The organism is Corynebacterium sp. HMSC077D03 (genome assembly GCF_001808545.1).
GTDB lineage: Bacteria > Actinomycetota > Actinomycetes > Mycobacteriales > Mycobacteriaceae > Corynebacterium > Corynebacterium simulans.
Map to the genome: position 1 here is coordinate 1 of NZ_KV793688.1, position 112,390 is coordinate 112,390.

Here is a 112,390-nt window from a genome sequence, read left to right on the forward strand (position 1 = left end):
GTTGACAACCTATATAGGAACACCCCCCCACAGCCAACGGCGTTTGTGCAGTTTATCGCGATAGATGACGGACATTAACAGGTACCACGCCGACGGGATAATAAAGAAGAAACTGGTTCCTGGGGCCGCGCTAAATCAGTAAATCCGATTAAAAGGAGAAACGCTGACAGGCCAGCTTTCCACCAAGAAAATAGGTAAAACTTGCCATCTGCCTCTGCTGGCTCTGGCTCGTTAGCTTCGGTTTGAGCTGGTACGGCTTCGCTTGGCTCGTCTACTAGCGCTGGTTGGAAAGACTGCATTTGCGGGGATGTTTTCGACGCTTTCGTGTTGGTCCCCCTCTACGGGTTTCCCTCTAATGGTCCCTTTACGAGTAGCGTTGGCGACGAATACGGCCCGTTGGGTTTCATTACCCCCTAAAGAAACCCAACCAATGGGAGCCAACCAATGAGACCAGTCTGGGACGTGCGGAATCCTCATGCGGAGAGGGCCAGAGCGGAGGCCAGGCCGCGCGGGGCCGCGGAGGCCAGAGGCGAGGCCAGGCGGAGGCCAGGCCGCGCGGGGCGCTAGTGGCCGCCGTTTCCGCCAGACGCGAAGGTGAAGGTATCGGTCTCACCGGAATCGCAGGTCACGGTGTAGGTGTGATAGCCGTCGGCAGGACCGGGGCCGATGTTGTCCGGCGCGGTAACGTAGCCCACCAGTTGGCCGAGGTCAGCTGCCGGCGACATCACCGTCGTCGCACCCCATGACGTGGTCAGGTTCGCGCGAGTGCCCGGACAGTTTGCCGCAATAAGCAGCTCCTGGCCCGGCTTGAGCTGACCGTCAACAGTACTGGTCAGCTGGGTGCCAGCGGTGGTCTTCGCATCCTCGCTGAACGGATTGAAGCCGGTAGCAACTGCAGCGCCACCACCAGCCAAAATAGCGCAAGCAGCGGTAGCAGCAACTAGGGTCTTTTTCATGATGACTCCTTAACTAGGAAGTTGGTGTTCACCTAGTTAGTTGCACTACCGTCGCGTTTATTACAGGCGACCAGAAAGTTTTTCCAGCCGCCAGTAGGGGGCTTAGCCGGCGATTCGGCGCGCGCCGTCGCCAGGGCTGGCCACAAGGAAGGTCGGCGCCGGGAAGCCGCGCTCAGCTGCGGCAGCAGCGATTGCCTCCGCCGTAGACTCCACATCGGCACGCTTGACCAGCGCAATCACCGCGCCGCCGAAGCCGCCCCCAGTCATACGCGCGCCCACCTCACCGGCCGCCGCGAACGCGCAGTCCAGCTCCGGCGTGGTGACCTCGTACTGGTCGCGCAGCGAGATGTGGCTATCGCGCATGAGCTCCCGGAAACGGTCAAGGTTGCCGGCCTCCAAGTCGGAGGCAGCTTCCAAGGTGCGGGCGGTCTCCTCCACGACGTGGGCGACGCGGCGCTTAACGACGCCTTCATCCTCTCCAACTTCCCTTGCCCACCGGGTGGCATCCGCAACGGCATCGGGAATATCGCGGATAGTTCCGCCGCGGGCCTCAGAGCCCGCCAATGCAGACTGAACCGCATCGATGACGCCGCGGCGGGAAGCGTACTGGCCGTCGTTCAAAGAGTGAGGGGCGTTGGTGTCCGCAATCAGCAGCACCATGTCGCGCTCAGCAATGTTGAACGGCACGCGGCGCACCTCACCCGTGGAGAAGTCCAAGACGAGCGCTTTGCCCTTCTCCCCGAAGAGGCTCGCGTTCTGGTCCAAGCCACCCGTCGAGGCGCCCACGACTTCGTTCTCCGCGCGCATGCAGGCGAGAACCAGGCGGGTGCGGGCGGCGTCGTCAGGCGCGTGGCCTGTCGAAAGCTCGTAGGCCGCCACCGCCACCGAACACTCCAACGCCGCGGAGCTGGAGAGACCGGAGCCAACCGGAACGTCAGAGACAATCGCGATGTCCAAGCCGGTGCAGGAGGAAATGCTGCCATCTTCCAAGCCAGCCCACAGCGAGCCCACGACGTAACCAGCCCAGGCATCCGGGGTACCGTTGGCCCAACCCGGGCCAACCTCATCCAGAAAAACGTCCACGCGGCGGACTTGGCCGCCAAACTCCGAGGCGATGCGCACGAGCCCATCCGAACGCGGAGCCACGGCCACGGCCGTGTTCTGCTCCAGCGCGAAAGGAATCGAGGCGCCGCCGGCATAATCGACGTGCTCGCCGATGAGGTTCACGCGGCCCGGCGCGGCCCACACACCAGCCGGTGCAGCGTCGAAGTTGGAGCGGAAGAGTGCGGTCGCGGCGTCGGCAAGCGCGGCGTCGGAGCGAGTGGAAATCCAGTTAAGCATCCCAGACCTCCTTGAAACGGGCGGCGATGCGCTCCGGGGTCGTGTCATTGATCCACACTGCCTGCGCGGACTCCGAGCCGGCGAGGTACTTCATGCGGTTCGGCGAGCGCATCAGCGAAAACAGCTGCAGGTGCATGCGCACGTCCCCGCGCAGCGTAGGGTCGGCCGGCGCGAGGTTCCAACCAGCGATGTACGGGGTCTTTTCCACGCCGTCGAAGAAACGGTCCACAGCGGTATACAGCTTCTTGAGCAGGGCGGCGAGGTCGTCGCGCTGCGCGCTGGAAAGCTCGGTGAAATCAGCCGCGTACTCGTTTGGCATGACCATGGCCTCCAGCGGCCACTTCGCGGCAGCTGGGACGAACGCGGTGAAGTGCTCGGTCTCGGCAATGATGCGCGTTCCCGCCTCGCGTTCCTTGTCCAAGATATCCTGGAAGAGGTCGCCCTCGTAAGCCTGGGAGCTGGCCACGATAGCCTTCATGCGCGGCGAAAGGAACGGGTAGGAATAGATCTGGCCGTGCGGGTGCTGCAGCGTCACGCCGATTTCGGCGCCGCGGTTTTCAAAAGGGAAAACCTGGGCCACCTCAGGCAGCGCAGACAGCGCAGAGGTGCGGTGTGCCCACGCCTCGATCACGGTGCGGATGCGGCTGACCGGGAGATCCTTGAAGCTCAGCTCCGGGTCAGAAGTAAAGCAGACCACCTCGCAGCGCGCCTTGGCAGGCTTGCGCGGGACCAGGCCCATCTCGTCTACGTCTTCCTCGTAATCCTCCATGCCCATGGCAAAGGACGGGAAGCGGTTTTCGAAGACAACGACGTCATAAGAAGGCGAGGGAATCTCCGTAGGCAGCTGGCCCGGCAGCGTTGGGGCGAGCGGGTTCTCGTTGGCTGGCGGCATGAACGTGCGGTCCATGCGGTGAGCGGCAAAAGCCACCCAGTCACCAGTGAGCGGATCGCGGCGCATCTCTGAGGCCGGAGTGACCTGCGGCAGATCGCGGCTGTCTTCTAGGACGCGATCGGTGTGTGGGGTGTCGTCGAAGTAGATGATTTCGCGGCCGTCGGCAAGCGTCGCCTTGGTGATCTCTACCATTACTTGGCCTCCGTCAGCTTCGACTCGTCGATCTTGGAAGGGTCAACGATGATGGGGCGCAGCTTAGCCCACAGCATGAAACCTGCTGCTACGGCTGCCATGGCGATGCCCGCCCAGAGGTTGTCGGAAGAATCCTTCGCCATACCGGTTTCCGGGTTTACGCCTGGGTCGAGGGCAAAGGAGCAGATGATAAGCACGATGCCGTAGAGGCCAAGCAGGGCACCGATAACGTTGCGGAGATCGAAAGCGCCTGCATGCTGAGGAGAAGTCTTTTGAGTCATGATGGTTGCTCCTTTAGGCAAAGATGACGTTCAGGCCGATTGCAATGACCAAACAGATGACGCCGAGCGGAACGGTCTGCTTGTACCACGGAAGGTTCTTCTCGGTGTAATCCTCGAAGTGGTCCTTCGGCGTAACGGAAGAAACAAAGCCCACGAGCTCCTCGTCCGGCTTCGGCTGAGTAAACATGGTGACGATGACGGAGACGATGATATCTACCGTAAATGCCACGCCGGCGGCCACGAATGCGGTGCCCTGGCCTGGCAGGTTGAAGATGGAAGCCGTTGCGTCAGTAAAGGTTGCGATGTACCAGAAGGTAATTGCAGATGCGGTACCTGCAACGAGGCCGGACCAACCTGCGTGCGGGGTCATGCGCTTCCAGAACATGCCCAGGATGAAGGTGGCGAACAGCGGAGCGTTGAAGAAGCCGAACAGCGTCTGCAGGTAGTCCATGACGTTGCCGAAGTTCTGGGCCAAAAGTGCGGTAAAGACGGCCACGCCGGTGGCGACGACGGTCGCGATGCGGCCGAACTTCAGGTAGTAGCCATCCTCGCGCTCCTTAACCACGTAGGTCTGCCAAATGTCATAAGAGATAACGGTGTTAAAGGCCGAGATGTTGGCGGCCATTCCGGCCATGAAGGAAGCGAGCAGGCCCGCAATTGCGACGCCCAAAAGGCCGTTCGGGAGCAGGTCGCGCATCAGCAGCAGGATGGCGTCGTTTGGCTTGGCGGTCTCTTCCATCAAGTCAGCGACGGAGACGGAGGCAATCATGCCCGGGATAACCACGAGGAAGGGCACGAACATCTTCGGGAAAGCACCAATGATTGGCGTCTTGCGCGCTGCAGAGATCGACTCCGATGCCATGGCGCGCTGGACCTCGACAAAGTTGGTGGTCCAGTAACCGAAGGAAAGGACGAAGCCTAGGCCCAGGACGATGCCGATGACGGACCAGACCGGATTCTCGAAGCCAGATATGTCAGTGCCCGGCCAGGTGTGGAAGTGGGAATCGTTCGCCACGGAATCCTTCAGCCCCTGCCAGCCGCCGACGCGGTTCAGGCCGATAATCGTCAGCGGTGCCAGCGCAGCGATGATGACGAAGAACTGCAGCACCTCGTTGTAGATGGCAGCGGACAAGCCGCCCAGGGTGATGTAGGACAGGACGATGATGCCGGCAACAACGAGCGCGACCCACATAGGCCAGCCCAGCAGAGCCTCGACGATGGTGGCCAGCAGGTACAGGTTCACGCCTGCGATAAGCAGCTGGGCTACGGCGAAAGAAATGGCATTGACCAGGTGCGCCGCGCTACCGAAGCGCTTGCGCATGAACTCTGGCACGGAACGCACCTTGGAGCCGTAGTAGAACGGCATCATCACGATGCCCAGGAACACCATGGCCGGGATAGCGCCGATCCAGAAATAGTGCATGGTCTGGAAGCCATACTCCACGCCGTTGGCGGACATACCGATGATCTCAACCGCGCCCAAGTTCGCCGAAACGAATGCCAGGCCGGTCACCCATGCGGGCAGTCCGCGGCCGGAGAGGAAGAAGTCGATGGAGGAGGAAACGCGGGCTTTGGCAGCCCAGCCGATTCCCAGGACGAAGAGGAAGTACAAGGCAACGAGCAGGTAGTCCACCCAGGTTGCGTCGAGTCTCAATACTGAAGGTTCCATGTGGAGAGCTTTCTTTACTAGATTGCGCTCAAGCGGAGCTCGTAGGCAATCGGTTGATGTGCGTTAATTTCGGCAAGGTCGATGCCACTGCGCAGTGCGTTCGGTGGAGCGCTCATGGGTTCCACTGCGAGTGCACGGCCGCGGCCGGGGTAGTTGTCCGGGGTATACATCTGTACCCAGTCAAGGCCCGGCCCCATTGCAAGGCGAACGCCTTTGCCTGCGGAAACGTAATCCGCCGTGAGGGGCCCCTGTCCGCGGAAGCAATCATCCCAAGCCACGTCAGCGATACGCTGCTGCTTGACGACGACGCTTTCCACCACGCCCGTGGGCAAGTTCCGGGTATCAAGAAGGTGGTGTTCGGTGACGCCGAGACTAAGAATTGAGGCGTCGGCAGCCGCGCCGCGGGCAGAAAGATAGGTATGAAGGCCAAACGCGAAGGGGCAATCCTGCTCCGCGCGGGCCTCAAAGCGGGCGTGAAGCCCAGTTTGATCGAGGCTGTAAGTGGCGGTGAGCTGAATGGGCCACGGCCAAGGGGCCTCGATCTGGGTGGTGAGCTGAACTTGGTTCACGCAGTAGCGCTTTAATTCCCAAGCCTTGTCGCATACAAAGCCATGGATGGCGTTGTTGCGCTCAGGCTCGTTGACGGGCAGACAGTAAACGCTCCCCCGCCAGTTAAAACGACCATCTGCAGTGCGGTTAGGCCACGGGGCAAGAACTACGCCGGCGCACATGGGCGGGAGATCCTGATAAGTCTCCACCAGCGGCTCGCCGACGAAGGTCAGCGATTTAATACCGCCGCCGAAGCTGGCAATTTCCGCCTCGTATGCGCCATGCGCTATCCGGTAAGTAGGTGCCTGACTGGTCATAACCTAAGGCCTTCCTTTTCCGTGTGTAACTCACTACGTGGCTTAGGTTAAGACGCTGCTCAAACGCTAGTCAAACGTTTGCATAAACTTGCATAATGAATTTGCTAACGTCCAAAAGCGCTGATGACTGGTAATAAACGGCGCCACATAATCCGTGCCGCGGAGTGCGGAGTGGCAAGGACCTCACGCAAATAGTTTTCTGGTTTTAGCGCCCATGGCGTGAAAGCAGGATGCACGCGAATCGGGATTCCGAGGTGCCACGACCACAGCTTGGTACGCAGTGCATGGAAATCACTGGTGACTACATCGAAGTAAGGCGGCTTGCTCATCGCATAGGCATTTTCGAGGTTCTCATTAGTGCTCGTGGCACGTGGCTCGACGATTATCTTCTCGCGCGGGACTCCCCTGCCCACCAAATACTCGGCCATGACTTCGGCCTCGCCATAACCGGAGACGATGATGTCTTGTCCCCTCCAAATACGAAATGCGTGCTCGAGCCTGCGCTCAAGCATGGGGCCAGGCACTCCGCCTTGCACGCGGGCTCCAAGGACCAAAATGGGGACTAAGCTAGGGCCGAACATAGTGCAAAAGCCTAATTGAGAAAGGACTTCCGTGGCCACACCGACTTTGAAGGACCTCGCCGCGGCCACGGGGGTTTCCATCTCCACCGTCTCCCGCGCGCTGGCCAATCACCCTGCGATTTCTCCGGCGACCACGCAAAAGGTCAAGGCTGCGGCCGAGCAACTGGGCTATCGCCCAAATGCGCAGGCACGCGCGCTGCGCGGTTCACGCTCCGATGCTATCGGCGTGGTGATTCCGAACCTGGCGGATCCTTATTTCGCACTCATTGCTGCCGCGATTGAGGCCGAGGCCGAGCGCGTTGGCATCGCCGCCATCATGACCACCTGCTCTGAGTCACCTAAGCACTTAGCCAAAGCACTCGACGCACTGACATGGCGGCAGGTAGACGGCATCATCACCGTCCCGGTTGAAGGCGCCGAAGCAGCGCTAAAAGACGCCGCGAAATCCCGGCCGCTGCTGCTCATCGACCGCGAGCTGCCGCCCTTCCCTGCCGTTGCCTCAGACCCGCGCCCGGGCATGTTCGCGGCATTAACGCAGCTGCGTCAAAAGGGTCACCGCGTGGTCGGCTATATTCCAGGCCCGCAGCAAACTTCTACGGGCAGGCAGCGGCTGAAAGTCTTCCGCGGTGCAAGCAGCGAGTTTTCCACGCATTATGCACAAGGCGGCTTCCGCCGCAAGGACGGCTACGTGGGAGCACTAGAGCTCTTTGAAAAGGGCGTTACCGCCATCGTGGCGGGTGATTCCATGATGACGGCTGGTGCGCTGGCCGCCTGCTATAACGCCGGCAAGGCCATCAGTGAAGACATCGCGTTGGTGGGCTACGACGACTTAAATCTCTTCCGCCTGCAACCGGTGCCGATCTCGGTGGTGGACCAGGACATGGCGGCGCTGGGCCGGCTAGCAGTCCAGCACCTGACCAAGGCGATTACGCATAACACAACACCGACCGGGGTAAAGATTCCTACCTCTTATATCCCCCGCGTTTCCACCGCCCGGCAGTTCTCCTAAGGGCGGTAGCTCCAGGAAATCGCCTATTCCCCCAGCAGCTGGGCGCGCAGGTTTGCGTCCTTCTTCTCCACCTCGGCGGCCATATTTTCTTGGTACTGCGCCATCTTCTCGGTTAGTTCGGGTTCCCCTGCGCCGAGGATACGAACGGCAAGAAGGCCCGCGTTCTTAGCGCCGCCGATAGACACGGTCGCCACCGGCACGCCACCGGGCATCTGCACGATGGACAGCAAAGAGTCCAGGCCATCCAAGTCCTTCAGCGCGCGCGGAATGCCGATGACCGGAAGCGGAGTCGCCGCAGCAACCATGCCCGGCAGGTGCGCAGCACCGCCGGCGCAGGCGATGATGGCCTTCAGGCCACGCTTATGCGCGTCCTTGGCATAAGAGAGCATCTTTTCTGGAGTGCGGTGTGCACTGACGACGCCCACCTCGAAAGGCACGCCGAACTCCGCCAAGACTTCGGCAGCAGGTTTTACGGTAGGCCAATCTGAATCAGAGCCCATGATGAGGCCAACGAGCGGTTCCATATCTTCTCCTAGGTGGTTGTTACTGGGGGCAGCAAGAAGGTTGCGGGAATCTGCGGAACAATTATGCAGGCAGAGCTTTTAGAGCCAGGCCGCGTGCACGAGGAAGTGCGCAGCGTCTGCCGCGATGTGGCGGGTTTGCTCGACGTCCTCACCCACGACGTTGACGTGGCCAATCTTACGGCCGGCGCGGTGATCCTTGCCATAAAGGTGAATCTTGGCCTGCGGGTAACGCTCCATCACGGCACGTACGCGTTGCGGCATTGGCATTTCTGGATCTTCCGGGCCACCAAGGACGTTAGCCATGACGGTTACGGGAGCAAGCGCTGTGGTCTCACCGAGCGGCAGATCCAAGACTGCGCGTAGGTGCTGCTCGAACTGAGAGGTAACGGAACCGTCCTGGGTCCAGTGCCCCGTGTTGTGCGGACGCATCGCGAGCTCATTTACAGCAATATCTTCTACTGCCCCATCGCTTGGGAAACCAGCAGCGGAGGCTGCGGCAGCCGAGGCCGCGCTACCCCAGTTGTCCACTTCAGCGACGGAGTAAGCAAAGAGTTCAACTGCCAGCACGCCTGTCACTCCTAGCTGGGTGGCCACTAGCTCGCCGACCTCGGCGGCGCGCTGCGCCAGCTCTGGGCTCAGGCCCGGCGCGGGTGCGAAGGCCTCGGCGCAGATTCCATCACGCTGCACGGATTGGGTAATCGGCCAAGCCTTCACCTCACCGGAAGGACGGCGGGCGACTAGAACCGAGAGCTCGCGGGTGAGGTTAACCTTCTCCTCTACCATCAAAGGCGTGCCGGCTTCCAGAAGCTCAGCGACCAGGGAATCCAGCTCCTCTGCAGCGGGGAACCACACGCCGTGGCCGTCGTATCCACCGCGACGCGCCTTCAAGCAAACGCGGCCTTCTACAAGCTCGGCAAAATTACGCGCATCCTCAACAGAGGCGATTTGTGCAAAACGCGGAACCGGTGCGCCCAGCTCCGCCAGCTTTTGGCGCATAAAGAGTTTGTCCTGGGCATACAGGAGCGCGGAAGGCTGCGGCTGGACGTTATAGCCGGCGTCGATAAGCGCTTGCACGTGCTCGGTGGGCACGTGCTCGTGCTCGAAGGTCAGCGCATCGGCATCTTTAGCTGCAGAAACCAGCATCTCGTAGGCATGGTAATCACCCAAGACCACGTCTGGAATGACCTGCGCTGCGGACTGCTCCTGCGAGGAGGCAAGAATGCGCAGGTGGATGTCGAGCTCGGCGGCAGCCGGCTGCATCATGCGTGCGAGCTGGCCGTCGCCATAAACGGTAACGATGGGCTTTGCTTTATGACTCACCCATCCAATACTAGCCTTAACCTTATGATCGTCAGGCATACCATCTTCCAGAACTCCCTCATGACCGCTCTGTTGGACGGCATTTATGACGGCGAAATGACCATCGGTGAGCTGCTCGGCAAGGGCAACTTTGGCATCGGTACCTTCGATGCCCTCGACGGCGAAATGTTGATTCTCGACGGCATCTGTTACCAGCTGCGCGGCGATGGCAGCGCCCGCATCGCTGATCTCGATCAGGGCACGCCTTTTGCGGTGGCCACCAATTTCGTCCCCCGCATCAAAGTGCAAGCACCGCGCGGAATGCGCCGCGAAGAGCTTTCGGCCTTCGTCGATGAAGTCGAGCCTTCCGCCAACTACATGTACGCGGTGCGGATAACGGGGCGCTTCAAGTCAGTGCGCACGCGCACCGTGGTCAAACAGTCCAAGCCCTACCCTCCCATGGCGCAGGCGGTGGGCGGCGATAAGGAGCTGCACTTTGAAAACGTCGAGGGCATCATCGGTGGTTTCCGCACCCCAGTGTTTGAAAAGGGAATCTCGGTGCCAGGCTGCCACGTTCACTTTATCGACGCCGCGCGTTGCTCCGGCGGGCACGTACTGGACTACGTCGTCGACGAAGCCACCATCGAGCTCTGCCCCGGCACGGATCTTGAAATGCGGCTGCCGCTTACCCAGGAATTCGAGCAAGCCAACCTCGCCCCGGCTGACCTTGACCAACAGCTGCACACCACAGAGGTTAAGAATTAGAAGAGCTCCTGCTCGTTGAGAATTTCTTCCACGCGCTTGGCCTTGGGGATGGAAGAGAAATACATTGGCCGCTCATAACCGTGGATGGCCAGCGAGATCCCACCGCGGCGCCGCCTAGCACCGCGAATATCCTGCAGCGGGATGGAATCAATGTGACCGCCCTCGCGGGCGATTACGCGCAGGTTAGTAACGATGAAGCGGCGCCGGCGCGCGCGGTAGAGCGGGATACCGAAACGCCACAGCGATAGCAGCGCCCAGATTAAAACGATACCGTTACGCAGGTTTCTATCTAGGCCGTGGACATCCGCCCAGCCGATGCCCATCCATGCCACGCCGGTAATGAGGATGAGCTCAAGGAAAGGAAAGATCAGCGCGCGAAACGGCGCTGTCATATCCACGCGGACTACTTCGCCGCGCCCCATCTTCATCAGTCCCATAGGGGTGCATGATACCCGCCGGAGACGGCGAAGGACTTCAGCAACGTGGCCTATTCCGAGACTGAAATCACCAACGGCGATTCCTACACCGTCACCGTCGGCGGCACTGTCGCTGAGGCGACTGCCGGTGAGGTCTCCCAGGGAATGGGCGGCGGTCCGATGAGCGGACAGTGCCCCTAAATAGACGCAATTTGCCAAATAGGAATGCCTACCACGCTCTGCGGCGGGCCCTATTTGGCAAATTGTGCTTTAAAGCGCCCCGCCACTCCACTCAGCGCAGCAACGAGTCGCTACTGCACAGGACGCAGGTGGGTGACATCACCTGCCGAGTAATATTCGCCGCCAACGTTGATGCGGCCGTCGTCGCCAATGCCCTCGACGACACCCACGACGTCGCCAGTCGGCGCTTCAAGGCGAACTTCCTGGCCGATCGAGGAGCACACCGCACGGTAGTCTGCCATGAGCTGTGGGTCTTGGTTCTCCCACTGAGTGATGCGACGACGCAGGTTCTTGAGCAGGGCAATCGCCAATTCGGTGCGGTCAGTATCGCGACCTTCCAGCATGAGCGAGGTGGCCTTTTCGATAGGCAGCTGCTCTCGAGTAAGCGTGACGTTCAGGCCCATGCCCACAACCACCCGTGCGGAGGGCGCCGGCGCGGCCTGCGTTTTCGGGGCGACCTCAGCCTTGTTTACTTCCGCCTTGTTTACCTCAGCCTTGTTTACCTCAGCCTTGCTGACTTCGGTCTTGGGCGCGGACTTGAAGGCGGCACCGACGGGGCCAGCCTCGGCAAGGATGCCGCAGAGCTTATTGCCGTTGATGTGAACGTCGTTCGGCCACTTCAGAACGGAGCCCTCGACGGTGTCGGTGACGGCCAGGCCCGATGCCAGTGGCAGGGTGCCTAGGTGCTCGAGGGAATCCGGAAGGATAAGAACAGAAAGAATAAGCTGCGAACCAGCAGGGCTTACCCAGGTCCGACCTAACCGGCCCTTACCGGAAACCTGCTCGTTGGTCAGCAACACCGTGCCATCGGCAACGTTTTCAGCCTTCATAAGATCGGTGTTGGTTGAGCCGGTCTGCTCAACATATTCAACTAGAGCAAAGTCATCCGCCAACGCGGTACGAATGCGTTCAATATCAAGTGCAGCTGTCATGCCCTAAGAGAGTACTCGACTATGCCGCATGCATGTTTACACACAGAACAAAGGCTAGAACCAGTTTGGCTTATGCAGGATTTCCTGCGCGGACCTTTCATCCAAGCAGCTAGTCAAGACTGCCTGCGGCAGCGCCTTTTCCACCTGTTCCGGGGAGATGGTCATGCCGCGGTTGCCCGGCAGCCATTCCACGGTGTCAACAATGAGCTTGTCGTAGATAAAACGCTTATCCCCCGTCAGCGAGCGGCCATCGCCTTCCATGACGGCGGTGTAGCGAATTTCAGGATCCACCCATTCACAAACCCACTGGCCATATTCAGTGACCTCAGAATCAGAGATGTTAAGCCCCGCGGCAGAAAGACTGTCCTTCATAAGGGCGCGATCGAAGTGGCCGTTTTCTTCCAAATAGCCGCGCGCGCCGTTGGCATCAGCCTGCTCACCGAAGATCTTTTTGAAAGTGGTATCGCGCGGTGCGGGTGTCGCAGAGCTGGAAGGCTTTTCCGATTCTTTCGTCGGCTCGCTACTCGGCGCGGCAGAAGTTTGAGCGGATTCGGAAGAAGTCTGGGATGCGGCGACGGTGGTCATTGGTGCGGCAACGTCCTCAGAAGCAGCGCCGGAGCAGCTGGCTAAGGGGAGAACAAAAAGGGGGACAAAGAGAGGAATAAGCTTTTTCATGGCGCCAACCAGCATATGTGATTTAGCGGGGGTGCTAGTGTAGGCGCATGGCAAAGGTCACTTTTGAAAAGGTCAACATCACCTACCCCAACGCCGCAGCCCCCACGGTCAAAGACCTTGACCTGGAAATCGCAGACGGCGAATTCTTGGTGTTGGTCGGCCCCTCAGGCTGCGGAAAGTCCACGACGCTTCGTTCGCTTGCAGGTTTGGAGCCGACCTCGAGTGGCCGCATTTTGATCGACGATAAAGACGTCACCGGTTTGGAACCTGGCGATCGCGATATCGCAATGGTCTTCCAGAACTACGCCCTTTATCCGCACCTCACCGTGGCTGAGAACATGGGTTTCGCGCTAAAGCTGGCGAAGATGCCAAAGAATGAGATTAAGAAGAAGGTAGAAGAAGCTGCCGATATCTTAGGCCTTAGCGAGTACCTGGACCGCAAACCGAAGGATCTCTCCGGTGGTCAGCGCCAGCGTGTGGCCATGGGCCGTGCCATCGTGCGTAATCCAAAGGTCTTTTTGATGGATGAGCCTTTGTCCAACCTTGACGCCAAACTGCGTGTGCAGACCCGTTCGGAGCTAGCCAGCCTGCAGCAACGCCTCGGCACCACCACGGTTTATGTCACGCACGACCAAGTTGAAGCGATGACCATGGGTGATCGCGTTGCTGTGCTCAAAGATGGCGTCCTGCAGCAGGTGGCGTCCCCGCGTGAGCTTTACGACGCCCCGGTCAACGAATTCGTCGCTGGCTTCATCGGATCGCCTGCGATGAATATCTTTGACCACGACGGTGGCCGCATCGGTATTCGCCCAGAAGACATGCGCATCATCGACGGCCCGGTCGGCATCCCCGGCACCGTCGACATCGTCGAGGAACTCGGCGCCGAGTCCTTCGTCTATATCAATGTGGGCGAGCAGCGCTTCGTGGCCCGCGCTGACAAGGGCCGCACTCCACAGCGCGGCGAGGAAGTTCTTCTCTCCTTTGATGCGAAAAATGCACACCATTTCGACCCCGAAACGGGCGAACGCATCGAGCGCTAATCCAAACTGCAAAGAGTTGTTGGGGGTAATCGCCACCCCCAACTTTTCCTTTTCTGCAGGCCTTTTGCAGGAAGGCTCATTTCTACCTAGTGAATTAGGTCAAAAATTCCACGAAGTGTGGACACTGTAACTTATTTTTAAGGCACAAGAAGTTTTCCGAAAGGTTTATTGCCCATGAAGAAGTCCGTACTTCGCTCTCAACTTCGTACCGTCCAGAAGGGCGCCGTCGTAACCACCGCTGCTCTCGCGCTGGCTCTGGCAGGCTGCTCCTCCAACGAAGGCTCATCCGATTCCGCCGCACAGGGCTCCGTAGACGGTGCCGACGGCCGCGGCCCTATCACCTTCGCGATGGGTAAGAATGACACTGACAAGATCCAGCCGATCATTGAAAAGTGGAACAAGGAGCACCCAGAAGAAAAGGTCACCTTGAAGGAACTGGCCGGTGAGGCTGACGCACAGCGCGACACCTTGGTTCAGTCCCTGCAGGCAGGCAACTCTGACTACGACGTCATGGCACTCGACGTCGTCTGGACCGCAGAGTTCGCCGCAAACCAGTGGCTCGCTCCGCTGACCGATGACCTTGAGGTTGATACCGATGGTTTGCTGGACTCCACCGTTGAGTCCGCTACTTACAACGACACCCTCTACGCACTGCCGCAGAACACCAACGGCCAGCTGCTGTTCCGTAACACCGACTTGGCAGACAAAGCTCCGGAGAAGTTCGCTGATCTGAAGTCCGCATGTGAGGCGCTCAAGAAGGACACCTCCTGCCTGACCACCCAGCTCAAGCAGTACGAGGGACTGACCGTTAACACCGCCGGCTTCATGGAGGGCTGGGGCGGCTCCGTTCTTTCTGATGATGGCGCTCCTTCCGTGGATTCCGCAGAGTCCAAGGCCGGCCTGCAGGCGCTTGTCGACGCCTACAAGGACGGCGTCATCTCCAAGGACTCCACCGCCGCCACCGAGGAGGAGACCAATCTGGCCTTCACCGAGGGCAAGTCTGCTTTCGCAATCAACTGGCCTTATATGTACACCAACGCTGAAGATGCGGGCGTGAAGTTCGAAGTCCAGCCGCTGGTGGGCAAGGACGGCGTCGGTGTTTCCACCCTGGGTGGCTACAACAACGGCATCAACATCAACTCTGAGAAGAAGGCCACCGCGCTGGACTTCATGAAGTTCATCATCAACGAGGAAAACCAGAAGTCCTTCGCTGAGGCTTCCTTCCCGCCGGTTCTGGCTTCCGTCTACGATGACCCAGCCCTCATTGAGCAGTTCCCGTACCTGCCAGCTCTCAAGGAATCCCTCGAGAACGCAGCGCCGCGTCCGGTTTCCCCGTTCTACACCGCTATTTCCAAGGCCGTGCAGGATAACGCTTATGCAGCTTTGACCGCTGACAAGTCCGTGGACGATGCAACCAAGGACATGAAGGCCGCCATCGAGGCTGCTTCCCAGGGATAAATTTTAAGCTCCTTGCAGCTCCTTTCTTCTTGTAGGAAGGCTCAAGAAGGAGGTGCCATGCGGGGCGTGGGTGAGCTTGTGTGCTCGCGCACGCCCCGCATTGTCTTTGATGTCAGGCACACCAGTTAGACTCTTACCCAACCAGTTAATCTCCAGCAGAAAGGCGTCCCCAGCGTGGCAGTAACAACGCCCACCGCCATGAAGCGCAAGCAGAACTTGCATGCCGCGGGCCTTATCGCGCCGGCTCTCCTTGTGCTCGCCGTCGTCATCGGTTACCCAATCCTGCGTGCCATCTGGCTTTCTTTCCAAGGAAACCGCCACCTCAACCCCAAGACAGGAATCTTTGAAGAAGGCGGCTTTGCAGGCCTTGAGAACTACCTGTACTGGATCAATAACCGGTGTGTTTCCGGCACTGGGCAGATAGCGCAATGCCCTCCGGGCGTGATTGCCACGGATTTCTGGCCGGCGCTGAAGATCACGCTGTTTTTCACCGTGGTCACCGTCCTGCTTGAGACCATCCTCGGTATGTTCATGGCCATCATCATGAATGGCGAGTACAAGGGCCGCGGCCTAGTGCGCGCCGCAGTCCTAGTGCCGTGGGCTATTCCTACTGCCGTTACAGCAAAGCTGTGGCAGTTCATGTTCGCACCAGATGGCATCGTTAACTCCCTGCTCGGCACCGACATCGCTTGGACCACCGATCCTTTCTACGCACGTCTGGCAGTCATCATCGCTGACGTGTGGAAGACTGCCCCTTTCATGGCCCTGCTTATCTTGGCAGGCCTGCAGATGATTCCGCGGGATGTCTACGACGCAGCCCGCGTCGACGGCGCAAGCCGAGTACAAACCTTTTTCAAGATCACGCTGCCGCTGGTGCGCCCGGCGCTGATGGTTGCGATTTTGTTCCGCACGCTCGACGCACTGCGCATGTACGACCTTCCTGTCATCATGATTTCGGCTTCTTCCAACGCCCCTACTGCCACCATCTCCCAGCTAGTGGTTGAGGATATGCGCCAAGGCAACTTCAACTCGGCTTCTGCGCTGTCCACTCTCATCTTCTTGCTCATCTTCGTCGTGGCCTTCATTCTGGTTCGCTTCTTGGGGGCCGATGTTTCTGGCAGTAAGCGCGGTGCGAATAGGAAGGCGGCCAAGTAATGAAAAAGTTCGGACACTACGCAGGCATCATCTTCATCATGTTCTGGGGGCTTGCGCCCTTCTACTGGATGGTCATTACTGCGCTTCGCAATAAAGACCACACTTTCGACACCACGCCGTGGCCTACCCATGTCACCTTGGAGAATTTCCAGGATGCACTGGCTACTGATAAGGGCAATAACTTCCTTGCCGCTCTCGGAAATTCCATGGTCATTTCGCTGGCCACCACCGCCATCGCGGTCGCAGTAGGCGTATTCACTGCTTATGCTTTGGCGCGCTATAACTTCCCCGGCAAGGGTATCGTTACCGGCATAATTCTGGCGGCTTCCATGTTCCCCGCCATCGCCTTGGTTACCCCGCTTTTCCAGATGTTTGGCAACCTCGACTGGATCGGCACCTACCGCGCGATGATCATCCCGAATATTTCCTTCGCGCTGCCGCTGACGGTTTATACCTTGCTAAGCTTCTTCCGGCAGCTGCCCTGGGAGCTAGAGGAAGCCGCCCGCGTCGACGGCGCTTCCCGCAGCCAGGCTTTCCGCCTGGTTCTGCTCCCGCTCGCGGCACCGGCACTGTTTACCACCGCCATCATTGCTTTCATCACCACGTGGAATGAGTTCATGTTGGCGCGCCAGCTCTCGAATGATTCCACTGAGCCGGTCACCGTGGCCATCGCCCGCTTCTCCGGCCCTTCCGCGTTCGAATACCCTTATGCCGCTACCATGGCCGCCGGCGCGCTTGTCACTATCCCGCTCATCATCATGGTGCTCATCTTCCAGCATCGCATCGTCGCCGGTCTCACCGCCGGAGGTGTAAAGGCCTAATGCTTAAAAACCTAGGGATTGCCGTATTTTCTGCTTGTCTAGCTCTAGCCAGCGCTGCGTGCGCGCCTTCGGAGGAGGAGCAAGTCGCAGCAAGCCAAGCTGAGTCCGTGGGCATGCCTGCCCCACTCATCTTGAGCCCAAAGGAGCTATCTGGTCAGACCTTCGACCTAAAAATCGATGAGGTCCTCGTCATCACCGAGTCCGCAGGTCTCGATGCCGAGGTTAGCAATCCCGAAGTCGCTGAATTTTCCCCGGCGCGCACTGATGGCGCCACGGAATACAACGCCAGCGTTCGCGCATTAAAGGAAGGCGCTACCGCCATCCAATTGTCCGACGGAACCGCGTTCAACCTCAAAGTCAGCTAATGCGTCGGGCTTTATTGTGGGACACTGCTCTAGGCTTTGTTGGCTTCTTTGCCTTCCTTGCCTTAATCCAAGCAGTAATCAATCTCTTCTCTGTCTCTCCCGCCATCTGGCCCGGTTTATTGGCCGGCGGCCTATGCACCATTGAATATCTACTCTGGCGCGCAAAAAGAAAGGACCTCGCATGAATTGGTACGAAAACGCCATCTTCTACCAGGCCCTCGTCGGCTCTTTTAAGGACGCGGGTCCCAGCGGCGGCCAAGGCGTCGGCACGCTCCAAGGCGTCATCGAAAAGCTTGACTATCTACAGTGGCTCGGCGTCGATTGTCTCTGGCTTTCGCCTTTCTATGCCTCCCCTTTGAAGGATGACGGCTACGACATCGCCGATTACTACGCCATCCACCCCGATTACGGCACAATGGAAGACTTCGAGCAGCTCGTAGCCGAGACCCACAAGCGCGGCATGCGTTTAATGACGGACCTCGCTCTCAATCACACCTCGACCGAGCACGAATGGTTCCAAGCGTCCCGCCGCGATCCTGCGGGCCCTTACGGCGATTACTACGTGTGGGGAGACGATCCGAACCGGTATCCCGAAATCCGCATCATCTTCACCGACGTCGAAGATTCCACTTGGGCCTGGGATGAGGTGCGCGAGCAGTACTACTTCCATCGCTTCTACTCGCACCAGCCGGATCTCAACTATGACAATCCTGCAGTCCACGAGGAAGTCTTCCGCATCGTTTCTTTCTGGATGGACAAGGGCCTAGACGGCTTCCGCTTGGACGCCATCCCCTATCTCTATGAGCGTGATGGCCAGGGAGGCGAATCTCTTCCGGAGACCATCGCGTTCGTCGAGAAGCTACGTGCCTTCATGGATGAGAACTATCCGGAGGCTGTCATGGTGGCCGAAGCCAACCAGCCGCCGAAAGAAACCATGGAGTTCTTCGGCACCGGCAATCGCGTCCACATGGTCTTCAACTTCCCCCTGATGCCGCGTATCTATGAGGCACTTGCGCTTGGCGACGCCACCCCCCTCTACGCCATCATGGATGAAATCCCCGAGCTACCTGCCGGCTGCCAGTGGGGCACCTTTCTGCGCAACCATGACGAGCTAACGCTCGAAATGGTCGACAATGCCAGCCGCGAGCTAATGTATCGCCATTACCTTCCGGATGAGCAGATGCGTGCCCACGTGGGTATTGCCCGCCGCTTGGCTCCGCTTCTGGGAAATGACCGGCGCAAGATTGAGCTTTTCTTCTCGCTTTTGCTTTCCATGCCGGGTTCGCCTTTCTTCTACTACGGCGATGAAATCGGCATGGCGGATTCTCCTTCACTTCCAGACCGCGACGCAGTGCGCACCCCTATGCAATGGGCCCCTGGCGACGGCACTGGCTTCACCACGGCCCCGCACCCGCGCCGCCCAATCGTGGGCGGCACGAAGATCAACGTCGAAGAGCAAAAAACGGATCCGACATCGCTGCTCAATACCGTGCGCGAACTCATTGCCCAGCGAAAGGCCTTCCCCGAGCTAGCAAGCGCCCCCTTCGAGGCGGTTGAAACGGGCGAAGCAGGCATCTTTGCGTTCCAGCGGGGCGGCCTTCTGTGTCTGCACAACTTCACCGCGGACGCCGTCGATCTGGGCCCGGTGGAATTAGGGCCATTTGGCTACGCTTGGCTGCCCATCGAGGACCAATAAGCCAGTGAATAAATAGGACTGAATAAATAGGACCTAAACGGAAAATGAATATCAGTCGGGGGTGCACTCCCCCGCCTTAGGTAAACAATAGGTTAACGCGATATGTATACAGCGGGAATCTTCACCAAAGACCGACTGTCTAATGATTTAAATGCCGAACATAAAGCGCAAAACCCAAGGTCATGGCAACCATTGAGAGATTAGACCCAATCCCATGAGGGGTTTACTCTATACCGTTGTTAGTTAGGAACGCGGTTGCGACACTGTCGCCGAGTTTGATCTCGGCCGTCACGCCACGCTCCCTCGCTCGAGAAGAACCGAAGAACCTTGGAAAGGGGTCGCGCCCGTGACAGCGACACTAATCATCTTGGCCATCGTGATCGTCACTGCCCTTGCCTTTGACTTCACCAACGGCTTCCACGACACCGCTAACGCAATGGCCACCTCCATTGCCACCGGCGCCCTAAAGCCATTTACCGCAGTCACCATTTCCGCATTGCTCAACCTGCTCGGCGCCTTTCTTTCCGTTCATGTTGCCGCAACCGTGGCAAAAGGCATCGTCAACCTTGATTCCTACGATCTCTCTGTCGCAACCGATGGAGAAGCACTCCTAATGGTCGTATTCACCGGCCTCATTGGCGGCATCTTCTGGAACCTATTTACATGGCTCCTCGGAATGCCATCCTCTTCTTCCCACGCCCTTTTCGGCGGCCTCATCGGTGCAGCCTTTGCTGCCCTCGGCAGCGGCGGCGTTGCATGGTCTTCCATCGCCGGCAAAATCATCATCCCAGCAATCGCATCCCCTTTCATCGCCGCCATGGTTTCGGCCTGCGGCACCGCGCTGGTCTACTGGGTTACTAACACCATCCCGGAGCGCGTAAAGAACGAGCACTTCCGCCACGGCCAGATCGTCACCGCATGCCTAGTTTCCCTGGCACACGGCGCAGGCGACGCACAGAAGACCATGGGCGTAATCTTCTTGGCCCTCGTCGCAGCTGGTGAGGCAAATGCCGATCAGCGCATCCCAACCTGGGTCATCATTGCCTGTGCAGTGGCAATCGCAGCCGGCACCATGTCTGGCGGCTGGCGCGTCATCCGCACCCTGGGCAAGGGCTTGGTGGAAATCGAGTCCCCACAGGGTATGGCCGCCGAGGCTTCTTCCGCAGCCATCATCCTCACCTCCGCCGCTGGCGGCATGGCACTGTCTACCACCCACGTTTCCACCGGTTCCATCCTCGGTACCGGCCTGGGCAAGAAGGGCGCACAGGTCCGCTGGGGCGTTGCAATGCGCATGGTTTCCGCATGGCTAATCACCCTGCCTTGCGCTGCTGCAGTCGGCTTCGCCACCTGGTGGATTGCACGCCTGGTTAGCGGTGCAACCAACACCCTGACTGGCGCCATCGTCGACGCCATCATTTTGCTCGCCATGGTCGCCGTAATCCTGCTGCGCGCTCGCCGCAACCCAGTGGATGCATCCAACGTCAACGATGACTGGGACGCTGACGCTGAGTCTGTTGACTCCTCCATGCAGGCTCACGACAAGGTTGCCGCCGGCGTTGCCACCGGCAACGCTCCGGGCGCCGCGAATGGCGCACACGGCGTCGTCGACGACGCTTCCAGCTCCGCCCACGAAGTCTCCCAAGGAAAGTAGGAATCGCCATGACCGCAATGGAAATTCTCGTCGCTATCACCCGCGTCGCCGGCTTGGCACTAGCCTTCGGCGCTGGCATCCCGCTCCTTTTCGCCTTGGGCATGCGTTGCATGACCGGTGACCCAATCCGCAACAGCGACGGCGTCATCGTCGGCGACACCGAGGCCTCCGCCCAGATGAAGGTTTTGGGCTGGACCGTCTACGCAGTCTTGGGCGTAATCATCCTGATTGCCATCTCTTGGATTGCTAAGGATTCGATTCACAATTACTTCGGAATTGAGCTCTTCCCGGGTCTTTCCAGCAAGCATTAAGACAGGACTTAAAACAAAGTTCCTCAAGCGTTTAGTTAACGAAAAGTTAACTAACACGGAACTAAAGGTTGCTAAACTAGCGGACCGAGCGTACCATCGAGTACTTATCAGCTCGTCCGCTAGTTTCTTTGTTTTTACCTACATTTATTTTCCCTACCCCTAGCGGCCGAAGATTCATTGTCCAGATCGAAAGAAGGTGAGCATCAATGAATACCATCAACGGACTGATTAACTCGTTCGCAACCACATTCAAGAGCGCCACCGGCACGGGCCTTGACGCCTTGGACGCAACCCCTATGGAAGCCCTCGTCACCGAGGAGCTCGTCAACCGTGGCACCACACCGGCCACGACGGATGACATCATTTCCGTATTCAACTCCATCGCCGGCCGCGCACCGCGCACCGAAGAGGTCTACGAGGTGGAGCTCTTCCTCATGGATTTCGGCCTCGCAGCCTAAATCCCCCCAGCCCCAAACCGTAAAGTGCCTAGCTTTTCTACGAAGGAAAGCTAGGCACTTTTCTTTGCCCCACATCACTTAGCAGCACAAACTAGTTTTGTGAGGGAAATCACCTGTGTTTCGAGGTGTAAAACCACGAGGGCATTCTTTAAACTCTGAAAACATGACTATTTCCTCACATTTGACCTCCCTCGAGGATGAGCAAGCTGCCACCACTGCCGGAAAAATCGCCGAACTTAAGCGACGCCGCGAGCAAGCCGCCGCTCCGCTCGGCAAAAAGGCCTACGAGAAAGTCCACGCCGCTGGCCGTTTGACGGCGCGCGAGCGCCTTGACTACCTGCTCGATGAAGGCTCATTCGTCGAAACCGATATGCTCGCCGTGCACCGCACCTCCGATTTCGGCATGGGCGCGAAAAAACCATTAACCGACGGAATCGTTACCGGCTGGGGAACCATCGATGGCCGCGAGGTCTGCATCTTCTCCCAAGACGGCACCGTCTTCGGCGGCGCGCTCGGCGAGGTTTATGGCGAGAAGATGGTAAAAATCATGGAGCTTGCTGTAACCACCGGCCGCCCGCTCATCGGCCTTTATGAAGGTGCCGGTGCCCGCATCCAAGATGGCGCAGTCTCCCTCGACTGGATCGCGCGCACCTTCTACCAAAACGTCAAGGCCTCCGGCGTGGTCCCACAGATCTCCGTCATCATGGGCGCTTGTGCCGGTGGCAACGCCTACTCCCCTGCCTTGACTGACTTCGTCGTTATGGTCGAGGAAAAGTCCAAGATGTTCGTCACCGGCCCCGACGTCATCAAGACCGTCACCGGTGAAGAAATCACCCAGGAGGAACTCGGCGGCGCCTCCACTCACATGCAATCCGCCGGTAACTCCCATTTCACCGCCGCCACCGATGAAGAAGCCCTCGACTGGGTCCACGACCTTTTGACCTATCTCCCCTCCAATAACCGCCAGCGCGCACCTTTTGAGCCCTATGAAGAACTCGGCGATGAAACCGCCGATGACCTCATTCTCGACGAGATCATCCCTGATTCCCCTACCCAGCCCTACGACGTCAAGCACGTCATCGAAGCCATCACCGACGACGGCGAATTCCTCGAAATCCAGGCAGAACGCGCCGAAAACGTCGTCGTAGCCTTCGGCCGCGTCGAAGGCCAAACCGTCGGTTTCGTGGCCAACCAGCCGCAGGTCTTCGCTGGCTGCCTTGATATCGACTCCTCCGAGAAGGCGGCGCGCTTCGTCCGCGCCTGCGACGCCTTCAACATCCCCATCGTCATGCTCGTCGATGTCCCGGGTTTTCTGCCCGGTGCCTCCCAAGAACACGACGGCATCCTCCGCCGCGGCGCCAAGCTTCTCTACGCCTACGGCGAAGCCACCGTCCCAAAGATCACTGTCACCATGCGCAAGGCCTACGGCGGCGCTTATTGCGTGATGGGCTCCAAGGGCCTTGGTGCTGACGTCAACCTCGCGTGGCCGACCGCCCAAATCGCGGTCATGGGCGCCGCCGGCGCCATCGGCTTCATCTACCGCAAGGAGCTCAAGAAGGCCCGTGAAGAAGGCCTCGACGTCGAAGAGCTCGCCAAGTCCTTTGAACGCGAGTACGAAGACCACATGCTAAACCCCTACAAGGCGGCAGAACGCGGACTAATAGACGCAGTGCTCCTCCCTTCTGAAACCCGCAGTGCTATCACTCGGAACCTGCGCCTTTACGCTGACAAGAACGTCCCCCGTCCGGCGCGCAAGCACGGCAACGTCCCGCTCTAGATAGTTTCTCTCTATTCTCCTATTCTTCATCTGGCGGCCATTGCCCGGATACCAAAGCGCCCTAGTCTCCAACTGTATTTCAAAAATTTCTTATTTAATAAGGAGACTAGGAAAGCGCTATGTCCAAGATTAAACGCCGCAATTTCCTCTCAGGTGCCTCTCTTCTCGGGCTTGGCGCCGTAACTTCAAACCAGAGCACAGCAGCCGCGCAAGATGCTTCGTTTCCCTTGGATAGCCCCTCGCAAGACGATCAAACGCCGTCTCGGCTGGAATTCAATTCCGACGGATCCTTTAAAGTCATTCAGTTCAATGACACTCAAGATGATCACCTAACTGATAAGCGCACAATCGAGTTCATGGAGCACGTTCTCGACGCAGAAAAGCCAGGGTTTGTGCTTATCAACGGCGATGTCATTTCCGCCGGCCCAACCACCCCAAAGCAGGTCTACCAAGCCATCAATAACGTGGTCCTGCCAATGGAAAGCCGTGGTATCCCCTGGGCCGTTACCTTTGGTAACCACGACGAAGATTCCGCAGAGGAGGGCGGCACTGGCGTGCGCCACCAGCACATGACGCAGTTCGTGCGTTCCTACCGCCACAACCGAAATGCGCCTGCCTCGTCCGGCGGCTATGGTGCTTCGAATACGCATCTTGTGCTTTACGACGCCGCGACTGCTCGCTTCAGCTTTTGGCTTCTCGATTCTGGCCGCTATCACCCGGAGACCATCGGTGGACAAGATGCAGCAGATCTGCCGGCCTATGATTACATTCACCCAGAGCAGATTGCGTGGTACGCACAGCAGTCGGATGCGCTGGCCGCGGCGACAGGTTCTCAGGTCGAAGGGCTTATGTTCTTCCATATTCCTACCTATGAGCACCGCGACATGTGGTTCGGCGGCCGGCTCAAGAACGGTCTGCTTGACCACGCGAAAGCGGTAGAGAAGCATGGAATCAAAGGAGAAAAGAACGAAGACTGCTATGTAGGCGCCTTCAATTCTGGTATTTATGCCGCGGCCCAGGCCCGTGGCGACATTCGCGGAATCTACTGCGGCCACGACCACATCAACACCTACATGGGCAACTATTACGGCATCGAATTGGGCTACGGCCCGGGCACCGGTTTCGGGGCCTACGGTCTCCGCGACGGCACATTAGCGCAGCACTCACTGCGTGGCGCACGCGTGTTTGAGTTTTCCGCCAATGCTGAGTCTGTCTATACCGGCACCCGAGTAATCTTCGCCAAAGACATTGGAATGGACATGGCCCCTGCCAAGCAGCCGCTTAAAGAACCAGCGGCGCTTCCGGAATACGTGAAGCTTCCGGAAGTCGATGATGCTTCCGGTTCCCCAGGCGAACCTGAAGAAAACGGATCTTCGCATTCTTCGTGGGGGCTTTCTAGCCTAAGCTCGAGTTCGTCCTAGCACTGGGCGCCATATGATTTCACGCCATGCGTTCACCGCGAGGTGAGCGTATGGCGCCCAAGCTTGTAGACTGCATATCTATGACTGACATGAAGACCACCGCTGGCAAGATTGAGGACCTGAGCAATAAACTCACCGAGTCCCGAGCGCCACAGGGCGAGGTCCCTGCCGCACGTAGCGCGATTACCGCGTTATTCGATGCCGGCTCCTTCGTCGAAACCGACGCACTGGCGCGTCACCGCTCCACCGACTTCGGCCGCGAGTATGACCGCCCTTATACCGACGGCGTTATCACCGGCTATGGCACGGTAGGCGGCCGCAAGGTATGTGCTTATGCACAGGACGCAACCATCTTTGACGGCACCATGGGCGAGGTTTACGGCGAGAAGATCACCAAGCTTTATGACCTTGCCATTAAGACCGGCGTTCCTATCGTAGCCATGGTCGCCGGAGACAAGCCCCGTGCCCAGGAAGGCATCGTTTCCTCCGCAATGCAGGCTCGCATCCTGGCCCGCGCCACCACGGCATCTGGCCTTATCCCGCAGGTCACCGCGGTCTACGCCGATTCCAAGGATGCTTCGCTGGTCGCCGCGCTTGCCGACGTCACCATTGCCCCCGACGGCCATCTCAACGCCAGCTCCGAAGCCAATGAGATCGCCTTGATCCAGCAGGTTTTGAGCTATCTGCCGGCGAATAACCGCGCTGAGGCCCCGCGCACGGATGCCCCGCTCATGGTGGGCTCCGTCGAAGAAAATATGTCTGCGGACGACGAAGCCCTCAACAGCATCGTCAGCGATTCCGGCGAAGTTGACCTGCACGCAGTCGTCGAAGCTGTCTGCGACGATGTCTTCGAGCTCGAAGCTAAAGTTGAAGGCGTCTTTACCGGCTTCGGCCGCGTCGAGGGCCGCACCGTGGGCATCATCGCCAACCGCGCAACTTTCGACGCCGCGGCCTCCGCCAAGGCGGCACGTTTTGTCCGCCTCTGCGATGCCTTCAATACGCCAATCCTCGAATTCGTGGATGCTCCTGCCCTGCAGCTTGAAACCGCAGCGCTGGCGAAGTTCGTGCATGCCTACTCCGCAGCGAGCGTCGGCAAGCTCAGCATCATCGTGGGCCGCGCGCACGGTACCGGCTACATCGCTTTCGGCTCCAAGGACCTGGGCGCAGACTTGTCCTACGCCTGGCCGACCGCCGAAATCGCAGTTGCCGACGCCGCCGCATTGGCCCAGGAGCTCGAGATTTCTGAGGAAGAAGCAGCCGAGTACCTAAGCCCGTATCAGGCAGCCGAGCGCGGCCTAGTGGATGCGGTTATCACTCCCGCCGCGACCCGCGCTTCCATCATCGAAGCACTGCGTCTTCTGGAACGTAAAATTGTCCCTACTTTGCCGAAGAAGCACGGCAACATCGTCTTGTAATAAGGAGAACACCATGACTGCTCCCCTGATTAAGGTCCTCAAGGGTAACCCCTCTGACGAAGAAGTCGCAGCGCTTTCCGCAGTTTTGACCCAGCTGGATGCCGATGCCCGCGCCAAGGCCGCAGATACCCGCGCCACCCGCGATCTCTGGGGCCAGCCGGGACAGACCTATAACCCGTCCGCGTTCCGTAACGTGCGCTACTACTAAGCGCCAAGGTTGAAGCCGAAATCATGCGAATTGTCCTCGCTTCTCAATCCCCGTCCCGCGCCTCCATCTTGCGCGGGGCCGGGGTTGAGCCCGTTTTAGCCCCAGCACACGTCGACGAAAGGGCCATCGAGGCGTCGCTAAGCAGCGCCCCGCCTGCCGACGTCGTCGCAGCCCTTGCCACCGCAAAGGCCGAAAAGGTAGCGCCCGATTACCCCGCAGACGTTGTCATCGGCGGCGACTCAATGCTGCTTTTGGATGGCCAGCTGCAAGGCAAGCCGCACACCGAGCAGGCCACCGTGGAGCGCTGGCGTGCCCAAGCCGGCCACTGCGCCGAGCTGTTAACCGGTCACTGCATCATCCATGGCGAAGAGCGCCACGTGGAGACCTCCCGCACCAAAGTCTTCTTTGCATCTGCCACCGAGCGTGACATCGCCGCCTATGCGGCAACGGGCGAGCCCTTGGAATGCGCCGGCGCCTTCACCTTAGAGGCTCTCGGCGGCTGGTTCATTGACCGCATCGAGGGCGATCCCTCCTCCGTCATCGGGCTTTCCCTGCCGGTAGTCCGGCGCGCGCTATATTCCTTTAATCTGCACGTCTCGGACTTCTGGAACGCGGCTTAGATTCCCTAGCCATCTGCACCACCAAGCGGATTAGCGGTAGGGTTGCGGGCATGGAAATGAAAGACATGCTAGCCCCTGCCCCTATTGAGTTACCTGCCGATCCAGGCGCGGATTCCGTTTCCGACCTGCAGGCCGGAATCGTCGCACACCCTAATTCCCCACTGCTGTGGGCGCTGCTGGCGGAGCAGGAGCTAACCCGCCTGCGCGAGGACGAGGCCCTGCCGATTGCCTATATCACCGCTTATGCCTACGCACGCACGGGCTACCACCGCAGCCTCGACCGCCTGCGTGGCAACGGCTGGAAGGGCTGGGGCCCAGTTCCTTATGCCCACGAGCCGAACCAGGGCGTTCTGCGCGCCATCGCGGCTCTCGCGCACGCTGCACAGGCAATCGGTGAGCAAGACGAGTACGACCGCCTCCGCCAGATGCTTTCCGACGCCGACCCAGACTGCGTAGCCCGCCTCCTCGACTAAATCGAATAGCTAAAACTTAAAAAGCCTCGGTCTCGGCTCTTGAAAAGAGCACATGAGACCGAGGCTTTTTAGCTGGCAGATGAAGGGCTTACTTATCCGCTTCTGCCAGTTCGACGAGCTTCTTGGTGTTCTCCGTGGTCTGGATGTTGGAGACGAAGAACTCAAGCACGAGGCGAACCTGAATGAGGTAAATCAGCAGACCCAGGGTGCCGAAGATGAGGTGGCCCAGGATCATCATTGCAGCCATGCCACCGCCAGCAGAGGACGAGCCTGCAAGATCGCCCATGATGCCGGTTAAGGAGCCGCCCGTGACGGCCACGATGAGGCCACCGATCCAGGACAGAACACCGACCACAACTGCGATCACGTAGATGATGGATGCAAACTTCACGGTGATGAAGCTGGAGAACTTGAAGTCAAACAGGGACTTAAAGAAGTTATCCTTCGGCGCCTGCGGGTACTGGTTGAAGCCCTGCATCTGTGGGTTGTAGCCCGGCTGGCCTGGCTGGCCCTGTGGCTGGAAGCCACCGAAGCCCTGCTGGTTCTGCTGGCCCGGCTGACCCTGTGGCTGGAAGCCGCCAAAGCCCTGCTGGTTCTGCTGGCCTGGCTGGTTCTGTGGCTGGCCCTGCGGCTGGAACTGCTGGTTGAAGCCGCCCTGGTTGAAGTTGCCGGCCGGCGGAACTGGCTGACCAAAGCTGGACTGGCCAAAACCATTGCCCGCGTTGCTGTTGCCTGTGTTGTTCACGCCGTTTGCGCTACCTGCGCTATCAGCGCTGTGGGAGCCCAATGCAGAGCTTGCGGGCTCGGCGGAAGCGCTGGCAGCCTGAGCGTTCTCAGAGCCAAAGCCCTGGGCATAGTCGGAGCTGTTGTAGGAGGCCCGGTTGAAGTCGGACTGGCCGAAATCAGAGGAAGTCTCACCGAAGTTCACGGTTTCTTCGCTGCCGGTGCTGTGCGCGCCGCCGAAGCTCGATGCCTCGGAGGAATCAGAAGCGCCGAAGGAAGAAGCACCGAAATCGGACTGGCCAAAGTCAGACTTGCCAAAATCAGAGTTTCCAAAATCGGAGTTGCCGAAGTCGGAATTACCGAAGGAAGAGGAGCTCATTGCGTCCTCAGCAGCGTGCTGTGGATTCTGGTCGGAGTTGTTTTCTCCGAACTTGTCTGGGTTGGTCATATGAGAGACGTTCCTTTCAATTTATTAAGTACGCACAAAAGAAACTACAACACGCTGCACGATTCGGCAGCCCAATGGGAAATACTCCCTTTATAAGGGGCATATAAAAACCCTGCTTCCACCACCTTCGGGGAAACAGGGTTTGCAAAAGTAAGAGGAGACCTTAAGCGCGCTTTGCCTCAACTCGCTTGATGGCTTCAGCAGCAACCTTCTGCTGAATGCCCATGTCGAGCTCGGAAGTAAAGCCCACGCAGGAGCAGTTGATCTCGCCAAGGACGTAGGTGTCCTCGCCATTCTCGCCGTCGGCAAGCATGAAATCAGCAGTCCAGATCAGCGGGATGTTGTCACCGCCAAGCTTTTCTGCAATGACCGGACGAACCTCGGCAAACATGTCTACAAGTTCCTGCCAAGCTTCGGGCTTGTCATAGGTGTACTTAGCGCCGGAAAACAGTGTGGCGGAGAAGTTGTCGCCGCCTTCAGCCGGCTTCTTGTGCACCACGAAGACTGGGTCAGGGCCGACTAGGAGGATACGGATTTCTCCCTCGACGATGCGCGGCATGAAGCGCATATCAACGAGCATGCCGTTGTCACCGATAATGTACTGGTCACAGAAATCCATGAACTCGCCGAGCTCGCGAACCTCGGTGTGGTTATCCACTGCCTCGGTGCACTTAAGCTTGGTCTCTAGCGGCAGTGCGGTGCCAGGTTCTACCTCAAGGGACTTGTCCTCGAGCTGGACACGCCAGATGCCTTCGCCCGTCGAACCACGGTTTTGCTTCAGCACGCGCTCGCCGTAAGACAGCGAGGTGGGGAAAGTGTCGTGGAATGATTCAACGTCGTAATATGCCGCGGTATCGGAAGGTACAAGCTCAGTGTCATTGAGCTTGACCAATGCATCCTTAGCACCGTAGGCCATCATCTCATACGGAGTGGACATGCCAACCAGGCCAGCTTCAGAAAGCTTGGTCAGCAGATCGAAGTAGCCTTTCTCGCCGCCTGGGATATTACCCGGGTTCACGCGGGAGATATAAGCGTCGAAGTTTTCGGTGACGTACTCGAAGATGCGCTCAGACCACTCTGGACGGAAGAAGACGACCTCAGAGTGCCAGCCTGCGTCCTTGATGGACTCGACGATGGGCATGGTGTCCTTGCGGTGGCCGTTGAGCTGCTTGTCAGATCCGCCCTCGACCTCGAAGACGACGATTGCCTTGTGCACAGCAATTCCCTTTCGTTTGGGGGTTGTGGGTGATGGTCCGGTACGCCAGCGGCTTTCTATGGACGCTTCGTGTTTTAGACAGTATTTAAGCGATTCAAGCGATTTACGAAGCGTTTTTGTACCGCACCACACCTTAAAAATAACGCAGGTTTGCACCTCCTCGCTGGGTTGTTAACCCCGCATTAACCCCGGTACGTTTTCGCCGCTCAAGACACATTTTAGGCACCTGACCTGCAGGCTTGTTATAACCAGTAATTGTGAGGCACGGCAATCGGCAAGAAAATGTATGCAACGCCACAATGTTTAGTCCAAGGTGATCAATTTAAGAGCTTAAGCGTTAGAGTTGTTGTGCTTAGAGAGATCTCTTTCATAAACCCCATTTAGAAAGGAAACCGGACCGTGGCCGAGTTCGATCCACATCCCCCATTCCAGGAATATGCGCACCCAGAGCGCCTCGTTTCCGCACCTTGGCTCTCCGCTAGGCTCGGCACCAAGGGCCTGCGCGTTATCGAAGTAGACGAGGATTCCCTCCTCTACGACATCGGACACGTCCCGACCGCCTCGCGCATTAATTTCCAGACCGAGCTGCTCGATCCCCTCACACGCGACGTCGTCGATGCAGCCTCCTTCTCCCAGCTCATGCGAGACAAGGGCATTAAGCGCGAAGACACCGTTATTATCTACGGCGACAAAGCCAATTGGTGGGCGGCCTACGCCCTGTGGGTTTTTGAACTTTATGGACACCCTGACGTCCGCCTGCTCGACGGCGGCCGCGACGCGTGGGTTACCGAAGAGCGCGATACCTCTTTCATGGTTCCAGACTTCCCAGAGTCCGATTACCCAGAGGTAGAGCGGGACGACGCCACCTTCCGTGTCTTCGTAGACCAGATGCGCGAAACCGCAGCAAAGCTCGTCGATACCCGCACGCCTGAGGAGTACGGCGGCGAGCCTTCCAACGGCGAGTCCGCTTATGGCACCACCATGCGCCACGGACACATTCCGGGCGCCGCCAACTTGGAGTGGGATCGCTCCGTTTACCCGAATGGCTGCTTCCGCACGCTTTCTGAGCTCAGCGTCAACTATGGCAACCTCGAGCCAGAAACCGAGACCATCCTCTACTCCCATGTTGGCGCGCAGGCCGCCCACACGTGGTTCGTACTGACCTTCCTGCTGGGATTCAAGTCCACGAAGGTCTACGACGGTTCGTGGGCCGAGTGGGGAAACATGGTTCGCATGCCAATCGAGAAGTAACCTCTCCGTTCAACACGCCGATTTACTCCCGTATCCTTGCTGGTGCGGGAGTATTTTTGAGAGCAAAACCGGAACTTGACGGTTTTCTCATGTTTTTGTGTGCAAGAATAGTGGACAGTCCAATACAATTTTTATCAGGAGGGTTCCTGCCGTGGCAGTTGAAACCAAGAAGATCACCAAGGTGTTGATTGCTAACCGTGGTGAGATTGCAGTCCGCGTCATCCGTGCCGCGCGCGACGCTGGCATCGCCTCCGTCGCCGTTTATGCAGAGCCAGACGCCGACGCACCATTTGTTGCGCTTGCCGACGAAGCCTTCGCCCTAGGTGGGCAAAACTCCGCCGAGTCCTACCTTGTCTTCGACAAGATTCTCGACGCCGCCGCCAAGTCCGGCGCAGACGCCATCCACCCAGGCTATGGCTTCCTGTCTGAAAACGCCGACTTCGCGCAAGCGGTCATCGACGCCGGACTTATCTGGATCGGCCCTTCCCCACAGTCCATCCGCGACTTGGGCGACAAGGTCACCGCTCGCCACATTGCAGAGCGTGCCGACGCCCCGATGGCGCCGGGCACTCCAGACCCGGTTAAGGATGCAGCCGAGGTAGAAGCCTTCGCCGACGAACACGGCCTGCCAATTGCCATCAAGGCCGCCTTCGGTGGCGGCGGCCGCGGCATGAAGGTCGCCTACGAGCGTGACGAAGTAGCAGAGCTCTTCGAGTCCGCTACCCGCGAGGCCACCGCCGCATTCGGCCGCGGCGAGTGCTTTGTCGAGCGCTATCTCGACAAGGCTCGCCACGTCGAGGCACAGGTACTGGCTGACCAGCACGGCAACGTAGTCGTCGTCGGCACCCGCGATTGCTCCCTGCAACGTCGCTTCCAAAAGCTAGTGGAGGAAGCCCCTGCGCCGTTCTTGAGCGATGAGCAGCGCACCGCCATCCATGAGTCGGCCAAGCGCATTTGCCGCGAGGCTGGCTACTTTGGCGCTGGCACCGTCGAGTACTTGGTCGGCTCCGATGGACTGATCTCCTTCCTCGAGGTCAACACCCGCCTGCAGGTGGAACACCCAGTCTCTGAGGAAACCACCGGCCTAGACCTGGTGCGCGAGCAGTTCAACATTGCAGAGGGCGGCGAACTTTCTATCACCAAGGATCCCACCCCGCGCGGGCATGCTTTCGAGTTCCGCATCAACGGCGAGGACGCCGCAGCAGGCTTTATGCCAGCACCGGGCACCATCGTTTCCTACAGCGAACCTTCCGGCCCAGGCGTCCGCGTGGATTCCGGCGTGCGCGAGAACACCGTCATCGGCGGCCAGTTCGACTCCATGCTGGCCAAGCTCATCGTCTGGGGTCCAGACCGCGAGACCGCGCTGCAGCGTGCACGCCGCGCCCTGGCTGAGTACACCGTCGAGGGCCTTCCGACCGTCATTCCTTTCCACCAGGCCATCGTCAACGACCCTGCGTTTAGCGCCGAGAACGGTTCCTTCGATGTCTACACCAAATGGATTGAGGAAGAGTGGGTGGGCGAGCTGCCTGCCTACGTCGACGTTGAAACCCCAGAGGAAGAGGAGGCAGCAGCCTCCCAGAAGTTCGTCGTCGAAGTCGGCGGTCGCCGCATCGAGGTAGCACTCCCAGGCAATCTCCTGCTGGGCGGCGGCGCACCCCGCAAGAAGTCCAAGAAGCGCCGCGGCTCTGGTTCCAAGACCGCCGCGTCTGGCGACGCCGTCGTGGCACCGATGCAGGGCACCGTCATCAAGGTTGGCGTCGAAGAAGGCCAGGAAGTCGCAGAAGGCGACGTCGTGCTCATCCTCGAAGCTATGAAGATGGAAAACCCAGTCAAGGCCCACAAGGCCGGCACCGTCACTGGCCTCAGCGTCGAGCAGGGCGCTCAGGTCAACAAGGGCGCAGTGATGCTCGAGATTAAGTAGCCAATAAGAAAATCGCTCCGAATACAGCGCGTATTCGGAGCGATTTTTGTGTTTTAGTCGATGACGACGATCAAATCTCCGCCCTCGACCTTGGTGGCCTTACCAATAGCCACGCGCTCGATCTTGCCGTCCTTGGTAGCGGAGATGGAAGCTTCCATCTTCATCGCTTCGATGACGGCCACCTGATCTCCCGCCTTGACCTCGTCTCCGGCTTGAACGGTGACGTTAACGACGCCCGCAAACGGCGCCGCCACGTGCCCATCGTTGGAAGGATCTGCCTTTTCCACCGTGGCCACGGTGGACTCGACGTTGTTGTCGCGCACCTTCATCGGGCGAATCTGGCCATTGACGTTGAAGACCACATTGCGTAGACCCTTCTCGTCCGGCTCGCCGATGGCGTCAAGGCGCAAAGTGATCGTCTTCAGATCCGCGCGGTCATTAGAGCCATCCGGGAAGTAATGCACGATGTACTCGTTGCCCTCTTCGAGGCCATACAGGAACACGGTGTCGGTCAGCGCCTCCGTGTTGCCATAAGTGCGGCGGAACTCGTTGAACTCCTCGAACTGCTTCGGGAAAAGCAGGCGGTTAAGGCTAGCGCGGCGCTCGCTGGAATCGGCAGAAGCTAGGTGCGCCTTTTCCTCTTCTGGGATCGGTTTGACCGAGACGTCGCCAGGCGTGCGGCCTTCTAGCACCTTGTCGCGCAGCGGCGGCCAGCCGCCCGGAGGGGTACCGAGCTCGCCGCGGAGGAACGCGATGACGGAATCCGGGATGTCGTACTTGGTCGGGTCGGCCTCGAAGTCTGCTGGGTCAACGCCCGCACCCACGAGGTGCAGCGCGAGATCGCCGACGACCTTCGAGGACGGAGTGACCTTGGTCGGACGGCCAAGCATCTCATTGACGGCGGCATAGGTGTCCTCGATGACCTCGAAACGGTCCTCCAAGCCCAAGGCCGTGGCCTGCGCGCGCAGGTTGGACAGCTGTCCACCGGGGATCTCGTGGTGGTACACGCGGCCAGTAGGTCCCGGGATGCCTTTTTCAAACGGACGGTAGAGCTGGCGCACGGCCTCCCAGTACGGCTCCATGTCAGAGACCGACTGCAAGTCGATGCCGGTATCGCGCGAGGAGTTGGAGAAGGCCGCGATGATGGCAGAAAGCGAAGGCTGCGAGGTAGTGCCGGCCAGCGGCGCAGAGGCACCATCGATGATGTCTGCGCCCGACAGCGCCGCCGCGAAGTAGGTGGCCAGTTGGCCTCCCGCGGTGTCGTGGGTGTGCACGTGAATCGGCAGATCGAATTCCTTGCGCAGCGCCATGACGAGCTTGGAAGCGGACTCCGGACGCAGCAGGCCAGCCATGTCCTTAATGGCCAGCACGTGTGCACCGGTGTTCACGATTTCCTCGGCCAGCTTCAGGTAGTAATCCAGCGTGTAGAGCTTTTCCTGCGGCGAACACATATCGCCCGAATATGCCATCGCAACCTCGGCCACGGTGGTGTTAGTCTCCAGCACGGCATCGATGGCAGGACGCATTTGTGTGACGTCGTTAAGCGCGTCAAAGATACGGAAGACATCGACGCCGGACTTCGCTGCCTCTTGCACGAAGGCGTTGCACACGTCGTTTGCATACGGAGAGTAGCCCACGGTGTTGCGACCGCGCAGCAGCATCTGGATGTTCTGGTTCGGCATAGCCTCACGCAGCAGGTCCAGGCGGACCCACGGGTCCTCCTTGAGGAAGCGCATGGCCACGTCGTAGGTGGCACCGCCCCATGCCTCCACGGAGTACAGCTCCGGGGTCATGCGAGCGACGGCCTCTGCAGCGGTAACCAAGTCGGTACCGCGCACGCGGGTGGCCAGCAGGGACTGGTGGGCGTCACGGAAGGTGGTATCGGTGACCGCCAGGGCGTCCTGCTTGCGGATCTTTTCTGCCCACTTCTTCGGGCCGAGCTCCAGCAACTCATCGCGGGAACCGCGTGGCAGCTCGGAGTTAAAGTCCAGATCCGGCAGCTTATCGAAGGGACGCAGGGTGGTCGGGCGCTCGCCATTCGGCTTGTTGACGGTCACGTCAGCGATGTAATCGATGATACGACCCGACTCATCGACGGCCGGCGGAGCCTTGAGCAAATCCGGGTGCTCCGGGATGAAGCTGGTGTCCACGCGGGTGTTGACGAAGTCAGGCTCGCGTAGCAGGGCGCGCAGGAAGCCGATGTTGGTGGCCACGCCGGCCACGGTGAACTCGTTGAGCGCGCGCTGCGCACGGGCTACGGCCTGCTCGAAAGTGGCGCCACGGCAGGTCATCTTCACCAGCAGGGAGTCGAAGTTCGGGGAGATCTCTGCGCCGACCGCCGTTGCACCGTCGAGACGCACGCCCGCACCGCCCGGCGAACGGTACTGGGTCAGCGTACCGGTATCCGGACGGAAACCGTTGGAAGGATCCTCAGTGGTGATACGGCACTGCAGGGCCGCGCCGGTGATGTGGATGTCCTCCTGCTTGAGGCCCAGCTCCTCGAGGGAGAATCCCGCGGCAATCTGCATCTGGGACTTCACGATGTCCACGCCCGTGACCTCCTCGGTCACGGTGTGCTCGACCTGCACGCGCGGGTTCATCTCGATGAAGACGTGGTTACCCTTCTCATCCACGAGGAACTCAACCGTGCCGGCGCCCTCGTAATTGATGTGCTCGCAGAACCTCACGGCGTCCGCACAGATGCGGTCACGCAGCTCCGGATCCAGGGTCGGCGCCGGGGCAATCTCCACGACCTTCTGGTGGCGGCGCTGCACGGAGCAGTCGCGCTCGTACAGGTGCATGACGTTGCCCTGGGAGTCAGCCAGAATCTGCACCTCAATGTGCTGCGGGCGAATCACCGCGGTCTCAAGGTAGACGTGGCCGTCACCGAAGGCGGCCTCTGCCTCGCGGGATGCCTCTGCGCATTTGGTCTTGACTTCCGCCTCGTTCTCGATGAAACGCATGCCGCGGCCGCCACCGCCGGCAACTGCCTTTACGAAGACGGGGAACTCAAAGTCCTTGGAGTATTCCGCCAGCTCGTCGACGTCCGTCGAGGGCTTCGAGTCCTTCAGAGTCGGCAGACCCGCCTCCTCGGCCGCAGCCACTGCGGCAGCCTTGTCGCCGGTCAGGTCCAGGGTCTCAGCGGTGGGGCCGATGAACTTAATGCCGTTGTCGCGGCATGCGCGGGCCAGATCGGCACGCTCCGAAAGGAAGCCATAGCCTGGGTAAATGGCATCCGCACCGGACTTCTTGGCGGCGCGAATCACCTCATTGATGTCCAGGTAAGCCTTGACCGGCTGGCCTTCGGTACCAATGCGCACTGCCTCATTAGCGAACGCACGGTGGAAGGAGTTGCGGTCTTCCTTGGGGTAAATGGCGACCGTCTTGGCACCAACCTCGAAGGCCGCGCGGAAAGCACGCACGGCAATTTCGCCGCGGTTTGCCACCAAGACCTTGGAGAAGGATTTGTGGGCGGTATCAGACACTGGGAGTAATCCTTTCAGATAAGCACGATACAGATCTCAGAGTAGTGCCCTTCGTACTCACGTGAGGCAAAATTCGACATATAGCTCAACAGAAATTGTTCAGTTTCTCACTAAACTCACCATGCATACCTCTAAACACCCCAACCCATATCGTTTTAGAATCAAAGCGGGCGGAAACTACCCCTCTGCCGCAAAGATATAAACCTCGTGACATACATTCTTCAGGGTTGCTATACTTCGATAAAGTTAACAAACCAACTTCGTCCTTCGCTTCTGAAGGATTCATTTTGAATGACGGATACCAGCTGCAGGCTGTGGTCTCGCCACCAGCCATTCCTGTTCCCACTCAAGCCTCGGTCAACGACCTTGACGTGAGCCTCTCTGTTGTAAAGAACTCATGAACTCAGTCACCATTTCTAACGTTCACAAGTATTTAGGCGAAGGCGCCCAGCGCACGCATGTTCTCAAGGGCGCAAGTCTAGAGGTCAATAAAGGCGAGTTTCTCGGAATTTCGGGAAAGAGCGGCTCCGGTAAAACCACTCTCCTGCGCGCGGTTGCAGGTCTTCTACCTATCGATGAAGGCTCAATCTCAGTCTTCGATACCTGTGTATCCACCGCTGCTCCCAAGGAACTACTTGCCTTGCGCCGCAACGTAATCGGCTTCGTCCACCAAGACGACCTGTTGATGAATGAACTCACCGCGCTCGAAAATGTCGTGCTTGTGCTTGCAGCAGCGGGGTTCGATGAGAAGGCAGCACGCGACAAGGCTTCCGAGGCATTAGCCCAGGTAGGACTTGCAGAACTCGCTCAACGATTTCCCGCAGAGATGTCGCGCGGACAGTGCCAAAGAGTAGGAATCGCCCGAGCGCTGTCCGGTGCCCGGCAAGTTCTCTTGGCTGACGAGCCGTCTGCTGCGCTCGATTCCGAGAACTCCCATGGCATTTTTCAACTATTCAAAAAGCTCGCATCAACTGGCACAACCGTGATAGCAACCAGCCACGATCCCATCATGCTCGACTATTGCAGCACGGCCTACACGCTGATCGACGGCCAGATCGGGAAAGCAGCCCCGCATGCTCAATGAACTGATTACGAAAGTCGTGCATTCTTCGAAACGGTACCGCTTCGGCGCAGCGGCAATCGCAGTGTGCTTAGGATTATTCGCATTTGCTGTCTCGGCCGATCTCTTCATGACGTTGTCCCCGCAGCAGAAGGCGCAGTCAGAATTGGGAAACAACGCCGTGCGCGTGGACGTGCCTGTGTACACGCGGGCGGGCGTGGTTGAGCAGACGCTGCCACAACTTGATTCCCCAGAGCGGGGATTTACTGCCCAGCTCGAGACTTACGATCTCTATGTCGATAGCGATCCTTCAAATTCCCTTGTCTACAAGGAGTCTCACTGGGAAGATCAAGCTCCCGATTTTGGGTTGGCATTGGTTCAGGGCCATTGGCCAAGCACCCCCGGGGAAGTAATCGTCACTGAGGACGTTAACCTTAGCCTCGGAGAGAACACAACTGCATTCAACGGCACGCTACCGCTCCGCATCGTTGGCGTTGTATCGAATTCCTTCCACAGCCAGGAGAAAGCGGTGTACGGCGCATCGGGAACATGGAACACCATCGACGCCGACGCTTATTCCACGACCTCCGCTTCGGTCCGGCCGATTGTGTTCGGTTCCGAAGGAACGACTCCTGCCGAGCTCACCGAATTCATCAGCAGTCAGCTCGGGGATACCGACCTCGTCGATCGTGCAGCGCTTAACGACGCCTTCTCGGCATCGCTCCTCACCCGCGAAAGCCTGCTCGCCACGCCGCCTTCAGGGTTCGCCGATAGCTATTCTTTCTTCTTCGGCCTGTTCGCCGTTGTCATACCGTGTGCTTTGATCCTCTTTTTGTGGCGAGTCACGTACCTAGTTCTTCACCCGTTGAACCGGCGGTTCTTCGAGCTAGGAATCTCCCCCTTCCTGTTGTGGAAGTCCAGCACATCCACCCTGCTTCGTTCAGCCCTGATGTACTCCGTCTTAGGCCTCGTTGTAGGTGCAGGCCTGGCGCAATGTGTGCGCCCTTTCATTTCGGGACTTGCAGGGTTACCTGATCCTGGAGTCCTCATTCCATGGAAATGGTTAGTGCTTCTTCTCGCTAGCTCGCTAGTAGCACTCCTGATTGGTGCTATTGCCACCGCACCGTCGGCTCAACCTCATCCGTTTTGGAAAGACATCCCGCTACCGGCCCCATCGGCATCATTCTTGCGTTGGAGTGCGATTGCTATTGCCCTTGTGGCCGCACTCTTCACGGTCGCTGCAGCGCTGCTGGGGCCAGACGTGTTCGAAACCTGGGCGCCATTGCCAACCGTAGCATTGTGCATCGTCTTTTCCCTTCTTCTCGCACAATGTCCGCGAACCAGCCGGCCCTACACTCCAGCAGGCGTGGCCCTGAGATTTGCCGAGAAGCATCGTCAACTCATTGGTACGGGTCTAACGCTGTTGGTCCTGTGCATGGGAACCGCGGTGTTCAGCAGTTCGATGTCAGCCAGCTTCACAGCCAGTGAGAATGACAGTTTGACGTCAACGATTGCCCCAAACCAGGCACACGTTTTAGAAAAGACAGATAACGGGCTTTCCACAAGTGCTGAATCCGTTCAGCACGTCGCCACTGCGTTGGGTGTGCCCGCCCCAGTTCGTATTTCTTATGTCCAGGCCACGCTAGACATGCCCACGGAGATGTCGGGAACCTATGGCGTACTGACCGTCGAATCCGTTCATGACGTAGAGCAGCTCTTAGTCCGAGAGCTCACGGACCGTGAAAAAGATGTTCTTAAGACCGGAGCTTTGGTCCGCGATAACCGATTCATCAATCAAGACCACGTTTCAATCACCACGGGCAAAAACTCAGGTCTCACATCACTTCCAGCGCTGAGCGCGGATTTCGGACCTCACTGGGAGAAACTAGCTGGAGGGTTTATCCTCGCATCCACGGCGCAGAAACTCAACGCACCGGCAGGCAGGACACAATGGGTCTTTACGGGTCTCCAGGAAGACCAAGAAAAACGCTTTCTTGATAGCGCTGCGCAAGCACGTATCCCCCACGAGCTCGTACTGCTACCGCTGGTTCAATCTTCTTCGACGCCGCGGGCATTCTACATCAGCTTGGCGGCCGCGCTGCTCAGCGCGTTAGCCGTAACCTTTGTTTTCTCGCGGCACCTCGCTCGGGCTACCGAAGCAATCCAGACCACCTTTAGAGTACTGGGCCTCGATTCTTCCTGGCACCTAAAAATTGTTGTACTCACCGCGAGCGCACTGGCATGTGCTGCGATCATTACTGGCTGTCTCGGCGGAATTCTCCCACTTGCCGGAATGGCCTACGCAATGGGAGATGGCCTCACTTTCGCCATCGATTGGAAGGCACTTTTTGTGGCTGCAGGCGCAATAGCACTAGGCGCTGCAGGTGGCGTTGGCATGACATGCCTTCGCTACGTGCAGCGCCCGTCGTCCAGCGCAACTGCTAACTAGATTTCCTTCGGCGGAACGGAGCGCTGCTCCTTGCCGTTGTAGGCAGACAGCGGGCGGATGAGAGAGTTGTTCTCGTTCTGCTCCACGATGTGTGCGGTCCAGCCGGTGATGCGGGCCATCACGAAGATCGGGGTGAAGAACTCAATGTCGAAGCCCAGGATGTGGTACGCAGGGCCAGCCGGGAAGTCCAGGTTCGGCTGGATCTTGATGGAGGTGTTTTCGTACATGGTCTTAGCCATCTTCTCGTACATCTCCACCCACTGCTCCTGGCCGTGGTCCTTGGCCAGCTCGCGGAAAGCAGCCTCCATGGTCGGAACACGGGAGTCACCGTTCTTGTACACGCGGTGGCCGAAGCCCATGACGAGCTCCTTGTTCTTGAGCTTGTTCAGGGTCCACTCCTCTGCCTTGGCGGGGTCACCAATCTCGAGGAAGTTCTTCATCACAGCCTCGTTGGCACCACCATGCAGCGGGCCCTTCAGAGCACCGATGGCGGCAGTGACTGCGGAGTAGGTGTCCGACATCGTCGAGGTCACCACGCGGCCAGCGAAGGTGGACGCGTTGAAGGAGTGCTCAGCGTAGAGGATGAGGGACTTATCAAAGGCCTCAATATCGGAGCGCGACAGGGCCGGCGATCCTTCTTCCTCACCGAAGACCATCCACAGGAAGTTCTCCGCAAAGCCCTTCTTGCGGGAAGGCTCGATGTAGCCTTCACCGCGGCGACGGCGGATGTCTAGTGCGACGATAGTCGGCAGCTTCGCCATAAGCTCCAGCGCGGTGCGGCGGATGTGCTCGGAGTCTTTGGTGTACTCCTCCGGATCCTGGCCTCAACCTCAACCCGGCCGCCGCCACCCCTATCGGGCCCGGGTGCACCACCTGCCCGCGCAGCGCCTGCCCCCAGCGTGCTTTCCCGCAGTCCGGCGTCGAGGCGCACCACGATCTCAACGCCAGCCCCAGCGACCTGCACTTATAGGCACAAAAACATTTGCATCAAACTCCTCATTCATCGAAACTACTGATGCCGATTCAGTTAACTTGGTAGATACGTCCGGAGAACTTCTAGAAGTCGTCGAGATTGCAAAAGCGGTCGATGCGAGCGGTGCATTATCGGAAGCACGGCTCTCGTCATCCGACAGCGAAATCTCACTCCAAAACTCTGATTCTGCGGATTCCGTAGAGCTCGTATTCATTCCAGCCAGGGACCTTGGCCAGGACTCTGCTGTTAACTATGAGAACGTGATTGGGGTTCCCGGAAATTACCTATTCGGTCCAAACCATCCTCAGAAGCGTCTTCACGACTATTGCTCCAATTCCCCCGACGATTTTCCGAACCCGATCGGGCCACATTCCCCATTCCACGAACCTTGCGAAATTGACGATATGTGTATTGAAGCCGCTGGTCACCACGATCACGCGTGCGACGGCCCCTTGCGTGACAACATGAAAACAACTGCCGTGCGACTTACGGCCCCGGAGCTACCCGGGGCTCCTGTGGCGCCACCGCCGATGTTTATTATGGCTATTATTGTGTGGTCACTGCCGCTTCTTATTTCGACTAGCCCCTTTGAGCACCAGATTGGAGATGATTTAGGTGACAAATGCAAGAGTTTTAAGCTTTCTCTCGCTCGTATCGATTGTTGTCGCGATCGCTTGCATGTCCATGGAGTTTGGTACGGCTTTTCGAGTAATGGAATGGGTAGCGTTGATAGTCACGGTGGCAGCACTCGTAGCCATCCTGGCCCGCCCGCAGGCGCCGCGGATGCCGAAAATTGTGGGCGGCCTCGGCGCCGCGCTCATCATCGCGGGAGTGGGGTCCTTCATCGCGCTGACCGGCACCGCGTCCATCAACCTGACGGGCCTGGCGGCCCTGGCCGTGGGCTTTATCGCGCTGCTGGCCTACCTCTTCCTGGCCCGGGCCTAGGCCGCGGGAGCGGCAAAAGCACGGAGAAAGCGCAGCAAAAAGGCAGCTGGTCTGACCAGCTGCCTTTAATTTGTGCCGCCGGGGCCGCCCTCGGGGGCGTTTGAGCAGTGTCTACTCCAGATCGTCGTGGGCAACCAGGCGGCGGGCGGCCTCGGTGATGGTGCCGGACAGGGACGGGTAAACCGCCAGGGAATCCGCCAGCTGGTTCACGGTGAGCTGGTTGGTCACGGCAACCGCGACGGGCAGGATGAGCTCGGAGGCAGTCGGAGCAACAATCACGCCGCCAATGACGCGGCCGGAGGTCGCACGGCAGAAGAGCTTGACAAAGCCGTGCTGCAGCGAGCGCATCTTGGCGCGCGGGTTGGTGTTCAGCGGCATCATGACGGTGCGGGCAGCCACCTCGCCGGCCTCAATCTCAGCCTGGGTAAAGCCCACAGCGGCAATCTCCGGCCGGGTAAACACGGCGGTGGCGACGGTCTTCAGACGCAGCGGGGACACGCCCTCACCCAGGGAGTGGTACATCGCGATACGGCCCTGCATAGCGGCCACGGAAGCCAGCGGGAACAGGTCGGAGCAGTCACCGGCTGCGTAGATGCCCGCGACGTTGGTGCGAGAAACGCGGTCGACCTTGATGTGGCCCGACTTCTGAGTAGCCACACCAACGTGCTCAAGGCCAAGTTCCTGGGTATTCGGGATGGAGCCGATGGACATGATGACGTGCGAGCCATGAATCTCGCGGCCGTCCTGCGTCTTGACCACAACATTGCCGTCTTCAGTACGGGTAACGGTCTCAACGCGGCAGTTCTTCTCCAGCTCCACACCGCGCTCAGCCAGAACGGTCTCGAGGACGTCGGCTGCGTCGGCGTCATCATGCGGCAGAATACGGTCACGGGAAGCCACCATGGTTACCTTGACGCCCATCTCTGCAAAAGCAGAAACGAACTCCGCACCGGTCACTCCAGAACCGACCACGATGAGGTGCTCCGGCGCTTCCTTCAAGTCATAGACCTGCTGCCAGGTCAGGATGCGCTCGCCGTCTGGCTGCGCGCCCGGCAGGATGCGCGGGGTGGCACCGGTAGCCACGAGCACGAGGTCTGCCTCGAGGGTTTCAGTTTCGCCTTCGCGCTTGACGACGTCGACCTTGTGCGCCGCGCCCTGCACCCCATGCTGGTCCTCGCTGAAGCTCGCGCGGCCGTCAATAACGTTGACGCCGATCTTCTCCAGGCCTGCACGAACGTCTGCCGACTGCTTGCCGGCCAGTGCCTGCACGCGTTCGTTCAGGGCCTGCAGCTTCAGCTGCATTGAGCCGAGCTGCTCGTTGAGCCCCATGGCTTCAGCGCGACGGAAGTCGGTGCGCAGGTTTGCACCAGCAATGAAGGACTTGGAAGGAACGCAGTCCAGCAAGACGGAAGAACCGCCGGGGCCCTGCTCTTCAACCAGGGTAATCTGTGCGCCGTACTTGGCTCCGGCAATGGCCGCCTCGTAGCCTGCTGGGCCGCCACCGATGATAACGATGCGCGGGGCATCCTCGATTGCAGCGTCTAGCGTTTCCTTCGTCACTGTCTAATGCTCCTTTATAGAGTGTTTAAGGACCTAATCCTTAAGACAGTGTAATGGTTGCTCCCCTATTCCTGCACCTTGGTAAATTGCTCCACCACGGAGCCGAAAAGCTTCACGCCTACACCGATGCAGCGCTCGTCGACATTGAGATCCCCCATGTGCAGATCGTGCTGCTCGCCCTCGCCAGACCAGCAGCCCAAACGCGCCATGGAGCCCGGCACATGTTCTAAGTACCAAGAGAAGTCCTCGCCGCCGGAGGATTGCGGGGCCTGGACGACGGACTGCGGGTCGATGGCCTGTGCGGCAGATGCTAGCAGTGCGGTAGAGACGTCGTCGTTAAGCACGGGCGGAACGCCGCGGTGATACGTGAGCTCGTGTTCCACCCCAACCGGCGCCAATACCTGCTCCACGAGCTCCGAAAATAGCGCTTGCATGCCGCGCCAGATACCGATGTCCGCGGTGCGCATGGTGCCCGTTAGCGTGCCGGACTCCGGCATTGCGTTCGGCGCATAGCCGGAATTGACCTGTCCGAAGACCAAGACCGTTCCCGTCCGCGGATCCACCCGGCGCGACAGCAGGGTCGGCAGCTCCGTGATGGCCTTGCCCAAAGCGTAGACGACGTCTGCAGAAAGGTGCGGGCGGGAGGTATGACCTCCTGGGCCTTTGATCTCGAGCTCGACGACGTCGGTTGCAGAGGTAATCGCCCCAGCACGCACGCCAATTCGGCCCACGCGCAGCTTCGGCTCCACGTGTACCGCGAAGATAGAGTTAACCCCTTCAAGAGCGCCCCACTCGATCACATCCGTGGCGCCGCCGACCCACACTTCCTCCGCTGGCTGGAAGATAACGCGTACACCCAACGGCAAGGAATGCGCGCGCTCGAAATCCGCCAGAGCGCACGCAAGCCCCAGAGCGATGGTGGTGTGCACGTCGTGGCCGCAAGCGTGCATAGCACCGGGGTTTTCGGAGGTGTATTCCAACCCCGTGACCTCGGTAACCGGAAGTGCATCGATGTCGGCGCGAAAGGCCAAACGGCCCTGCTCGGTATCAGGGCCGATATCAACCATCAGGCCAGTCTGCGGGAAACGCTGCGGATTTAACCCATATTCTTCGAGCTTGCGGGCGATGAAGTTGGTGGTCTCAACTTCATTGTTGGACGTTTCCGGGTGCCGATGAATATGGCGGCGCCATGCAATTACTTCCGCGCGATGATTGTCGAACCACTCATTCACGAATGTGGAAATCACTCGGCACCTCCCAAAATTTTTCTACTGACCTCAAAGTCTACAACTAGACAAAGCGGTTCAGGTAGCCACGCAGCTCAGCGCCGGAATATACCAAGTGGTGCAGTTTTTCTTCTTTAAAATTCTGCGGCCGCAGCGAAGCGACGCCGGTTGATATACTCGGGCGCAAACGGGGTGACTTCGTCAAGCATGTGCTCCGCATCGGGCAGCAACGCAGACGGTGGCACTTCCAGCGCGAATGCCAACTTAAACATCGTTGAAAGCTGCGGATCCGCTCGCAGCGGCAGCGCCTTATCCGTACGCTCCAAGTTTGAGATTTGGCTGCGCGAGACCCCCGAGATTTCCGCCAAAGCCTGTTGGGACATGCGGCGCCGTGCACGAATCCCCCGTAACCGCGCCGCAAAGTCATGCCCTACTAACGCCCACGTTTTGTTGGCCACGAATCTTTCCTTTCCCCCAAAAGTAGTTCGTGGCCGCTAGCCTAGCGCAGATTAGAAATCGATGTTGCGCGGGCCGTAGAGGCGGTCACCGGCGTCGCCCAAACCAGGAACGATGTAGGCGTCTTCATTCAGGTGCGAATCAATCGCGGCAGTAACCAGACGCACAGGCAGACCAGAATTGGCCAGCGCATCGACACCTTCCTGCGCGGAAACCATGCAGATTGCGGTGATGTCGGTGGCTCCGCGGTCTGCCAGCAGCTTTAGGGAATGCAGCAAGGAACCGCCGGTGGCCAGCATTGGATCCACCACAAAGACGGTGCGGCCGGAAAGATCCTCTGGCAGTGCCTCTAGGTAAGGGACCGGCTCGTGGGTCTCTTCGTTGCGGGCCATGCCGATGAAGCCCACCTGCGCGTCTGGGATCATGGCGAGAGCTGGGTCAATCATGCCCAGTCCAGCGCGGATAATCGGAACGATGATGGGCGGGTCGAGCAGGCGGGTGCCTTCGGCTGTTGCCACGGGGGTCTCGCAATCGAAGTGCTCGACGTCGAGCTCGCGGGCGGCCTCATAAACAAGCATGGTTCCGAGGTCTTTGAGGGCGGCGCGGAATGTGGAGTTATCACTGCGGGCATCGCGCATGATGGTCAGGCGGGAAGCAGCAAGCGGGTGATCTACTACGTGGATGTCCATGGTTTCCCACTTTAGAACTTTTGGGAACCGTTTGGGTTTTGGGGCAGTCCAAATGACTATGACGACTTTCACGATTGATACCGAATTCACCCGACATCTAGCCCGCGAACTTTTTGCCGCTACGCAAGAGACCACTCCTCCACTTCCGCATATACCTGACGGTTCACTTTCTGCATTTGGTGCTCATCTTTGTGACGCCGTTGCCAACCTCAACTCCCGCACGGAATCTCTGCGCGCGGATATGGAAGAGGTAGCCGCGGCGTCGGTAGCCATGGCAGAGGAGGCGGACGCCGCTGATTCTGCGACTGCCGCTCATCTGGGAGGTGTTCTTTCATGATTGAGGCAGCAGTAAAGCAGATTTCGCAGATGGCTCCTCCTGCGCTACCGGCGGTAGAGCTGCCAAAGGTCCCGGATTTAGAGACTGTCCCGGCGCTGGCAAAAATTGCGCACGGTGACCCTTCCAAGCTTCTCGACGCCGCGAATGTCCTTGCAGAAGACCGCACCACCATAGAAAACGCGGTATCCCAGGCGCAACAACTGATTAAAGCTGCAGGCCGCGACCTCATTGGTATTGGAATCTCGCTGTTGACCAAGGCCGCCCCTGTGGCTTTGGGCATGCTCGTTCCGAACCCGGCAATCAATGCGGCAGCTCGGGCGCACATACAAGGTTTGATCGCGTCCCATCTGGCACAAGCTTTTGCGCGCTTAAAACAGCTATTGAGCGAACTGTTGGCGGCGGCTCAGCCGCTATTGCCCATTGCCCGGCGCGCGGTGGAAAAGACTGTCATTGGCCGCAGCTCTGAGCCTGCCGAGCCGCAGATAGCGCTGGGAAATGGTGAGAAACCAAGCGAGGTTAAGCCGGTCGCTGGGCTTTCTTCTACCGTTGCGGCGGGTTCTTCCAGCGCAGGTGAGGGCAGCTCACAGGGCAAGGCCGCAGTCGCTGCGGCGATGAGCAAGCTCGGTACGCCTTATGTTTGGGGCGGTACGGGTAACGGCGGCTTCGATTGCTCCGGTCTTACCCAATGGGCGTGGCGCCAGGCAGGCGTGGAGATTCCACGCACGGCGGAAGCACAGACCTTGGGCAAGCAGGTTAGCGCAAATGAGCTCCAGCCGGGAGACCTCGTGGTTTGGGACGGGCACGTCGCGATGTACAAAGGCAGCGGTGAGATGATTGAAGCCGGCAGCCCGGTGGAGACGAGTCCGTTACGCACCAGCAATATGGGTATGGCCTTCAAGGGCTTTTGGCGGCCCACCGGCTAAAAGTATCTCGCTGGACTCGGGATATGCGAATACGGCGAATCTAAAATGTTTGGGTAGACTGTTTGCCCATGAGCACACGCGCAATTGTTCCAGTCCAGCTCTCCTTGACCGCGGGCGATTTCTACACCCTGTGGGCGCCAAAGTGGCGCCAGAATGGCTCCGAGTGGCAGGCATTTTTGGGGGATGCGGAATCAGTCCTCGTGTTCAACTCCGAAGCAGAGATGCTGTGCTACCTGGAGTCCGGAAAGCACCATGATCTCCTCGACCATCCACAGTGGTCCGAGTTCGCTGCGCGTGCCGAAGACCGCGTCAGCCCAGCAAAGAAGGAAGTCTTCGATCTCATCGGAATGCCGGCGCACCTAGCCGGCCGCCCCAGCCACGAAAACGTTAGCGCGGTTGCTCGCTGCCTAGAGGTAGCCGAGTCTCTCGCTAACGTAGCCGGCGCCGAGCACACCGTAATTTTCTTCGCCTCCCACTCCATCCTGCGCAACGTCCCGCGCGGTGCAGACCACTACGCGGGCGAGCAAGGCATGAGCGAATGGTCTGGTGTAGGCCGCGTAATCCTTGCTAACTGGAAGGAAGTAATCGAGGACCTCGATTCCAACGTCAAGGTAGTAGATTCTTCCGAGTTAGACTCGGCGCAAGTCGCTTCAGCCGAAGAGCGCATCGCAACCGCAACCGCGGCGGCCGAGAAGGAACGAAAGGAAAAGGCAGAGGCACGCAAAGCTGCGGCGGCGGCAGCGGACCCGTATGACAACTCCCCATGGGCTGCGGCGGGCATCGATCCGGTCAAAATCACCGCAGACATGAAGTCGGTTTATACGCTGCGCACCTACCTAGACGGCAAACCCGTGTTCTTGGGCAAGTGGGGCGAAATCTTCACCTTCAACTCCCCGAAGACTCTCGTTCGCTGGATTATGGAAAACGACGAGCATGATCTTGCCCGCGTTTCCACCTGGGAGGAACTCGTCTCCGCGGCCAACGCTGGCGAGCTGGAGCTTAGCGTTCACCCGGATAATCAGTACACCTTCAACGGGCTTACCCGCGATATCGAGAAGGGCCCCGAGGCAGTCGACCAAGACCAGATGGGCCGCTGCTACGAGGTTTGCGCAGATGCCGCAGACTGGGCTGGCGACGACTCTATTAACTCCTACATGCTCGAAAACCCACGTTTCCAGGATTACTTGGGCTACATGCTGGGCTCCACCGAGCACGCAGGCTACGTCCCCTCGAAGCCTTATAACCACCACGCAGAGGCATGGAAGGGCCTAGAGGAAATGCTCATCAAGCGTTTCTCCCGCTTCTAGCCTCAACGTGAAAAGACCCTGCATCGCAAGATGCAGGGTCTTTTACGATGCAGGGTCTTTTGCTTGTGCTGGCATTACTTCGCCGGCTGCTCCGGGGAACTATTCCGCGGCGACGGACTCTTCGGTGTCTGGTCCTGCAAGCTCAGGGTCAGAAAGCTCCTCGTATGCGGGAAGGATGACAGTCTCCAGCAAGTGCTGACGCTCCTCCTCAGTGCTAAACGAGTTCTCCAGCGCCTTCACGCTCAAATCGAAAAACTCCTCCAACCCGTAGCCAAAGTGCTCGGTTAAAGCCAGGAACACCTCATTGAGATTGCCCGAACCGGCGGTTACGGCACAGGTAAAGCCCAGCTGCTGTAGCAGCGGCAGCGGATGGTCGCTGAATTCCTCAAAAGACAGCGGCTCAAAGGTAGCTGCCAGATGGCGATCCCGAATCCAACTCGAGACCGTTCCTGGCTGGATGCCCTCGAGATCGGCGGAGAAATCATCCGGCAGCTGGGTCGCATGCGCCAAACGAGTGGCACCGGCCTGCACAGCAGCAGCAACCGCCCCGAATTCGAGGCCGCGGACATCAACAACGAAAGGCACGAAATTCGCGCGCAGATCCGCAACAACCTGCGGATCACTCTCGCCTTCCAGCACAAAACCGACGACCTGCGAGCCCAAACGGGCGCTAGCGGACTGCGGGGCGTTGGTCAGCAACAAACGCGCATCAATTCCGGCAACGTCGAGGCCGGCTGTCGCTGCTTCGAGAGCGGCTTCCGCACCAAAAGCAAATGCCTGTGGGTCGAAACGAATCTCTGCATACACCACGTTCGCCGCGGCCAATTCCTGAACATATTCGCGCATCGCCGCGGTTAAGGCGGCGTTATCTGCGGGCAAAGATTCCGGCGCGAAAACCGCATCCAATTCGACCTTGGGAAGACGAGCGATAAGCTCCGGCGCGGAATCTTTATTTTCTGGGCTAATTAATGGTGCGTCATGCATAAGACACATCCTAGGCACTGTGCCTAAGATGTTCCATGCCATGAAAAACGTTATCGCTACCTTCCTCGCTTCCGCCTGCCTCGTCGCTAGTGCTCCGCTTGCCTCGGCCCAAGACTTTGCACCCGCAGAGTCCGAACCTGACTCCAACGCTGAGCCAAACGTTGAAGGCGCCGAGACCAACGCAGACGCCGCAGAAATGAGCACGGACGCCGAATCCTCGGCCATCCGGACCGAAGCGCCGAACACCGATAACTGCCCCCACTCGCTTAGCCCCGGAGAGCCTGTCTCCACCTCGGAGCGTCTCGCGCCGGGCCAGCCCACCCCAACTCCCCTGCCGCCTGTCAAATCCACGCAGCGCTGTGGTGTCACCGCCGCCCCAAGATTCGATCTCAATAAGGACGTCGTCGCCTCCGCTTGGATGGTCAGCGACTTAGACACCGGCGAGATCATCGCCATGAAAGACCCGCACGGCCGCTACCGGCCGGCTTCTATCATCAAGGCCCTTCTAGCACTTGTGGTCATCGAGGAAGTCCCCCTCGACAAAAAAGTCAAAGCCACCATGGAAGATGCATCCGTCGAAGGCTCCGCCGTAGGTATCGGCCCCGACGGCGAATACACCGTTGAACAACTCCTCGAGGGCCTGTTGATGGCCTCCGGCAATGACGCCGCCCACGCCCTCGCCGGCCAAGTTGGCGGCGATGAGAAGGCCCTACGCAAAGTCAACGCGCTCGCGAAGAAGCTCGGCACCCGCTCCACCCACGCGGCAAGCTACTCGGGCCTCGATTCAGCCGGCATGTCCACCTCCGCGGAAGACATCTCCATCATCTACCGCGCGGCATTCCAAAATAAGACTTTCGCCCGCATCGTCGATACCGAACACGTCAAATTTCCCGGCTGGGGCGAGCTGCCCGGCTACGAGTTATGGAACGACAACGGCCTTTATTTAAACGATCCCAACGGAATCGGCGGTAAGACCGGCTACACCGAAGACGCCCACCACACTTTCGTTGGCGCACTCGACCGCAATGGCCGCCGCCTGCAGGCCGTCATCTTAGATACCACCGTCGAGCACGGCTTCCGCGCGTGGCAGCAGGCGCAGATGCTTCTCGACGCCGCGTATAAAGTCCCGGCTGGCTCGGGCGTCGGCAAGCTTGGCGACGCCCCGCAGAAAGAAACTCCTCGCCCCGCACCGCAGACCACGCAGCAGGCCCCCGAAACTAAAAAATCAGCCCTCGAGAAAATCGAGGGCTGGGCCGGCTGGGCCATCGCTGCAGCAGTGGCCTTGCTGGTTATCGTTATCGCTGCTTTTTCACTACTTCGGCATTAGCGAGGTTATCGTGCGCACCGAGTAAACCATTTTCCTGATTGATAGTGGTGGCGTAGAAAATCGCGGCGAAGAAGCTGACTGCCCCACCCAAACCTGGAACGAGGGTGACAACGCGCCACCACTGCCGTTTCAAAGACTGGACAACGCTGAGCTTGTCACCCGAAGTCCGGTCACGGACTTCGTAGCCCAACAGCTTCTTTACCGGCGTTGCGCCCCATGAAACTTCGAAGCCTACGCAGTACAAAATCGTGCACAGCCCGAAGATAAGAGACATTGACAGCTCCGAGGCCCCCGCACTTATTGCCGCAATCGGAGCAGAAACCATGCCGCATAGGACGAGGTCCGCAATAGCCATCAGCGCACGGGTGCTGCCCAACGGGCGCTCGGCGTTAACTTGCGCTGGCTGATACGGGCTAAACGGTGCCGGAGCGGCCGCCTTATTCTGCGGCGCGAAAGGATCGAAGGGCGAAGCCTGGGCCTGCGCAGTTGGAGCGAAACCATAAGGCTGCTGTGGGCGCTGCATTTGCGCCGGCCACTCTCCGTAAGCCGCAAGCTCACTCAGCTGCGCCCAGGTGGGCTGGAAACTATCCTCCAGGCCCTGATCGTAGGTGGCGCGGTTTTCCGGGTTAGACAAGATTGTGTGGGCAATCTGTGCTTCTTGCCGGCGGTCGTCGCCAAGCTCGAAGCCCATCTGCTCCAGACGCGCGTCCTTGGCAGCAAGCAAGATTCCCAGCTCTCGGGAAGTGCTGCGATGGTCGAGGGAAAAGTGCTCGTACAGGTTCGGCGCGAAGGATTCTGGAGTCATAATAAGTAGTCTAAATCAGAGCCTAAATTATAGTGTCGGGGACGGGGAATGTTACTTCCGACGTAGCAGTGCCGCGATGCCGGCAACCACAGCACCCATCGCCGCACCTGCGCCGAGGGTCACGCTAGTCGACGGTCCGCTCTTGACCTCATTGCGCACGCGGATCACGGCAGGCTCCGGCACTGGTGGCTCCGCCAACTCCATGGATTCTTCGGTAGTGGCGGTCCACGCGGAGACATAAAGTACGACGCGCCAAACCAGGTACATCATGACCATAAGCACAATAACCGGACCAAATACCGCACCCGCGGGGTTGCCGGAGGCAGAAGACATGATCACGGTGGAAAGCTGCTTGATGGCCTCGAATGCCACCGCACCGATTACCGCACCCTTCAGGCCGGATTTGGCAGGGACCTCTGTGCGTGGAAGGAAGACGATCATCCACCAGAACACGAGGAAGTTCGCCAGCAAGCCGAGGGCAATACCGGCCAGGATGATCACGGCGTCCATGCCCGGGAAGGAGGCGATGCCGACCTTTTCAAAGATTTTCTGAGTAAGACCGGACGAGCCCGCGGCGGTAACGCCGAAGGCGATGATGAGCGCCACCAGCAGGCCGATTAGGCCCAGAAGGTCGCTCAACTTTTGGGTAAAGAAGTTGCCCTGGGTTTCGTTCGGATCCTTATCCCACATCGCAGAAATGCCGATACGCAGGTTATTCATCCAGCCCAAGCCGGACCAGAGAGTGGTCAGGCCACCGATGCCGTACATCGCGCCGCGCTGGGCGATGGCGGTTTCTAGGACCTCGTTGATGGTGCCGCCAAGGTCGCCGGATACGGAGTTGGAAATGTAATCCTGGACCTGTTGCATGAGGTCAGGGCGGCTCGCCAAGACCGTTGCGGCAACTGCCACCGTAAGCATGAACAGCGGGAATATTGCCAGCACCGAGAAATAGGTGATGCCGGCGGCGAACTGGTTGCCGCCGTTTTCGCCGTAGCGGCCCAGCATGCGCATGATGTGGTCGATGAAAGGCGACTTATCCCGCACCTTGTCTACCGGACTTGGGTCATCAGCGTAGGCGCGCTCGATGCCGTAGTCGTCCGTCTTGGAAGAGTCTGTTTGGGTGGTGGTAGCCACGGGCAACATGTCCTTTTCACGTATGAGTTTTCACATATAAGTTCAGACTACCCAGGTTAGCGTGTCATACCACCACCGCGCAGAATTGCTGGCTTTTACTTACGCAGTCGGGGGAGGAATCCGACTGCCTCGTAAACCTTCTCCACGAGCGGTTCTGCAATCTCCGAAGCCGCCTCTGCGCCTTTAGCCAGCAGGCGTTCCAGCTCGCCGCGGTCCGCCATGAGCTCGTCGTAGCGAGACTTCAAAGGAGTAGTAAACGCCTCCAGCGCATCGGCGGTATCCACCTTGAGGTGGCCATAACCCTTATCGGCGTACTTTTCCACCAGCGCATCAATCTTCTCGCCCGTGAGCGCAGACTGGATGACCAGCAAATTAGACACGCCCGGCTGCTTTTCGCGGTCGAAGGCCACAACGCCCAAGTCATCGGTGACCGCAGACTTGATGCGCTTCGCGGAAGTCTTAGGCGGATCCAGCAGGTTAATAAGGCCCTTTGGGTTATCTCCCGACTTCGACATCTTCGAAGTCGGCTCCTGCAGGTCATAGATCTTCGCAGCGCCTTCCGGAATGAATGGTTCCGGAACGCGGAAAACCTCGCCGTATTTGTTGTTAAAGCGCTCCGCCAGGTTGCGGGTTAGCTCCAGGTGCTGGCGCTGGTCCTCGCCCACCGGCACGTAGTCCGGGGAGTACAGGAGGATATCGGCTGCCATCAGCATTGGGTAAGTAAACAGGCCAACCGTTGTGCGATCCGAGCCGTGCTTTGCAGACTTATCCTTGAACTGGGTCATGCGGGAGGCCTCGCCGAAACCGGTCAGGCACTGCAGCACCCAAGTCAGCTCCGTATGTGCCGGAACGTGGGACTGAACAAAAAGCGTGGACTTTTCCGGGTCAATGCCCAGCGCAATAAGCTGTGCGGCACCCGCGACGGTGCGGTTGCGCAACTCCTCCGGATTCTGCTCGACGGTAATCGCGTGCAGATCAGGGATGAAGTAGAAGGCCTCGTAGCCGTTTTGCAGATCGATCCACTGCTTCAGCGCTCCCAAGTAGTTACCCAGGTGATAGGAATCAGCCGTGGGTTGGATACCGGACAGTACGCGGGATGGATTCTGCTCATTCATGGTTATTCACTCTACCCCGGCAGCTGCAGCGCGCACCCAAGAGATCAAAAATGCCCCTTCCCCAAAGGCAGGAAAGAGGCATCAAAGATGCGCAGGCTTTAAAGCTTGCGGGAGGTTGGCGCATGAACGTCGAGCATAACTGCCCAACCAGCGACCATGAACGCGCCGCCGACGCCCTGGAGGATAATAGGAGCCAGGAAGGCGAAGGACGGACCTACGATGGTCCACCACCAAATACCCAGGCCGAGCAGTACGGCGCCGAGCACGAAGTAAATAATTGCGCGGGTCATTAGGTTCTCCGTATACGAACTTAAGGGTTTAAAGACTGATCCAGTTTAACACCGCTTAGCGATACTGCACCAGCAAAGGGGAATGATCGGACCACCGCTCCTCCACGCTTGGTGCTTTTTCCACCCAGCTTTTTTCTACACGGGAGAGCAAGTCCTTGGTCGCCGCCTGATAATCGATGCGCCAGCCTGCGTCATTATTAAAAGCCTGGCCGCGATAGGTCCACCAGGTATATGGACCATCAGCCTCTGGCGCCAAGCGCCTTGCAACGTCGTACCATTTGACGTCTTCCTCCCCCGGCACGCGGGTGGACCAGTCAGTCTTGGTCGCATACTCCACGACGCCCAGGTAATCGCCCAACCCCTTCTTCGGTTGCGGCGCGTCGTCCGGGAAGGTGCCAAAGACGTGATCCATGAAAGCGCGCTCTTCCGGCAGGTGGCCCGACTTCTTCTCGTTGGCCTTGTTGTTTTTCAGATCCTGCGCGCGATGGCAGATATTCCAGTCACCGCCGATAACTGCCTGCGGGTAAGCCTCTGCCAGCTCAGACAACACGCCTGAGAACTCGTCGAGGAAAAGGTACTTTTCATCGAGCTTTGGCGAATCCGTATCGCCCGAAGGCAGGTACAGCGACGCCACTCGAACGTCCTTGCCCTCTGGGTCCTTAACGGTAGCCGCAATGAAGCGACCGGCATCGAGGAAGGAACCGAAGCCAACGGTGACGTCGCTAAGCGGCGTGCGCGACAAGATTCCCACGCCCGCGCGCCCCTTAGCGGCAGCCTCTGCCTGCTCGAGGTGCCAGCCGGCCTCCAAAGCTGGGGCAAGCGCCTTCTCCGTCTCCTTCGGATTCGCGCGGACTTCCTGCATGAGGACAACGTCCGCCGCAGTCTCAGCAAGCCACGCATTCATGCCTGGGTTGTTTTCATTGCGCTGCCTGCAGGCGGCGCGAATTCCGTTGACGTTAACGCTTGCGATAGTAAAAGTCATGCGCGCCAGTCTACTTACGCGCGAGCAGACAAACCGCAACCGCCACCGCGGCTAGTGCCGTGCCCGCCAGCGCCGGTGGATGCCTGAGAGCTCATAGCCTCTCTAGCTTTGTTCGATGATCTTGCTATAAACACCGCTTCGCTTGGCGGTTACCTGCGTGATGAACCAGACGACGATACCGCCCGATGCGAGCACCGCACCGACAAGCGAGGTGGCGTTGTAGTCAAAGCCCGCACCGACGACGAGTCCGCCCAAAGCCGCGCCCGAGGCGTTCGCGATGTTCAACGCGGACTGGTTGAACGCGGAAGCCAGGGTCTGAGCATCGCCGGCAACAATCATGAGGCGCAGCTGCAGCGATGGGATAAGGACGGAGCCGAAGAAGGCTAGGAAACCGAACGCGGTGGCGGCCACCCACAGACTATGGGCGCCGAAGAAGAAGATAAGGGAGGTCGCAACCAAGCAGAGGAGGGCGAAGACGATAGAGTATTCGGTGTTGCGGTCAGCAAGCGCGCCGCCAACCGCGTTGCCGATGGTCATTCCGATGCCGTAAATCATCAGCACCGCCCAGGTCCAGTGCTCTGGCATTCCCGCAACTTCGGTCATCGTCCAGGTGATGTAGGTGTAGACGGCGAACATGCCGCCGAAGCCGACGATGCCCATGATGACAGAAAGCCATACCTGCAGGTTCTTCAAAGCGCCCAGCTCAGTGGAGATATCCGTCGAAGGCATCTGGGTCATGTGTGGGAAAAGGAAAAACAGCAGAATCATCGTCGCCAGCGCGAGCAGGACGACGAGGAAGTAAGCCGCGTGCCAACCCAAGCTCTGGCCCAGCGCCTGGGCTGCTGGCACGCCGACGACCGTGGCAACGGCCAAACCCATGCCGATTGCGGCCATCGCCTTACCGCGAGCGCCTTTCGGCGCCATCGCCGCAGCCGAGAGGTTGGCCACGGAGAAATAAGCGCCGTGCGGCAAGCCTGCGATAAAACGGGCAATAAGTAACGTCGCCAGGTTCGGCGCCAGTGCCGTCAGTAGGTTGCCAATCAGAAGAAATGCGATCAGCAAAATGATCAGTCGACGGCGCGGGAATTTGCCCGTTACCGCAGAAATCACCGGCGCACCGACCACAACGCCGAGCGCGTAGACCGAAATCAGCGTCGAGGCAGCGTCCTCCGTAATGCCGAAGTCACCTGCGATAAGCGGCAGCAAGCCCATCGACACGAACTCGGTGGTGCCAATCGAAAACGCACCCAGCGCAAGGGCGAGGGTAACCAGCATACGGCGGGCATTGGAAATCTCGGTTTGGCGGGGGACGCGGGGCTTGGGTGCGGCGTCGGCAAGCAAGGCATCGGCACGCGAAGCATCGGCAGGCGAAGCATCGGCACGCGAAGCGTCGGGACGCGAACTATCGGCGGACGCGGCGGTAGAAGAAACAGGTTTCACGTGCGGAGACCTTAGCGCGGGGCAGACAGTGTGCGTAAGTCGGAAAGACTGAACTGGGTTATTCCCACACCGTCGGACTTTTGTGTCAAAGCTCATACCGAAGAAATTGCGCAACATAGTCGTTGCATAATAGGCTTGCCTGAGTTAGAACAGGATTACCTTATCCAGTAATTACTGCTGATCCACCAAGCAAGGAGATCTCCCCCTCGTACGTGCACAAAGCATCATCGCCTCCGTCGCAGCGGCAGCCACGCTATTCAGCGTCACCGCCTGCTCGTCCGAAGAATCGACCAGCAACGAGTCTGTCTCCTCTGCAGACAACGCGAACTCGGCCGCTTTCCCCGTCACCATCGAGCACGCTTTCAGTGAGACCACTATCGAGAAGGCGCCTGAGCGCGTAGCCACCGTTGGCTGGGCCAACCACGAGGTCCCCCTTGCCCTTGGCGTTGTACCAGTGGGCATATCCAAGTCCACCTGGGGCGATGACAACGGCAACGGCATCATGCCGTGGACCGAAGAAAAGCTAAAGGAGCTCGGTGCTGAAACCCCGACGCTTTTCGATGAAACCGACGGCATCCCCTTCGAGCAGGTCGCCGATACCCAGCCGGACGTCATTCTGGCCTCCTACTCTGGCTTGACGCAAGAGGACTACGACACGCTGTCCAAGATCGCTCCCGTCGTGGCCTACCCCGATGTTCCATGGGCTACGTCCATGGAAGAGATGGTGGAGATGAACGCTGAGGCCATCGGCAAGGAAGACGAAGGCAAAAAGCTTGTCGACGACCTCGATAAACAAACCGAAAAGGCCCTGAGCAAATATCCAGACTTAAAGGACAAGAAGCTCCTGTTCACCGCATTCGGCGGCACCACTGACGCCTCCAAGATTGGTTTCTTTACCACTGAGGATCCGCGCATGGGCTTCCTTGCTGAACACGGTCTCGGAACCCCGGACATCGTAGAGAAGAACTCCAAGGGCGCGAAGCAGTTCTGGGTTGAGGTCTCGGCCGAAAAGCCGGAAGAATTCAACGACGTCGATCTCGTCGTGGCCTACTCCTCCGGCAACGCGGCGGATGACAAGAAGGCTTTGGAGGAAATGCAAAAGGATCCACTTAAGGGCAAGATTCCGGCCGTCAAGGCTGGCCACGTTGTTTTCCTCGACAACGGCCCACTTGGTGCTTCTGCTAACCAATCTCCGCTTTCTATTCCATGGGGTATCGATAAATACTTCGAGCGCTTGAACTCCGGTTTGCAGGGCTAATTCCATGACGGCTAAAAAGACCGCCGTCAGCATCGGACTATTGGCCGCCACTGTTGCCACAGTGGTGGCTTCGGTCATGTTTGGCGTGCGCACGATTTCCCTATCCGACGCCCTCTCAGCGCTTAGCGGTTCCACTGCCACCGCCAGTGAGGCCGCCGCCTACTTGCGCGTGCCCCGCACCGTTTTGGCACTATTCGTCGGAGCTGCACTCGCCATGTCGGGCACCACGTTGCAAGCCATGACCCGCAATCCCCTCGCCGACCCCGGCATCTTCGGCATCCTGTCTGGTGCTTCCCTCGCTGTGGTCGTGGGTATCGCGTTCTTCGGACTCTCGCGCCCTGTTCCGACGATGATTGTGTCCATCATCGGTTCTTTCGCGGCCGCGGCGTTTGTTTATTTCGTCGGTTCCCTAGGCCACGGAGGCGCTACTCCCCTAAAGCTCGCGCTGTCCGGCGCCGCTACAGCCGCGGCCTGCTCGAGCTTGGTCAGCGCCGTGCTTTTGCCCCGCACCGATGTCATGGACCAGTTCCGTTTCTGGCAAATTGGCTCCGTTGGCGGCGCCCAGTGGCCGCATATCGCTATGGCCCTGCCTTTCCTAGTGCTGGGTCTTGTCATCGTGTTGGCCTGTTCGACAGCGCTCAACGCACTTGCGCTTGGCGACGACGTCGCCACCGGCCTCGGCATCAACGTCCTGCGTGCGCGCCTAATCTCCGTTGTCGGGGCAGTCATCTTGTGCGGCACGGCCACGGCGCTCGCCGGCCCCATCGCTTTTGTGGGCCTTATCGTCCCTCACGTGATGCGCATGGCCCTAGGAACCGACCATCGACTTCTCCTGCCGATGACCGGCCTCGCCGGCGCCTTCCTGCTCGTCGCAGCCGATACTTTGGGCCGCGTCGTCGCACGCCCCAGCGAGATTGCCGTCGGAATCCTCACCCCGCTTATCGGAGCGCCATTGTTTATTTGGATCGTCCGTCGCACAAAGGTGCGTGATCTCTAATGCAAACACTCCAGCAGCAGCGCCGTGCCCGCACTCGTTCTTTTGCCTGGTGCCTTAGCGCGCTCATCGCTCTCATCGTAGTGTTGTGGGCCGCCAGACTCATGTTTGGCGAGACCTTCTACGGCCCCCAGAAGATCCTCCAGGTCTTACTCGGAGAGACCGTTCCCGGCGCTTCCTTTACCGTCGGCGAACTACGCCTGCCGCGGGCCACCGTGGCCGTGGCTGCAGGAATCGCTTTCGGCATCGCCGGTGTGACCTTCCAAACCATGCTGCGCAACCAGCTAGCCTCGCCGGATATCATCGGCATCTCCTCCGGCGCCTCAGCCGCAGGCATTACGGCAATCGTCTTTTTCAATGCTTCCCAAACCACAGTCTCGATTTGGTCGCTGCTGTGTTCCCTCGCTGTTGCCGGAGCCATCTATTTGTTGTCGCTCAAGTCAGGTTTTACTGGCACCCGCCTGATTCTCATCGGCATCGGTATGTCCGCAATCTTGCAGGCCTGGACGAACTTCGTGCTATCGAAAGCACCGTCTTATGACCTGCCCACGGCCACACGGTGGATTACGGGCTCACTCAACACCATGTCTTGGCAGCGTGGCCTCCCCCTCCTCGTGGCGGTAGTAGTCATCGCGCCGGTCATGGTTATGCTCGGCCACAAACTCAACGTGCTACGGCTTGGCGACGACCTCGCCGTCGGACTCGGCCTCCGCCTTAACGCTGTACGCGTTACGGCAATTGTCGGTGCGGTCATCCTCATCGCAGTGGCCACCGCTTCGACAGGCCCCATTGCATTCGTGGAATTTATGGCAGGGCCAATCGCCACCCGGCTTTCCGTCAGGGACCTTCGATGATCGCTCCCGCCGGTGCCATCGGCGCCATCCTAGTTCTTGCTGCGGACATGGCCGGACAATACTTCTTCGGCACCCGCTATCCGGTCGGAGTCGTCACCGGTGCGCTCGGTGCCCCCTTCCTTATCTATTTGCTTACCCGTACCAACCGTTAGGACACCGTCGCCACAATGAAACAATCAGCACAACTTTCCGCGCAGGAAATCACCCTAAGCTACGGCGAGCACGACATCTTAAGCGATCTATCCCTCTCGCTCGCCCCAGGAAAGATAACCTCCATCGTCGGCCCAAACGGCTGCGGTAAGTCGACCCTCCTACGTTCGCTCTCCCGCCTGCTAAAGCCAACACACGGCGACATTTTCCTAGACGGTAAGGAGATTGCCGACATCCCGACCAAACAGCTCGCCACGTCGCTGGGCTTGCTACCGCAATCACCAATCGCGCCGGACGGAATCGTGGTCGCGGACCTCATCGGCCGCGGGCGTACTCCGCACCAGGGGCTGCTTGGCCGCTGGAGTCAGGAAGACTACGCAATTGTGGAAGAATCGATGGAGCTGACGGGCGTCGCCAGCCTGGCGCAGCGCTCCATCGATGAGCTCTCGGGCGGCCAACGCCAACGCGTGTGGATCACCATGGCACTAGCCCAGCGCACCGACATCTTGCTCTTGGATGAGCCCACCACCTATCTCGATATCAAGCATCAGCTCGAAGTCCTCGACCTGCTGGTGGACTTGAACGAAAAGCATGACACCACCATCGTGATGGTCATCCATGACCTCAACTTGGCTGCCCGGTACTCCGATGCGCTCATCGCTGTTAAAGATGGCACGGTCTACGCTCAAGGCACCCCGCAGGAAGTTTTGACACACCAGACCGTGCACGACGTGTTCGGTGTTGACTCGGTCATCGTTGATGATCCAGTCTCGGGGCTGCCGGCTGTCATGCCGATTGGGAAAAGGAGGGTGAAATAAGTGGCCTATCAACCATTCCGCGCGACCGTCGTCGACTCCACGCGGATTTCGCCAAGCTTTCAACGCGTACGCCTGTCTGGATTGAAAGAAATGGGCCCTGCAGGTGCGATCCACGATCTGCGCATCAAGCTGATCATCCCCGGCCCTGCCGGCCTGCCTGAACTGCCTGCCGCAGAAGATTGGTTCAGTTCCTGGCAAAAGCTCGACCCGGCTACCCGCGGAGCGATGCGCACATATTCTGTACGCGATTTAGACCGCGAAAACGGCATCCTCACCGTCGACTTCGTCCTGCATACTGCCCCTGGGCAAACCGGGCCAGCATCTTCTTGGGCACACGCGGCCAAACCCGGCGATAGCATTTACGTGATTGCTCCCCACGCCACCGACGCCCCAGGCCCTGGCATCGAATTCCAGCCCGGCGAGTCCCGCGAAATCCACATTCTGGGCGATGAAACCGCACTGCCTGCAATCGCCCGCATCCTCGACGAATGGCCGGCGGGGCTGACCGGCACTGTGCACATTGCGGTGCCCTACTTCCAGGATGCCCAAGCACTCGCTGCTCCAGCCGGTGTCAAGGTGGAATTCCTCCCGCACGACGAAGCCTCACTTATCGGCGCCCTCGCCCACCTCGCAGGTCTTCCCTCCCCCGCCCCTGCCGATAAAGACTTACAACCGAACTCCTTAAGCAGCGTCGTGGAGCGCGAAATCCTCTGGGAAACCCCCGCCTATTCCTCTTCCGGTGAAGAACTAGGCGAGCGCGCTGCAAGCGATGCGTATTGGTGGATTGCGGGAGAAAGCGGCGTCGTCAAGCGTATGCGTCGATTGCTGGTTAAAGAGGCCGGCGTGCCCCGTTCGGCTGTGTCTTTCATGGGATATTGGAAGCGTGGGGTCTCTGAGGGGTAGTCGTCAACGCCGCGAATACTAAGTAGGTATTCTGGTAGGTCGAAACATTTTCACGTTTTAATTAGGAGAATCATGGCAAAGATTATCTGGACCCGCACGGACGAAGCTCCGCTGCTTGCAACCTACTCTTTCAAGCCGGTTGTTGAGGCCTTCGCCTCCACCGCAGACATCGAGGTAGAAACCCGCGATATCTCCCTGGCCGGCCGCATCCTGGCGCAGTTCCCGGAGCGCCTCGGCGACAAGAAGGTCGAAGACGCCCTCGCTGAGCTGGGCAAGCTGGCTAAGACTCCGGAAGCTAACATCATCAAGCTGCCGAACATCTCCGCTTCCCTCGTCCAGCTAAAGAAGGCAATCGCTGAGCTGCAGGCTGCAGGTTACGACGTCCCGGATTACGAGGACGCGCAGGAGGCCTACGCTGTGGTTACCGGTTCCGCTGTGAACCCGGTGCTGCGTGAGGGCAACTCTGACCGCCGCGCTCCCATCGCAGTGAAGAACTTCGCGAAGAAGTACCCACACAAGATGGGCGCTTGGTCTGCTGATTCCAAGACCAACGTGGCCACCATGTCTGATAACGACTTCCGCCACAATGAGAAGTCCGTCATCCTGGAGCAGGATGACACCCTTTCCATCAAGCTCGTTGCTGAGGACGGCGCTGAGACCGTCCTGTTGGAGAAGCTACCGGTTCTAAAGGGCGAGGTTGTTGACGGCACCTTCATTTCCGCAAAGGCTCTGGATGAGTTCCTGAAGGCTCAGGTTGCACGCGCTAAGGAAGAGGGCGTTCTCTTCTCTGCTCACTTGAAGGCCACCATGATGAAGGTCTCTGACCCGATCATCTTCGGCCACGTTGTGCGCGCTTACTTCGCTGATGTCTTTGCACAGTACGGCGAGCAGCTTGAGGCCGCTGGTCTCAATGGCGAGAACGGCCTCGGCGCTATCTACGAGGGCCTGAACTCCCTCGAGAATGGCGAAGAGATCAACGCCGCATTCGACGCTGCTCTCGAAAATGGTCCGGACCTGGCTATGGTCAACTCCGCTAAGGGCATCAGCAACCTGCACGTCCCATCTGACGTCATCATCGACGCTTCCATGCCGGCCATGATCCGCACCTCCGGCCACATGTGGAACAAGAATGATGAAGAGCAGGACACCTTGGCTGTCATCCCTGATTCTTCTTACGCTGGCGTCTACCAGGCAGTTATCGATGATTGCAAGGCGAATGGCGCTTTCGATCCTTCCACCATGGGTACCGTTCCGAACGTCGGCTTGATGGCTCAGAAGGCTGAGGAGTACGGCTCCCACAACAAGACCTTCAAGGTGCCGGAGAACGGCACCGTACAGGTGACTAGCTCCGCTGGCGACGTCCTCATCGAGCACGACGTCGAGGCAGGCGACATCTGGCGCGCTTGCCAGACCAAGGATGCTCCGATCCAGGATTGGGTCAAGCTGGCTGTTAACCGCGCTCGCCTTTCCGGCATGAAGACCATCTTCTGGCTGGACCCGGAGCGCGCACACGACCGCAACATCACCTCCTTGGTTGAGAAGTACCTCCAAGACCACGACACCGAGGGCTTGGATATCTCCATCGCCTCCCCGGTCGAGGCAACCAAGATCTCCATCGAGCGCATCCGTAAGGGCGAAGACACCATCTCCGTCACCGGCAACGTGCTGCGTGACTACAACACCGACCTGTTCCCAATTCTCGAGCTCGGCACCTCCGCAAAGATGCTGTCTGTGGTTCCGCTGATGGCTGGCGGCGGCCTCTTCGAGACCGGTGCAGGCGGATCCGCTCCGAAGCACGTTCAGCAGGTTGAGGAAGAAAACCACCTGCGCTGGGATTCCCTGGGCGAGTTCCTTGCTCTGGCTGAGTCCTTCCGCCACGAGCTCAATGCGCACGGAAACACTAAGGCAGGCGTACTTGCCGACGCCCTCGACAAGGCCACCGAGACCCTCCTCGACGAGGGCAACTCCCCGTCCCGTAAGGTCGGTGAGAACGACAACCGTGGTTCTCACTTCCACTTGACCCTCAACTGGGCGAAGGAGCTGGCTGCTCAGACCGAAGATACTGAGCTGGCCGAGACCTTCAAGCCGGTTGCTGAGGCACTCGAGGCTAAGAAGGACGAGATCCAGCAGGGTCTGCTCGATGTTCAGGGCTCCCCAGCTGATCTGGGCGGCTACTACGCACCGGACGAGGAAAAGATTTCCTCCGTCATGCGCCCGGTTGCTGCCTTCAACGAGATCATTGACGGTCTGAAGAAGTAAACCGTAACAATTCGGCTCCCTTCTCTTACGGAGGGGAGCCTTTTTGTTGCTCGAGTACGGCGCTGAGTTGAGCTCGGTGCTTAGGCTTGCTTGGTGCGTTTGAGCATCACTAACGCCATTGCGCGGTGCCTGGGTCGATTCCCGCGGCGTGTGCGGCGGCGTTAATCGCGTCTTGGAGCCACTGCGCAAGACCTGGCGCCTGGGAATCGTAGTGAGCGCGGAAACGCTCGTCGGCGGTGTAGCCGCGCGCGATAAGCACATGTTTGGACTTCGATACTGGAAAGTGCTCACCTAACAATTCGCGGTGTCGCTCTACCAGCTGTAAAGCTTCCGGCGCCGTGGGGTCCATTCCGGCCGTACAAGCAGCGGCTAGCTCACGCTCGAGTTTTTCATGGCGTTGCTTAAGCTCTTCCCAGTCTGCCACGTTGCGGCGGACTGCATTGCGCTGGGAGATAGCCCAGTCTTCCGTATCGCCATAGGTTTCTTCGGCTTCGGCATGGTGTTCGGCGAAACTATCGCCAAGCACTGCCGCAATCTGCGAAACCGAGAGATTGTTGTTATTCATGGTTTCCTCCAAAAGAATATCGAGTGCGCGCACTTGTTCATCAAGGCGGCGTTGTCTTTCCATGAGCATCGCCCGCTGGCGGCGTAGGTGTTCCACCGGACTATCTCCCGCTTCCAAGGCCGCAGCTATATCTTTAAGCGGCATCCCCGTAGCGCGGTAGACCACAACTTTTTGCGCCCGTGCGATGTCTTGCTCCGAATAAAGCCGGTAGTTAGACCACGTACGAGCGTTCGGTATAACAAGTCCGCGTTCTTCCCAGTAGTGCAGAGTACGTACGCTGACTCCCAGAAATTCTGCGGCTTCGCCTACTTCCATGTGTGTGCTCATACCAAAATTTCACTCCCTTACGTCGCGTGAGAGTCAACTCACTCCGCTTCAGCCCCTTATTGGGTACATTGTTCACTTATGAATAATCCACTGCTTTCTCCGTCTACTCTGCCCTACCAATTGCCACCTTTTGCCGAGATTAAAGAAAAGCACTTCCTCCCAGCATTTCACGAGGCTCTTCAGCTTCACGATGCCGAAATCGCCGCCATCGTAGATAATCCCGCCGACCCGACGTGGGAAAACACCGTCGAGGCACTAGAGAGCTCCGGACAAGACCTGGAACGCGTCATTGCTGTCTTTGCGAATCTCTCCGGAACCGATATCACCGACGGTATGGAGGCCATCGGTTCGCAGCTGTGGCCAGAGCTTTCCGCCCATCAAGATGCGATCTATCAAAATGCGGTTCTCTACGCCCGTTTGAAGGAAGTGGGCGTAGACGTGCCCAAGGATGAGGAATCCCAGCGTCTATATGCTCATTTGCTGCGTACGTTTGCTCGCAAAGGCGCGGACTTAGATTCCGCAAGCAAGGCCCGGCTTTCGGAAATCAATCAGCGTCTTTCGACTCTGTCTGAGGAATTCGGCCGCACGCTGATGAAATCAACCCGAAAACTCGCGGTGGAGCTCACGGAACAGGAGTTGGAAGGCCTGCCGGAGGAGCGGAAGGCCTCTGCGAGCGCGGATGCAAAAGCTCTGGGTCGTGAAGGCTTCGTAATTCCTCTAGAGCTGCCAACTGTGCAATCGGAGCAGGCCCGTCTCGTGCAGCCGGAGGCTCGTGCGAAGCTTTATGAGGCGTCTGCTCGCCGCGGCGAAGGAAACGCAGAAGGTCTCATCGAGGCGGTGCAGCTGCGTGCCGAACGCGCAGAACTTTTGGGTTTTGCCTCGCATGCGGACTACGTCATCTCTGAGGAAACTGCAGGAAATGCCCAGGCAGCTCGCGATATGCTCTTCCAACTAGCACCTGCGGCTGAGGCCAACGCAGAAGGCGAACAGAAGTTGTTCGCCGAGGCAGCGAGCCTGCGCGATGAGGACTTTGGCGCAGCGGATTGGCCGTATTGGGAGTCGCAGGTGCGTGCTCGCGATTTTTCGCTGGACGAGGAAGAACTACGCAAGTACTTCCCCCTCGAACAGGTCTTGGAGGAAGGCGTATTCGCTGCTGCAAATCGTCTTTACGGCATCGTGGTTGTCCCGCGTGATGACTTGGAGGGATATGCTGAGGGCGTGCGCGTGTGGGAGGTCTTCGACGAGGGCCAGGATCCCGCAGCGGACAAGGACAATGGCATCGGCCTGTTTGTCACTGATTACTTCGGCCGCCCCACCAAACGCGGCGGGGCATGGATGAGCGAGTTTGTGGGTCAGGCAGGTCTGCTTGAGCGCAAACCGGTGATCGTGAACGTCATGGGAATTACCAAGCCGGCCGATGGTTCACAGCCGCTGCTGAGTTTGGACGAGCTGCGCACCGTCTTCCACGAGTTTGGCCATGCGCTGCATGGTTTACTCTCGGATGTCCGATATCCCACTTTCGCAGGTACAAACGTCCCCCGCGACTGGGTCGAGTTTCCCTCGCAGATTAATGAGAACTGGGCATTGGAGCCAGCACTGGTGAAGCGTTACGCCCGCCACGTGGATACCGGCGAAGTCATCCCCGATACACTCTTGCAGGCAGTTTCGGAAGCCAGCGAGTTCGGCCAGGGCTTTGCCACGGTGGAATACCTAGCGGCCTCTATTGTGGACTTGGCGTGGCACTCGCTTTCATTTGACGAAACCGCAGATCTCAAGGCGGCGGAGGTTGCGCAGTTCGAGAAGCAAGCCCTAGCCAAGGCCGGGCTGAACAACCCGCTTATCGCGCCGCGCTACCGTTCCCAGTACTTCAACCACATCTTCGCCGGCGGATACTCTGCAGGCTATTACTCCTACCTCTGGGCCGAGGTCCTCGACGCCGACGGATTTTCTTGGTTCAAGGAAGAAGGCGCCGGTGACTCGGACGAGCAAGCTCGTGCAGCTGGCGAGAAGTTCCGGAAGCTCATCTTGTCCAAGGGCGCATCGCGCGATTTCGCCGAAACCTACCGCGAACTGCGTGGCCGAGACAAGGACGTCGAGCCGCTGCTCAAGCGCCGCGGCCTCGCTGGTGCTTAAGGCATGCGTGTAGGCGCAATCGCCTAAGCGATTGCGCCAGTTCTGGCAACTACAGCTGGGTTACTGCTAGGTAACGAAGGTAGGCGGAGCTTCGTACGGTGGCTGCCATGCCACCCGCCCACCGATGCGGAGCATGCGCCCGCGTTCGGGAGGCGCATTCGGGTCATCGCCGTTTACACCGTTGTGATAGGAACACAGTGGAACCATATTTGAAACGTTGGTTTCGCCACCGTTTACCCAAGGCTCGATGTGGTGTATCTGGCAACGCTCAGCCGGAACTTTGCAATCCGGCCAGGCGCAGGTGGGGTTTTCTGCCGACAGCATCTTTCGCTGCTTCGTCGAGGCAAAGCGCGACATGCGGTATAGATCCACCGGCCCTTCCTCGCGGCTAATCAGGGTAACGAATCCCTCGCCGGAAAAGGTGCGCTCAAGATACTCCGCACCAGTCATTGTGGCACCGGAGGTAGTGCGCAAAATAACATCGCCATCACCGCGACCATTACCGCGCCGCAGCTCGCAATAATCCTCGAGGTGGACTACCACCATCGTGGTAGCCTGCGTGCGCACTCCGCCCTCGGACTGCGACTCCAAGAAGCTCGCGCCAGGGCGAGACTGATCGATGCCTTTGAATACATCCGTAATTCCCATCGAAGAACCAGTGACGGTCAGCGTGGCCAGACCATTGGGGTGCTGGCGCAAAGTAGCACGTTCAGATGCTACCCGCGGCGGCTGCATCTCCTTGAGGCGTTGGCGCGCGAGCCTTTCTACCTCTGGCGACGCCGCCGCGCAGAGTTCGACGCGCAAATTCCACGCCGCTACTTTCTTCTTAACTCGCGAAACAAAATGTTCGATGCGCCGCAGGGTGCTCAGGCTATGCTGCTGGTTTCGCGCGTGTGCAACGGCGGTGCGTTGCTTCTTGCTAAACGACGTCGGCCCAAAATAGGTGCTGTGGAGCGCCAGAAGCTCGGCGGCATCAGCAGACGTGGCACCTAAAGAAATCAGCTGTGCGGCAGACATGCCTTCGCACTCAGCGACGAGGTCAACGCCTCGGCTGAGTGCTGCAAGGTATGTCTTAAGGCTCATAGCCATCAAGCTACCCAGGCCTTCTACCAGGCACAACGCCTTGGCACCCAGGATGGTCAAATTCGCAGCTATCTGGCGGTTTAAAGCTACACGCTTAAGCCTGCCAACCACCGCGCGTGGATGCGGTCATCGCCATTTTCTTCTGGATGGAAGCTCAAAGCGATGACGTTGTCTTCCCGTACTCCCACGACAACTGGAGTTCCGTCCCTCTCAGGAACGGTGGCAATTACTTCCACCCCTGCGCCATGCGAGGTAACAACAGGCGCGCGGATGAAAGACGCCTCCACAGCCAGATCCTCCTCATCCAAGCGCACGGGCACAGTGCGCTCTTCAGAGAAGCGCTGGTTACCGAATCCATTGCGGCGCACGACGACGTCAAGCACACCGAGGCTCTGTTGCCCAGGCGCCGGATTCTCCAGTTCACGGGCAGAGTAAATCAGTCCGGCGCAGGTGGCGAGGACGGGCAGGCCGGCACGGATGGCGTCGCGAAGCGGCTGCGCAAGCTCGAAGGCGCGAGCAAGGCGGTCGATGGTGGAAGACTCGCCGCCTGGAAACACGATGCCATCAAGGCCATCCAAATCCCGGGGCAAGCGCACGCGGGTTACGTGTGCGCCGAGAGATTCCAGAATCGCAACGTGTTCCTCGACGCCGCCTTGCAAGGCCAGCACGCCAATCGTCAGCGCTTTGCCAGTCTTACCAGCCACGTTCAGCCAAACGGTGCGGAGCCGGAACGTCAGCTACGTTGATGCCTACCATCGCCTCGCCGAGACCGCGGGAAATCTTCGCCAGCTCAGCCGGCTGGTCATACAGCGTGGCCGCCTTAACGATGGCCTCCGCGCGAGCAGCCGGATTGCCAGACTTGAAGATACCGGAGCCGACGAAGACGCCCTCGGCGCCCATCTGACGGACGAGTGCGGCGTCGGCAGGCGTTGCGACACCACCGGCAACGAAGAGCACGACCGGCAGCTTGCCTGTCTCTGCCACCTCTGCGACAAGGTCGTACGGAGCCTGCAACTCCTTGGCTGCGACATACAGCTCATCGCGATCCAGGTGCTGCAGGCGGGCAATCTCGCCACGAATGGTACGCAGGTGCTTTACTGCCTCGGAGACGTCGCCGGTGCCGGCTTCGCCCTTGGAACGAATCATGGCAGCACCCTCAGTGATACGGCGCAGCGCTTCACCCAGGTTGGTAGCACCGCAGACGAAAGGCACATCGAAGTCCCACTTGTTGATGTGGTTGACGTAATCGGCCGGAGATAGAACCTCGGACTCGTCAATAAAGTCCACACCGAGCTCAGCCAGGATCTGAGCTTCAACGAAGTGGCCAATACGAGACTTTGCCATCACCGGGATGGAAACCGCATCGACGATTCCCTCAATAAGGTCCGGATCCGACATACGAGCGACGCCGCCCTGCGCGCGAATATCCGCTGGCACACGCTCCAAGGCCATGACGGCGGCAGCACCAGCATCTTCGGCGATCTTTGCCTGTTCCGGGGTAACGACGTCCATGATGACGCCGCCTTTAAGCATATCCGCGAGGCCGCGCTTGACGCGGGTGGTTGCAATCTTGGAAGTATTTTCAGTCTTGTTTTCAGCCATGCGAATCATCGAACCGCATAAAGTGGTCCACAACAAGGTCCAATCTAGGCCATTTGGATTAGACCACTTTAAGATGAGGATATGAATTTAGGCCTCGACCCGGACGATTCGCGGACGCTGCCAGTGCAGATTGCGGCAGCCATCCGCGAGATGGTTGCCACTGGCGCACTGCTGCCAGGCGAGCAGATAGATTCAACCCGTACCTTATCGGCGCAGCTAGGCGTCTCGCGCGGAACTGTGGTAACCGCTTTCGATCAACTCATCGCCGAGGGCTACCTCGTCGCAAGCACAGGCTCCGGGACCCGCATCAATCCTCGCCTCCACCCCACCAAAGCCCCCGCGACCGCCCCTAAATCGCACACCCCACCGCCCCTCAACCGGGTGGAGCTAACCCCCGGCCTACCCGATACAACGAGCCTCATCACCCCCGAATGGCGTGCTGCCTGGCGCAACGCCGCCGCGCTTGCCAACGCTCCCCTTCTAACCCAAGAAATCGGTCACCACCTCCGCCACATGCGCGGCCTTGCGGTAGATCCGGATCGCATCCTCGTCACCGCCGGTGCGCGTGAGGGGCTTGCGTTGTTATTGCGGAGCGTCGCTAAGCAGCTGCGTATTGGCGTGGAATCGCCGGGTTATCCCAGTCTGCGCAAGGTACCGGAGGCTTTAGGCCATACCCTCGTGGAAGTACCTACCGATTCAGAGGGTGTGCGTGTTCCGCTAACGGACCTAGATGCGCTCATCGTCACTCCGAGCCATCAATATCCGTACGGCGATTCCCTCTCGGCTACTCGTCGAACGGAGCTGGTGCGGTGGGCACGGGAGACGGGGGTACTCATCATTGAGGACGATTTCGACTCCGAACTGCGCTACGTAGGCCAACCTTTGCCCGCGCTGACTGCCCTCGAGCCCGAGCACACGGCGCTGTTGGGCACGTTTAGCTCGGTAATCTCCCCGACCATCGCTTGTGGATATCTCGTCGTCCCGGAGCACCTGCGCGAGCCGCTTGTACAGCAGCGTCAGCTTTTTGGGCAGCCCGTGAGCTCTATTACCCAAGATGCGTTGGCGGGGTTTATGGCCAGCGGTGCGCTGCGCCGTCACACCGGCAAAATGCGCCGCGCTTACCGACGCCGCCGTGACCTAGTCACCGCCACCTTCCGCACGCTACCTGGCGTCGAGCTGCTACCAATTCGCGGTGGTCTGCACGCTGTGTTGCTCTGCGAACGCCCAGCGGCAGCGGTGGTCACACGGGCAGCGGAACAGGGAATCGGACTTACTGCACTAGCTGATTACTGGGGCGGAGAGAAAGCACCAAACGGAGTCGTATTGGGCTTTGGCCACCTCAGCGACTTGGAATTGGCGTTAGCACTCGCTGCGGTCGCAGAAGCCGCATCTCTTTAATGGGTAGTAACTCGCGCTGATTGCGCACTCATGCGCGTGCGCAGCCAACCTGCCTACGAGCATGCCTGGCGGCACTGAGCCGCGTGCAGGAAAAGCCGAAAGGGCCACGCATAGAACGTGACCCTTTAGTTGCTGCGCTAACGGTTTACTGCGGCTGCCTAGGACGTTACTTATCCTCAGCCTTTTTAGCGCCGGCTAGCTGCGAGAAGTTCTCGTTGAAATCCTTAAATCCCTTCGAGAAGGTGCCGAGGTTATCCATGAAGCCACCCATGATGTCCATCGGCAGTGGGAAGACGATGGTGGAGTTCTGGTCTGCGCCTAACTCCAGCACCGTCTGCAGGTAACGAAGCTGCAAAGCCGCAGGAGCCTTACCCAGCTCCTCCGCGGCTTCTCGCAGCTCGCGGGAAGACTGCAACTCGCCGTGTGCGGAGATGACCTTGGCGCGACGCTCACGCTCGGCTTCTGCCTCGCGGGCAAGGGCACGCTGCATCATTTCTGGGATTTCCACGTCCTTGATCTCCACGATGCGGGTGATTACGCCCCAGCGCTCGGTCTGGCCGTTGATGATATTCGCAAGATCCTCGTTGAGTTCTTCGCGGTGCGCGAGGAGATCATCGAGATCCGCGCGGCCCAACAGGCTACGCAGAGTCGTCTGCGCGATTTGCGACGTAGCGACGGCATAGTTTTCCACTTCCAGCACGGCCTTGAGCGAATCCGTCACCTCGAACATGACCACGGCGTTCACGCGCACGGAGACGTTGTCCTTGGTAATGATTTCCTGCGGCGGGATGGTAAGTGTCACCACACGCTGGTCCACGCGCTCGAGCTTATCGATGCCCGGCCACATGAAATGCAGGCCCGGCTCCATGAGCGGACGCAGATGGCCGAATCGGAAGGCCACTCCGCGCTCGTACTGTTTGATGACTTTCAGCGAGTACATCAAAAAGACGATGATGAGCGCGACGATGATGCCGATGACGATCGGCCAGAAAACGAGTGCTGACATTAGCTAGCTTCTTCCTTCTTGCGTTCCGAGCGATAACGGCTGGACTTGCCGTACTTCGAACCATAGCGGTCGATTTGGGCGGCCAGCTCGGCTTCACGGTTGTCCATTTCGGGGACGACGATCTGCGGCGCATTCGATGGCGTATTCCACAGGTGGCGTGCCAACGGATAGACACCAAGACCGGTAATCACCAAGACGGTGGCAAGGGTGATAAGCACCTCGGACAGCGAGTGGTTGGTAATTAGGGACGACAGCGGGAGCAGGTAGCCCATAGCGGCCACCGCGAGGGCAATTCCGCGGTGGAAACGACCAGAGTCGGAGTGTGGCCATGGGTCGAGCTGCCGGGTGACTTCCCTGCCATGGTGGGAGACCGTGCAGGCATCCTTTACTGGACAGGTATTGCACACCGTGGGGTTGGCGCGGTAACGCATGACGCGGTTTTCCGGGTCAAAGCTCGACGGCCAAAGCCACTGATCTTCAGGGCACTGCCAGGCGTCGTGTTCCTCCAAGTAGCGGAAAGTGCCAGCGCGGTTAGCCATGGTGCGGTTGGCGGTTTGCTTCGCCATTGCATCAAAGCCCCACGCTACGACCAGCAGAAACAGGCCGTAGCACACCGCCAGGAGGGTAAAGATTCCTGGAGCTTGCATTATGTGTCCCTACTTCTTCTGATCCGGTTTATTCTGATTTGACCTTTTCTGGCCAGGATTACCGTCCGCCCGCTTGTCGGAGCGGTAGGTTCCGCCCCACTTGGTGCGCGATTCGAACTCTGGGTCCTGTGGGCCAGAAGCAGCAGAATCGCCGCGGCCCGAGTCCGGGGCTTGTTCTTCAACGAAGGCACCACGCTCGTCGATGTAGCCATAGCGGCGGCCTGCCACGCGTCCGGTGCTGTGCGCGCCGTCGCGGGTATCCACACGACCCTTTCCGCCGGAGACAAGGCCGACGCTGGAGGCAGCGCCCGCGACGGGCACCTCGCCGGCGTGGTCGTCGTCGTCAGGCGCGATGATGCTAAACAGCGGATCCTTCGGGTGCTCTTCGATGGTCGGGATTTCCTTGTTAAACAGCACGCCCTTGAGCGCCATCCACAGGAACGGGATGATGCCGGCTAAGAACATGACGTCGCCAGGCATGCGCAGCCACTCCATGATGAAGTTACCGGGCTCGGTGATATAGCCGAGGGAACGGGCCTCGACGTAGCCGGTGGCCACGGATTCGTAAAGCTGCATGACACCAAGTGGCAGCAAGGAGATAACGACCATCCACAAAAGGCCGATGTTTTGCAGCCAGAATGACCAGGCCATGGCCTTATCGGACCACTTTTCCTTCGGGATAAGGTAGCGCAGCGCGAACACGGACAGGCCGACGGCCAGGAAGCCGTATACGCCCATCATTGCGCCGTGTGCGTGGTTTGCGGTCAGCGCGGTACCGATCTCGTAATAAGAGACGATCGGCAGGTTGACTAGGAAGCCGAAGACGCCGGCGCCCAAGAAGTTCCAGAAGCCAACTGCAACCAGGAACATAACTGCCCAGCGGTGTGGGAATGGGCGTTCGCCGGAGGCGCGCTGACGGGAACCGAGCTGCATGAAGGTCCAAGCCTCAACGGTCAGCAGGGTCAGCGGCACGACCTCGGCAGCAGAGAAGAAAGCGCCAAGTGCCATGTGCTCAACCGGGGTACCGGAGAAGTACAGGTGGTGCATAGTGCCCAAAACGCCACCGGTGGAGTACAAAATAATGTCCAAGAAGATGATGCCGAGGGCGATCTTTTCGCGGATGACGCCGAGAAGCACGAAGACATAGGCCACCATCACGGTGGTAAACAGCTCGAGGAAGTCCTCCACCCACAGGTGGACGACCCAGAAGCGCCAGAACTCGGCAACAGAGATATGGGTCTCGGAACCAGCCAGGTTACCCACTGCATAGAAAGCAGGGATGGCGATGCCGGCGTAGAAGAACAGCCACGGCATATTGGACTTGTGTTCGTACTTCAGGCGGCCGCGCAGCTGGCGGAAGATGATGCCAATCCAGACAAACATGCCCACAGTGAGCAGAATCTGGAAGAAGCGCGGCAGGTCAAGGAACTCCCACTGCTGGGAGAACAGGGTGCCTTCCTTGATGTAGCCCATGGTGGACAGCCACTCGAAGGCCATGGAGCCAAAGACCACAAACGCGATGGCACCGAGCAGGAACCAAACCAGCCAGTGCTGCTTCTTCGGTTCCTTCTTGCCCACGAAAGAGGCCAAGAAAATACCGGCAGCAAGCAGGCCGCCTGCAGTCCATAGCAGCGACAGCTGGAGGTGCCAAGTACGCGAGACGTTATACGGCAGGATCTCCTGCAATGGGATACCGAAGAAGCCGGTTAGCTCCGTGCGGTAGTGCTGTGAGGCTGCACCCAGGAGCGCCTGGATGAGGAAGAGCAATGCGATGACAAGGACAAACCATGCCACGACCTTCTGCGACTTGGTAAGACCTACCTCGCCCGGCTGGGTGAAGTCGAGGTTTGGCGCCTCTTCTGCGTGCCAACCAATGGACTTAGACCAACGGCCATAAATCGCGAAGATAAGGCCGGTGCCGCCGATCAGCGCGATGAGCGAGAGCACAGACCAGACCACGAGGTCTGCGGTCGGGCCGTTATCCACGCGTGGCTCAGCCGGCCAGTTGTTGGTATAGGAGTAATCGTGGCCCGGGCGCTCTGCCGCAGAAGCCCATGCAGTCCAACCGAAGAAACCAACAAGGTTGTTGATCTGCTTTTTGTCTGTAATGAACTCAGATGGAAGTCCCTTGTTATGAGAGTCTTCGCCAAAGTACTTCGCGTAGTAGTCCTTGTTGGACTCGAAAGCAGCGATTTGGTTATCGGTCCACTTCAGTACACCAGTTGCTTCGTCGTAGCGGTTGGTGCGGAACTCCTGCTGGACTGCTTCTTCTGGAGTCGCGTCCGGGGAGATGAAATCGGGATAACCGTTGGCGTCGTTAAGCTCGCGTGCCTTATCCAAAGACATGCGGAGGTATTCCGCCGTGTAGTCAGGGCCTAAGTAGGCGCCGTGGCCCATGACGGAGCCGTATTGCTGCAGGCCGCGGGTTTGGTAGAGAGCCTGACCGTTCAGAATCTCATCCTTGGTCAGGATGGTCTCACCGGTGGTTTCGGAAACAATCTTTTCCGGAAGAGGCATAGACGCGTTGTAAGTGCGGTACGCCAAAAAACCCATGACTAGAAAGCCAAAGATCATGACTAGGGCGACGCCCTGCACCCACACGCTGCTGAGCTTAAGGACCGGCTTGCGGCGGTCCTCGTGGCTAGTAGTGGTGGACATATATTTTCCTGTCTTCTCAATGTGCTGACGCTTAGGCTGCGCGCCAAGGTGTCCCGAGTCAGAAGGCACCCACACCGATTATGGACGGAAAAACTAGAGTTAAATAGCTGGGCGCGCGCCCACCTTCCCCAAAGGCGGTCATACGGAAGGTTGACATCCGCCAATAGCTAGACCATTCCCCCATTGCTGACTTTCAGCTAATTTTTATATCTCCCCAAGTAAAACGCAATAATGCACGTCGACCGCACCTCCCGATTTGCTTTATCTTTAAAGCGATTTCCCAACGATGTTAATTCGATCACCATTCGCAAAGCACTGCAAAAATCAGAGTACATAGAGGTTAACGCCACCAACCCCAACCTCAAAAGTTGTTTAATTCGGATTTTGTCGTATTATTTTAAGCATGACTTTCGCAGAGCACACCAAGCGCAACTGGCTAATCACCCTCTTTGCCGCCATCTTCCTTGCGGCGATTGTTTCGATGATTTTTCTGAACGACCCACACCAAACCGTCACGGTCGCAATGGTCTTCATTGCGGCTGCCTTACTACTCTTCGGCGGAATCCTAGGCGGCTGGTACCTCATCCATCAGCGCGCGGGCTCCCAAAAATAGACACGCGCTAAACTCACACCGCGACTAGCGGTCGGCTACCTGCCGACCGCTTTGTCTGTTTTTATTCATTTCACTTGCTGGGCAAACGTCAAATTTTCTCCACATCCATGCCCATTATGAACCGCTTGGTCTAGTCTTTGCTCATGGCTACAAAATACGACACCAGCAACTTAGAAAACCTCGCCCTCGCTACCCGCTGCCTGCACGTAGGCCAGGATCTCGACGGCTCCACCAACTCTCGCAACATTCCGATTTACCAAACCACCTCCTACGTCTTTGATTCGGCCGAGCATGCCGCCGCTCGCTTTGCGCTTGCCGACGCCGGCCCCATCTACACCCGGCTGACAAATCCCACGGTGGACGCACTCGAGCGTCGTCTAGCGGCGCTCGAAGGCGGCGTAGCCGCAGTCGCCTTTGCCTCTGGCCAGGCGGCAGAAACCGCCGCCATCGAAACGCTGGCTGGCGCGGGCGACCACATCGTGGCCTCCCCTCGCCTCTATGGCGGAACGAATAGCCTTTTTACCCATACGCTGCACCGTCTCGGCATTGAAGTAACTCTGGTCGAGGAACCCGATGATCCGCAGTCATGGCAGTGCGCTGTGCGCGGAAATACCAAGGCTTTTTATGGAGAGACCTTCGGCAACCCGGTGGCAGATGTGCTGGATATTCCGGCAATCGCTGAGGTAGCGCATGCAAACCAGGTGCCGCTGATTGTGGACAACACCATCGCTACCGCGGCACTGGCGCGCCCGTTAGAGCTCGGCGCGGACGTCGTCGTCGCCTCCACCACCAAATTCTATTCCGGCTCGGGCTCGGCCATCGGTGGCGTCATCGTCGACGGCGGCACCTTTGACTGGACCGTTCAGCGCGACGGCAAGCCGGTGTTTCCGTTCTTCACCGAACCCGACGAAAGTTACCATGGCCTGCGCTTCGCAGACCTCGGCGAACCGGCTTTCGCACTGCGCGCCCGCGCTGGCATCCTCCGCGATACGGGCGCCGCAGTCTCGCCTTTCAACGCTTGGCTGACCTTAACCGGGCTGGAAACTTTGGAGCTGCGCGTGCAGCGCCACAACGAAAATGCCCAGGCAGTTGCGGAATTCCTCGAGGCGCATCCGAAGGCGGCCAAGGTCAATTACGCCGGCCTCGACTCGAGCCCGTATAAGACCACCAAGGAAAGGCTCGGCTACCAATACACCGGTTCGGTACTTTCTTTCGAAGTGGCCACCGAGTCAGGCGAACCCGCAGCGGCCACAGAAACCGCCTGGAAGTTCATCGATTCCCTCAAGCTGCATTCCAATCTGGCCAACATCGGTGATACCCGCTCGCTTGTGGTGCATCCGGCTACCACCACCCACTCGCAATCCAACGAGGAGGGGCTGCGAGTAGCTGGCATCACCCAAGCCACGATTCGCCTCTCCGTTGGTATCGAAGCAATCAACGACATCATCGCTGACCTCGAGCGCGGCTTCGCGGCCATCTAATCAAGAAGTCGCCATGACTGTGCCCAACTTGGCTTGTGAAGGTGAGCTCGAAGAAGTCGGCGTCGGCAAGCTGCGTACTGAAGCAGGCGCTGAAATTCCCGAGGTGCGTATCGCGTATCAACGGTGGGGCAAATTCGCCGGTGACCCGCACGGCAAGAATAACGTGCTGCTCATCGAGCATGCGGTGACCGGCGATTCCAACGTGGCCGACTGGTGGGCCGACCTGCTGGGCCCAGGCAAGGCTTTGGATACGCGGAAATGGTGCGTGATCGCCACCAATGCGCTGGGCGGCTGTGCTGGTTCCACTGGGCCCGCCAGCGCGCATCCCGACGACGGCCGTGCCTGGGGTTCGCGCTTCCCCGCGCTATCGATTCGAGATTTGGTGAGAGCGGAAAGGCAATTCCTAGAAGTCCTCGGAATCACCCAGGTCCATGCCATCATCGGTGGCTCCATGGGCGGGGCGCGCACACTGGAGTGGACGCTGCTGTACCCGGAATCCATAACCGCGGCCTGCGTCATTGCGGTATCAGCGCGGGCTTCGGGCTGGCAGATTGGCATTCAATCCGCACAGATTTCTGCCATTGAGCGCGACCCGTTCTGGCACGGCGGGGATTACTACGCAAGCGGCAAAACGCCTCGCGAAGGGCTCGCCGCCGCGCGCCGGATTGCCCACCTCACCTACCGCGGCGAACAGGAAATCGACGAGCGCTTCGGCGTCCAGGCACAACGCGGCGAGGATCCGCTCGGGCCTTACCGCGCGGGGAACCAGCGTTTCGCGGTCAACTCCTACTTGGACTATCAGGGAGAAAAACTCGCCCGCCGCTTCGACGCCGGCTCCTATGTAACGCTGACGGAGGCGCTCAACCGCCACGACGTCGGCCGCGACCGCGGCGGCCTCAACAAAGCGCTAGCAACATCGACTGTTCCCACGATGGTAGTCGGCGTGGACACGGACATCCTCTACCCGTATCACCAGCAGGAACATATCTCGCGCAACATTGGCAACCTGCTGGCCATGGCGAAAATCGTCTCCCCCGTCGGCCACGATGCTTTCTTGGCCGAAGCCCGCCAGATGGACCGAATCTTGCGTAACTTCCTTACGCTCTCGGCACCTGACGGACTGGAGTTGGAAACGGCGTTTAGCGGCAGCGAGTACTACATCTAAGACCCCAACGCATCGACTGAAACCGACAAAAACACCATCACGGCACCAATAACGCCGCTAAAGCACGCATCAAAACGGCGCGATCGGACCGCGAGGATGCCGACGATTTTCGAGTCACAGCTAAGCCGCACCAACGAAAGCCAAAGCAGGCCTGCACCAAGGACTACCGTGGCGCGGCGCCAGTGCTCGGAAATCGCGAAAACCGCAGAAAGCGCAACGGCGGCACAAAATAGCCCCACGGCCGCCCACTGCACGGACGCTGGTAGGCGGGAGGGCCGCAGGTTGGCGTCGTGCGGGTTATCGAGGTTTAGCTCCGGGGCCATCTACTGCTGGCCCGCCAGCTTTTCTGCGCGCTCCACGATGTTAGACACCAGGAATGCGCGGGTCAGCGGGCCGACACCGCCCGGGTTCGGCGAGACGAAGCCGGCCTTGTCCCAGACGTCTGGTGCGACGTCGCCAGCCAACTTGCCATCAACGCGGGAAACTCCGACGTCGAGAACCGCGGCGCCTTCCTTGATCATGTCTGCGTTGAGCATATGTGCCTTGCCGGCCGCTGCGATGATGACGTCGGCAGCGCGCGTCTCGGCAGCCAAGTCCTTGGTACCGGTGTGGCAGAGCGTAACGGTGGAATTTTCACTGCGGCGGGTAAGCATCAAGCCGATCGGACGGCCAACAGTCACACCACGGCCGATGACGACGACCTTCGCTCCATCCAGCTCCACGCCAAAGCGACGCAGCAGGTGAATGCAACCATTCGGGGTGCACGGCAGCGGGGCATCCTCGTTCAAAACCAGCTTGCCCAGGTTGACCGGGTGCAGGCCATCGGCGTCTTTTTCCGGATCAATCTTGGCCAGGATCTTGTTTTCATCCAGGTGCTTAGGCAGCGGCAGCTGCACGATGTAGCCGGTGCAGCCGTCGTCTTCGTTTAGCTCGTCGATGACCTTTTCCAGCTCCTCCTGGCTAATATCCGCCGGAAGGTCCTTGCGGATGGAGTTGATTCCCAGCTGTTCGCAGTCGCGGTGTTTCATCTTCACGTAGGAGTGCGAGCCCGGGTCATCGCCCACCAGCACGGTGGCCAGGCCAGGCTGGATGCCCTTTTCCTTGAGGGCCTCGACGCGGGTTTTCAGATCCGCAAAGATCTCGTCACGGTACAACTTGCCATCTAGTTTGGTTGCGCTCATGCGCTCCATCCTAGACTTATGCCCATGAGCCAGCTGCACATCGTCTTTGATAATCCCGTGATCCCCACCAATACCGGCAACGCAATCCGCACCGCCGCCGTCACTGGAGCGTCCCTGCATCTCATCGAACCGCTCGGATTCAACTTCGATGACAAGCACCTAAAGCGCGCCGGCCTGGACTACCACGACCTTGCTGACCTGCACATCCACAAGGACTTCGACGCCTGCATGGATGCACTGCCCGGCGCGCGCGTGTTTGCTTTTAGCACGCATACCGATAAGTGGTTCACGGACGTCGAGTTCCAAGAAGGCGATGTCCTACTCTTTGGCACCGAGCCCACCGGCTTGCCGCCAGAGCATCTTAATCACCCACGTATCACCGAGCAAGTGCGCATCCCGATGGTCCCGGCGCGCCGTTCGATGAACCTGTCTAACGCGGCGTCGACAGCCGTGTATGAGGCTTGGCGCCAGCTGGGGTTTAAGGGCGCTGTCTAGGACAATTGTCACAACGATTAGGTAAACCATAATTCGGTTAGGGTAACTTTATAACCGAATTTGAAAGGATGCCTAGTCATGTTGCCTTTGCACGTACGCTCAGGCGAGTCGACCTCCCACAACTCGGCCTACTCCCTGCCTGTCGGTTCTACTGTTACCCTGCGCCCCGAATGCCTGGATTGCGTGCATAATCCGGCCATGGCCCGCCGCTTGGGCGAGCTGGGCATCCGCCCGGGAGCATGCCTAACCGTCGGCGCGCATGTGGCAGGTGGCGCGCGCATCGTCGCGGTTGGCTCCTGCCGCTACGCCATTGACCGCCAGACGCTGCAATCAATCGGGGTTTAGTGATGAGTGCTGTAACGCCCAGCTGCCATGGAAATCCGGGCGGGGCGCTGGCTCCCGCGGGCGCTGCCATCATCGCCATGGTGGGTGCTCCGAACTCCGGCAAGTCTACGCTTTTTAATGCGCTAACCGGTTCGAAGGTGCAGACCGGCAACTGGCCGGGCACGACCGTGGAGGTCAGCCGCGGCGCATGGAATATTGCGCATTCGTGTTGCCCGGCCGAGGTTGCCGATCTCATTGACTTCCCCGGCAGCTATTCTTTGGATCCGCTCAGCCCGGATGAGGCGCTCACGCGCACCATGCTTTACGACGCCGCCCCTGCCGAGCGCCCCGATCACGTCATCGTCGTGGTCGACGCGACTGCGGTTGCGCGCGGGCTCAACTTGGCGTTTCAGCTCGCAGAGCTTCCCTACCGGCTCAGCATCGCGCTGACCAAGCTGGACGTGGCACAAGACCAGGGCTTACAGGTGGATGCCGATGCGCTCGCGAGGGCCACGGGAATCCCGGTGGTCTGTGTGGATGGCCGCAGGCGGGAAGGATTGGAGCGCCTGCGTGAGACGGTGCAGGTTTCCCTCACTAAGGAGCCACAGGTCCTGCGCGAAGACGCCAGCATCGACGCCCGCTTTGCGGATCTCGACGCCGCCACCAAAGCAGCGGTGCACACGCAGTCCCAGCCGGTCACGCGTTCGCAGCGCCTAGATGCGGTAGCGCTGCACCCGGTAGCGGGCCCATTGCTTTTCCTCGCGGTGATGTGGCTTGTCTTTCAGATAACCACCACGGTGGCCGCTCCTCTGCAAGACGGCTTGGAGGCGCTGGTCTCAGGGCCCATCTCTGATGCAGCGCGCCACCTGCTGGAGGCAGTCGGCCTTCACCATCCGCTGGTAGAGGGCTTGCTTGTCGACGGCCTTATTGGCGGCGTCGGCATGGTCCTTACCTTTGCACCCCTGATGGCGCTGATGTTTTTGTGCCTGGCCGTGCTGGAGGATTCTGGCTATATGGCCCGCGCGGCAGTGGTTACGGACCGTTTCATGCGCGCCATCGGCCTGCCAGGCAAGGCATTTTTACCTATAGTTGTAGGCTTTGGCTGCAACGTTCCTGCCATTGCTGCGACCCGCGTGCTGGGTTCGCCGCGGCATCGCATCATGACCTCGCTGCTTATCCCGTTTACCTCCTGCTCTGCCCGGTTGGTGGTCTTCGTGATGCTGGCGGAGACCTTCTTCCCAGGTCATGCCGGCAGCGTCGTTTTTTGTATGTACGTCATCTCCATCGCTCTGCTTATTCTGGTGGGATTGGTGCTGCGCGGCACGTTGTGGCGGGCTGTGCCGCAGGACCCGCTGGTCATCGATCTTCCGACGTACCAACTTCCCACCTTCCGCCTCGCCATGTCGGTGATGTGGACGAGGCTGAAGGGATTTCTGCAGACTGCCGGCGGCATCATCGTCTCCACGGTGGTGGTCATCTGGCTGCTCATGGCGATTCCCGTAGGCGCTGGTGGGGTTTCCCTGTCTGACTACAAGTCGCCAGCTCCTGAGGATTCAGCTTATGGCGCTATCTCGCGCAGCATCGCTCCGGCCTTTGCCCCGGCGGGCTTTGATTCTTGGTCGCTCGCGGGCCCGCTAGTGACGGGGTTCGTGGCCAAGGAAGCGCTGATTTCCACGTGGTCGCAGACCTACGCAGTAGACGACGTCACCGACGCCGCACCCGAAGAACAGGCATCGAGCCCCTTAAGCGAGAAGGTGCGCGCCGACTTCGCCGCAGCCTCCGACGGAAATACGAACGCTGCAGTGTGGGCGTATATGCTCTTCCTGCTCGCCTATACCCCGTGCGTGGCAACGCTGGCTGCCCAGAAACGGGAGATTGGCTGGCGCTGGACACTCTTCGGTTTCGCGGTGCAACTATTCACCGCTTGGGCGCTGGCCGTCGCCGTCTTCCAGCTCTTGAGGCTGCTATGACCTCGCCCATTGTTCAGGTAAAGGACGCGATTTCCTCCGGCACCACCACCCGCGCCGGAATCGCGCACGTAACGGGCCTTGAAATCGGCACGGTCAATCTTGTGATTTCGCATTTGCTTTCCACCGGGGAGCTAAACGCCGAAGCGCTCAACTCCTGCCCCACCAGCGGATGCGGTTCCTGTGCTGCTGCAGCCCACTGCGGCACAGCCTCCGCCAACCTCGGACGAAAGCGCGGGCCGGTCTTGCTTAGTCTGCGCCGGCCTCGCCCGGCGCCGGCATCGTAGCCTCGTGCTCCATCGAAGGCAGTTGGCGTTGCCGCAGGCGGGTGAGAAGCTCGGCGGCGTCGGCAAGCGCGAGCTGCTTTCCCGCCATGCCCACGGGGCCGCGGACCAGATCGAAGCGGATGTTTTGCACGCCCAGCAGCTGATTGAGCGGGCCGGCTTGGACCGTCAGTTCCTGGATATGCGGAGTGCCCACGACCATCACCCGACGCGACAGTCTTCCTGAATGCACAACGGCGACGTCCTCGCCCACCAACGTGACCGCCTGCTGACGCACATCCACCGGCGAGGCCAACCAGGCCTTACGCGGGGAAACATAGGTGGGGTGGGTGTGCCCCTCTGGCTGGGCGTAGTGCTCGATCTGCGCGGCATCAAGATCAGAGACCAGCTCTAGAACGCGCAGCGCCTGCTCCCGCGTGCCCACCGGCAAGATGCGCGTGGAGCCCGACTGCTTGCCGCCGCCCACCGCGCCGTACCCGGCCACGGAAACCTGCACCTCGTACCAGCCAAACATGCGCCACAGCAGCGGCTGGGTAACCCGCACCGCGTGAATGCGCGAACGGCGGATGGTCTGGCGGCGGCGGTCAGCCAAGCCGTAGGAGATGTTGAGTACCTCATCGTGGCCGTCGTAGCGGGATTGGAAGCGCCACGAGGTATCGATGAGATTCCAAATATTGGGCATAAAGCCCACCACGATGGGCACCGTGGCGGCGCGGAAATCCGGCAGAGCGAGGAAAATCGCCATGACTACAACCGCAATCAGCGTGGGCAAACGCAGCGCCTCCGCCGCCAGCGTGCGACCAACGGGGATTTCTGGAATCAGCTGCCAGCCCTGCTCTTCCGCCGGAGCTACCTGCCCGACCGCCTCGGAACCGGCAGCCTCCGACCCCGCCGAACGGCTATGCACGTGGGTCAGAAGCTCCTCGCGCAACGCCATGGCCTCTTGCCTGCGCAGAAAGGAAATCTCAATGACAGAGGCCGTGCCGCCGGCTGTTTCCACGCGCACTGCAGCCAGACCAAATAACCGCGCGATGACGGACTCCACCACGTCGACAGCCTGAATGCGGTCATAGCGTGCGGAGCGAAAAGACGTGGAAATCACGCCGTGGCGCAGCGCCACCTCATCGGGGCCGAGCTTATAGCCCAGCTTGCGCCACCAGATGGCGGAGACATACCAAATGCCCAGGCAGACCACGACGAAGCCGCCGAGCCCCGCGAGCGTTCCAAGGCCAATGTCACTCCAGTGCCCGCCGCGCAGGTAGGCCGCGATGTCGGAGAGCATCTCCAAGTTGAAGTTGAGCACGCAAATGGCCAGAAACGCGAAGATAACCGACCAAAAGCGCAGCAGCGGCGTCAGCCGGTGCACACGGCGATAGCCTTCCCTATCAACTGGGGCGCGGTCCTTGCCCAGCCGGTGCCGTCCGTTCACAGTCCGCTCATCCTCTCGCGTGCCTTCACGGCGAGGCGCTCGCGCAATGCATCGGCGTCAGCGGCTAAAAGGCCTGCAATTTTCGCATCTGAGCTTGTCGACGCCGTGTGAATCTTCACCCTTTTCAGCCCCAAGGACCGCTCGATGGGGCCGGCGGAGACGTCCACGAACTGGATGCGGCCGAACGGAACAATGGTCAGGCGGTACCACAGCTTGCCGCAGGTAATCACCAGCTCATCGTCAGTCTCCTTCCACCCCATATTCGCCACCTGCGCGGGGATAAGCCAGAGCAAGTAAACGAACCACACTCCCCAGGCTCCGGCGAACCAGTACCAAAATGAGCTGGCGAAGTATCCCGCAACCGCGAAAGCGATAGCAAAGCCTGCCGACCAGCTCAGGTGGTGAATATAGCGAGCTGTGGTCAGCTTCCGGGAGACCGGATGCATGTCTGGAGGAAGGGCGGAGCGCATGCCGTCTATGCTAACAAAGCCTCAGATTTCTTGACAAAGTGTTGGGTTTATGCAACACTTTGGTTTATGTCCCCAAAGAAAAAGCCGTCTTCCCCAATTTTCAATAGGGTTCGGTTGCTCCGAGTCGAGAGGGACATGTCGCGCGCCCAGCTTGCCGACGCCGTCGGGGTCAACCCCCAAAGCATCGGCGCCCTTGAGCGTGGCGATCACTCTCCCAGCCTCGACCTCGCATTCAGCATCTGCGAAGTATTCGGCCTCCCTGTCGAAGCCGTCTTCTCGCGCACCGAATTCCAGCCGCTATCCACCGAGATCTATCGAAAGGACTAACCGCTCATGGCAACCACAGCTGCTAAAGCTCGCGTCACAAATCGCAACCGCCTCATACGCCTCGCCGACGTCGGGCTTGCAATCATCGTCTTATCCATCCCGCTGCAGTTCTGGGACGATTTCACGTCCTTCATGCTGGCCTGCTTGGGTAGCTGTGTAACCGGCTTCGGCGTGTCCAAGCTACGCAAGACTATCGACTCCGCCGACCTACCCACTATCGAACTCGACGAGTACATGCTGCAACTTCATATAGAGGCCCGCGAAGATGGACTTAAGCTCGCCTTGTTTTCTTCCATGTTCATGTTCGTGGCCTGCGGCGCTATTGCTCTTGGAACCCGCTTTCTTGATTCCATGGACGGAATCTTCGTGGTCAGCTTGTTCTTCAAGCTGATCATGCTGCAAATGCTGTGGGTTCCATTCACCGTGGCCAAGTCTCTGGCAGGCAAATTAAACCGCGACGAACTAATTTCTGGGGATTAATCATGCCTATCCGCACCAAGTACTTCTATTCCAGCTTCGTCGGACTGTTCATTGCACTCGCCGCTATAGCAGTCAATCCCTTCTCCAACGTCATTGCGATGTTCTTGTGGGTCGGCGGCCTTGCCTGGCTCGTTATCTGCCTGGGGCGCCTTCAAGTTCTAATCGGAAAAGACAATATGGACCCAGCCTTCGCAGACGAATATCAGCGCAGCCGCATCGATCGCGCGCGCAGCAACGTCTTCAAGTACGCGTATTTTGCCCTCGGCAGTTTAATGGTGCTGATGCTCTGTCTGCCGTTGCTCGACCTAGTTGGACAAGACGTTCCATGGCCGGAAATCGTGCGCTGCCTAGGCATGCTTGCCGGCGTATTGATGTTCGGGGCATCGCTGACTCTGCTCGGCACGATCGCCCTTGGCATGGACACCGATGATCGTGCCGAACTCGTAGCTTCCTAGACCCCTTTTTAAGTATCCTGCTCCCAGCCGTCGACAACTTCCTGGATGTCCGCGTGGCCTAGGTCGCGTGCTTCCTGCTTGGAGATGTACTCGCCGGATTCGTAGTCATAAGGGATAGGCTCGCTACTTAGAAAAGGCCAGGTAGAGCAGGAAGAAAAGCAGGCCCGCTGCCAGCGCGGGGTGAATGTTATGCGGCTTTACCTGAATACGGGGGGATCTCTCGCACCGGCCTAACGGAAATCACGCGAGCCGCGGGAGAGCCACTCACCCATGGCAAGCGGCTCCAGCTTGTCTGCCACCACATTGACCGCGCCCGTGGCATTTTGCACGATGCCACGAATAACCAGCGCTTTAGACGTCCTGGCCACGGTCTTGTTGAGCTGCCACAGCCCCGGTGAGACCATCACGTTCATCAAGCCGGTCTCATCCTCCAAGCCCAAAAAGATGACGCCGGCGGCAGTCTGCGGACGCTGCCTATGCGTCACGATGCCCGCAATCCGCACCCGTGTACCGTCTGGAACCTGCCGCAGCTGTGCGGCGGTGCAGACATGGGCGTCGTTAAGCGCGGCGCGCACGAGCTCCATCGGCTGTTTGTCGTGGGTAACGCCAGTACTGGCGACGTCGGAAGCCATCAGCTCGAAAGCGCTCATGCCAGGCAGGCTCGGCGCAGAAATAGCCGAAAGCCCTGCAAGCATGCCCGCCTTTTCCGTGGCCGCCACCCCCGCCTGCCACAGCGCCTGACGCCGGCTTAGCCCAAAGGTCTCCAGCGCACCGGCACTGGCCAAAGCCTCCACATGTTCCACGCTAAGCTCCGCCCGCCTAGACAGATCCGCGATGTCTTGAAACGGCGTCTGCGCGCATGCATCCTCGATACGCTGCGCGGCCTTCTCCCCCAACCCCTTGATGAGGTTAAGGCCCAGCCGGATCGCCACCTCGCCGCCGTCTTGGACCACCGCACGCGCCTGGCACCCCGAAGCGTTCACGTCCAGCGGAAGAACTTCCACGCCGTGCCGCCGCGCATCCTGAATGAGCGATTGCGGCGAATAAAAGCCCATCGGCTGCGCCCGCAGCAGACCCACGCAAAACTGCGCCGGATAGTGATACTTCATCCACGCCGAGAAGTAGACCAACGAGGCAAAAGACTGCGAGTGCGACTCTGGGAAGCCATAGGCTGCAAAGGCCACGATCTTGTTCCACAGTTTGTCCGCAACCTCGCCCTCGATGCCATTCGTCTGCGCGAGCCCATCATAAAAACGCTGCTTGAGCGCGGCCATCCGTGCAGGCGAGCGCTTCGAGCCCATCGCACGCCGCAGGTCATCGGCCTCCGCTCCGGAAAAGCCTGCGGCGTCGACGGCAATCTGCATCAGCTGCTCCTGAAACAGCGGAATGCCCAGCGTCTTGCCCAGAGACTTCTCCAGCACCGGGTGGTCATAGGTCACAGCCTCCTTACCGTCGCGGCGGCGCAGATAAGGATGCACCGAACCGCCCTGAATCGGGCCGGGACGGATGAGCGCAACCTCCACCACCAAGTCGAAGAACTTCTGCGGGCGCAAGCGCGGCAGCGTGGACAGCTGCGCGCGCGATTCCACCTGGAATACCCCCACCGCATCGGCGCGGCAGAGCATGTCATAGACCTCTTTTTCCGCTAGGTCGAGCTCCCACAGATTCACCTTGTACCCGGTGGTCTCCTCCACCAAGTCCTGCATGTGGTGCAGCGCCTCCAGCATGCCAAGGCCCAGCAGATCGAACTTCACCAATCCGGCCGCCGCGCAGTCATCCTTATCCCACTGCAGCACCAAACGCTTTTCCATCCGCGCCCATTCCATCGGCACCACGTCTGCAATAGGACGGTCGCACAACACCATGCCGCCCGAGTGAATGCCCAGGTGGCGCGGTTGGCCGAGGAATTGCTCCGCCAGCTTGACGACGCCCTCCGGCGGCTCCGAAAGCCCCTTCGACCAGGAATCGGCGCTGCCTTGGGGATAGCCCAAGGCACGCGCTGCATCGCGAACAGCGCCCTTGCGGCGATACGTAATAACGTTGGCCACCTGCGCTGCGCGCTCGCGGCCATGCTTGTCATAGACGTATTGAATGACCTCCTCGCGGCGGCCGGATTCGATGTCGATATCGATGTCCGGTGGGCCATCGCGGTCTGGCGAAAGGAAGCGCTCAAAAAGAAGCCCCGCGGAAATCGGCTCGGCGTTAGTGATTCCTAAGGCAAAACACACCGCGGAGTTCGCCGCCGAGCCGCGCCCCTGGCAGAGGATGTTGGAGCGACGGCAAAAATCCACGAGGTCACACACGATGAGGAAATACCCTGGAAAGGTCAGCTGCTCGATAACGCCTAGCTCGTACTCGATCTGCTTCCACGCCCGCGAGCGAATCGCAGCCGGGCGCGAGGCATAGCGCTCTTCTGCTCGCTGCCAGGTCAGGTGCGTCAGCCAAGACATCTCGGTATGGCCTTCAGGCACCTCGAAGTCAGGCAGGTTCGGCGCGAGCGCATCCCAGGTGAAACTGCACTCCTTTAATACTTTGACGGTCTCGGCGATGAGCTCCGGCCGCTCCGGAAAAAGCTGCGCCATCTGCTCGCCTGAGCGCAGCCAGCCGGCACCCATCGGGGGCGCATCAGGTTCTGCCTGGTCCAGAGATTTTCTTTGGCTAAGCGCACGCTTTGCCGCGGCTAGGCGCGCTTCCTGCCGTGTGGCGGCAGCGGGTAAGGCAGTGGCGATGGCGCGCAGATTATTGCATTTATCCAGTTCAGCGTGGCGATCTGCGTCCTCAGGAGACATCGTGCAGGAATATTCAAGTACTATGCTGTCTATTTTTATTCTTTCGAGCACATGATCGATTTTGTCCAACCATTGCCAGTCCAGAAGGAACAGGCAATAATCTTGCAAACGCTCCGCAATTACTTCCAACGGCGGGTAAGCCACCTCGCCCTTCACACCTGCATCCATGCGCGCTTGGGCAATCAATCGCGATAGCCGGCGGTACCCCTCGGGGGTGCGGGCGAGGACGACAAGAGGGCCGTCGACAAGCGAAAGCTCCGCCCCAAACACCGTCGGCAGGCCCGCCTTAGCGGCAGCTTCAGCAAACTTCATCAGGCCATAAAAACCATCCTTATCCACCAGCGCAAGCCCCTCTAGCCCCAGCTGCACCGCGCGCGCCACCAGCTCTTCCGGCCCCGAGGCGCCGTCCAAAAAGCTATAGGAAGAAACCGCATGCAGCTCCGCGAAAGGCACGGCCGAGACCCCACGCTCAAGACCCTCACCCCGCTCCTCCAGGTGCTCCACCGAAACGGGCGTTGCGGCAGGACGGCCGGAAAGAATCCGCTCCACCCGCGACCAAGGCAGCGCCGCCCCACCATTGAACCTCATGGGGAAAAGATATGATCGAAACTATGTTCTAGTCAATTTTTCCGCCTCACCCAAAGCGATATAGACAAAGCGGTTCAATCATTGCTAGGTTTCTTGCAACAAACGTTATTTCACTCGAAGGGACACCTCATATCATGCGTATTCGCCGCGTTCTCGCTGCTTCCTCCGCAGCCGTCATCGCAGCCACCAGCCTGGCTGCTTGCTCCTCTGGCGATTCCGACGGCAAGATCGTCGTCGGCACCACCGACGCCGCCAAGAAGGCATGGTCCGCCTTCGAGGACGAAGCCGATGCACAGGGCCTTGACATCGAGGTGCAGAACTTCTCGGACTACAACACCCCGAACCAGGCGCTTGACCAGGGCGAACTGGATACCAATAACTTCCAGCACCTGAAGTTCTTGGCAGAGTTCAACAAGGGCAACGGCACCGACCTCGTTCCGATCGTCGCCACCGAAATCGTGCCGCTGGCATTGTTCTGGCAGGGGCACGACTCCCTCGACGGCATCGAGGGCCAGGAAGTAGCCATCCCGAATGACACCACCAACCAGGGACGCGCCATCAACGTCCTCGTACAGGCCAAGCTGGTTACGTTGAAGAAGGAAGGCCTCATCACCCCAGGTCTGCCGGATATTGACGAGGCAAAGTCCAAGGTCAAGGTCGTGCCTGTCGACGCCGCACAAACCCCCGCCGCCTACGGCGAAGGCAAGCCAGCCATCATCAACAACTCCTTCCTCGACCGCGCCGGCATCGACCCCACCACCGCCGTATTCCAGGATGACCCGAACTCCAAGGAGGCAGAGCCTTATATCAACGCCTTCGTCGTTCGCGCAGAAGACGCCAACAACGAGGAGATTAAGAAGGTCGCCGAAATTTGGCACTCCCAGGCCGTCCAGGACGCCGTCGCAGAGGATTCCAAGGGCACTTCCGTTCCGGTTCAAAAGTCTCCGGAGGAGCTGAAGAAGATCCTCGACCGCGTGACAGAGCAGAGCTAGCGCCGTGCAGCTGAAAAAGATTGCTGCGCTGGCTGCGGCAAGCATTGTTGCAGCAACGGGCCTTGTGGGTTGTTCTTCCAAGTCCTCCGAGTTTGCTGCCGGCACCGCAGAGGATCCAATCATCATCGGCACCACCGATGCCGAGCTTCCGGAGTGGAACGTATTGAAAGATCTCGCCGCCAAGGAAGGCATCGAGATCGAGATGAAAAGCTTCACCGACTATGCCACCCCGAACCAGTCTCTGGCGGAAGGCAGCACGGACACCAACAAGTTTCAGCACCTGAAGTTCCTGGCGGAATACAACGCGGGCAACGGCACCAACCTCGTTCCGGTGGCCTCCACGCAGGTCTACCCGATGCCGCTGTTTTGGAAGGGCCACAAGGATATAAAGGGCATCGAGGGCCAGGAAGTCGCCATCCCGAATGACGCCACCAACCAGGGCCGCGCCATCAACCTGCTGGCCGCCAACGATCTGGTGACTTTGCAGGAAAAGGGCAAGCTAACCCCGGATCCGGCCGACATCGACGAGGCCAAGTCAAAGGTCAAGGTAACCCCGGTCGATGCTTCCCAGACTCCGTCGGCATACGGCGAAGGCACCCCTGCCATCATCACCAATTCCTTCTTCAAGCGCGCGGGCATCAACCCGGCTGAGGCAGTGCTTTACGACGACCCCGAAGCTCCCAGCGCCGATCCCACCATCATGTTCGACCCATACATCAACGTCTGGGCAGTACAAGAAAAGGATAAGGACAACGATAAGGTCAAGCGCTTAGCGCAGCTGTACCTTTCACCAGAGGTCAAAAAGGCAGTGCAGGAGACCACGGGCGGCACCACCATCTTCGTGGATCGTCCGCAAGATGAACTCCAGGAAATCCTGGATCGCTTAGAAACTTCCTCCGCCGAGTAAGGTCTTAGAAGGTTTTAGCCAGTCACAACAATATGAAGGAAACGCCTCACGTGACAGATAATCCCGGTGCCAAGCACGGCACCCGCATTGAGTTCCGCAACATCACCAAGGTCTTTAAAAATAACAAGACCGAAACCAAGGCGCTTGACGACGTCTCGCTGACCGTCGAGCCCGGTGAAATCGTCGGCATCATCGGCTTTTCCGGCGCGGGGAAGTCCACGCTGGTGCGCATGATCAACGGCTTGGATAAGCCCACCTCGGGCCGGCTCCTACTGGATGGCACCGACATCGTCGGCATGCCGGAGTCCAAGCTGCGTGGTATCCGCCGCAACATCGGCATGATTTTCCAGCAGTTTAATTTGATGACCTCGCGCACCGCGGCAGGCAACATCGAATACCCGCTGCGCCTAGCCGGTATGCCGAAGGAAGAACGCAAAAAGCGCGTGGAGGAGCTCCTGCAGTTCGTGGGCCTTGGCGATAAGGGCTCGAATTACCCGGAGCAGCTCTCCGGCGGTCAGAAGCAGCGCGTGGGCATCGCTCGCGCGCTGGCGACCAACCCTTCGCTGTTGCTGGCTGACGAAGCCACCTCCGCACTCGATCCCACCACCACGCACGAGGTGCTGGATCTGCTGCGCAAGGTCAACCGCGACCTGGGTATTACCATCGTCGTGATTACCCACGAGATGGACGTGGTTCGTTCCATCGCGGATAAGGTTGCCGTCATGGAAGCCGGCCGCGTCATCGAGGCCGGCAGCGTCTACGAGGTCTTTTCCAACCCGCGCACGGAGGTCGCTTCCAAGTTCGTTGCCACTTCCCTGCGCAACACCCCAGACCTGGTAGAAGCAGACGACCTCCTCGCCCACGAGGGCCGCCTTTTCACCATCAACCTGACCGAGAACTCCGGCTTTTTCACCGCATCGGCACGCTTGGCGGAAAAGGGCGTGTCTATCGCAGTGGTCCACGGCGGTATCACGACTCTGCAGAAGCATTCCTTCGGCAAGCTCACCGTGCGCTTGAACGGTAATGCCGCCGCCATCGAGGAGTTCTACCGCACCCTGCAACGCACCACCGAGATTGAGGAGATTTCCCGATGAACGTGACCTACCAAGCTGCCGCTGATTGGGATCGCTTGGGCGATACCCTCATCGAGGCCATCCAAGACACCCTCATCATGGTCGCGACGACCCTGGTGGTCGCAGGCCTGCTCGGCCTCGTTTTAGGCGTCTTGCTCTACACCACCCGTCCAGGTGGAATCCTGCAGAACAAGGTTGTCTACTTCATCATCAATATCCTGGTGAACTTCATCCGCCCCATCCCGTTCATCATCCTGCTGGCCTTCGCGCAGCCGCTAACCGTGGCGGTCCTCGGCGGATCTATCGGCCGCGAACCTGCAACCTTCGTCATGGTCATCGCAGCCACCTTCGCCGTGGCCCGCATCGTGGAGCAAAACCTGGTCGCCATCGACCCCGGCGTCATTGAAGCAGCCCGCGCGATGGGCGCTTCCCCTTGGAAGATCATCACCTCGGTCATCGTGCCGGAGGCCCTTGGCCCGCTGGTTCTGGGCTATACCTTCCTGTTCATCGGCATCGTAGATATGTCCGCGATGGCTGGCTACGTCGGTGGCGGCGGCTTGGGCGACTTTGCCATCGTCTACGGCTACCGCGCCTTCGAGTGGGAGGTCACCGTGGTGGCCACCCTGATTATCATCGTGCTGGTTCAGGCAGCGCAGTTCTTCGGCAACTGGCTTTCCGCCAAGATCATGCGCCGTTAATATCCCCTGCGTGCACACCCACTGCGTGCCACGCCTTTGAGGTCTTCGGGCAGTCTCCACACGAGGAGATGACCCCGGAGACCTCTTTTTGTTCCAGCTCTACCCGCCAGGTGCGGCCGTCGTCGTGGTGCACGGTATCTTCAAGCGCGTGCAACTGCTCATAGCGCAAGGCCTCCCCCGCCTCGAGCAGCTCCCGCGCGACTGCCAGTTCCGCCACCTGCCCGCGCGGATCATAGAGCCCGCTGCCGCGATTGCCCGGGTAGAAATACTCCCCGCGACGCGCCGCCAGCAGCATCTCACGCGCCGCCTCAACGTTAAGCCTGCCAAAGGAATAACCCCACGGCATCAAAAGAATCGACGGAGCAAAACGATGCCCCTTCGTGTGCGAGGTCTCCCATACCTCCTCCGGGAAACTTGCAGCCAGCTCCGCCGCAAGCGGGCGCCCCTTGACCGCACAGCACACGTCCCGACGCCCGTGGGTACAAATCAGCACAAGCGGGCGGGAAAGAACACCGTCTTCCGGCACCGCAAAATCCAACCCCAAGATGCCTTCCGGGCCGTCTAGGAGATGCTCCATATAAACTCCGCGCTCGGCCCAGACCACGTAGCAGCGATGCTTGCCGTTAATGCTGCGGCCTTCCTTGCCGGGCTTGCGGATAAGCTGCAGCCCTGCCACGCCTTTGAGCTTGGATTTAAGTTCAGCAGTGAGTTCCGGGCCGAAGGTCCCGCCGTCTAAGACATCGCGCGACCAGCCGTTTGGCCACTCGAAGAGCACAAATACGCTTTCTTTCTTGGCAGTGCCCGGAAGCGGCTCAACCTGTACGTCGGAGCAAAAAGTCATGTGCCACAGCTTACCTGCCATCAAAATGAAAATGATGACAACAATGTGGTTAAGAATCCTGCCTTGGCTATACAGAGTCGGTGGCTAGGCAATAGTCTGTTTGCATGCCGAAATTGTCCTCCCTCGTGCCTACTCTCGCTGTCCTTACTCTCGGATCTGTAGCTTTGGTAAGTTGCGCTAGCGACACAGAGGATAAATCCAGTCTCGCGTTCACAGAGGCGGTATCTACTACGTCCTCTGTCGAAGGCGCCCCCACGACCTCTGCTCCAGCCGGTGTAACCCCGCTTGGCGTCACCAATCTCAGCCGCAAGACAGAACGCCCCGCGGTGCCTTCCCAGCTGGTTGTCACCGATGTTCGCGTTGGCAATCACGATGGCTTCGAACGCGTCGTCTTCGAATTCACTGGGGAAGGCAGCCCCGGCTGGTTCATCGACTACACAGACAAGCCTCTGCAGCAGGGTTCCGGCAACGCCATCGACTATGAAGGCGCCACGGCTCTCAACGTCAACATCGACGGCACCGTTTATCCCTTCGAAAAAGACATGGCCGATCCCAATCTCGGCTCCACCCCCGGCGCAGGCGGTTTTATCACCGAGGTCAAAAGCTCCGGTACATTCGAAGGCCGCTCCCAGTTCGTGGTTGGCCTAAAGGAACGCCACCCATATTCCGTGCAGGTCCTGGAAGAACCCACCCGCCTGGTCATCGATTTCCTCGCTGCCACCTAGCAATAGGACGCCTCCACGCTCCACCGCCCGGCCGCCCAGACCAGCAGCCAGGCCCGCTGATTCTGCGTGCCTTGGCCTACCACTTGCAAGCGTGCGAGCCTTTGAGCTTCCTCTCCCCACCACGCAGTATCCACCGGCCATGGCCCAGCCCAGCCGATAACCTGATAGCGCTTGTTACCCCAGCTCAACGCCACTGGCGCCGCGCTCAATAGCGCTTCGGCGGTGACGTAGACGTCGCGGGAGGAATCGTCGAGAAGCCGGATGCGCGAGGCAGGGTGCGCCAAACTTGCCGGCAGCGGCGAGGGAATTCGGCCTGGCCAGCTGCCCTGCGGAGCGGGGTCGCGCTGCTCGCCGTAGGGGACGTACTCGATGCGCTCTGCCACCCCACGCCCGCCGGCCTCCCGCGGCTGCAGTACTCGATCCACGCCCAGCTGCGATTGCACGCGCGCGATGACCCGCTTGGCTTTGTCATTGCTCTTCGTCTGCCCCCACAGGCCCTCGCCCTCCGGCGCCGCGGTTTCTACCGGTTCCAACGCCAGCCTGACGACGCCGCCTTCCGCGCCCGCCCGCGCCGAGCTCAGCCAGCCATCCAGCTGCCAGCGGACGCGATCGGCCGTTGCGCTTTCATCCAGGGCCTCCTGGGTACGCCACACGCGCTCCAGCACCGCGCCGCCTAGAAACTCCGCGACGACCCGCAAACGCACGCACATCTGCCCTGCCTCCGCGAGCACGCTGTGCAGCTGCGCCGCCAACTGGCGCGCCGCAAAGGCCGCGGCGTCCACTCGCTCTAAGGGTTCTTCATAGCTGACCTCCACCGCCAAATCCGGCCGCGCAAGCTCCGGCGCCACCCGCCTATCCGGGACGGCATTAGCTATGTCATGACAACGCCTGCCTGCCTGCCCAAAGCGCGTCATTACTTGCCTAGCCGGCAACGCCGCCAGCTCGCCGAGGTTGCTAATCCCCAGCTGCCGCAGCTGTTCTACTACTTCTTTCGCACAGCCCAAAGACACCTCTGCGGCCAGCACGCTTAAGGGCTGGCCCGCCAAAAACTCCCGCGAAGCGCCCTCCGGCACCACCGCGCCCAGGCCATTGTGGCGGGCAGCGATGAGCGCCGTGGCGATTTCGTCTGCCACCCCGACGGTGGCGTCGAGGCCGGCGCGGGAGGCGGCGTCGACAAGCATGTGCACCGCCGTGTCCTCACCGCCGTGGAAACGCCCCGCCGCAGCAGCATCCACGATGACCAGGCCCGGACGCAGCACCTCGATGGAGGAGGCCACCGCATCCAAACCGACGGCAATCTCGGCGAAGGCAGCGCCATCACGATCCGCGTTAAGCTCCTCGACGCGCAGCTCTGGCAGCACCGCCTGCGCCTGGCGCAAGCGCATCCCGCGGCGCACGCCGGCTCGGCGCGCGAGGCCATCGCATACAACGACCTTGTGCTGCGCCACGATAGCTGTAGCCCGCTCCCGCGTTGTGCCTCCCCGCGCTGCACCTACCCGCGCCGCCTCCTGCATCCGCAGCGCCTGGACCGGCCAATCTGGAAACCACAGCGCCGCGACCCTCATACCGCCTCCAGCCGACGCCGCTGTCCACACGTCACCGTGCCGCGCCGCGCCCGCACGCCCTTGGACTCCACGTTTACTGCAATATCCACGCCGTTAATGCGCCCACTTCCGCGCCCCAGCCCGCGGAAGCTGGTGACTTCCGCTTCGATTTCCGTGGTGGTTCCCGGCAGTCGCACGCCCACCGTCACCACGGCCGCCTGCCCGCCGCGGATCCTCGCCAGAACGGGCCGCGCTTTCGACGGCGTGACTTCCCCAACCCCGCGGTGAATAACGACATCGAGGCCTTCCGCCAACACTCCCGTCACCGACCACGGCTCAGCGCCGGGATCCGGGACGACAATCACGCGGCGCAAATCCCCCGACTCGGCCACTTGTGCGAGAGACAGTTCCGGCCAGCCGACGACGCCGACGTGTCCACCCTGTGCGCTAATATGACAAACAAGCTCGATGATAAGCGCAGGACACTCCCCGCAATACACCGCACTGCGCCGCGCGAGACCCCCACCAGGAAGCAGCCTGGCCAGGGAAGAAGGCACCTCCACCACTTCCTCATCTGGCTGCACTGCCGGGGTGATTCGAGGCGCTTCCAGCTTGTGCATCTGCGCCCGCAAAGCGGCAATCTGGTCCGCGCGACTCTGCCCCGCGGCCACCTCCGCCATGCGAACACTTGTTTGATTCATGCCTCCATTATGGCCCTTCCCCCACGCTCTTGCAATTGCAGTGATAGCGTTAACCGGCATGACTGCCCATGCCAGCGATATCCGCCACCTCGAGACCCCAATCCCCACCCCACACTGGGTACGATTGGGCGCTTCCCTCCTCATCGGCGCCGCCGTGGCTGTGTTGGTCAGCGATGTCCACTTCGGCATCGCCATCGGGGTTGGCCTGCTTTTTCTCATTGCGGCCTTCACCCTCGTTTTTCTGCACCCCTACCGCACGCAACTGCGGGCCTACGCGGACAAAAAGAACGTGACGATGCTGCCGAATATCAGCCAGCTCATCCCCCTGACGCTGCTATGGCTCACCGTCATGCTCGCCCCTCTTTTCGCACTTCCCGTCTGGGGCGTGGCCGTGACCTGGCTGCTGATTTCCGGCGCCGCCTTTTTCGTATTCCCCCACGTCGACGGCACCCGCAAACTAGCTTATGCCTAGCCAGCTTCGTTAAAGCTATCGAGCTCCGTCGGGTCCGGCCAGTATTTCCTGGTCAGGCTATGCTCAACCGGCACCTTCTTTGGCCCGTCGGGGGTAAAGCGCATGCCGACGTGGCCGTCGAAAAGCGTGATGCCATCGCCGCGGGTATCAAAAAGCATCGTGCCAACGGCCGTAACCTGCTCATCCTGGAGCGCTTCGTCCGCGTGGAAGAAACTATCGTCGACATCCTTCGGGAAAACACCGAAAGGCATGGTCAGCTGGATGCTGGCCGCCCGCTCGGCTTTATCCGACGGCGAGGTCAAGTCAAAGTCCGCCTCAGAAGGAAAAGGCGTTCCCTCCTCTGCCGCGCAAACCAGAGAAAAGTTCTCCCAGCGGCATACATAATCTGACTCGCGGGCAGGAATGCGGAAAGGCCTTTGATCTCGCACCAACTCATCGCGGTTTTCATCCCACGGCTTCACATTCACGTTGCCCAGCCCCACCGGGCGCCCGCCATCGCTGCCTGGCAATGCGCGCTCGAAATCCAGGTAGGCATCGTCGTAGCCGTCATAATCAGATTGCAGCTTCTCCAGGCCATCGCCCACGACCAGTTTGTCACCATCTAGGGAGTAAGAGACCTTCTGGCCCTCCGCGTAGGTCACCGTGGCCTCGGTGCCCTCGATGTCGACGTCCTCGACGCGCGGGGCAATCTTAATAACGGAGTCTTTAGCCAAATCCTCACCCGCGAAGAAGAGCACCGCCTCGCCTTGATCCTGGGAAGGCTCGGACTTGCCCTCGCTGTTGTAGCGGCCGACACGGTCGTCGATAGACACGACTGCGTAACTCATCGGCGCGCACGGGTCGAACTGGTTATCCACCAGCCCCAGATCATCTCCCATTCCGAGGGAATGCCCGCGCGGGCTATCCAGCCCCACCTTGCGCTGCATCAGGTAATAGCCAGCATAGGTATCGCCTAGGTCAAAGAAAGGATCCGCGCATCCTTCAGCACCTTCCACGGTGTCCTTATCGGCCTCGCCGCTCCACAAATCAACCATGTTGAACTCCGGTTCCTTGGAGTCAGACGCAGCGTTTGGATCAAAGAGCGGCTCATCTTTTGAACCCGCAGCAGAGCACGCAACAAGGCTAAGGGATAGGGTCACGCAAGCAATAGGGAGAGATAGACGCATGCAAAAACTTAATCCAGATCATGGCTAGCCGCCCAGCGAGTCAACTGATGACGATTCGACTGCTGCGTCTTGCGCAAGATATTCGACGCGTGCGTCTCCACCGTCTTCACCGAGATAAAGAGACGCTCGCCAATTTCGCGATACGTGTAACCGCGCGCGAGCAGCCGCAGCACCTCGAGCTCGCGCCGTGTTAGCGCGTCGACCGCCGGGTCCACGGATTCGTCCGGCGCACCGGGCTTCGACTCGGCAGGCGCACCCGATGCGAATGCATCGAGCACAAACCCCGCCAACCGCGGCGAGAAGTACGCATCCCCCTCATGCACCCGGCGCACGGCCGCGGCCAGCTCCGGGCCTGAAATATTCTTCGTCACGTAGCCCCGAGCGCCGGCACGGATGAGCGCGATGACGTCCTCCGCCGCGTCCGAGACACTCAGCGCCAGGTACACCGGGCCCGAGGCGCCACGCAGCACGGCCAACCCGCCGCCGTCCGGCATATGCACGTCAAGCAGCACCACGTCCGGGTGCGCCGACTCAATCCCCGCGACCGCCTCGGCGACCGTGCCCACGTCGCCCACGACCTCGATATCCCCTGCGTCGGCCAACTCCGCACGCACGCCGGCGCGGAAGACAGAATGATCATCGACGAGGAAAACGGAAACCATGGCTACAAAGCTACCGTGAGCTCCACCTCGGTGCCCTCTCCCGGACGCGAGTTCACCCGCGCGGTGCCCCCGGCGCGTTCCATGCGCCCGCGGATAGAGTCCCGGATTCCGTGCCGGTCCCCGGTCACCGCGTTCGGGTCAAAGCCCGCGCCACGGTCGCGCACAAAAATGGACAGCTCGCCGGCTAAGTTTTCCGCATACACGTCCACCGTATCGACGCCCGCGTGCTTACTGGCGTTGACCATCGCTTCCCGCGCCGCCTGCACCGCTAGCTTCGTGGGCTCGGTAAGCTCGATATCTTCGCCCACCGTCACCGGCGCAATCCGCACCGGGAACAGGTCTTCGACCTCGCCACACGCCGCGGCCAGCGCGCCAAAGACCGTCGCCGGCGCCGCCGAGGGGGCGTCAAATAGCCAGGCACGCAGCTCGCGTTCCTGCGATCGCGCGAGCCGCGCGACCTCCGCCGGATCCTCCGCGCGTTTTTGAATGAGCGCCAAGGTCTGCAGCACCGAGTCATGTAGGCGCGCCGCCATGATCGCCTGGGCTTCCGATGCCGCCTTCTCCGCGCCCTCATCCGCCACCTGGCGCCACAGCTTGAGCACGAGCGGCACCACGAGGGCGCCGAGGCCGACAACGGTCAGCGCGACCGCCGCCAACGCCGGAATAAAGTCCGCGCCGCCGTCCCACCGCGCGATGGTAATGACCACGCCGGACAAGACGAGCACACTACCCGCAGCAATACTCAGCTTGCTCGATACGTTCTCGAGCCCGCGGTCATAGGCTTGCCACGTCACGAGCGCGCCCGCGCCGACGATGACCAGCGGCAGCAGCATGTTGGCTCCGCTGGCCAGCGCGCTGACGACCGCCGCCACGGCAATGAAGACAAGCAACCAGTTAGCCCGGAAGTCGAAGCGGGAGGCGGGCGCGGGGGCATCGGCAGGCTTGGTCGCAACCCATACCCCGGCGTAGAGGAACGCGCCGAGGCCGCCCAAGGCGCACAACGCGGTCAAGGCCAGACGCACGAACAACACGTCAACGCCCAGGTGCGCCGCGACCCCCGCGCCCACGCCCGCCACGACGCGGCCGTCCTGGGGACGTGCCAAAGTCGGGAACGCGGGCTGAGTCGCGCGCGAAGCATAGGGAGAACTCATGCGCTTAATCTTCGCACGGCTGCACCCCGCGCGGATCGGGGTAAACCCTGAAGTTCAAAAATCAGGGCGTTCCCCGATGGTGGCGTACCTCGCGGTGCGTCACGATATAGGTATGAACACCGCGACTCTCAACCAGATGTGGGACACGCGCCCGCCCCGCATCCCGAGAAACCAGGGCGGCAATGCCATGATTGCCGGTGTCTGCGAAGGCATCGGCGTGCGTTACCAAATCGACCCGGTCCTCGTCCGCGTGGCTTTCGTTGTTACCGCGCTCGTCCTCGGCGGCGGCATCGCGCTCTACGCCCTGGCATGGATGTGCATGCCGCTCTACGGCAAGGCCACCGCACCCGTCCAGGACCTCTTTGGCAAGGCCGACGGCCCAAAGTCCGAATCCAGCCTCGCCATCGGGCTCATCATTCTCTTCGCCGCCACGGCCGGCTTCGGCCCGCTGTTCGGCGAGAAGCAAACCCTCTCCACCGTCGTCATCTTCATCCTCGCCGCCGTAGCCTGGTACGGACTGCACCAACGCCAACCCATCCCGCCCGCCGGCGTCCTCGCGTCGCCGATCCCCGATACCACCCCGGGCCCCGATATGTCCGCCTTCACCCCCGTCGAAGGCTACCCGTTTCCGCCGGGGCGCACGACCCCACCGTCCTGGGATCCCCTGGGCACGGTGCCCGAGGCCTGGCATCTGCCCGACCCAGCGCCCTACAAGCAGCCTGAGCCAAAGAAGAAGCACCGCGAAGGCGTCATTGCGGCCATCGCGATTTCCGCCGCCGTCATCGCCGGCCTCGGCTTCGTGCTCACCATGACCATGACCAGCGAGGACGAGACCTCCAGCGACGTACGGTTTACCCCGCACGATGGCGCGGAGCTGCAGGACCTCTACGACAATGGCATCGGCAAGCTCACGCTCGACCTGCGTGAGCTGGAGCTCGACTCCCCGCGCACCGTGACCGTCGACAACGGAATTGGTGCCACGGAAGTCTACCTGCCGGACAACCTGCCCATCGCGATCGAATGCGACGCCGGCATTGGTGAGAGCAACTGCGTTCCACGCACAGATCCAGGCGCTAAGCTGACATTAATTATTGATAACGGAATTGGCACTACTACTATTCACGAATAATGAAAAAGAAGACTATCGCTATCACGACCGCCGCCCTCGCCGTCCTCACCGTGGGCGGTGGCGGCGCCTACTACCTCACCTTCGGCCCCGACGGCGTGGTGCTCACCGCCGCCGATGTCACGACCGTCGCGGCGAAGGACATCACGCAGTCCGTGCCCGCCACGGGCTCGATCGCACCCGCCCGCGAGGTCTCGCTCGCCACGACGCAGACCGGGCCCATCGTCACGCTCGACGCGAAGGTCGGCCAGCGCGTCACGGCCAACCAGCGCCTCGCCTCCTTCGACACCTCTGCTACCGAACGCGAGCTCCAAAGTCAGCGTGCCGCTCAGGCCGCGGAAGAAGTCGGCGCGTTCAATCAGGTCGAGGACGCGCAGCTCCAGCTCAACCAGCTCCAGGACGCGTTGGATCAAGGCCTCAACGGCGAGGTCAATGCCGCCCGCGCCTCCGTGGACACCGCGCAGCACAGCTTCGACGACGCGCAGCAGGCCGTCGCCGAGTCCCGCGCCGCCGCAGATCCTTCCGTCGCCGAAGCCGCCGCCGCGGTAGACACGGCCCGCGCTGGGCTGCGCACCGCGAATAACGCATCGCTCCAGGCCGCGCTCGCCTCGCTCGGTGCTGCTGGCGAGGCCACCGCAGACAGCGCCACCATGGCCACGTCGCTGCTCGCCTCGACCGAGGCGGATGACGCGGTCAGCGACGCCCAGAACCAGGTTGACCGCGCCGAGGAGTCCTACGCCCGCGCGCTCGAGGCCGTGGACCGCGAGGTCGGTGCCAAACAGCGCGCCGCCAACGCTGCCTACGCCCAGCTTTCCGATGCCCAGCTCGCCCAGCGCGCCGCCGAGCTCAGCGCCCAACAGCAAATCGACGCGCAGTCCCAGGCCGTCAACCACGCCCTCAAGTCCGCCGCGGGCGCACGCGTCGCCGCCGAGGAAGCCAATGCGAAACTCGAGTTCGACATCTCTGGTTCTCAGCTATTTTCTCCGCTTAATGGAGTGATCACGTCCGTCACCGCGCAGCAAGGCCGCCCCGCCGAGGGGCCACTGCTCGCGATCGCGGATGACTCGTCCCTCCTCGTCAAGGCAACGGTCAAGGAAGCCGACATCGCGGATATCGAGGTCGGCGACCACGTCACGTTCACCTCCCCCAGCCAGCCGCATAAGGAGTACACGGGCACCGTGTCCTTCATCTCGCCCGTCTCCGCCGCCCCCGCCGCCCCCGCCGCGCCCGCCGAGGCCGCCGGCTCCGGGGCCTCCGCACCGGCGGCGAGCGGCACCGGCACGGGTTCGGGGAAGGCCGAGTTCCCCATCGAAGTCCGCGTGGACGGCAACCGCGAAGGCCTGCGTTTAGGTTCCACGGCAAAGGTCAAGGTCGTCACGCACGAGGACAAAGACGCGCTGACGGTTCCGCTCAGCGCGCTCATCGATGGCGACAAAGCCGTGCTCGTCGTTTCCGACTCCGGCACCATCGAGCGCCGCGACGTGAAATTGGGCACCCGCACCGATTTCGAAGCCGCCGTCACCTCTGGCCTCCACCGCGGCGACCGCGTACTCACCCAGGGCGCGGCCCACGAAGGCGACGTAGGCCAACAGGCATCCCTGCCCGACGCAGCGAGCGGAGAGAAATGAGCCTCATCGACATGCGAGGCATCGTCAAGCGCTTTAACGAAGGCACCGATGCCGAAATCACCGTCCTGCCCGGCTGCGACTTTCAGATGGAGCCCGGCGAGTTCGTCGCCGTCATTGGCCAGTCCGGCTCCGGCAAATCCACGCTCATGAACATCATTGGGCTGCTCGACCGCCCCACCGCAGGCGAGTACTTCCTCGGCGGTGAGGACGTCTCCACCTACGACGATGACGCGCTCGCCCGCCTGCGCGCCGACAAGCTTGGCTTCGTCTTCCAGAACTTCAACCTCATCGGCCGCATCACCGCACTCGCCAACGTGGAGATGCCCATGGTCTACGCCGGCGTGCCCCGCCGCGAACGCGCCCGCCGCGCCGCCGAGCTCCTCGACCTCGTAGGCATGTCCGAGCGCGCCAGCCACCTGCCCAACGAGCTCTCCGGCGGCCAGAAGCAACGCGTCGCCATCGCCCGCGCGCTCGCCAACAACCCGGAGGTCATCCTCGCCGACGAGCCCACCGGTGCCCTTGACTCCCAGACCGGCCGCCTCGTCATGGACCTCTTCCACGAGCTCAACCGCGAGCGCGGCACCTCCATCGTGTTTATTACCCACAACCCGGAGCTTGCCGCCGAGTGCTCGCGCACCGTAACCATGACGGACGGGGTGCTGAAATGAATCTCACCGAATCTTTGCGCATGGCGCTCACCTCGCTGCGCACCAATAAGATGCGCTCGCTACTCACGCTGCTGGGCGTCATCATCGGCATTGCCGCCGTCATCGCGATCCTCACCCTCGGCTCCGCGCTCAAGGGCCAGTTCACCTCTGACCTCGACAAGGTCGGCGCCAATAACTTCCAGGTCCAGGTCAAGGAACGCACCGACGAAGGCGAGACCGACTACCACGTCGAATCCTCCGTCGACGACCCCGATTCCCTCCTCACCCCCGAACAGCTCGAGCAGGTTCGCACGGCACTCGCGCCCGACGTCGAGAGCGTCATCATCGGCGAATCCGACACGTATCCGGGCGACCTGGAGTTGGAGGGGGCATCGGAAAGCTCAGCGGTGATGGTGAAACCAACCAACCCGGACTACGTGACGGCCTCGCAGTTCACCGTCCGCACCGGCCGCGCGCTCACGGACGACGACATCGCGGCCGACCGTGCCGTGACCATGCTCTCCGCCACGACCGCCACCGAGCTCTTCGGCGACGCCGACCCGGTGGGCCAGACACTGAATTTTGCCCCGCTCGACGGCACGGATCTGGAGCTCACCGTCATCGGCGTCTACGACACCCCCGACACCGGCGCGCTCATCGGTGGCGGCGAGGCCGAATACGCGCTCGTGCCCTATACTCTCGCTGCCCAGCTTTCCGATGCCCCTTTAGCCGGCGAGGCCTTTTCCTCCGTGTCCCTGCGCGCGGCGCCCGGCACGGACAAGGCCGCGCTCGGCGCGCGGCTCCAAGCGGCCTTCGACTCGATGTACGCCGACAACGAGGAATACCGCGTCGAGGTCACCGACTTCAGCAAGGACCTCGCGAGCCTCAACCAGCTGCTCACGGCGTTGTCCGCGGCAATTGCGGCAATCGGCGGGATCTCGCTGCTCGTCGGCGGCATCGGCGTTATGAACATCATGCTGATTACCGTCACGGAGCGCACGCGCGAGATTGGCGTGCGCAAGGCGCTCGGCGCGCGGCGGGGTGACATCCGCCTGCAGTTCGTGACGGAGGCCATCATCGTGTGTCTCATCGGCGGGCTCATCGGCGTGGTGCTCGGCTCTGTGGCGGGCATGATCGGCTCGTCGCTCATGGGCTACTTCGTGTTCCCGCCGCTCGGCGCGATTGTGGTCTCGCTGCTCTTCGCGCTCGCCATCGGGCTCTTCTTCGGCTACTACCCCGCCGGCAAAGCGGCAAAACTCGACCCGATTGAGGCGCTGCGCTACGAGTAGCCTGGCTGCATAATTCATTTCGGCAACGACTACAACGAAACCGCCCATCCCGCCGTCCTCTCCGTGCTCGCGCCCGCCGCAGCCGTGTACTTCATGGTGGGCGGCACGCAGGTCAACACCCCGGCCCAGGAGGCCGGGCTCTCGAGCAAGTACGTCTGCCAGTTCTTCGAGGAACACGACGGCCTACGCGCGGTGCGTTTCTGCACGTCCTGGTCCACGCGCGACGAGGACGTCGACGCGCTTTGCGCCTCCATCGCCCAACTCTAGGTCTACCCCTGTTCGAATACCCCTGTTCGACAAATACATTGGACAATCGGTTGCAGGCTTTCCGACGCCTCCTTAACCTCCGTGGCATGACCGTCTCGATCTTCGATGCCCTTGCTCTCGGCGTCGATTCTCTCAAGGAAGCCGCTGGACTCACCGTGGCTGAACTCCGCGACCGCGGCCTGACGCTCGCCGACGCCACGTTCATCCACCCCTTGGCCGCCGTCTATTGGCGCACTAAGCCCAAAGGCATCGCCGAGGCCCGCAAGGCCGCCCGCACTGCCGGTCATTCCCTGCGCGTGCTCGCCCGCATCGAGGTGCTCGCCGCGCGCTGCGACGACCCTAACGCCGCCCGCATCACCTTGTGTGGAACCGCGGAGACCAAGCTCGATGAGGTCGGCGCGAGTCTTGCCAAGCCGAAAACCCGCGTGGAGTCCGCCCGCCATACCTATGGCAAAGACGGCTGGCACCGTTTGGTGATTAACACCCAAGACCCGTGGCTGATGGACATGCTCAGCGCGCTGCCCGGCGACGACCTGCTCGACGGGTTCAAACAGTTCGTCGCCGACGGAGAACAAATTCAGGCCCCAGCCCGTGCTGCGCACGTAGTTATTCGTCTCGACGAGCATGAGGAGTACCTCGCCGAGGGCAAGCTCATTCGTGCCACGGATGGCACGGTGCGCCCGGCTCGTTTGCTTGTGCAGGAGAAGTTGGCGGAGGTCGGCTACGTTACGTTGGTGACTGATTGGGGGGAGCCGGTGGATTGCTTTAAGTCGACGCCGATCTTCAACGAGAAGCAAACACTCATGGCGTTCGCGCTGCATCCGCAGTGTATTCACCCGGGATGTGTGACCCCGGCTCTGTTGTGCGAGCGTGACCATTTCATCCCGCGGAACAAGGGCGGCGACACGAACGTCGCGAACCTTGTGCCGCTGTGCCGGTTCCATAACGGACGCAAGGCCGACGGGGATTCGTATACCCACGATGCCGAGGGCAATTACTGGTACGTCACGCCCTACGGCAAGCGCTACCTCTGCACCGTGAACTAACCCCCACAAACGACAACCCGCCCCGAAAGGCGGGTCATTCGACATGCCGTTTTAGTTTTTCGTGCCGCCGAAAACGTCGGACATGGCGGTGGCGTCGAGGGCCGCATCGATGTCAGCGACCTCGTTAGCGGTGAGCACGATGTCGGCGGCGGCGAGATTCTCACGCAAATGCTCGGGCTTGCGGCTGCCGGGGATGGGCACCGCGCCCTTGGCCATGACCCAGGCCAGCGAGAGCTGCGCGGGCGTCGCGTCATGCACCGCAGCCAGCCGGCGGACGAGCGCGAGCAGCTCCGCGTTGGCGTCGTAGTCGCGGAACTGCGGCATCGGTGAGTAGGCCATTGGACAGCGGGCTCAACGCGATGAACTGCGCGCCGCGGCGCCCGCGCGCGAACTCTACGAGGCGATCGTTCGCGACTAGGCTGATTCGACGTGAAGACACAGCATACTCCTGCCGAACGCCGCGCTGCCGGCAAAGCAGCCCGCAAGCACACCCCGCGCCGTACCCTCGGCTCGTGGCAGCCTGCCGAGGACCGCGACCCGTTGGGCATCATCCACGCGCAGGCTCCGGCGCGCGTCGCGGAGCTGCTGCCGCTGCGCTACGCGCGGATGGGGGAGTCGGCGTTCGCGTTCTACCGCGGCGGAGCGGCGATTATGGCGGCGGACCTCGCGTCGTTGGCTACCTCGGGCATCACGGTCCAGGCCTGCGGAGACGCGCATATCTCGAACTTCGGGCTCTTCTCTGCGCCGGATCGGCGCACGGTCTTCGACCTCAACGATTTCGATGAGACGTTGCCCGGTCCCTGGGAATGGGACGTTGCGCGACTGGTGACCAGCGTGGAAATTTGCGCGCGCGAGCGCGGCTTTGATCCGGAGGAGCTCGTCGAGTCCACCGTTGCCGCCTACCACCGGGCGATGTCTCGTTTCGCGGACATGGGCAACCTCGACGTGTGGTACGCACGCTTCGAGATGGAGGCGACACTCGATGAATTCGGTGGACGACTGGGCAAGAAGTCCGTCAAGAGCGTGCGCAAGCTCATCGCGAAGGCCCGTGCCAAGGACAGCCAGCGTGCGGTGGGCAAACTCACCGAGGTCGTCGACGGGCAACGCCGCATTATCTCGGATCCGCCGGTGCTCGTGCCGCTGCGTGATCTCGTGGAAGGCCCCGAGCGCGAGCTTGCCGATGCCGTCGTGCGCGAAGCGCTGAGCTCCTATCTCGCCACGCTCGCACCAGAGCGGGCCAGCTTGCTGCGTCAGTACCGCTACCAGGATGCAGCGATGAAGGTCGTGGGCGTGGGCAGCGTGGGCTTGCGTGCGTGGATGGTGGTGTTCGAGGGCAACGGCGAGCACGACCCGCTTGTGCTGCAAATCAAGGAGGCGCGGCCGTCAGCACTCGCGCCCTATCTCCCGGCAAGCGAGTACGCTCATCATGGTCAGCGCGTCATCGAGGGCCAGCACGCCATCCAGGCGACAGCGGATATCCTGCTCGGCTGGACGCAGGTAGGCGACCACCACTTTTACGTGCGCCAACTGTGGAATGGCAAGGGTTCAATCGATCTCGATGACCTCAGCGCCGAGGAACTCAACGCAGTCGCCGTGCTCTCCGCCGTCACGCTCGCCCGCGCCCACGCCCGGACCGGTGACCGACTAGCCATCGCGGGCTATCTGGGTAAAGGTACCGCCTTCGAGCGCTCCGCCGCCCGGTTTGCGCGGGCCTATGCCGACCAGAACGAGGCCGACTGGCAGGCGTTTCGCGCCGAATTCCTCTAAAACGCGCGCAGCGCCCCGCCGAGATCGGCGAAGCGCTGCGGGGCGGGCGGGACTATTCCCACTCGATGGTTCCTGGCGGCTTGGAGGTGCAATCCAAGACCACGCGGTTGACGTCCTTGACCTCGTTGGTGATACGGGTGGAGATCTTCTCCAACACGTCATAAGGCAGGCGGGTCCAGTCTGCGGTCATGGCGTCTTCCGAAGACACCGGACGCAGCACGATTGGGTGGCCGTAGGTGCGGCCGTCGCCTTGAACGCCGACGGAGCGGACGTCGGCAAGCAGTACCACCGGGCACTGCCAGATCTCGCCGTCCAGGCCAGCGGCAGTCAGCTCGGTACGCGCGATGAGGTCTGCCTCGCGCAAGGTCTCCAAACGCTCTTCAGTAACCTCGCCGATGATGCGGATGCCCAGGCCCGGGCCCGGGAACGGCTGGCGCGCCACGATTTCCTCGGGCAAGCCCAGCTCGCGGCCCACGGCACGCACCTCGTCCTTGAACAGCAGACGCAGCGGCTCGACGAGCTCAAACTCGACGTCGTCAGGCAGGCCGCCCACGTTGTGGTGGGACTTGATGTTCGCCGTACCGTCACCGCCGCCGGACTCCACGACGTCCGGGTACAGCGTGCCCTGGACGAGGAAGTCAACGGAGGAACCTGCGGGGGCGTCGTTAAGCACGCCTGCAACAGCACGCTCGAAGGAACGGATAAACTCCGCACCGATTGCCTTACGCTTGGCCTCCGGCTCGGTAACGCCGGCGAGCTTGGCAAGGAACGCCTCGCGTTCGTCTGCGGTGACGAGCTTTGCGCCTGTCGACGCCACGAAGTCCTTCTCCACCTGCTCACGCTCACCCGCGCGCAGCAGGCCATGGTCGACGAAGACACAGGTCAGACGGTCACCGATAGCGCGCTGCACCAACGCGGCAGCCACAGCGGAGTCCACTCCGCCGGACAGGCCGCAGATGGCGCGGCCTTCCGGACCAACCTGCTTCTGGATATCAGCGATGAGCTGCTCCGCAATGTTGTCTGCGGTCCAGTTCTGCTCGAGGCCTGCGACCTCGGTGAGGAAGCGGGTAAGCACTTCCTGGCCGTGCGGCGAGTGCAGTACCTCTGGGTGGTACTGCACGCCTGCCATGCGCTTTTCAAGGCACTCAAAAGCCGCCACCGGCGCACCCGCTGAGGAGGCAGTAACCTCGAAGCCTTCCGGAGCCTCGGAGACAGAGTCGCCGTGGGACATCCACACCTTGTGTGTGGCCTCGAGGCCCTGGTGCAGGACGCCGCCGGAAACGTTGACGTCGGTGCGGCCGTATTCACGAGAGCCAGTCGAGGCGACCTTGCCGCCGAGCGCTTGAGTCATAGCCTGGAAGCCGTAGCAGATGCCGAAGACCGGGATGCCCAGCTCAAGCAGCTCGGGCTTCAGAGAAGGAGCGCCGTCCGCATAAACAGAAGACGGGCCGCCGGAGAGAATCAGAGCGACCGGATTCTTGGCCTTGATTTCTTCCACGGTGGCAGAGTTGGGAACAACCTCGGAGTAGATGTTGGCCTCACGGACGCGACGTGCGATGAGCTGCGCGTACTGAGCGCCAAAGTCCACAACGAGGACTGGACGCGGAGTAGTGGTTGGGTTAGTCACGCGCTACAGTCTAGCCCATTGAACCGCCTTTAAATACGGGTACCCCAGTTCGTTGTGGGAAGCGGTGGCCGCTACACTTCGAGCTCTGGCGCGCGGGCGAGCGCGTGCTGCGTTGCCGTGGTTAAAGCGGCGCGGACGTTGCCGTCTGAAAACTCGTCACTCGGATAGTTCCGCGCACGAGTGAGGTCGAGGCGAGGACGCGGGACTCCGCTTCGTCGGAAAGCGCAAGCATTCGACCTGCATATTCTGCCAAAATCTCACCTTGCTCGGTAAGCCGGATACGCCGCCCGACGTCACGCTCGCAGTGCAGCTTTTCGACGACGGCGGCACCTGGGGCACCGCTGCCCTGCGTCTACTGATGGCGGCGGCCGTCCTGCTGCCCATCAGCCGGCCAAAGGTACGCACCTGGGGCCGCGAGCAGTGGCTCGCCGCAGTCGGGCAAAGGTCGGTTAGCGTACTGCCAAGCCCACCTTCTGGAAAGACTTCAAGTCCGTGTAACCGCACTTGGCCATCGCACGCTGGAGTCCACCGACCAGGTTCAGTTGGCCGTGTGGCTCATTCGACGGGCCGTGCAAGATGACCTCGAGCGAAACCTGCTCCGGCTCCGACAACGGCGCGTATCCTGCCGCGATGAGGTCCACGTCCGCAGCTTCGATGACGCCGCGTGGGAAACGCGGGTGGCCAGCCGTCGACGGCCAGTAGTAACCCTTACCGCCTGCCTCTGCAGCGCGGGCCAAAACCGGGCCCAAGACCACAGAATCAGCGCCGCAGGCAATCGCCTTGGCGACGTCAGCGGAGGTGTAGATATCGCCGTCGGCAAGCACGTGCACGTAGCGGCCGCCGGTCTCGTCGAGGTAGTCGCGGCGAGCGGCAGCGACGTCGGCAATGGTGGTTGCCATCGGCACATCGATGCCCACGGTCTCGGCGTTGGTATTAACGCCAGAGCCCACGATGATGCCGGCAGCGCCAGCACGCATCAGGTGCAACGCAGTAGTGTAATCCGCCACGCCACCAGCGATAACCGGCGTATCGATGGAACCGATGAACTCCTTCAAGTTCAGCGGCTCACCGCCCTGCTGCACGTGCTCCGCAGAAATCAACGTGCCCTGGATAAACAGGATCTCAGCACCCGCCTTGATAACCACCGGTGCCAATTCCCGCGCGCGCTGCGGCGACACACGCACCGCGACGGTCACGCCGGAGTCACGCACCTGTGCGATGCGCTCTGCCAACAGCTCCTCATTCAGCGGCGCTGCATGCAGCTCCTGCAGCGTGGAAAGGTCGAAAGGATTCTCGGTGACCTTCACCAAAGCCGCCTCTAGGTCCGCGTGACGGCCCCACAGGCCCTCCGCGTTGATGACGCCCAAGCCGCCCTGCTTGCCCATCTCGATGACGAACTCGGGCGTAGCCAACGCGTCGGTTGGGTGGGAAACCAGCGGGGTATCGAAGGTATAGGCGTCGATGTTCCAAGTGGTGTCGACGTCTTTAGAAGAACGGGTACGGCGGGTAGGGACCAAGGAGATCTGATCAAGATCGTAAGTACGGCGTGCCTCACGGCCGATACCGATTTCAACGTAATCGCGCATGTTCTCTTTCCTCGAAAGATTCGTTTAGCGGTAGTTCGGAGCTTCGATGATCTGCTGCAGGTGGTGCGGGTGAGATTCCTTCAGGCCCGCCGCGGTGATCTGGACGAAGCGCTTGGTCTTCAGCTCCTCGATGGTGGCCGAACCGGTGTAGCCCATGGAAGCGCGCAGGCCGCCGATGAGCTGGTGCACAATGGCATCGATGTCACCGCGGAAAGGAACGCGACCCTCGACGCCCTCCGGAACCAGCTTGTCCTCGCTCTTAACGTCGGCCTGGAAGTAGCGGTCCTTGGAGTAGGAGCGCTTCTCGCCGGTAAGGCCGCGGCCCTGCATAGCGCCCATGGAGCCCATGCCGCGGTAGCGCTTGTATTGCTTGCCCTGGACCACGACGATATCGCCAGGCGCCTCGGTGGTGCCTGCAAACATGGAGCCCAGCATGACGGTATCTGCACCGGCAGCCAATGCCTTGGCGACGTCGCCGGAGTACTGCATGCCGCCATCGCCAATGACCGGCACGCCAGCTGGACCAGCCACCGCCGCAGCTTCCATGATGGCCGTAATCTGCGGAGCACCAACACCCGCGACGACGCGGGTGGTGCAGATGGAGCCTGGGCCGATGCCGACCTTGATAGCGTCCGCGCCGGCCTCAATCATGGCCTTCGCCGCCTCGCGGGTAGCGAGGTTGCCGCCTACGACGTCGACCTTGGAGCCGAAGTCCTTCTGTACACGGGAAACCATCTCCAGCACGCGGTTGTTGTGCGCGTGAGCGGAGTCGACGACGAGGACGTCAACGCCGGCGTCGACAAGCGCGCCTGCACGAGCATAGGATTCCTCACCCGTGCCGATACCCGCTGCCACCAGCAGTCGTCCGGAGGAATCCTTGGAGGAGTTCGGGAACTGCTCGGTCTTTACGAAGTCCTTGACCGTGATCAGGCCAACCAGCTTGTTGTCATCATCGACGATAGGAAGCTTCTCAACCTTGTTGGAAGAAAGCAGCGCCAGCGCCTCCTCCTTGGCCACGCCCTCCTTGGCCACAACCAGCGGCATAGGGGTCATGATCTCGGAGACTTTGCGGCCGAAGTCCGGCTCGAAACGCATATCGCGGTTGGTGCAAATGCCCAGCAAGGTGCCTTTGCCATCGACGACCGGCAGGCCAGAAATGCGGAAGCGTGCGCACAGCTCGTCGACTTCCTGGATGGTCATATCCGGGCTAGCGGTAACA

Annotated in this window: 107 protein-coding genes and 3 pseudogenes (1 of these 110 cut by a window edge); 60 read left to right on the forward strand and 50 right to left on the reverse strand. The window is 60.2% G+C overall.

The genetic code is table 11. The features are described 5' to 3' along the window. Positions 1 to 563: 563 nt before the first annotated feature. From HMPREF2888_RS05075 to HMPREF2888_RS05105, 7 genes are all read right to left on the reverse strand, one after another. Complete coding sequence (locus tag HMPREF2888_RS05075; protein WP_053085486.1) at positions 564 to 956, reverse strand: hypothetical protein; 393 nt, start codon at positions 954 to 956, stop codon at positions 564 to 566. A gap of 102 nt (positions 957 to 1,058) precedes the next feature. Then, positions 1,059 to 2,297: a galactokinase gene (gene galK, locus HMPREF2888_RS05080; protein ID WP_070518450.1), complete on the reverse strand. Its 1,239-nt coding sequence runs from the start codon at positions 2,295 to 2,297 to the stop codon at positions 1,059 to 1,061. Next, on the reverse strand, positions 2,290 to 3,381 hold the full coding sequence (gene galT, locus HMPREF2888_RS05085) for a galactose-1-phosphate uridylyltransferase (protein WP_070518452.1): 1,092 nt from the start codon (positions 3,379 to 3,381) through the stop codon (positions 2,290 to 2,292). Before galT ends, galK begins: the two co-directional genes overlap by 8 nt. Beyond that, positions 3,381 to 3,662 (reverse strand): LPXTG cell wall anchor domain-containing protein, encoded by a 282-nt coding sequence (locus tag HMPREF2888_RS05090; protein ID WP_061920792.1) that lies wholly within the window; start codon positions 3,660 to 3,662, stop codon positions 3,381 to 3,383. Before HMPREF2888_RS05090 ends, galT begins: the two co-directional genes overlap by 1 nt. Before the next feature lie 13 nt (positions 3,663 to 3,675). Beyond that, positions 3,676 to 5,331: a sodium:solute symporter family protein gene (locus tag HMPREF2888_RS05095; RefSeq protein ID WP_070518453.1), complete on the reverse strand. Its 1,656-nt coding sequence runs from the start codon at positions 5,329 to 5,331 to the stop codon at positions 3,676 to 3,678. Between the two features lie 17 nt (positions 5,332 to 5,348). Continuing rightward, positions 5,349 to 6,197 carry an aldose epimerase family protein gene (locus HMPREF2888_RS05100; protein WP_070455544.1) on the reverse strand — a complete coding sequence of 283 codons (849 nt, stop codon included), beginning with the start codon at positions 6,195 to 6,197 and terminating at the stop codon, positions 5,349 to 5,351. A gap of 104 nt (positions 6,198 to 6,301) precedes the next feature. Continuing rightward, positions 6,302 to 6,778, reverse strand: coding sequence for a YdcF family protein (locus HMPREF2888_RS05105; RefSeq protein WP_070455545.1), 477 nt, complete (start codon positions 6,776 to 6,778; stop codon positions 6,302 to 6,304). Between the two features lie 31 nt (positions 6,779 to 6,809). Between HMPREF2888_RS05105 and HMPREF2888_RS05110 the strand changes: the two genes are divergently transcribed. Then, a complete protein-coding gene (locus HMPREF2888_RS05110; protein ID WP_070455546.1) occupies positions 6,810 to 7,787 on the forward strand; it encodes a LacI family DNA-binding transcriptional regulator in 978 nt (325 codons plus the stop codon). A 23-nt stretch (positions 7,788 to 7,810) separates the two neighbouring features. Here the strand turns inward: HMPREF2888_RS05110 and purE are convergent, their stop codons facing one another. Further along, on the reverse strand, positions 7,811 to 8,311 hold the full coding sequence (purE, locus tag HMPREF2888_RS05115) for a 5-(carboxyamino)imidazole ribonucleotide mutase (RefSeq protein WP_061920781.1): 501 nt from the start codon (positions 8,309 to 8,311) through the stop codon (positions 7,811 to 7,813). 78 nt (positions 8,312 to 8,389) lie between these two features. Further along, positions 8,390 to 9,670 (reverse strand): 5-(carboxyamino)imidazole ribonucleotide synthase, encoded by a 1,281-nt coding sequence (locus HMPREF2888_RS05120; RefSeq protein ID WP_070518455.1) that lies wholly within the window; start codon positions 9,668 to 9,670, stop codon positions 8,390 to 8,392. Here HMPREF2888_RS05120 and budA point away from each other — a divergent pair. Continuing rightward, the gene (gene budA / locus HMPREF2888_RS05125) at positions 9,656 to 10,375 is read left to right on the forward strand and encodes an acetolactate decarboxylase (protein WP_070518456.1); all 720 of its coding nucleotides are present in this window, start codon (positions 9,656 to 9,658) and stop codon (positions 10,373 to 10,375) included. The genes HMPREF2888_RS05120 and budA overlap by 15 nt on opposite strands. On the opposite strand, the gene HMPREF2888_RS05130 is transcribed toward budA, so the two are convergent. Next, positions 10,372 to 10,812 (reverse strand): hypothetical protein, encoded by a 441-nt coding sequence (locus HMPREF2888_RS05130; RefSeq protein ID WP_070518457.1) that lies wholly within the window; start codon positions 10,810 to 10,812, stop codon positions 10,372 to 10,374. The two genes, budA and HMPREF2888_RS05130, sit on opposite strands and share 4 nt — an antisense overlap. Before the next feature lie 45 nt (positions 10,813 to 10,857). Between HMPREF2888_RS05130 and HMPREF2888_RS13190 the strand changes: the two genes are divergently transcribed. Continuing rightward, on the forward strand, positions 10,858 to 10,992 hold the full coding sequence (locus tag HMPREF2888_RS13190) for a hypothetical protein (RefSeq protein ID WP_256374949.1): 135 nt from the start codon (positions 10,858 to 10,860) through the stop codon (positions 10,990 to 10,992). A 110-nt stretch (positions 10,993 to 11,102) separates the two neighbouring features. Here the strand turns inward: HMPREF2888_RS13190 and HMPREF2888_RS05135 are convergent, their stop codons facing one another. Both HMPREF2888_RS05135 and HMPREF2888_RS05140 read right to left on the reverse strand, forming a co-directional pair. Next, a complete protein-coding gene (locus HMPREF2888_RS05135; protein ID WP_062035749.1) occupies positions 11,103 to 11,963 on the reverse strand; it encodes a biotin--[acetyl-CoA-carboxylase] ligase in 861 nt (286 codons plus the stop codon). Between the two features lie 54 nt (positions 11,964 to 12,017). Beyond that, positions 12,018 to 12,638, reverse strand: a complete 621-nt coding sequence (locus HMPREF2888_RS05140) for a hypothetical protein (protein ID WP_070518533.1) — start codon at positions 12,636 to 12,638, stop codon at positions 12,018 to 12,020. 47 nt (positions 12,639 to 12,685) lie between these two features. Between HMPREF2888_RS05140 and HMPREF2888_RS05145 the strand changes: the two genes are divergently transcribed. The 16 genes from HMPREF2888_RS05145 (at position 12,686) to HMPREF2888_RS05220 (ending at position 27,507) form a co-directional block, all read left to right on the forward strand. Further along, positions 12,686 to 13,678, forward strand: a complete 993-nt coding sequence (locus tag HMPREF2888_RS05145) for an ABC transporter ATP-binding protein (protein WP_062042007.1) — start codon at positions 12,686 to 12,688, stop codon at positions 13,676 to 13,678. A gap of 174 nt (positions 13,679 to 13,852) precedes the next feature. After that, complete coding sequence (locus HMPREF2888_RS05150) at positions 13,853 to 15,136, forward strand: ABC transporter substrate-binding protein (protein ID WP_070518459.1); 1,284 nt, start codon at positions 13,853 to 13,855, stop codon at positions 15,134 to 15,136. A 198-nt stretch (positions 15,137 to 15,334) separates the two neighbouring features. Beyond that, positions 15,335 to 16,291 carry a carbohydrate ABC transporter permease gene (locus HMPREF2888_RS05155; RefSeq protein ID WP_061920767.1) on the forward strand — a complete coding sequence of 319 codons (957 nt, stop codon included), beginning with the start codon at positions 15,335 to 15,337 and terminating at the stop codon, positions 16,289 to 16,291. Then, on the forward strand, positions 16,291 to 17,112 hold the full coding sequence (locus tag HMPREF2888_RS05160; protein WP_070432370.1) for a carbohydrate ABC transporter permease: 822 nt from the start codon (positions 16,291 to 16,293) through the stop codon (positions 17,110 to 17,112). The genes HMPREF2888_RS05155 and HMPREF2888_RS05160 overlap by 1 nt, the downstream gene beginning before the upstream one ends. Next, positions 17,112 to 17,477, forward strand: a complete 366-nt coding sequence (locus tag HMPREF2888_RS05165) for a hypothetical protein (RefSeq protein ID WP_070518461.1) — start codon at positions 17,112 to 17,114, stop codon at positions 17,475 to 17,477. Before HMPREF2888_RS05160 ends, HMPREF2888_RS05165 begins: the two co-directional genes overlap by 1 nt. Further along, on the forward strand, positions 17,477 to 17,662 hold the full coding sequence (locus HMPREF2888_RS13085; protein ID WP_061920760.1) for a hypothetical protein: 186 nt from the start codon (positions 17,477 to 17,479) through the stop codon (positions 17,660 to 17,662). Before HMPREF2888_RS05165 ends, HMPREF2888_RS13085 begins: the two co-directional genes overlap by 1 nt. Then, positions 17,659 to 19,173, forward strand: coding sequence for a maltose alpha-D-glucosyltransferase (gene treS / locus HMPREF2888_RS05175; RefSeq protein ID WP_070432368.1), 1,515 nt, complete (start codon positions 17,659 to 17,661; stop codon positions 19,171 to 19,173). Before HMPREF2888_RS13085 ends, treS begins: the two co-directional genes overlap by 4 nt. Before the next feature lie 346 nt (positions 19,174 to 19,519). Then, positions 19,520 to 20,824, forward strand: coding sequence for an inorganic phosphate transporter (locus tag HMPREF2888_RS05180; RefSeq protein ID WP_061920756.1), 1,305 nt, complete (start codon positions 19,520 to 19,522; stop codon positions 20,822 to 20,824). An 8-nt stretch (positions 20,825 to 20,832) separates the two neighbouring features. After that, complete coding sequence (locus tag HMPREF2888_RS05185) at positions 20,833 to 21,135, forward strand: hypothetical protein (RefSeq protein WP_061920753.1); 303 nt, start codon at positions 20,833 to 20,835, stop codon at positions 21,133 to 21,135. 206 nt (positions 21,136 to 21,341) lie between these two features. Then, positions 21,342 to 21,593 (forward strand): hypothetical protein, encoded by a 252-nt coding sequence (locus tag HMPREF2888_RS05190; protein WP_061920751.1) that lies wholly within the window; start codon positions 21,342 to 21,344, stop codon positions 21,591 to 21,593. 163 nt (positions 21,594 to 21,756) lie between these two features. Then, positions 21,757 to 23,370, forward strand: coding sequence for an acyl-CoA carboxylase subunit beta (locus HMPREF2888_RS05195; RefSeq protein WP_070518462.1), 1,614 nt, complete (start codon positions 21,757 to 21,759; stop codon positions 23,368 to 23,370). A 119-nt stretch (positions 23,371 to 23,489) separates the two neighbouring features. After that, entirely contained in the window at positions 23,490 to 24,791 is a 1,302-nt protein-coding gene (locus tag HMPREF2888_RS05200; RefSeq protein WP_070518463.1) for a metallophosphoesterase family protein, read from the forward strand. An 80-nt stretch (positions 24,792 to 24,871) separates the two neighbouring features. Beyond that, positions 24,872 to 26,206 (forward strand): carboxyl transferase domain-containing protein, encoded by a 1,335-nt coding sequence (locus HMPREF2888_RS05205; RefSeq protein ID WP_070518465.1) that lies wholly within the window; start codon positions 24,872 to 24,874, stop codon positions 26,204 to 26,206. Between the two features lie 13 nt (positions 26,207 to 26,219). Next, on the forward strand, positions 26,220 to 26,414 hold the full coding sequence (locus HMPREF2888_RS05210) for an acyl-CoA carboxylase subunit epsilon (protein WP_061920746.1): 195 nt from the start codon (positions 26,220 to 26,222) through the stop codon (positions 26,412 to 26,414). 23 nt (positions 26,415 to 26,437) lie between these two features. Beyond that, positions 26,438 to 27,034, forward strand: coding sequence for a Maf family protein (locus tag HMPREF2888_RS05215; protein ID WP_070518467.1), 597 nt, complete (start codon positions 26,438 to 26,440; stop codon positions 27,032 to 27,034). A 50-nt stretch (positions 27,035 to 27,084) separates the two neighbouring features. Continuing rightward, entirely contained in the window at positions 27,085 to 27,507 is a 423-nt protein-coding gene (locus tag HMPREF2888_RS05220) for a DUF3151 domain-containing protein (RefSeq protein ID WP_061920742.1), read from the forward strand. 88 nt (positions 27,508 to 27,595) lie between these two features. Here HMPREF2888_RS05220 and HMPREF2888_RS05225 read toward each other — a convergent pair whose 3' ends face one another. Both HMPREF2888_RS05225 and HMPREF2888_RS05230 read right to left on the reverse strand, forming a co-directional pair. Continuing rightward, positions 27,596 to 28,678 carry a DUF4282 domain-containing protein gene (locus tag HMPREF2888_RS05225; RefSeq protein WP_061920741.1) on the reverse strand — a complete coding sequence of 361 codons (1,083 nt, stop codon included), beginning with the start codon at positions 28,676 to 28,678 and terminating at the stop codon, positions 27,596 to 27,598. 163 nt (positions 28,679 to 28,841) lie between these two features. After that, positions 28,842 to 29,894, reverse strand: coding sequence for a Cj0069 family protein (locus HMPREF2888_RS05230; RefSeq protein ID WP_062042030.1), 1,053 nt, complete (start codon positions 29,892 to 29,894; stop codon positions 28,842 to 28,844). 399 nt (positions 29,895 to 30,293) lie between these two features. On the opposite strand from HMPREF2888_RS05230, the gene HMPREF2888_RS05235 reads away from it, so the two are divergent. After that, entirely contained in the window at positions 30,294 to 31,145 is an 852-nt protein-coding gene (locus HMPREF2888_RS05235) for a sulfurtransferase (RefSeq protein ID WP_070518468.1), read from the forward strand. 151 nt (positions 31,146 to 31,296) lie between these two features. Then, positions 31,297 to 33,066, forward strand: coding sequence for an acetyl/propionyl/methylcrotonyl-CoA carboxylase subunit alpha (locus tag HMPREF2888_RS05240; protein WP_070518470.1), 1,770 nt, complete (start codon positions 31,297 to 31,299; stop codon positions 33,064 to 33,066). A gap of 53 nt (positions 33,067 to 33,119) precedes the next feature. Here the strand turns inward: HMPREF2888_RS05240 and HMPREF2888_RS05245 are convergent, their stop codons facing one another. Continuing rightward, entirely contained in the window at positions 33,120 to 36,551 is a 3,432-nt protein-coding gene (locus HMPREF2888_RS05245; protein ID WP_070518471.1) for a pyruvate carboxylase, read from the reverse strand. Positions 36,552 to 36,948: 397 nt separating this feature from the next. On the opposite strand from HMPREF2888_RS05245, the gene HMPREF2888_RS05250 reads away from it, so the two are divergent. Beyond that, positions 36,949 to 37,635 carry an ABC transporter ATP-binding protein gene (locus tag HMPREF2888_RS05250; RefSeq protein ID WP_070518473.1) on the forward strand — a complete coding sequence of 229 codons (687 nt, stop codon included), beginning with the start codon at positions 36,949 to 36,951 and terminating at the stop codon, positions 37,633 to 37,635. Continuing rightward, positions 37,625 to 40,060, forward strand: a complete 2,436-nt coding sequence (locus HMPREF2888_RS05255) for a BatD family protein (RefSeq protein ID WP_070518475.1) — start codon at positions 37,625 to 37,627, stop codon at positions 40,058 to 40,060. The genes HMPREF2888_RS05250 and HMPREF2888_RS05255 overlap by 11 nt, the downstream gene beginning before the upstream one ends. On the opposite strand, the pseudogene HMPREF2888_RS05260 reads toward HMPREF2888_RS05255, so the two are convergent. Beyond that, positions 40,057 to 40,881: pseudogene (locus tag HMPREF2888_RS05260) on the reverse strand (citrate/2-methylcitrate synthase); the annotation flags it as partial. The gene HMPREF2888_RS05255 and the pseudogene HMPREF2888_RS05260 sit on opposite strands and share 4 nt — an antisense overlap. Before the next feature lie 2 nt (positions 40,882 to 40,883). Between HMPREF2888_RS05260 and HMPREF2888_RS12470 the strand changes: the two are divergent. Further along, positions 40,884 to 41,030, forward strand: a pseudogene (locus HMPREF2888_RS12470) (short-chain fatty acyl-CoA regulator family protein); the annotation flags it as partial. A gap of 618 nt (positions 41,031 to 41,648) precedes the next feature. After that, positions 41,649 to 41,978 (forward strand): hypothetical protein, encoded by a 330-nt coding sequence (locus HMPREF2888_RS05265; RefSeq protein WP_141744829.1) that lies wholly within the window; start codon positions 41,649 to 41,651, stop codon positions 41,976 to 41,978. Between the two features lie 111 nt (positions 41,979 to 42,089). Here the strand turns inward: HMPREF2888_RS05265 and HMPREF2888_RS05270 are convergent, their stop codons facing one another. The 4 genes from HMPREF2888_RS05270 to upp form a co-directional block, all read right to left on the reverse strand. Beyond that, positions 42,090 to 43,538, reverse strand: coding sequence for an NAD(P)H-quinone dehydrogenase (locus tag HMPREF2888_RS05270; RefSeq protein WP_235591002.1), 1,449 nt, complete (start codon positions 43,536 to 43,538; stop codon positions 42,090 to 42,092). A 65-nt stretch (positions 43,539 to 43,603) separates the two neighbouring features. Next, positions 43,604 to 44,785, reverse strand: coding sequence for a M20 family metallopeptidase (locus tag HMPREF2888_RS05275; RefSeq protein WP_061920732.1), 1,182 nt, complete (start codon positions 44,783 to 44,785; stop codon positions 43,604 to 43,606). Between the two features lie 113 nt (positions 44,786 to 44,898). Next, positions 44,899 to 45,222, reverse strand: coding sequence for a helix-turn-helix domain-containing protein (locus HMPREF2888_RS05280; RefSeq protein ID WP_070518476.1), 324 nt, complete (start codon positions 45,220 to 45,222; stop codon positions 44,899 to 44,901). Between the two features lie 51 nt (positions 45,223 to 45,273). Beyond that, positions 45,274 to 45,909 carry a uracil phosphoribosyltransferase gene (gene upp / locus HMPREF2888_RS05285; RefSeq protein ID WP_061920727.1) on the reverse strand — a complete coding sequence of 212 codons (636 nt, stop codon included), beginning with the start codon at positions 45,907 to 45,909 and terminating at the stop codon, positions 45,274 to 45,276. Between the two features lie 52 nt (positions 45,910 to 45,961). Here upp and HMPREF2888_RS05290 point away from each other — a divergent pair, with 52 nt between their 5' ends. The 3 genes from HMPREF2888_RS05290 (at position 45,962) to HMPREF2888_RS05300 (ending at position 48,476) form a co-directional block, all read left to right on the forward strand. Further along, positions 45,962 to 46,246, forward strand: coding sequence for a hypothetical protein (locus tag HMPREF2888_RS05290; protein ID WP_061920725.1), 285 nt, complete (start codon positions 45,962 to 45,964; stop codon positions 46,244 to 46,246). Beyond that, positions 46,243 to 47,169, forward strand: coding sequence for a C40 family peptidase (locus HMPREF2888_RS05295; protein WP_070518478.1), 927 nt, complete (start codon positions 46,243 to 46,245; stop codon positions 47,167 to 47,169). Before HMPREF2888_RS05290 ends, HMPREF2888_RS05295 begins: the two co-directional genes overlap by 4 nt. A gap of 68 nt (positions 47,170 to 47,237) precedes the next feature. After that, positions 47,238 to 48,476, forward strand: a complete 1,239-nt coding sequence (locus HMPREF2888_RS05300) for a hypothetical protein (RefSeq protein WP_061920720.1) — start codon at positions 47,238 to 47,240, stop codon at positions 48,474 to 48,476. 99 nt (positions 48,477 to 48,575) lie between these two features. Here the strand turns inward: HMPREF2888_RS05300 and HMPREF2888_RS05305 are convergent, their stop codons facing one another. Further along, complete coding sequence (locus tag HMPREF2888_RS05305; protein ID WP_235591001.1) at positions 48,576 to 49,460, reverse strand: amidohydrolase family protein; 885 nt, start codon at positions 49,458 to 49,460, stop codon at positions 48,576 to 48,578. 40 nt (positions 49,461 to 49,500) lie between these two features. On the opposite strand from HMPREF2888_RS05305, the gene HMPREF2888_RS05310 reads away from it, so the two are divergent. After that, positions 49,501 to 50,787: a D-alanyl-D-alanine carboxypeptidase family protein gene (locus HMPREF2888_RS05310; RefSeq protein ID WP_061920841.1), complete on the forward strand. Its 1,287-nt coding sequence runs from the start codon at positions 49,501 to 49,503 to the stop codon at positions 50,785 to 50,787. Here the strand turns inward: HMPREF2888_RS05310 and HMPREF2888_RS05315 are convergent. From HMPREF2888_RS05315 to HMPREF2888_RS05340, 6 genes are all read right to left on the reverse strand, one after another. After that, positions 50,756 to 51,592, reverse strand: a complete 837-nt coding sequence (locus tag HMPREF2888_RS05315; RefSeq protein ID WP_061920717.1) for an RDD family protein — start codon at positions 51,590 to 51,592, stop codon at positions 50,756 to 50,758. The two genes, HMPREF2888_RS05310 and HMPREF2888_RS05315, sit on opposite strands and share 32 nt — an antisense overlap. A 51-nt stretch (positions 51,593 to 51,643) precedes the next feature. Then, positions 51,644 to 52,726 carry a YhjD/YihY/BrkB family envelope integrity protein gene (locus HMPREF2888_RS05320; RefSeq protein ID WP_070518534.1) on the reverse strand — a complete coding sequence of 361 codons (1,083 nt, stop codon included), beginning with the start codon at positions 52,724 to 52,726 and terminating at the stop codon, positions 51,644 to 51,646. 95 nt (positions 52,727 to 52,821) lie between these two features. Continuing rightward, positions 52,822 to 53,841 carry a tryptophan--tRNA ligase gene (trpS, locus tag HMPREF2888_RS05325; protein WP_061920716.1) on the reverse strand — a complete coding sequence of 340 codons (1,020 nt, stop codon included), beginning with the start codon at positions 53,839 to 53,841 and terminating at the stop codon, positions 52,822 to 52,824. A 98-nt stretch (positions 53,842 to 53,939) separates the two neighbouring features. Continuing rightward, positions 53,940 to 54,131, reverse strand: coding sequence for a hypothetical protein (locus HMPREF2888_RS05330; protein WP_049147434.1), 192 nt, complete (start codon positions 54,129 to 54,131; stop codon positions 53,940 to 53,942). 55 nt (positions 54,132 to 54,186) lie between these two features. Next, positions 54,187 to 55,113: an exodeoxyribonuclease III gene (locus HMPREF2888_RS05335; RefSeq protein ID WP_061920713.1), complete on the reverse strand. Its 927-nt coding sequence runs from the start codon at positions 55,111 to 55,113 to the stop codon at positions 54,187 to 54,189. A 102-nt stretch (positions 55,114 to 55,215) separates the two neighbouring features. Then, a complete protein-coding gene (locus tag HMPREF2888_RS05340) occupies positions 55,216 to 56,388 on the reverse strand; it encodes an MFS transporter (RefSeq protein ID WP_082778551.1) in 1,173 nt (390 codons plus the stop codon). Positions 56,389 to 56,776: 388 nt separating this feature from the next. Between HMPREF2888_RS05340 and HMPREF2888_RS05345 the strand changes: the two genes are divergently transcribed. The 6 genes and pseudogenes from HMPREF2888_RS05345 (at position 56,777) to HMPREF2888_RS05370 (ending at position 63,789) form a co-directional block, all read left to right on the forward strand. Continuing rightward, a complete protein-coding gene (locus HMPREF2888_RS05345) occupies positions 56,777 to 57,811 on the forward strand; it encodes an iron-siderophore ABC transporter substrate-binding protein (protein ID WP_061920711.1) in 1,035 nt (344 codons plus the stop codon). 4 nt (positions 57,812 to 57,815) lie between these two features. Beyond that, on the forward strand, positions 57,816 to 58,808 hold the full coding sequence (locus tag HMPREF2888_RS05350; protein ID WP_061920706.1) for a FecCD family ABC transporter permease: 993 nt from the start codon (positions 57,816 to 57,818) through the stop codon (positions 58,806 to 58,808). Next, positions 58,808 to 59,811 (forward strand): annotated as a pseudogene (locus HMPREF2888_RS05355) (FecCD family ABC transporter permease). The gene HMPREF2888_RS05350 and the pseudogene HMPREF2888_RS05355 overlap by 1 nt, the downstream one beginning before the upstream one ends. A gap of 15 nt (positions 59,812 to 59,826) precedes the next feature. Further along, the gene (locus HMPREF2888_RS05360; RefSeq protein ID WP_061920704.1) at positions 59,827 to 60,627 is read left to right on the forward strand and encodes an ABC transporter ATP-binding protein; all 801 of its coding nucleotides are present in this window, start codon (positions 59,827 to 59,829) and stop codon (positions 60,625 to 60,627) included. Next, the gene (locus HMPREF2888_RS05365) at positions 60,628 to 61,530 is read left to right on the forward strand and encodes a siderophore-interacting protein (protein ID WP_062035784.1); all 903 of its coding nucleotides are present in this window, start codon (positions 60,628 to 60,630) and stop codon (positions 61,528 to 61,530) included. Positions 61,531 to 61,602: 72 nt separating this feature from the next. Then, positions 61,603 to 63,789, forward strand: coding sequence for an NADP-dependent isocitrate dehydrogenase (locus HMPREF2888_RS05370; RefSeq protein WP_070518480.1), 2,187 nt, complete (start codon positions 61,603 to 61,605; stop codon positions 63,787 to 63,789). A 109-nt stretch (positions 63,790 to 63,898) separates the two neighbouring features. Here HMPREF2888_RS05370 and HMPREF2888_RS05375 read toward each other — a convergent pair whose 3' ends face one another. Next, a complete protein-coding gene (locus tag HMPREF2888_RS05375; RefSeq protein WP_061920702.1) occupies positions 63,899 to 64,681 on the reverse strand; it encodes a MerR family transcriptional regulator in 783 nt (260 codons plus the stop codon). A gap of 78 nt (positions 64,682 to 64,759) precedes the next feature. On the opposite strand from HMPREF2888_RS05375, the gene HMPREF2888_RS05380 reads away from it, so the two are divergent. Continuing rightward, positions 64,760 to 66,814 (forward strand): M3 family metallopeptidase, encoded by a 2,055-nt coding sequence (locus HMPREF2888_RS05380; protein WP_061920700.1) that lies wholly within the window; start codon positions 64,760 to 64,762, stop codon positions 66,812 to 66,814. Positions 66,815 to 66,880: 66 nt separating this feature from the next. On the opposite strand, the gene HMPREF2888_RS05385 is transcribed toward HMPREF2888_RS05380, so the two are convergent. The 3 genes from HMPREF2888_RS05385 to pdxS all read right to left on the reverse strand — a co-directional run bounded on the left by HMPREF2888_RS05385 (position 66,881) and on the right by pdxS (position 69,499). Next, a complete protein-coding gene (locus HMPREF2888_RS05385) occupies positions 66,881 to 67,897 on the reverse strand; it encodes an HNH endonuclease signature motif containing protein (RefSeq protein WP_061920833.1) in 1,017 nt (338 codons plus the stop codon). 86 nt (positions 67,898 to 67,983) lie between these two features. Further along, on the reverse strand, positions 67,984 to 68,577 hold the full coding sequence (pdxT, locus tag HMPREF2888_RS05390; RefSeq protein ID WP_082778550.1) for a pyridoxal 5'-phosphate synthase glutaminase subunit PdxT: 594 nt from the start codon (positions 68,575 to 68,577) through the stop codon (positions 67,984 to 67,986). A gap of 13 nt (positions 68,578 to 68,590) precedes the next feature. Beyond that, positions 68,591 to 69,499 carry a pyridoxal 5'-phosphate synthase lyase subunit PdxS gene (gene pdxS / locus HMPREF2888_RS05395; protein WP_061920831.1) on the reverse strand — a complete coding sequence of 303 codons (909 nt, stop codon included), beginning with the start codon at positions 69,497 to 69,499 and terminating at the stop codon, positions 68,591 to 68,593. An 81-nt stretch (positions 69,500 to 69,580) separates the two neighbouring features. Here pdxS and HMPREF2888_RS05400 point away from each other — a divergent pair, with 81 nt between their 5' ends. Then, positions 69,581 to 70,897 (forward strand): MocR-like pyridoxine biosynthesis transcription factor PdxR, encoded by a 1,317-nt coding sequence (locus tag HMPREF2888_RS05400; RefSeq protein ID WP_070518481.1) that lies wholly within the window; start codon positions 69,581 to 69,583, stop codon positions 70,895 to 70,897. Positions 70,898 to 71,063: 166 nt separating this feature from the next. Here the strand turns inward: HMPREF2888_RS05400 and HMPREF2888_RS05405 are convergent, their stop codons facing one another. Genes HMPREF2888_RS05405 through HMPREF2888_RS05415 form a run of 3 tightly spaced genes read right to left on the reverse strand, consistent with a single transcriptional unit; the run spans position 71,064 to position 75,208 of the window. After that, positions 71,064 to 71,903, reverse strand: a complete 840-nt coding sequence (locus tag HMPREF2888_RS05405; RefSeq protein ID WP_061920695.1) for an SPFH domain-containing protein — start codon at positions 71,901 to 71,903, stop codon at positions 71,064 to 71,066. Continuing rightward, a complete protein-coding gene (locus HMPREF2888_RS05410) occupies positions 71,903 to 72,550 on the reverse strand; it encodes a hypothetical protein (protein WP_061920693.1) in 648 nt (215 codons plus the stop codon). Before HMPREF2888_RS05410 ends, HMPREF2888_RS05405 begins: the two co-directional genes overlap by 1 nt. A gap of 9 nt (positions 72,551 to 72,559) precedes the next feature. Next, entirely contained in the window at positions 72,560 to 75,208 is a 2,649-nt protein-coding gene (locus tag HMPREF2888_RS05415; RefSeq protein WP_070518483.1) for a nitric-oxide reductase large subunit, read from the reverse strand. Positions 75,209 to 75,611: 403 nt separating this feature from the next. Here HMPREF2888_RS05415 and HMPREF2888_RS05420 point away from each other — a divergent pair, with 403 nt between their 5' ends. The 3 genes from HMPREF2888_RS05420 (at position 75,612) to HMPREF2888_RS05430 (ending at position 78,467) form a co-directional block, all read left to right on the forward strand. After that, positions 75,612 to 75,821: a hypothetical protein gene (locus HMPREF2888_RS05420; RefSeq protein WP_070518484.1), complete on the forward strand. Its 210-nt coding sequence runs from the start codon at positions 75,612 to 75,614 to the stop codon at positions 75,819 to 75,821. 143 nt (positions 75,822 to 75,964) lie between these two features. Further along, positions 75,965 to 77,302: an O-acetylhomoserine/O-acetylserine sulfhydrylase gene (locus HMPREF2888_RS05425; protein ID WP_061920687.1), complete on the forward strand. Its 1,338-nt coding sequence runs from the start codon at positions 75,965 to 75,967 to the stop codon at positions 77,300 to 77,302. A gap of 13 nt (positions 77,303 to 77,315) precedes the next feature. Then, positions 77,316 to 78,467: a homoserine O-acetyltransferase MetX gene (locus HMPREF2888_RS05430; RefSeq protein ID WP_062035792.1), complete on the forward strand. Its 1,152-nt coding sequence runs from the start codon at positions 77,316 to 77,318 to the stop codon at positions 78,465 to 78,467. Here HMPREF2888_RS05430 and HMPREF2888_RS05435 read toward each other — a convergent pair. Both HMPREF2888_RS05435 and HMPREF2888_RS05440 read right to left on the reverse strand, forming a co-directional pair. Continuing rightward, positions 78,464 to 78,790, reverse strand: coding sequence for a DUF3017 domain-containing protein (locus HMPREF2888_RS05435; protein ID WP_061920683.1), 327 nt, complete (start codon positions 78,788 to 78,790; stop codon positions 78,464 to 78,466). The genes HMPREF2888_RS05430 and HMPREF2888_RS05435 overlap by 4 nt on opposite strands. Further along, positions 78,791 to 79,648, reverse strand: a complete 858-nt coding sequence (locus tag HMPREF2888_RS05440) for a bifunctional methylenetetrahydrofolate dehydrogenase/methenyltetrahydrofolate cyclohydrolase (protein ID WP_061920681.1) — start codon at positions 79,646 to 79,648, stop codon at positions 78,791 to 78,793. It abuts the gene before it with no gap. 24 nt (positions 79,649 to 79,672) lie between these two features. Here HMPREF2888_RS05440 and HMPREF2888_RS05445 point away from each other — a divergent pair, with 24 nt between their 5' ends. From HMPREF2888_RS05445 to HMPREF2888_RS05460, 4 genes are all read left to right on the forward strand, one after another. Next, complete coding sequence (locus HMPREF2888_RS05445) at positions 79,673 to 80,143, forward strand: tRNA (cytidine(34)-2'-O)-methyltransferase (protein WP_061920678.1); 471 nt, start codon at positions 79,673 to 79,675, stop codon at positions 80,141 to 80,143. 78 nt (positions 80,144 to 80,221) lie between these two features. Then, positions 80,222 to 80,488, forward strand: coding sequence for a FeoA family protein (locus HMPREF2888_RS05450; protein WP_061920677.1), 267 nt, complete (start codon positions 80,222 to 80,224; stop codon positions 80,486 to 80,488). Positions 80,489 to 80,490: 2 nt separating this feature from the next. Beyond that, positions 80,491 to 82,437 carry a ferrous iron transport protein B gene (gene feoB / locus HMPREF2888_RS05455; protein ID WP_070518486.1) on the forward strand — a complete coding sequence of 649 codons (1,947 nt, stop codon included), beginning with the start codon at positions 80,491 to 80,493 and terminating at the stop codon, positions 82,435 to 82,437. Then, complete coding sequence (locus HMPREF2888_RS05460; protein ID WP_070518488.1) at positions 82,434 to 82,721, forward strand: hypothetical protein; 288 nt, start codon at positions 82,434 to 82,436, stop codon at positions 82,719 to 82,721. Before feoB ends, HMPREF2888_RS05460 begins: the two co-directional genes overlap by 4 nt. Here HMPREF2888_RS05460 and HMPREF2888_RS05465 read toward each other — a convergent pair. Then, the gene (locus tag HMPREF2888_RS05465) at positions 82,684 to 84,147 is read right to left on the reverse strand and encodes a PH domain-containing protein (RefSeq protein ID WP_083296618.1); all 1,464 of its coding nucleotides are present in this window, start codon (positions 84,145 to 84,147) and stop codon (positions 82,684 to 82,686) included. The two genes, HMPREF2888_RS05460 and HMPREF2888_RS05465, sit on opposite strands and share 38 nt — an antisense overlap. Beyond that, positions 84,144 to 84,593: a PH domain-containing protein gene (locus HMPREF2888_RS05470; RefSeq protein WP_070518535.1), complete on the reverse strand. Its 450-nt coding sequence runs from the start codon at positions 84,591 to 84,593 to the stop codon at positions 84,144 to 84,146. The genes HMPREF2888_RS05465 and HMPREF2888_RS05470 overlap by 4 nt, the downstream gene beginning before the upstream one ends. A gap of 90 nt (positions 84,594 to 84,683) precedes the next feature. On the opposite strand from HMPREF2888_RS05470, the gene HMPREF2888_RS05475 reads away from it, so the two are divergent. Genes HMPREF2888_RS05475 through HMPREF2888_RS05485 form a run of 3 tightly spaced genes read left to right on the forward strand, consistent with a single transcriptional unit; the run spans position 84,684 to position 85,879 of the window. Then, on the forward strand, positions 84,684 to 84,944 hold the full coding sequence (locus HMPREF2888_RS05475; RefSeq protein ID WP_061920672.1) for a helix-turn-helix transcriptional regulator: 261 nt from the start codon (positions 84,684 to 84,686) through the stop codon (positions 84,942 to 84,944). Positions 84,945 to 84,950: 6 nt separating this feature from the next. Next, positions 84,951 to 85,424 carry a hypothetical protein gene (locus HMPREF2888_RS05480; protein WP_070518489.1) on the forward strand — a complete coding sequence of 158 codons (474 nt, stop codon included), beginning with the start codon at positions 84,951 to 84,953 and terminating at the stop codon, positions 85,422 to 85,424. A gap of 2 nt (positions 85,425 to 85,426) precedes the next feature. Beyond that, positions 85,427 to 85,879: a hypothetical protein gene (locus HMPREF2888_RS05485; protein WP_061920668.1), complete on the forward strand. Its 453-nt coding sequence runs from the start codon at positions 85,427 to 85,429 to the stop codon at positions 85,877 to 85,879. A 230-nt stretch (positions 85,880 to 86,109) separates the two neighbouring features. Here HMPREF2888_RS05485 and HMPREF2888_RS05490 read toward each other — a convergent pair whose 3' ends face one another. Continuing rightward, positions 86,110 to 89,256, reverse strand: a complete 3,147-nt coding sequence (locus tag HMPREF2888_RS05490) for an error-prone DNA polymerase (RefSeq protein ID WP_070518491.1) — start codon at positions 89,254 to 89,256, stop codon at positions 86,110 to 86,112. Positions 89,257 to 89,390: 134 nt separating this feature from the next. Between HMPREF2888_RS05490 and HMPREF2888_RS05495 the strand changes: the two genes are divergently transcribed. The 4 genes from HMPREF2888_RS05495 to HMPREF2888_RS05510 are packed head-to-tail and all read left to right on the forward strand — an operon-like array spanning position 89,391 to position 92,926. Further along, the gene (locus tag HMPREF2888_RS05495; protein ID WP_070518493.1) at positions 89,391 to 90,248 is read left to right on the forward strand and encodes a MetQ/NlpA family ABC transporter substrate-binding protein; all 858 of its coding nucleotides are present in this window, start codon (positions 89,391 to 89,393) and stop codon (positions 90,246 to 90,248) included. A 4-nt stretch (positions 90,249 to 90,252) separates the two neighbouring features. Then, the gene (locus tag HMPREF2888_RS05500; protein WP_070518494.1) at positions 90,253 to 91,155 is read left to right on the forward strand and encodes a MetQ/NlpA family ABC transporter substrate-binding protein; all 903 of its coding nucleotides are present in this window, start codon (positions 90,253 to 90,255) and stop codon (positions 91,153 to 91,155) included. 32 nt (positions 91,156 to 91,187) lie between these two features. Continuing rightward, complete coding sequence (locus HMPREF2888_RS05505) at positions 91,188 to 92,249, forward strand: methionine ABC transporter ATP-binding protein (protein WP_201057414.1); 1,062 nt, start codon at positions 91,188 to 91,190, stop codon at positions 92,247 to 92,249. Next, positions 92,246 to 92,926 (forward strand): methionine ABC transporter permease, encoded by a 681-nt coding sequence (locus HMPREF2888_RS05510; RefSeq protein WP_061920659.1) that lies wholly within the window; start codon positions 92,246 to 92,248, stop codon positions 92,924 to 92,926. Before HMPREF2888_RS05505 ends, HMPREF2888_RS05510 begins: the two co-directional genes overlap by 4 nt. Here HMPREF2888_RS05510 and HMPREF2888_RS05515 read toward each other — a convergent pair. Further along, positions 92,913 to 93,767 (reverse strand): sucrase ferredoxin, encoded by an 855-nt coding sequence (locus tag HMPREF2888_RS05515; protein WP_070456050.1) that lies wholly within the window; start codon positions 93,765 to 93,767, stop codon positions 92,913 to 92,915. The genes HMPREF2888_RS05510 and HMPREF2888_RS05515 overlap by 14 nt on opposite strands. A gap of 104 nt (positions 93,768 to 93,871) precedes the next feature. Here HMPREF2888_RS05515 and HMPREF2888_RS05520 point away from each other — a divergent pair, with 104 nt between their 5' ends. After that, positions 93,872 to 94,492 (forward strand): AMIN-like domain-containing (lipo)protein, encoded by a 621-nt coding sequence (locus tag HMPREF2888_RS05520; protein ID WP_070456032.1) that lies wholly within the window; start codon positions 93,872 to 93,874, stop codon positions 94,490 to 94,492. On the opposite strand, the gene HMPREF2888_RS05525 is transcribed toward HMPREF2888_RS05520, so the two are convergent. Both HMPREF2888_RS05525 and HMPREF2888_RS05530 read right to left on the reverse strand, forming a co-directional pair. Then, the gene (locus HMPREF2888_RS05525; RefSeq protein WP_070518495.1) at positions 94,489 to 96,057 is read right to left on the reverse strand and encodes a DNA polymerase Y family protein; all 1,569 of its coding nucleotides are present in this window, start codon (positions 96,055 to 96,057) and stop codon (positions 94,489 to 94,491) included. The genes HMPREF2888_RS05520 and HMPREF2888_RS05525 overlap by 4 nt on opposite strands. Beyond that, entirely contained in the window at positions 96,054 to 96,737 is a 684-nt protein-coding gene (locus HMPREF2888_RS05530) for a hypothetical protein (protein WP_246815039.1), read from the reverse strand. Before HMPREF2888_RS05530 ends, HMPREF2888_RS05525 begins: the two co-directional genes overlap by 4 nt. A gap of 58 nt (positions 96,738 to 96,795) precedes the next feature. Between HMPREF2888_RS05530 and HMPREF2888_RS05535 the strand changes: the two genes are divergently transcribed. After that, entirely contained in the window at positions 96,796 to 97,209 is a 414-nt protein-coding gene (locus HMPREF2888_RS05535) for a hypothetical protein (protein WP_070432682.1), read from the forward strand. On the opposite strand, the gene HMPREF2888_RS05540 is transcribed toward HMPREF2888_RS05535, so the two are convergent. Genes HMPREF2888_RS05540 through HMPREF2888_RS05550 form a run of 3 tightly spaced genes read right to left on the reverse strand, consistent with a single transcriptional unit; the run spans position 97,206 to position 100,188 of the window. Further along, the gene (locus HMPREF2888_RS05540) at positions 97,206 to 98,348 is read right to left on the reverse strand and encodes a hypothetical protein (RefSeq protein WP_141744831.1); all 1,143 of its coding nucleotides are present in this window, start codon (positions 98,346 to 98,348) and stop codon (positions 97,206 to 97,208) included. The two genes, HMPREF2888_RS05535 and HMPREF2888_RS05540, sit on opposite strands and share 4 nt — an antisense overlap. Positions 98,349 to 98,383: 35 nt before the next feature. Further along, on the reverse strand, positions 98,384 to 99,037 hold the full coding sequence (locus HMPREF2888_RS05545) for a response regulator transcription factor (protein WP_070518497.1): 654 nt from the start codon (positions 99,035 to 99,037) through the stop codon (positions 98,384 to 98,386). A 2-nt stretch (positions 99,038 to 99,039) separates the two neighbouring features. After that, positions 99,040 to 100,188 carry an ATP-binding protein gene (locus tag HMPREF2888_RS05550; RefSeq protein ID WP_062035807.1) on the reverse strand — a complete coding sequence of 383 codons (1,149 nt, stop codon included), beginning with the start codon at positions 100,186 to 100,188 and terminating at the stop codon, positions 99,040 to 99,042. 112 nt (positions 100,189 to 100,300) lie between these two features. On the opposite strand from HMPREF2888_RS05550, the gene HMPREF2888_RS05555 reads away from it, so the two are divergent. The 6 genes from HMPREF2888_RS05555 to HMPREF2888_RS05580 all read left to right on the forward strand — a co-directional run bounded on the left by HMPREF2888_RS05555 (position 100,301) and on the right by HMPREF2888_RS05580 (position 106,191). Beyond that, positions 100,301 to 101,317, forward strand: coding sequence for a PspC domain-containing protein (locus tag HMPREF2888_RS05555; protein WP_061920643.1), 1,017 nt, complete (start codon positions 100,301 to 100,303; stop codon positions 101,315 to 101,317). Further along, positions 101,317 to 102,942, forward strand: coding sequence for a permuted SH3 domain-containing protein (locus tag HMPREF2888_RS05560; RefSeq protein WP_070456036.1), 1,626 nt, complete (start codon positions 101,317 to 101,319; stop codon positions 102,940 to 102,942). The genes HMPREF2888_RS05555 and HMPREF2888_RS05560 overlap by 1 nt, the downstream gene beginning before the upstream one ends. Continuing rightward, complete coding sequence (locus tag HMPREF2888_RS05565; RefSeq protein WP_061920640.1) at positions 102,939 to 103,610, forward strand: ABC transporter ATP-binding protein; 672 nt, start codon at positions 102,939 to 102,941, stop codon at positions 103,608 to 103,610. The genes HMPREF2888_RS05560 and HMPREF2888_RS05565 overlap by 4 nt, the downstream gene beginning before the upstream one ends. Further along, positions 103,607 to 104,878 carry an ABC transporter permease gene (locus HMPREF2888_RS05570; RefSeq protein WP_061920638.1) on the forward strand — a complete coding sequence of 424 codons (1,272 nt, stop codon included), beginning with the start codon at positions 103,607 to 103,609 and terminating at the stop codon, positions 104,876 to 104,878. The genes HMPREF2888_RS05565 and HMPREF2888_RS05570 overlap by 4 nt, the downstream gene beginning before the upstream one ends. 63 nt (positions 104,879 to 104,941) lie before the next feature. Next, positions 104,942 to 105,145, forward strand: a complete 204-nt coding sequence (locus HMPREF2888_RS12970) for a hypothetical protein (protein WP_061920637.1) — start codon at positions 104,942 to 104,944, stop codon at positions 105,143 to 105,145. A gap of 38 nt (positions 105,146 to 105,183) precedes the next feature. Further along, complete coding sequence (locus tag HMPREF2888_RS05580; RefSeq protein ID WP_141744832.1) at positions 105,184 to 106,191, forward strand: HNH endonuclease signature motif containing protein; 1,008 nt, start codon at positions 105,184 to 105,186, stop codon at positions 106,189 to 106,191. Between the two features lie 51 nt (positions 106,192 to 106,242). Here the strand turns inward: HMPREF2888_RS05580 and HMPREF2888_RS12975 are convergent, their stop codons facing one another. Beyond that, on the reverse strand, positions 106,243 to 106,515 hold the full coding sequence (locus tag HMPREF2888_RS12975) for an aldo/keto reductase (RefSeq protein ID WP_201040646.1): 273 nt from the start codon (positions 106,513 to 106,515) through the stop codon (positions 106,243 to 106,245). A gap of 105 nt (positions 106,516 to 106,620) precedes the next feature. On the opposite strand from HMPREF2888_RS12975, the gene HMPREF2888_RS05590 reads away from it, so the two are divergent. Beyond that, positions 106,621 to 107,958: a DUF2252 domain-containing protein gene (locus HMPREF2888_RS05590; RefSeq protein ID WP_061920630.1), complete on the forward strand. Its 1,338-nt coding sequence runs from the start codon at positions 106,621 to 106,623 to the stop codon at positions 107,956 to 107,958. A 52-nt stretch (positions 107,959 to 108,010) separates the two neighbouring features. Here the strand turns inward: HMPREF2888_RS05590 and guaA are convergent, their stop codons facing one another. The 4 genes from guaA to guaB all read right to left on the reverse strand — a co-directional run. Further along, on the reverse strand, positions 108,011 to 109,585 hold the full coding sequence (guaA, locus tag HMPREF2888_RS05595; RefSeq protein WP_061920626.1) for a glutamine-hydrolyzing GMP synthase: 1,575 nt from the start codon (positions 109,583 to 109,585) through the stop codon (positions 108,011 to 108,013). A 121-nt stretch (positions 109,586 to 109,706) separates the two neighbouring features. Next, on the reverse strand, positions 109,707 to 109,838 hold the full coding sequence (locus HMPREF2888_RS13195; protein ID WP_256374585.1) for a hypothetical protein: 132 nt from the start codon (positions 109,836 to 109,838) through the stop codon (positions 109,707 to 109,709). Between the two features lie 196 nt (positions 109,839 to 110,034). Further along, complete coding sequence (locus HMPREF2888_RS05600) at positions 110,035 to 111,171, reverse strand: GuaB3 family IMP dehydrogenase-related protein (RefSeq protein ID WP_061920624.1); 1,137 nt, start codon at positions 111,169 to 111,171, stop codon at positions 110,035 to 110,037. Between the two features lie 24 nt (positions 111,172 to 111,195). Then, positions 111,196 to 112,390: the 3' portion of an IMP dehydrogenase gene (gene guaB / locus HMPREF2888_RS05605; protein WP_061920622.1), read on the reverse strand. The gene runs 326 nt beyond the window's last position; 1,195 of the gene's 1,521 nt are visible here — the last part of the coding sequence; its start codon lies off the right edge, out of view; the stop codon is at positions 111,196 to 111,198.

Excerpts from the sequence above, each read along its gene's own strand:
- HMPREF2888_RS05075 (WP_053085486.1), bottom strand. The coding sequence starts at position 956 with ATGAAAAAGACCCTAGTTGCTGCTACCGCTGCTTGCGCTATTTTGGCT.
- galK (WP_070518450.1), bottom strand. The coding sequence starts at position 2,297 with ATGCTTAACTGGATTTCCACTCGCTCCGACGCCGCGCTTGCCGACGCC.
- galT (WP_070518452.1), bottom strand. The coding sequence starts at position 3,381 with ATGGTAGAGATCACCAAGGCGACGCTTGCCGACGGCCGCGAAATCATC.
- HMPREF2888_RS05090 (WP_061920792.1), bottom strand. The coding sequence starts at position 3,662 with ATGACTCAAAAGACTTCTCCTCAGCATGCAGGCGCTTTCGATCTCCGC.
- HMPREF2888_RS05095 (WP_070518453.1), bottom strand. The coding sequence starts at position 5,331 with ATGGAACCTTCAGTATTGAGACTCGACGCAACCTGGGTGGACTACCTG.
- HMPREF2888_RS05100 (WP_070455544.1), bottom strand. The coding sequence starts at position 6,197 with ATGACCAGTCAGGCACCTACTTACCGGATAGCGCATGGCGCATACGAG.
- HMPREF2888_RS05105 (WP_070455545.1), bottom strand. The coding sequence starts at position 6,778 with ATGTTCGGCCCTAGCTTAGTCCCCATTTTGGTCCTTGGAGCCCGCGTG.
- purE (WP_061920781.1), bottom strand. The coding sequence starts at position 8,311 with ATGGAACCGCTCGTTGGCCTCATCATGGGCTCTGATTCAGATTGGCCT.
- budA (WP_070518456.1), top strand. The coding sequence starts at position 9,656 with ATGATCGTCAGGCATACCATCTTCCAGAACTCCCTCATGACCGCTCTG.
- HMPREF2888_RS05120 (WP_070518455.1), bottom strand. The coding sequence starts at position 9,670 with ATGCCTGACGATCATAAGGTTAAGGCTAGTATTGGATGGGTGAGTCAT.
- HMPREF2888_RS05130 (WP_070518457.1), bottom strand. The coding sequence starts at position 10,812 with ATGGGACTGATGAAGATGGGGCGCGGCGAAGTAGTCCGCGTGGATATG.
- HMPREF2888_RS05135 (WP_062035749.1), bottom strand. The coding sequence starts at position 11,963 with ATGACAGCTGCACTTGATATTGAACGCATTCGTACCGCGTTGGCGGAT.
- HMPREF2888_RS05140 (WP_070518533.1), bottom strand. The coding sequence starts at position 12,638 with ATGAAAAAGCTTATTCCTCTCTTTGTCCCCCTTTTTGTTCTCCCCTTA.
- HMPREF2888_RS05145 (WP_062042007.1), top strand. The coding sequence starts at position 12,686 with ATGGCAAAGGTCACTTTTGAAAAGGTCAACATCACCTACCCCAACGCC.
- HMPREF2888_RS05150 (WP_070518459.1), top strand. The coding sequence starts at position 13,853 with ATGAAGAAGTCCGTACTTCGCTCTCAACTTCGTACCGTCCAGAAGGGC.
- HMPREF2888_RS05155 (WP_061920767.1), top strand. The coding sequence starts at position 15,335 with ATGAAGCGCAAGCAGAACTTGCATGCCGCGGGCCTTATCGCGCCGGCT.
- HMPREF2888_RS05160 (WP_070432370.1), top strand. The coding sequence starts at position 16,291 with ATGAAAAAGTTCGGACACTACGCAGGCATCATCTTCATCATGTTCTGG.
- HMPREF2888_RS05165 (WP_070518461.1), top strand. The coding sequence starts at position 17,112 with ATGCTTAAAAACCTAGGGATTGCCGTATTTTCTGCTTGTCTAGCTCTA.
- HMPREF2888_RS13085 (WP_061920760.1), top strand. The coding sequence starts at position 17,477 with ATGCGTCGGGCTTTATTGTGGGACACTGCTCTAGGCTTTGTTGGCTTC.
- treS (WP_070432368.1), top strand. The coding sequence starts at position 17,659 with ATGAATTGGTACGAAAACGCCATCTTCTACCAGGCCCTCGTCGGCTCT.
- HMPREF2888_RS05185 (WP_061920753.1), top strand. The coding sequence starts at position 20,833 with ATGACCGCAATGGAAATTCTCGTCGCTATCACCCGCGTCGCCGGCTTG.
- HMPREF2888_RS05190 (WP_061920751.1), top strand. The coding sequence starts at position 21,342 with ATGAATACCATCAACGGACTGATTAACTCGTTCGCAACCACATTCAAG.
- HMPREF2888_RS05195 (WP_070518462.1), top strand. The coding sequence starts at position 21,757 with ATGACTATTTCCTCACATTTGACCTCCCTCGAGGATGAGCAAGCTGCC.
- HMPREF2888_RS05200 (WP_070518463.1), top strand. The coding sequence starts at position 23,490 with ATGTCCAAGATTAAACGCCGCAATTTCCTCTCAGGTGCCTCTCTTCTC.
- HMPREF2888_RS05205 (WP_070518465.1), top strand. The coding sequence starts at position 24,872 with ATGACTGACATGAAGACCACCGCTGGCAAGATTGAGGACCTGAGCAAT.
- HMPREF2888_RS05210 (WP_061920746.1), top strand. The coding sequence starts at position 26,220 with ATGACTGCTCCCCTGATTAAGGTCCTCAAGGGTAACCCCTCTGACGAA.
- HMPREF2888_RS05215 (WP_070518467.1), top strand. The coding sequence starts at position 26,438 with ATGCGAATTGTCCTCGCTTCTCAATCCCCGTCCCGCGCCTCCATCTTG.
- HMPREF2888_RS05220 (WP_061920742.1), top strand. The coding sequence starts at position 27,085 with ATGGAAATGAAAGACATGCTAGCCCCTGCCCCTATTGAGTTACCTGCC.
- HMPREF2888_RS05225 (WP_061920741.1), bottom strand. The coding sequence starts at position 28,678 with ATGACCAACCCAGACAAGTTCGGAGAAAACAACTCCGACCAGAATCCA.
- HMPREF2888_RS05250 (WP_070518473.1), top strand. The coding sequence starts at position 36,949 with ATGAACTCAGTCACCATTTCTAACGTTCACAAGTATTTAGGCGAAGGC.
- HMPREF2888_RS05255 (WP_070518475.1), top strand. The coding sequence starts at position 37,625 with ATGCTCAATGAACTGATTACGAAAGTCGTGCATTCTTCGAAACGGTAC.
- upp (WP_061920727.1), bottom strand. The coding sequence starts at position 45,909 with ATGGACATCCACGTAGTAGATCACCCGCTTGCTGCTTCCCGCCTGACC.
- HMPREF2888_RS05290 (WP_061920725.1), top strand. The coding sequence starts at position 45,962 with ATGACTATGACGACTTTCACGATTGATACCGAATTCACCCGACATCTA.
- HMPREF2888_RS05295 (WP_070518478.1), top strand. The coding sequence starts at position 46,243 with ATGATTGAGGCAGCAGTAAAGCAGATTTCGCAGATGGCTCCTCCTGCG.
- HMPREF2888_RS05300 (WP_061920720.1), top strand. The coding sequence starts at position 47,238 with ATGAGCACACGCGCAATTGTTCCAGTCCAGCTCTCCTTGACCGCGGGC.
- HMPREF2888_RS05305 (WP_235591001.1), bottom strand. The coding sequence starts at position 49,460 with ATGCATGACGCACCATTAATTAGCCCAGAAAATAAAGATTCCGCGCCG.
- HMPREF2888_RS05310 (WP_061920841.1), top strand. The coding sequence starts at position 49,501 with ATGAAAAACGTTATCGCTACCTTCCTCGCTTCCGCCTGCCTCGTCGCT.
- HMPREF2888_RS05315 (WP_061920717.1), bottom strand. The coding sequence starts at position 51,592 with ATGACTCCAGAATCCTTCGCGCCGAACCTGTACGAGCACTTTTCCCTC.
- trpS (WP_061920716.1), bottom strand. The coding sequence starts at position 53,841 with ATGAATGAGCAGAATCCATCCCGCGTACTGTCCGGTATCCAACCCACG.
- HMPREF2888_RS05330 (WP_049147434.1), bottom strand. The coding sequence starts at position 54,131 with ATGACCCGCGCAATTATTTACTTCGTGCTCGGCGCCGTACTGCTCGGC.
- HMPREF2888_RS05335 (WP_061920713.1), bottom strand. The coding sequence starts at position 55,113 with ATGACTTTTACTATCGCAAGCGTTAACGTCAACGGAATTCGCGCCGCC.
- HMPREF2888_RS05340 (WP_082778551.1), bottom strand. The coding sequence starts at position 56,388 with ATGCTGGTTACCCTCGCCCTTGCGCTGGGTGCGTTTTCGATTGGCACC.
- HMPREF2888_RS05350 (WP_061920706.1), top strand. The coding sequence starts at position 57,816 with ATGACGGCTAAAAAGACCGCCGTCAGCATCGGACTATTGGCCGCCACT.
- HMPREF2888_RS05360 (WP_061920704.1), top strand. The coding sequence starts at position 59,827 with ATGAAACAATCAGCACAACTTTCCGCGCAGGAAATCACCCTAAGCTAC.
- HMPREF2888_RS05370 (WP_070518480.1), top strand. The coding sequence starts at position 61,603 with ATGGCAAAGATTATCTGGACCCGCACGGACGAAGCTCCGCTGCTTGCA.
- HMPREF2888_RS05375 (WP_061920702.1), bottom strand. The coding sequence starts at position 64,681 with ATGAGCACACACATGGAAGTAGGCGAAGCCGCAGAATTTCTGGGAGTC.
- HMPREF2888_RS05380 (WP_061920700.1), top strand. The coding sequence starts at position 64,760 with ATGAATAATCCACTGCTTTCTCCGTCTACTCTGCCCTACCAATTGCCA.
- HMPREF2888_RS05385 (WP_061920833.1), bottom strand. The coding sequence starts at position 67,897 with ATGAGCCTTAAGACATACCTTGCAGCACTCAGCCGAGGCGTTGACCTC.
- pdxS (WP_061920831.1), bottom strand. The coding sequence starts at position 69,499 with ATGGCTGAAAACAAGACTGAAAATACTTCCAAGATTGCAACCACCCGC.
- HMPREF2888_RS05400 (WP_070518481.1), top strand. The coding sequence starts at position 69,581 with ATGAATTTAGGCCTCGACCCGGACGATTCGCGGACGCTGCCAGTGCAG.
- HMPREF2888_RS05405 (WP_061920695.1), bottom strand. The coding sequence starts at position 71,903 with ATGTCAGCACTCGTTTTCTGGCCGATCGTCATCGGCATCATCGTCGCG.
- HMPREF2888_RS05410 (WP_061920693.1), bottom strand. The coding sequence starts at position 72,550 with ATGCAAGCTCCAGGAATCTTTACCCTCCTGGCGGTGTGCTACGGCCTG.
- HMPREF2888_RS05415 (WP_070518483.1), bottom strand. The coding sequence starts at position 75,208 with ATGTCCACCACTACTAGCCACGAGGACCGCCGCAAGCCGGTCCTTAAG.
- HMPREF2888_RS05420 (WP_070518484.1), top strand. The coding sequence starts at position 75,612 with ATGACTTTCGCAGAGCACACCAAGCGCAACTGGCTAATCACCCTCTTT.
- HMPREF2888_RS05425 (WP_061920687.1), top strand. The coding sequence starts at position 75,965 with ATGGCTACAAAATACGACACCAGCAACTTAGAAAACCTCGCCCTCGCT.
- HMPREF2888_RS05430 (WP_062035792.1), top strand. The coding sequence starts at position 77,316 with ATGACTGTGCCCAACTTGGCTTGTGAAGGTGAGCTCGAAGAAGTCGGC.
- HMPREF2888_RS05435 (WP_061920683.1), bottom strand. The coding sequence starts at position 78,790 with ATGGCCCCGGAGCTAAACCTCGATAACCCGCACGACGCCAACCTGCGG.
- HMPREF2888_RS05440 (WP_061920681.1), bottom strand. The coding sequence starts at position 79,648 with ATGAGCGCAACCAAACTAGATGGCAAGTTGTACCGTGACGAGATCTTT.
- HMPREF2888_RS05445 (WP_061920678.1), top strand. The coding sequence starts at position 79,673 with ATGAGCCAGCTGCACATCGTCTTTGATAATCCCGTGATCCCCACCAAT.
- HMPREF2888_RS05450 (WP_061920677.1), top strand. The coding sequence starts at position 80,222 with ATGTTGCCTTTGCACGTACGCTCAGGCGAGTCGACCTCCCACAACTCG.
- feoB (WP_070518486.1), top strand. The coding sequence starts at position 80,491 with ATGAGTGCTGTAACGCCCAGCTGCCATGGAAATCCGGGCGGGGCGCTG.
- HMPREF2888_RS05460 (WP_070518488.1), top strand. The coding sequence starts at position 82,434 with ATGACCTCGCCCATTGTTCAGGTAAAGGACGCGATTTCCTCCGGCACC.
- HMPREF2888_RS05470 (WP_070518535.1), bottom strand. The coding sequence starts at position 84,593 with ATGCATCCGGTCTCCCGGAAGCTGACCACAGCTCGCTATATTCACCAC.
- HMPREF2888_RS05475 (WP_061920672.1), top strand. The coding sequence starts at position 84,684 with ATGTCCCCAAAGAAAAAGCCGTCTTCCCCAATTTTCAATAGGGTTCGG.
- HMPREF2888_RS05480 (WP_070518489.1), top strand. The coding sequence starts at position 84,951 with ATGGCAACCACAGCTGCTAAAGCTCGCGTCACAAATCGCAACCGCCTC.
- HMPREF2888_RS05485 (WP_061920668.1), top strand. The coding sequence starts at position 85,427 with ATGCCTATCCGCACCAAGTACTTCTATTCCAGCTTCGTCGGACTGTTC.
- HMPREF2888_RS05490 (WP_070518491.1), bottom strand. The coding sequence starts at position 89,256 with ATGAGGTTCAATGGTGGGGCGGCGCTGCCTTGGTCGCGGGTGGAGCGG.
- HMPREF2888_RS05495 (WP_070518493.1), top strand. The coding sequence starts at position 89,391 with ATGCGTATTCGCCGCGTTCTCGCTGCTTCCTCCGCAGCCGTCATCGCA.
- HMPREF2888_RS05505 (WP_201057414.1), top strand. The coding sequence starts at position 91,188 with ATGAAGGAAACGCCTCACGTGACAGATAATCCCGGTGCCAAGCACGGC.
- HMPREF2888_RS05510 (WP_061920659.1), top strand. The coding sequence starts at position 92,246 with ATGAACGTGACCTACCAAGCTGCCGCTGATTGGGATCGCTTGGGCGAT.
- HMPREF2888_RS05515 (WP_070456050.1), bottom strand. The coding sequence starts at position 93,767 with ATGACTTTTTGCTCCGACGTACAGGTTGAGCCGCTTCCGGGCACTGCC.
- HMPREF2888_RS05520 (WP_070456032.1), top strand. The coding sequence starts at position 93,872 with ATGCCGAAATTGTCCTCCCTCGTGCCTACTCTCGCTGTCCTTACTCTC.
- HMPREF2888_RS05525 (WP_070518495.1), bottom strand. The coding sequence starts at position 96,057 with ATGAGGGTCGCGGCGCTGTGGTTTCCAGATTGGCCGGTCCAGGCGCTG.
- HMPREF2888_RS05530 (WP_246815039.1), bottom strand. The coding sequence starts at position 96,737 with ATGAATCAAACAAGTGTTCGCATGGCGGAGGTGGCCGCGGGGCAGAGT.
- HMPREF2888_RS05535 (WP_070432682.1), top strand. The coding sequence starts at position 96,796 with ATGACTGCCCATGCCAGCGATATCCGCCACCTCGAGACCCCAATCCCC.
- HMPREF2888_RS05545 (WP_070518497.1), bottom strand. The coding sequence starts at position 99,037 with ATGGTTTCCGTTTTCCTCGTCGATGATCATTCTGTCTTCCGCGCCGGC.
- HMPREF2888_RS05550 (WP_062035807.1), bottom strand. The coding sequence starts at position 100,188 with ATGAGTTCTCCCTATGCTTCGCGCGCGACTCAGCCCGCGTTCCCGACT.
- HMPREF2888_RS05555 (WP_061920643.1), top strand. The coding sequence starts at position 100,301 with ATGAACACCGCGACTCTCAACCAGATGTGGGACACGCGCCCGCCCCGC.
- HMPREF2888_RS05560 (WP_070456036.1), top strand. The coding sequence starts at position 101,317 with ATGAAAAAGAAGACTATCGCTATCACGACCGCCGCCCTCGCCGTCCTC.
- HMPREF2888_RS05565 (WP_061920640.1), top strand. The coding sequence starts at position 102,939 with ATGAGCCTCATCGACATGCGAGGCATCGTCAAGCGCTTTAACGAAGGC.
- HMPREF2888_RS05570 (WP_061920638.1), top strand. The coding sequence starts at position 103,607 with ATGAATCTCACCGAATCTTTGCGCATGGCGCTCACCTCGCTGCGCACC.
- HMPREF2888_RS12975 (WP_201040646.1), bottom strand. The coding sequence starts at position 106,515 with ATGCCGCAGTTCCGCGACTACGACGCCAACGCGGAGCTGCTCGCGCTC.
- HMPREF2888_RS05600 (WP_061920624.1), bottom strand. The coding sequence starts at position 111,171 with ATGCGCGATTACGTTGAAATCGGTATCGGCCGTGAGGCACGCCGTACT.